We start from the raw sequence: 113,568 nt of genomic DNA on the forward strand, positions 1-113,568 counted from the left end.
GACGGATCGGGCATCGCGGGCGGTTGTGGGTGTGTCGATGGGGGGATATGGAGCGGTGGAGTTGGCGCTGAGGCGGCCGGAGTTGTTCGCGTTTGCGGGCGGGATCAGCCCGGCGTTGGATGTGCCCTCGCGGAAGTTCAGTTGGCGGCGGTGGTCGCAGAGCAAGCGATTCGAGCAGGTTTTCGGTGCGGATGGGAGCGAAACGCGACGGGCTGCCGATCCGTTTGTGCAGGTGAAGACGGCTGATCCAGCGAAGACACCGTATCTGTACATCACGGCCGGAGAGCAGGAGCCGATGCTGGAGCCGATCCGGCGGTTTGCGGGGATCCTGCAAAGGCGCGTGTTCGCGAGCGAGTTTCACGCCAAGCCAGGTGGGCATGACTGGGTCGAATGGGATGCGCAGTTGCCGGGGTGTTTTGAGAGGTTGATGGAGAAGGTGTCAGCAAGATAGCTGCCCGCCCATTTGCGATATCAATGGTGTGAAGCTCTGCTCCTCATAAGTTCTTCCCACACAGCAGGGTCATCGGTGACATAGAAGATTGGTTCCATCTTTCGATGTTCGATAATGTCAGTTACACGGTTCGCCGTAATTGCTTCGTAGTCAGGATAGAACTGTGAGGGGCTCTTTAGCTTCAGAGGATTCAGACGTTTCGCTTTGCCACTGACCTTTGCCAGCTTTTTCCCCTTCCGGTCTTTCAATATGAACTTCGCATCATTGCCAAGTGCCGTGTAGTAGTTCATTGTGACGGAAATGTCTTCGCGAGTCAGCCCAGGCGGGATGGGGATGAATTTCGGTAGCCTCGACTCTCTTGCCAATTGGAACGACGACTCGAGACATCCGCTGATCGCACCACAGGAGATACACAAAGCGGCGATCAGAAGGCAGTTTCCAGTGCGCCGAGAAATTTCCGACATTGCTGGCGCCTCCACCAAGAGACGATTGTCGCGATTCTTGGCAGGACCGTAAGCCTGCGGTGTGACACTTCCAAAGCTGTCATAGTCGCTCGCCGGACACGAAAGGCAACCGCGGATCCTTCGGCTGCGTTGATCGCGTGCGCGATCAACTTCGCTCAGGATGACAGATTCAGTGGTTTGAGATGGTCGTGGTGTGGATCGAGAGGCTGATGAAGGTCCGTGGTTTCCCACCCTGTCGGCACAAAAAAGCCGACAGGATGGGGGAACGGTGCATTCGTGGCATTCGCGGCAAAGTGAAAAGCAGGTCCTTCGTCGCGCCGCTCCTCAGGATGACAAATCTTAGGAGCGGCGGGCGAAGATCGTTGGCCTGGCTAGTCGATGACTTTGAGGGTGGTGTGGGCGTCGGCCAGGGAGCTGCCGCCTACCCAGATGTCGTAGGTTGTGGGCTCGACTACCTGCTTGAGGTCGACGCTGTAGAAGTTGAGCTCGTCGAAGCCTATGGGGAATTCGACGTGCTTGCTTTCGCCGGGGTTGAGGGTGACGCGGGTGAAGCCCTTGAGCTCGCGCAGAGGCTGCTCCACACTGACGTTGGGGATGCGGATGTATAGCTGGACGACTTCGGTTCCCGCGACGGTGCCGGTGTTGCGGACGTCGACGCCGACCTTCACGACAGGCTTGTGGTTGCTAGCGATCTCGCGGGCGGGAATGGTCTCGCGGTCAACGGCTGGCGTTGAGTAGCCGAAGCGCGTATAGCTGAGTCCCCAGCCGAAGGGGAACAGGGCGGAGTTCTGCTCGTCGACGTAGCGGGAGAGGTACTTCTCCTCGGAGTTGGCCGGCATGTGGGTGAGGTCGGCGTTGCGGGCGGGGCGGCCGGTGGGCATCTGTGCGTAGTAGAGCGGCTCCTGGCCGACGGCGCGCGGCAGGCTGGCGGGGAGCTTAGCGGAAGGGTTCACGTCGCCGGTGAGGATGTCGACGATGGCATGGCCGCCCTCATGACCCGGGCTCCAGGCTTCGACGATGGCGGGGACGTGCTCAGCGGCCCACTTAATCGCGAGCGGCCGGCCGGCCATGACGACGAGAACCACAGGCTTGCCAGTGGCGACGACTTGTTCAAGCAGTTTCTGCTGATTGCCGGTGAAGCCGAGGTGGACGCGGCTACCGGCTTCGCCTTCCATGAAGCCGGCGGGCTCGCCCAGGGCAAGGATGCTGACGTCGGCTTTCTTCGCGGCTTCGACGGCTTCAGAGATGGTGGCATTCTCGTCGGCAATGGGCTGAGGGCCGCCGTTCTTCGACCAGATCTGGGCGTCTTCTCCGTTCAGGAGGCCGCAGCCCTGGGCATAGACGACGTGATCGGAGCCAAGCTTCTCTTCGAGGGCCTGGCGGAGGGTGACGACGTATTTGGGGTCGCCCTGCGACCATGCGCCGAGGGTGTCGGGCTTGTCGTCGGCCATGGGGCCAATGAGGGCCACGGTCTTCTTATCCTTCAGTGGAAGGAGATTGCCGGCGGCTTCGACCGGGTCGTTCTTGAGCAGGACGATGGTTTCGTCGGCGACTTTGCGGGCGATGGCGCGCTTCTCGGGGGTGGGCTCGTAGGAGGGGCCGGCCTGGGTGTAGGGGTGGTCGAAGAGGCCGAGGGCGAACTTTACGCGCAGGATGCGGCGGGCAGCCTCGTCGATGACCGACTCAGGGATTCTGCCGGAGCGGACCTGGGCGGCGATGGTGGTTCCGTAGAGATCGCCTTGCATGTCCATGTCGACCCCGGCGGTGAGGGCCTTACGCGCGACGGTGGGGCCATCGCCGATGGAGTGGTTGATGAGTTCGGCAACCGAACCCCAGTCGGAGACGACGAAGCCGTCGAAGCCCCACTCCTTGCGGAGGATCTGGGTGAGGGTGAGGGGGTTGGCGGAGGCGGGCACGCCGTTGATGGAGTTGAAGGATGACATGAGCGTGGCGGCGCCTTCTTCGACGGCGGCCTGGTAGGGCTTGAGGTAGACCTGGCGGAGGGTGATCTGGCTCATGTCGGTGGCGTTGTAGTCGCGGCCGGCGATGGCGGCTCCGTAGGCGGCGAAGTGCTTGACGCTGACGGCGACGGAGTCAGGCTTGGAGAGGTCGCCCTGCTGATAGCCGCGAACCCAGGCGCGGGCCATGGCGGAACTGAGGAAGGGGTCTTCGCCGTTGGACTCGATGATGCGGCCCCAGCGGGCGTCGCGGGCGATGTCGACCATGGGCGAGAAGACCCATGGAATGCCGTCAGCGCGGGCTTCGACTCCGCCGGTGCGCGCGACGAGCTCGCCCATTGCGGGGTCGAAGCTGGCGGCGATCGCGAGCGGGATGGGGAACGTGGTGTGGTCGCCGTGAATCACATCGAGGCCGAAGATGAGCGGGATGTGGAGGCGGGAGTTCTCCATGGCGATGTGCTGATAGTGGTTGGTGGCGTCCGCGCCGACGACGTTGAGGAATGACCCGACCTGGCCCTTGGCGACCATGTCATCGAAGCGCTGGTTTTTGCCTTCGGAGCCGGGGCCGGTGGCGAAGCCCGCGGAGAACTGGACGAGCTGACCGATCTTCTCGTCGAGGGTCATTTTCTTGAGAAGGGCTTCGACCTTGGCGTTGAGCTCCTTGGAGGCGAGCTGCTGGTTGGGAACGGGGCGAGGCGCGGCACGGTCCTGGGGGCGGGCCTCAACAGCGGCGAAGGCGGCGAGGAGGAGGGTGGATACAAGCGCTCGACGGAAGGAGAGGGCGGGTCGGCTTCTCATAACGCTTGAGATGATAATTCGTTGAGGCGAGAGGGCGCTGTGAGGAACAGACGTTAGCTTTCAGCCCTCAGCCGTCAGCTTTCTAAGGCAGGGTGGGGATCGTGGTTTCCTACCCTGTCGCCCGCAACCGCCCCACCGACGAAGACCTGTCGATGGGGATCCCGGACAGACGACAGGATGGGGCACGGCAGGTTTGTGGGGGAACGGTCTGGAAGGTTGGGGCGGCGACTGATAGAAGTGCGAGTTGGATCGAGGGCGATGTTTTCGCATTCTGAGACAGCGTGGCACTGACCGGAAAGTGCTAGGCCCGCGGCGGGGGGCCACAGAAGAAATTGCTTGTAGCTGCGCGGGATCGGTGTAATTCTGAACCCACCCAATTATCTAAGGAGTAACTGGAATGAGCGCTCTCTCTGCCTTCATTCTGCTGGCCGCGGTATCGACGGGGACCGCGGTGGAAAATGCGAAGACGATAGCAACACCGGCAATCCAGCCCGTATTCAAGGATGTGCCGAAGAGTCCGAACGGATTGACTCTCTACAACGCGAAGGGTGAAGTGGTGGCTCGCTGCGAACGCAAGGACGACGCGTTCGGCAACTGCAAGATGGAGTCCGGCTATAGCCTCGACGACCTGATGAACGCCTGGGTGCACGCTTACCAGGACATGCAGAAGTAAAAGACAGGGAATAGGCATCAGGGAACAGGGATTAGAAAGCCCCTGTTTGCCTTCGTGTTCCACGAGATCCTTGTGCGGCAAATGGCTGCCGGATGCTCTACTCTTGCTTGTAATGCGGCGCATTCTCAGGAACATCCGAAAGACGCTGTGGCGAGCGTTGGACCATGATGTCTTCAACACTGCCAAGGCGGTTGCGTATTCGGGGATGTTGTGCGTGTTTCCCGCTGCCCTGGTTTTTACGGCTCTGCTGGCGATGCTACCGGTGGGCAGTTCGCTGGTGGATGAATTGCGGAATTCGCTGGAGAGCCTTTTACCGCCGGGGAGCATGAGTCTGCTGTCGGGCACCCTGAACGAGCATCCACTGGGATCGACTCAGCTCATTCTTTCGGCTACCTCGTTGTCGCTGTTCGCGGGGCTGGGTGTGATGCTCTCGCTGATGGAGGGTTTCCGCCGAGCCTACAGACGCCGCCGCGACGACTGGGGATTCTGGCAGAAGCGTTTTCGGGCGCTGATGCTGGTGCCCATCGTGCTGGTGCCACTGGCGCTGGCCAGCCTGTTGCTCATGTTCGGGCACCAGATTGAGGTCTGGATGGTTGCGCGGTCAGGCCACGAACTGCGGCATGTGGTGCTGTTCTTCTGGAGGCTGGTGCGATGGGCCCTGTCGGTGACGACGGCGGTGACCGTGCTGGCGGCGTTGTATCACTTCGGCACAAGGCAGACGGAGCACTGGGGTTGGGTGCTGCCGGGGGCGCTAGGAGCGACGCTGATGTGGTTTCCCGCAACGCTGGCGTTTGGATGGTACGTCACCCGGGTCGCCGATTATTCAAGATTTTACGGTTCATTCGCAGCCGGAATCGCTACGCTGGTGTGGCTGTACCTGACGAGTTTCAGTGCGCTGCTGGGGGCTGAATTCAACGGGACGCTGTGCGAGAAGCGGCTGAATCGTGCTGCCGCCAATAACACAACAAGCGCCGTTCCCAGTCTGTGACCACTGGCACGGCAAACGATGTTGCGAATTGGGCATGATGGTAAAGGGGTTTTGCGGCTCAACCTTGTAAAATGAATACAGTCGCACACCAAATTCCCCAATCCGCTTGAACAATTCCTGGAGCACTCATCGATGCCGTTTGCTGAACTTAGCCTGTCCGATTCCATCACGCAGCGCCGCGCCAAGATTGTGGCCACTCTTGGCCCTGCTTCGAACACCGAACCGGTTTTCCGCGATCTGGTACGCGCCGGTGTCGATGTTGTGCGCCTGAACTTTTCCCACGGCACACATGAGGAGAAGCTGGCGCTGATCCAGATGATCCGCAAGGTGAGCCGCGAGGAACGCAAGCCGCTTTGCATCCTGGGCGACCTGCAAGGCCCGAAGATCCGTACCTCGAAGCTGAGGGATCACCAGCCGGTATTGCTGCAGGCCGGCAAGCGCATCACGATTACACCGCGCGAAGTGCCTGGCACGGCTACGCTGGTGGGAACCACTTTCAAGACGCTGGCTGAAAACGTTGAGCAGGGCTCGCGCATTTTGCTGAGTGACGGACTGATCGAGCTGCGCGTGCACGAAGTGCTCGGCGATGACGTCGTCTGCGAGATCGTAAACGGCGGCATGCTGGGCGAGAACAAGGGCATCAACCTGCCGGGCATTCCGGTGCGCGTGCCTTCGCTGACCGAGAAGGACGATGCCGATCTCGAATTCGCGCTGAAGAACGGCGTGGACGCGATCGCGGTTTCGTTTGTGCGTACTGCGGAGGATATTCGCCTGGTGCGCAACCGCGTGTCGGCCTACGGCTCGGAGACCTGGATCATTGCCAAGCTCGAGAAGCCGCAAGCGATTGAGCAGCTCGACCAGATTCTGCAAGCCTCTGACGGCATCATGGTGGCCCGCGGCGATCTGGGCGTGGAAGTTCCACCAGAGAAGGTGCCGGCGATTCAGAAGCACATCATTCGCCGGGCCGGCGAGTTCCGCAAGCCGGTGATCACGGCGACGCAGATGCTGGAGTCGATGATCGAGAACCCGCGACCCACACGCGCGGAAGCCTCGGACGTGGCAAATGCCGTCTACGACGGAACCGACGCAGTGATGCTCTCGGGCGAGTCCGCGGTGGGTAAATATCCGATTCAGGCGGTGGCCATGATGGCCCGCATTGTGCACGAGGCCGAGCGCACGATGAAGCACCAGACAGGGTACGGCGGTATTCCGAATCACACGCACCTGTCGATTGCGGAGACGATCTGCGAGGCCACCGCACATGCGGCCGAGGATCTGGATCTGCGCGGGATCGCGCTGTTCACTGAGACCGGCGCAACGGCTCGGCAGCTTTCGAAGTACCACCCCTCGACGCCGATCTTCGGGTTGAGCCCGAACGAAATTACGATTAACCGCCTGAATCTGTTGTGGGGAACGGTGCCTATCCGCTGCCCGAAGGCAACCGCTACCGAGGCGATGGTGGACTTGGCCGAGACGCTGCTGGAACAGCACGGTTTTGTGCGGCCGCGCGAAGTTATCGCGATTGTGGCGGGAACCCGCACCAAGTCGGGCTCGACCAACTTCCTGCGCCTGCATGTGCTGGGCGAGCGTGGGCCCGACAGCAAATTTCTGTCGCCCCACGAACACGAGACGCCGATTGAGCCCGCCAAAATGAAGCGCCCGGCCAAGCCGAAAACAGCGGGTCGGAAGCAGTAAAGACGCATTTCGAGCAAGCTTGAAAGCCACGCCTTCGGGGGTGGCTTTCTTGCGTTTGGAAGCAGTTGCAGAAGACTTAAACGCCGGCTAACCCCGCCGTGACAATGCCGCATCGGAGCTTGGTTAGAAGCACAAATTCGGCAGCGGGCAGCGGCCCGGCAGCGTACATAAGGCGAACCGCGAAGGGCATGGCCTGAGGCGGATCGGCGGTTGCCGCGCATATCCAGGAGCGATCAGAAACGATGAGGAAGAGCGATCCCATCTCCATCGATGCAGGCAGGGAAAGTAAAGGATCCAAACGAACATCCACAAAGAACTCGTCCACACAGCGGGAGAAGACGCCGTCTGCGGCGAAGGGGGCACGCACGCGTCAGAGCGCGGGTGCCGACTCCGCAAAGAGCGCTAAGGCGACGAGCAAGGGCCGCTCGTCGAAGCGGGATACGTCAAAGGGTGCGGAGCAGCAGATGAACTCGGCCGCCAGCAATCCGGCTCCGCAGCTGCCGGAGAATCATCATCCCGGTCTGCACGACCGGTCGTATGCGGCGCACCTGGATGCCGGACCGCGGGGGCCGCACACGAAGCCCGCAGGCGACCTGCGGTTCCTGGCTCCCTTCCCCACCGGCCGCAAGCAGCCATAGCGCGGCATGACGCGAGCGGCTTATGGCTGAGCCGCGCTTTTCTTGTTTCGAGAGGATGTACATGGCAAAGCAGAAATCCCCACATACACAGTCGCAACAGAACACGAATTTTGCACAAACTGACTTGAACCCGGACGACATGCCGCAGACCGTGATGCATGGCGAGGACGCCGCTGCTTACGAGAACAACGACGGTGCGCAGAGCGGCGGAACGCGATCACCGAAACACATGCCCGGAGCAGGCAATTCGCACAACACCGGGCCGCAGGCCGTCGCCTATGAAGGCTCCGTGACCAGCCGCACCTCGCGCGATGCGAGCAAGCAAGGCATCTCGAATCGGTCAGCCGAGAGTGAATACGGCGGACAAGAGAAAGTGGTGCGCGACCGCGAGGACGCGCAGGCCGGACTGAATCACAGCGGAAAAACTCCGCACTAGACTTGCAGCGCGATTGCGCAAGGGAGTGACCGTGGCAATTGTGAATTCGAAAATCACTTTGGATGAGTTGCAGGAGCTCGCCCGCTTCTGGAGCGAAGACCGGGATGCGATCTCGGTGTACTTCAAAGCGCCGGCGCCGTCGGAGCTTGCCCATCGCGAAGAGCCCATCTTCGCCAAAGATCAGATCAAGCAGAAGCTGGGATCGCTGAAGGGCATGAGCCATGCCGATCGCGAGGATGTGCAGCGCATCCTTGAGACGGTGTCGGAGCTGAAGGGCAACAACGGACGCGCGAAGGTGATCTTCGCATGCTGGAGCAAGGGCATCTGGCGCGAATACGATGCGCCCGGCGACTTCGGATGCCGCATCGACGTAGGCCCGAACTTCTCGCTGGCTCCGCTGATTGCGCAACAACAGGGGCGCAGGCGCTATTGCATCGCGCTGGCCGATCGCAATCGAGCCCGCCTGCTGCTGCTTGAAGCGCGCGAGATCACCGAACACAGCCAGGTGATCGATGAGGACGACAAGGAGAAGATACGCACCACGGGAACAGGCAAGTCTGTGCACCTGGAGCGCAAGAAAGATGAACAGGTGCGGAGGCATTTCACATTCGTTGCCGAACACCTGCTGCACTTCTACGAGCACAAGGACTACGACTGCCTGATTGTGGGCTGCCGCGATGACATGTGGCCGGCGATCGAGGCGGAGTTGCATCCGGACCTCAAGCGCGTTCTCGCGGGGCACTTCCACTGCGATCCGGGAATCGCCTCGTGCGAGGAGATACAGGAGAAGGCGCAGGCCCTAGTTGACGTGAGGGATCGCGTGGATGAGCAGAAACTGATGGAAAGGACGATGGGCGGCTTTGCCTCGAATGCGCTGGGCGCCGTGGGCATCAACGAGGTAATCGACGCTCTGGAGAAAGGTGAAGTGCGCACGCTCCTGTGGACCAGCAAGCCAGACGGCGAGCAGCACAGCGCGTCGTTGTGCGAGCACTGCGGGCATCTGGAAGGGAAGGAACTGAACGCGTGCACGTTATGCGGAGGGAAAATGCGGCTTTACCAGAACGCAGAGGAAGCGCTGCTTCGTCATGCGCTGGGCCGGAGCATCGAGGTGCGCGAGATGCACTACTCCAAGCTGCCGATGCCTGATCGCATCGCCGCTTGGCTGCGGTTCCGCGCGGAGATCAGCACACCGCAGGCGTTGGCGTCGTAGAAGCAAGCGGTGCGCGCGGAGTTAGCGGAGCTAGTGACAGTTGGCTAGCTCCGCTATTCCCCTGAAGCTGATTTCACCATCGCCGCCAGTGCTATGCATAGGACGGCCACGCCGATTCCGATCATCTCGCCGAGCAGGCGGTCCATGTGTTTGAGCTCGGCGAGCAATCTTCGACCGAACAAAAAGGAGAGTCCGCCGATTCCGGCGAGCGTATTGTAGAGCGCTTTCAGCAGGAAGTTCGACGCGGGCTGTTCCGTATCTTCTGGCATGCCCTAGGCGTGCACTGCGGTGGTTTCTGCCTGCGCTGCTGACGTTCGGCGTGCGGCGGCGTAGAGGAGCAGGATCGTGCCGAGTGCGAGGACGGCATTGCCGATGCGCATGGCGGCGTCGGCCTTTCCTGTTACTGGCTGCTGGATGAATGCGTGCCACGCGTAAGCCAAAGCCGCACCTCCTCCTAGGGAAAGGATGTGCAGGCCGTTCCATCCCACGAGGCGCGACCATGCGGTGACCGCAATGATCATAAGCAGATCGACCGCAATATAGATAGCGACTGTGCCCCAGCCCCAACGCTGAGGAACGATGAGGAAGATCGAGCTTGCGACCAGGGACAGTGCGCCGGTGATCCACGCACTCGGTGGATTGCCGGGGCGGCGCGCTCTGCCGCGACGCGGAAGGAGGAACGCGGCGATCGCGACAACAACGCAGCACACGGCAGACACGGCGAACTGCTTGTTCGACGCCATGAAGTGGTGAGCGTCGGTCTGAATCTGATGCACGGTCATGGTGCAGGCAATCAGCACAAAGAGCACGGTCACGATGCTGAGGCCGAGCCATTTCAGCCATGGGGTGTGCGCGCGCTGCGGGACGAGCGCCTCCATGATGGCGATGGGAACCGAGATGCTCCAGACGGTGTGCAGCGTAAGGACGAAGATGGTCCACCAGGCGCTGATGCCGAGCGCGGGGATGAATGCGGGCTCAAGCAGATGCAGGTGCAGGCCGAGGTAGTCGGGATTGAAAAGTGTTTGCGTGGTGAAGGCTTCCTCGAAGATGCCGTAGGCGAGTGCGAGGGTGATGATGGTGGGCCAGCCGCGGCCGGTGCGGCGCACGATCTCGCGAATGAGCACCGCGCCGCCGCCGTAGAACGGCGCGAGGAACAGCAGGAAGGCGAGTTTGCTGAGCGGAAAATCGCCGAGGAGGAATTCCGCGATGAGCGGCGAAAGGAAATAGAGCGCAATTGCCGGTGCGATTCGCTTGAAAAAGGTCATGCGAGAAAGCATCGCGGATTCCGAAACGCGCTGCAACTTCAAAATTATGGGCGATTTGGTTAACAGGGAGCCGCGTCGGCTCGGTGGTCGCCCAGAACCAACTGGATAGCTGCGCTCAGGTTCTCCTTGGGTCTCGGAATCGCAGCGACCAGGCAACGAACCAGTTACCCATCGGACTCGCTTACAGCGGTGAACTCATTTCGCATCGCAATGCGTATAGAACAGACAGAGAAGCGCATACGGACTCGGTGCGACTCGAATCCGCATGCGCTTAGGAGATAGCCTACTTTGCTGCCAGCTGCCGCAGCACGTACTGCAGGATGCCGCCGTGCTGGTAGTACTCGATCTCCTGGGGGGTGTCGATGCGTACCTTCGCGGTGAGTTCCTTCACGCTCCCGTCGGCAGCCTTCGCCTTTACCTTCAGCGTGCGGCCGTTGGCGAATTTGTCGGCGAGCAGCGTGGTGAGGCCGGCAAAGTCGTAGGTCTCTTCGCCCGTGAGGCCGAGGCTTTCGACGTTCTGGCCGTCTTCAAACTGCAACGGCAGAATGCCCATGCCGACGAGATTCGAACGGTGAATGCGTTCGAAGCTTTCGGCGATGACGGCCTTCACACCCAGCAGGTTCGGGCCTTTTGCCGCCCAGTCGCGCGAGGAGCCTGAGCCGTATTCCTTGCCGGCAAGGATGACGAGAGGCACATTGCGCTCGGCATACTTTACGCTGGCATCGAAAATCGACATCTGCTCGCCTTCGGGGAGCAGGCGCGTGACGCCGCCCTCTGTACCGGGCGCAAGCTTGTTGCGCAGGCGCACATTGGCGAAGGTGCCGCGCACCATGGTCTCGTGATTGCCGCGGCGCGAGCCATAGCTGTTGAAGTCGGCGTTCTTCACGCCGTGCTCGGTGAGGTATTTGCCGGCGGGGCCGCTGGCCTTGATGTTGCCGGCAGGCGAGATGTGGTCGGTGGTGACAGAGTCGCCAAGAACCGCGAGCACGCGCGCGTTGAGGATGTCGGTGATGGGCGCGGGCTCCCTGGTGATACCGTCGAAGTAGGGCGCCTTGCGAATGTAAGTGGAGTCGGGTTCCCACTGATAGGTGTTGCCGGTGGGGAAGCTCAGGCCCTGCCAGTTCGCATCTCCATCGCTCACGTGCGCATATTCACGGCGGAAGCCTTCGCTGGAGATGCCCTTCTCAATGGCCGCGGCCACTTCGGCTTGCGTGGGCCAGATGTCTTTGAGGAAGACGGGCTGGCCATTCTGGTCGTTGCCGAGCGGATCTGCGTCGAAGTTGTGGCCGATTTTGCCGGCAAGTGCGTAGGCCACGACGAGCGGCGGCGACATGAGGTAATTCGCGCGGACGTCAACGTTCACGCGTCCTTCGAAGTTGCGGTTGCCGCTCAGGACGCTGACTGCAACCAAGCCGTGCTCGTTGATGGTGGATGAAACATCTTCAGGCAGAGGGCCGGAGTTGCCGATGCACGTGGTGCATCCGTAGCCGACGACGTTGAATCGCAGCTTTTCGAGGTAGGGCAACAGGCCGGACTTCTCGTAGTAGTCGGTGACGACGCGCGAGCCTGGAGCAAGCGAGGTCTTGACCCACGGCGGAACGCTGAGGCCCTTCTCCACGGCCTTCTTCGCGAGGATGCCGGCGGCAACCATCACGCTTGGATTCGAAGTGTTTGTGCAGCTCGTGATGGCGGCGATGACGACCGATCCGTGATCGAGATACTTGTCGGGATCGACGTTGAAGCGTTCCTTGACAGTCGTGGTGACGTGAAGCGGACCCACTTCCGCAACGGCCGTCGCGGCGGACGCATCGGTGACCGCAGTTTCGCGCGACCATGCTTCCGCAGTGCGCGAGCCGAGCGGTTTGGCGGTGGGCGCGAGCAGCGAAGGAAGCTGCTGCTGGAAGCTGGCCGCCGTGTCCCTGAGCAGCACGCGATCCTGCGGGCGCTTGGGGCCTGCCACGCTGGGCTCCACGGTTGCGAGATCGAGCTCGAGGGTTTGCGTGTATTCGGCCTCGGGCGCGCCGGGGGCGTGGAAGAGTCCCTGCTCCTTGTAATAAGCCTCGACCAGTGCGATCTGCTCTTCGCTGCGGCCGGTGAGACGCAGATAGCGCAGCGTCTCCGCGTCGACGGGGAAGATGCCGCAGGTCGCGCCGTACTCGGGCGCCATGTTGCTGATGGTGGCGCGATCGGCGAGCGGTAACTGCGTTATGCCTTCCCCATAAAACTCCACAAACTTACCCACAACGCCGAGCTTGCGCAAAGCCTGCGTCACGGTGAGGACGAGGTCAGTAGCCGTCGCGCCTTCGCGCAGCTTGCCGGTGAGCTTGTAGCCGACGACCTGCGGCACCAGCATGGAGACGGCCTGACCGAGCATGGCGGCCTCGGCCTCGATGCCACCCACTCCCCAACCGAGAACGCCGAGTCCGTTGATCATGGTGGTGTGGGAGTCGGTGCCTACGAGCGTGTCAGGATAGGCGAGCAGTTCGCCGCTCTCGTCGGTTGTGAAGACCACGCGCGCGAGGTACTCGAGGTTGACCTGGTGACAGATGCCCATGCCGGGAGGCACAGCGCTGAAGTTGCGGAAGGCGGTCTGGCCCCACTTGAGGAAGGCGTAGCGCTCGCGGTTGCGTTGGAACTCGAGGAACGAGTTGGCGTCGTAGGCCTGGGGCGTGCCGAACTCGTCAACTTGTACGCTATGGTCGATGACCAGCTCGGCAGGAATGAGCGGATTGACGCGCTCGGGATCGCCGCCGAGGGTCTTGATGGCATCGCGCATGGCGGCGAGGTCAACGATGGCTGGCACGCCGGTGAAGTCCTGCATGAGCACGCGCGCGGGCATGTAGGCAATCTCGCGGCTGGGCTCAGCCTTCGCGTCCCAGTTGGCAAGGAAGGCGATGTCGTCAGCGGTGACGTTCACGCCGTCTTCGCGACGCAGCAGGTTTTCAAGGAGGATCTTGAGTGAGAACGGGAGGCGGCTGAGGTTGAAGCCTTTGGCCTCAAGCGCGGGGAGACGGAAGATTGTGTACGACTTGGCGCCGGACTTGAGCGTGGCGCGGCAGGCGAAGCTGTTGGTTGCGGTACTCACGGGAGGTGTGCCTTTCTATCCGCAGGCGAGCGGATCAAGCTAAGCCGATGGTGCCGGCGGGCGCGCCGGGGTCCCGGCCGATTCAGGCCACGGGAACGGGAAAGAAATCGTCACAAAACAGATTAGTCAGGGTCGCGGGTCAACGTCCACGGTCGTGCCGGCCGCGGCGGAAGCGCTTGAGCGGTGCGGGTGCGGGGATGGAGCAAATGCGCATGTTTCCGCAATGATTTTATCGCGGCAGGAATACGGTTGAAAACATGCTTTCCGCCTCTGAGGGCAGGGGCGTCCGGTAACTTAGGGGCATGCGTGTTGCGATTGTTACGGGTGCGGCGCAGGGGATTGGGCGGCGGACGGCGGAGGTGCTGGCGGAGGCGGGGTATGCGCTGGCCTTGCTGGATGTGAAGGCGTGTGACGCGACGCTGGCAGCGGTGCGTACTGTGGGTGTAGAAGCCGAAGAATTCGTTGGAGACCTCTCCGATGAGGCGGTTGTTGCCAGGGCCGCGGAGGGCGTGAAGCAACGCTGGGGACGCGCCGATTTGCTGGTGAACAATGCTGGTATCAGCTTCATCGCGCCGGCTGAGTCGGTGGATGGGAAGGCGTTTCTGCGCGTGCTGGAGGTGAACCTGCTCGCGCCGTTTCTGCTGGCGAAGGCCTTCGGAACGATGATGCTGGAGCAGAGAAGTGGAAGCATCGTCAATGTAGCTTCGATTGCGGGGCTGGTGGGGATCGCCGATCGGGCGGCTTACAACGCTTCGAAGCATGGGCTGATCGGGCTCACGCGCACCCTGGCAGCCGAGTGGGGCGGCCGCGGAGTGCGCGTCAATGCAGTGTGTCCTGGCTGGGTAAAGACCGAGATGGATGTGGCCGATCAGGCAGGCGGTGGCTACAACGACGCCGATATCGAAGGCGTGAACCCGATGGGGCGCTTTGCCTCGCCTGACGATATTGCGTGCGCCATTCGCTTCCTCGCAGATCCCGCGCAGAGCGGATTCGTCAATGGACATGCGCTGGCGGTGGACGGGGGGTGGACCGTGGATGGAAGCTGGCAAAGCCTCAGGATGCGGAAGCGATAGCCTACTCAGTTCAGGAGATTCATTATGCGATCGTTCAAATTGCTTGCTTGCGCGTTGAGTTTGGCGTTCGTCACCGCTGCCGCGGCACAACAGGCGACGCAGAAGTCATGGCCCACGAAAGACGGCTGGGTCACGCTGGCTAATTTCAAATTTGGCACCGGCGAGACGCTGCCGGAGTTGAAGCTGCATTACCTTACGCTGGGCGAGCCGCATCGGAATGCTGCGGGACATGTGGACAATGCTGTGTTACTGCTGCATGGCACGGGCGGCGATGCGAAGTCGCTGCTGAATCCGGTGTTCAGCGACGTGCTCTTTGTGCCGGGCGGCATTCTCGATATCCAGAAGTACTTCATCATCCTGCCGGATGAGATCGGGCATGGCCAGAGCTCGAAGCCATCGGACGGGATGCACGCGCACTTCCCTGCTTACGACTATGACGACATGGTGCGCGCCGACCGCATGATGCTGGACGAGATGAAGGTCGATCATCTGCGGCTGATCCTGGGCACGTCGATGGGCTGCATGCAAGGGTTCGTGTGGGGCGAGACGTATCCCGACTTCATGGATGCGCTGGCGCCGTTCGCGTGCCTGCCGGTGGAGATCGCGGGCCGCAACCGCATGATGCGTTATATGGCGATCCAGGACATCAAGCTCGATCCCGCATACCAGGGCGGCGAGTACAAGAGCGAGCCGCAGGATGGCCTGCGCGGCGCCAACGAAATGCTGCTCGTGATGGGCTCCGCACCGCTGGTGATGCAGAAGGCCGCGCCCACGCGCGCGAAGGCCGAGGAGTACGTCGACAAGTACCTGGCGCGCACCATGGCCGCCACCGACGCGAACAACATGATCTTCTACCTCAACGCCAGCCGCAACTACAACCCCGAGCCCAAGCTGGGTGAGATCAAGGCGCCGGTTCTGTGGATCAACTCTGCCGACGACTACATCAACCCGCCGGAACTGGGCATTGCCGAGCAGGAAGTGAAGAAGATTCAGCATGGGCGGTTCATTCTGCTGCCCATCAGCGACCAGACACGGGGGCACGGCACGCATACTGCAGCAGCGGTTTGGAAGGACTATTTGGCGGAGTTTATGCGAGAGACGGAGCCGAAGTAGGGCGCCAAAAAAAAACCGTGCCAGACTGGCCCTGGGAGTCCGACACGGTATAAAGCAAACGACGAAGTCGCGAGCGGTCCAACAAGTGAGTTACAGGAAGAAGTCTTGTTGCCGCGGCACGTCTCGAGGGCAGTATAGGCGGGAATCAGCCCCGAAAAATCGCTCGCGACAATGGAATGACATGCTGGCGACAATCGGGCGCGCAGTGACATGTATTGCGCCAAATTCAGCGCAATAATGGGCGGATTTAATGGGAATCAGGGCAGGAAGGCGTGCCTTCGTTCCCTCAGCAGGATCGGCCGAAGGAACGAAGGTCCGGTCAGGTGTGGGGCAATCGCGCGGACAACGTCCTGTAAGGACATCAAGGCTTCGTGAATCTTCAGGACTGCGTCAATCTTCGCGCGTGTTCTTATTGTTGCGCTTGGCGTCGCCGGTTTCCTTGTTTTCGTCCAAGCCGGTGGAGTCGGCAGTATTCACGGTGCCGAACGAATCGTTCACTACGCCGTCGTCCGGGTTCGCGTTCTGGTCCTGGAAACCGCCGGGCTGATCATGAGTAGGCTTGAGCTTTTGATTCACGCGTATCTATCTCCTGAGGAATAAGATGCGCAGACCCATGCTACGGGCTTACTCGCCGCCGAAGTCGCGATAGCGCTCAAGAACATCGCGCTGGGTCACCACACCGACAAGTTCGCGCAGATTGGCGCGGTTCACCACCGGCACAAGCTGCCAGCGGTCCACGTAACGCAGAGCCATGTCGAGCGGATGATCGGGATGCAGGCCGGGAACATGACGCGCCTGAAGCAGCGATCCAAGCGGCTCCGCGCCCTTGCCTTCCTGCCTGAACGTATTCAGTTCATCGCGGCCTACGTTGCTCCAACCATTTGGCTTGAGGCGGACGAGCAGGGCGTCCCGTTGTGTCTCCTGGAACACGCGCGCGGCGCGATCTACCGTATCTTCGCCGTCGATGACCGGGTCGGTGGGTGGCCGCATGGCATCCTCAACGCGCAGGATGCTCTCTTCCCGCTGCTCCTCCATCGAGGGCAGTTCGAGCCCGTCCTGGCGCGTGAGCACGTCGAAGATAGGCGTGGGCTGAAGGCCGCGGGCGATGACGTACGCGAAGGTGTTGGCAACGATGACGGGAACGATAATGGAGTAGTTTCCGCTGACCTCGAGCACCATGAAGACGGACGTCATGGGCGCGCGCAGGAATCCGGCGAAGAGCACTCCCATGCCCACCAGCGCGTAGGTGCCGGGTGAGAAGGAGAACTGCGGCAGAATCACGTGTTCCGCGCCGCCGACAGCTGCGCCCAGCATGGCACCGATAAACAGCGTGGGCGCGAACATGCCGCCCGGGGTGCCGCTGACAAATGACAGGAGTGTGGCGAGAATTTTGAGTCCGGCGAGGATGGCGAGAAACTGCCACGTGAAATGGCCGTGGATGGCCTCGTCCATGTACTCGTACCCGGCGCCCATCACCTGAGGCGCGCCCAGATAGCCGATCAGCCCGATGAGCAGTCCTGCCACGGCGGGCTGGATGTACTGCGTCCACGGCGCAAGTTCCCGGAAGCGCGGCCGCAGATAACCGATGCCTCCGGCGAAGACTACAGAGGCCACTCCGCCGACGATGCCCAAGATCGCATAAGCAATCAGTTCCGACGGGCGCTTCAATTCCACTGGCGGAATGCGGAACAGCGATTCCGATCCAAGGAACCAGCGTGTGACCACCACGCTGGAAATAGCCGATAGCACCACGGAGCCGAGAATACCGGCGGTCCAGCGGCCGATGACTTCTTCAATTACGAACAGCACGGCGGAGATGGGCGCATTGAATGCTGCGGCTAATCCAGCCGCGGCGCCTACGGGGGCAATCAGCCGCATGCGATCGCGCGAGAGCCGCATGCCGGAGCCGACCGCTGAAGCGATGCATGCGCCGATCTGCAGCGAGGGGTCTTCAGGCCCGAGCGAGAACCCCGAACCGATGGCCAGGGCTGACGTGATGAACTTGCCTACCGCGGTTCGGAACGGGATATAGCCGTTGAAGATGTAGAGCGCCGCCTTGGTCTGGTTGACGCCGCTGCCGCGCGCCAGCGGGAAGACGTGGATCACGAGGACTGCGATCGCCAAGCCCGTCAAGGTGGGAGCAAGGAAGAGGCGGACGGGGGAGAGATTGGTGCCGGAACCAAGCAGGTAGATGCGGCACCATTCAATCGAGAACCGGAAGCATACGACCGCGAGTCCGGAGAGAATCCCGATGAAGACCGAGAGAATCAGAAACAGCCGTTCTTCCCGAAACACATTTCGCAACGCGTTCAGACTGACAGGCCAGCCGGCGCGAGAGTGCTCGCTCTGCCCGTCTTCGACAATCACGCTATGGGCGCTGGTTTCCTGCAATTCAACTCCCCTCGTGCAATTTCGATATGAGGATGAGCGCCGCGTCGGCGCTTGACCCAGACCCGCATTGGCTCACCGCCTGCCGTTCAATCCGGAAGGCAAGGCTGAGCGCGCGGTTCACCACATCCTGGTTGCGGCGCAGGTCGCGCGCGGTCACCTGCGGTTCCAGCTTTGTCCAGGCGTCGTTCAGGGTCTCAGGCGCACCAACAACCATGGGTGCACGCGCCGCCGCCGGGCACGACTTGAGCCGCTGTCCTGCCGTTTGGAAGGCGCCAATCACCGCGCGATCGCGCTCCGCATCGGAGATCTGCCGCCGGTACGGATCGAGCTGGTCCACCTGCTCCGCCACATCCAGCAAGTTCTGGCTCTCCCGATCTGCTGGCGACTCCTTAACCGCGGTCTGCAGAAACTCGCGCGCGCGCGAGTAATCGCCCATGCTGAATGCCGCTGCTCCCGCGCCGGCCAGCGCCGCCTGGTTGTGGGGATCGGCATGCAGGCTCAGCCGAAACGCCGCCAGGGCACGCTGATTATCCTGAACTTTCAGGAAATAATGCCCGAGTTCGATCTGCTGCCCGGGATCTTCTCCCACCTCTGCTGCAAGCGCGATCAACTCCGATTGCGCTTGTGCAAACGCTTTGATACCGAGCAGATACCGGACGAGTTCCCAGCGAGTATCGCGGCGCTGGCGCTCTGCGTCGCCGCTCCAGATGGCATAGATGGCGTTGTGGTAGTAGCGCAGCGCGCCGCGTGAGTTGTTCTCTCCGGCAGCGATGCGCGCCAGTTCGCGATTCACCACTCCGTTCTCAGGCTGGGCCTGCCACAGATTAACCAAATATGCCGATGCTTCGCTCGGTCGCTTGAGCCCAATCAGGGCTTCCGCCATTCCGAGTTGGATGGCGGAGCTGTCCGGCGCGTACCGCAGAGAAGCGCGATAGTCGTTCATGGCGTCGCTGAATCTGGCCGCCGCCAGGTCGGCCGCGCCGCGCGCAGACCACCGCGCCGCAAGGTCATCCTGCTGTGTGTAAAACAACCGGGAGAGAGCCGTTACCCCGATGAACAGAACAATGATCAGGCCCGTGATGGAGACCAGCATCACCAATTCCCGGCGCGGGTGAATTGGGAGACGGTATTTGGAAAAGGCCTTTAACATCGCTGCTCCCGTGAGACCGCGAACAGGGCCTCATCTCAATGATAACTGTCGCATCACGAGATAAGTCCTTCACTGTCTCACGCTTTGATGGCGGGCAGCAGGATGCCGTTCCGGACCTTTTAGCGGCGAAGATGGGTGTTTAACTCGCGGATCGGGTCGCACCGAGGCGCGCCATGACAGACGCGACGACCCGATCGCAACGAACCGCGTGGAATCCGAACGCCTGCGCAGCCGAAGCTCCGGCCCGCGCATACAGTTCCTCTCGCAGCAACTCGTGTGCGCGGTGCAGGCGCACTTTGACGTTGGATTCAGTGATAGAGAGAGCCTCGGCCGTCTCGGCTGTGCTCATCTCCTCCACATCGCGCAGAACAATGACGGTCCGATACGTCTGAGGGAGGGAGAGAATGGCCTGTTCCAGCAGGCTTGCCGCCTCGGCGCTTGAGGCGTTCATCTCTGGCGTGAAGGCATTGGAGACCGGCTCCGGTATGGCATCATTCTCTCCGTCGTACGGCATATCGAGCGGGTCCATCCTTCCTCGGGCTGCCAGTCGCCTGAGAGCCTCGTTCACAGCAATGCGCGTCAACCAGGTAGAGAACTGCGCGCGGCCCTCGAACTGGTTGAGATGCTCGTAAGCGCGCACGTAGGCCTCCTGCATCACGTCTTCGCATTCGGCATCGTCGCGCAGAATGCTGCGCGTGGCACGGTAGACACGCTGGTTGTTCCGGCGCATGAGCAACTCGAACAGGGCAAGATCTCCGTCGAGCACGCGGCGCACAATCTCTTCATCGGCCCAGCCTTCCATGCGCGCCCGCTCCAGCATTCCCAATGAACTCATTCGCGTCGCTCTGCCTCTACTCCATTGAGCGTCACGAGGGCGAAAGGTTACAAGCACCGTCTGTAACCGATGGCCAAGTCGCCGCTCCATTGAGCAGTAGGAGGAAATCATGCTAGCCAATCCTCGACTCAATACTGCCTGGTGGACGCTGCGCATCGGCTTCGGTCTCTGTCCGCTGTTTGCTGGGCTCGACAAGTACTTCAACCTGCTCACCAACTGGGAGATGTACCTGAACCCCGCCATCCCGCGCCTGCTGCATGTCTCGGCTCCCACGTTCATGCACGTTGTAGGCGCGATCGAAATCGTAGCGGGGATCCTGGTGCTCACGCGCTTTACACGGTATGCGGCGTACATCGTGATGGCGTGGCTATGGGCTATCGCGCTGAGCCTCATCACGCAGGGCCAGTTCCTCGACATCGCAGTGCGCGATATTGAAATGTCGCTCGGTGCATTTGCGTTGGCCAAGCTGACTGAAGTGCGCGAGGCCGCAACGGCGCCTTCAGAAAATCGCGCCGCGACTGGAACCGTGCAGCGGCTGGCCTGACCTGCCGCTGTTGCAATGAATCGTTCGATCAAACAGAAATGGAGACCACGATGAAACGAATCGTCCTGCTGACTGCGATCGCGCTCATGCTGCCGGCCTTTGCCGCGGCTGAAGATTGGAGCGGAGTTGCCATTGTCGATGTGCAGTGCTCAGCGAAAGCCAAGGCCAATCCTGATGCACACACTCGCGACTGTGCGCTGATGTGCGCGAAGAGCGGCTTCGGAATAGTCGATCAGAATGGAAATTTCCTGAAGTTCGACGCCAAGGGGAACCAGGAAGCCACGAAGCTGCTGCAAAGCAGCTCGAAGAAAGATCATCTGCGCGTGAACGTCACTGGGACCAAGAGCGGCGACACCATCCAGGTGCAGTCACTCTCGGTGTCGTAGGGAAATGGCGGCGCGCCAGGTCACGCCTGAACTTCGCCCGCCGCCGCTAGCACCTCAGCGACAATCTCGCGCACATCGTCTTCCGTGGTGCGGTGATTCACGATGCAGGCACGCAGCACGAACTGGCTGTGAATCACGGCATTCGAGAGATACACGCGCCCGCGCTGCGTCACCCGCTGCAGAATCGCCTGATTGAGCACATCAAGATCGCCGTTCGAATCTTTGAAGCGGAAGCACACCGCGCTCAGGGCAACAGGAGCCAGCCGCTCGAGGTGCGGTTCTGCATCGATTGCGCGGGCGAGCACCTGCGCCAGTTCCAGGTCTTCCGCAATCGAATGCTGAAATGCGCGCAGGCCGAAATAGCGCAGCGACATCCACAGCTTGAGGGCGCGAAACGGCCGCGACAGTTCCATCGACTCCTCAAAAATCGCGAAGCCCTCAATGGGATCGTTGGTCAGCGAACGCGCGTAGTCGCCGGTGTGCGAGAACGCACGTTGCGCATCGGCCGGATTGCGATAGAGCAGGCAACCGACGCCCGCCGGCTGATAGAGCCACTTGTGCGGATCGAGCGAGAGCGAATCCGCCCGGTTCATGCCGCGAAATGCATCGGGAATAGCCAGCGCGGCCAGCGCACCGTACGCTCCATCCACGTGCATCCACAGGCCGAACTCTGCGCAGAGGTCGGCAACCTCGTCCAACGGATCGATGCTGCCCGTTGCAGTGGTGCCCGCGCTGCCCACGATCGCGATCGGCTGCTTCCCTTCCCTCAGGTCGCGTTCGATGGCTGCGCGCAGATCCTTCGTGCGCATGCGGAACGCCTCGTCCACAGCGATCTTGCGCACCGAGTCATGTCCCAACCCGAGCAGCGCCGCAGCCTTCGCGATCGACATGTGAGCCTCGGCCGAGCAGTAGATCACGCCGCCGCGCACGCCCGATTGGTTCGCGGGCGCCTTCGCTTCGCGCGCCATGCACAGCGCCATGAGGTTGGCCGATGAGCCGCCCAGCGTCAGGCTCCCGGAAAATCCCGCGCAGCCGATTGCTTCCGCCAGCCAGCGCACCACGGTCCGCTCAATGGTGACACCGGCGGGCGCGGACCGCCACGCCGTCGCGTTCTGGTTCAGGACGCCGGCGGCAAAGTCGCCCAGCGCAGAGATGGGCTCGCCCGAGCCAAAGACGTATCCGAAGAACCGCGGCGAAGAAGGACGCGCATAGTTAAAGACCCGCTCCAGATCGGCGAATGCGGCCGCGCCGATGCCCTCAAGCGGCAGATCGCCCGTGAACAAAGCCTGGGTCTGCTGCCCCGAGACGCCGGGCGGATACGAAGGCAGGTTCGGAAGCTTCTCGAGATAGTCGGCGGTGAAATCGCTGATGTGATGGGCCAGCGCGCGGAAGGCGCCGGCAGGAAGTATCAGGCTTCGCATAACGAGGTGGAAGGCTCCGCCCTTGAGCTTACATGGCCGAGCCTTCAGCCTCACGCGCTAACCGTCTGTGCCGTCGCCCTTGCTCTCCGGCGCCTCTTCCACATACCAGCGGAATAGCTCCGGCAGATAGTCCTCCGCCGGCGAGAGCAGGTCCAGCGGAACGTCGGTATCTACTTTGCGCAGCCGGGAGTCGCAGTTCAGCAGGTCCGCCTTGCCGGTGTTCACATCCACCCGCAGCACGACGAATGCCCCCTCCCTGGCCTTCACCCGAACCGTGTCGCCTACTGCGGGGATGGTCAGGTCGTTGTGATTCGAATCGATGATGTGTGTCACTGCCATGGCTCGGCCCTCCGCCGCGTGCCGTTGCGTTCTGCAAGGCCGCGAACTGAGGCTAGGATGCCTGCCCACGCATAGATGTTTGCGCCCGATCATTTGCAGTTTTCAAACACGCAATTTCAGATTTGAGAGAGCGCTGACTGGGCCGCAGTGTTCGGCACTGACAGTCAGTCACTGACAGATATCTTTTGGTGTCTGCATCCTCGCGTTCGCGGGGCTCTGCATCAAAGGAAAAAGGGCGTCGCCCGCGAAGGCGTAGGAGTAGGACCGTCTGAAATTGTCGGAGCGTGAAGCCCTCACGGCTTTTCCCTTTCGCACCCGCAACATTATTGAGTCCCAGGAGCATTGAAAGCGCATGCAAGAGGAAATCCGACTCTCAACCGGAATCGCGGGCCTGGATAAGATTCTCCACGGCGGTTTAGCCAATGGTTTTCTCTACCTTGTGGAAGGCAGCCCGGGGGCCGGTAAGACCACCCTGGCGCTGCAATTTCTCATGGAGGGCGCGAAGAACGGCGAGCCCGGTCTTTATATCTCGCTAGCCGAAAGCGAAGCCGAACTGCGGCATGTTGCCGCCTCGCATGGGTTCAATTTCGATAACATCACCATCTGCAAGATCTCGCCGCCTGAAATAGCCAGTGTCGCCGGCCAGACATATACCGTCTTCCAGCCCGCCGAGGTGGAACTGGCCGACGTGGTCGAGACCATCCTCGGGAAGGTGCGCGAGATCAATCCCAAGCGCGTCTGTATCGACTCCATGTCGGAGTTGCGCATGCTGGCGCGCGACTCGCTCCGTTACCGCCGCCAGGTGCTCGCGCTCAAGGAGTTCTTCGAGGGTCGCGACTGCACCACCCTGCTGCTCGACGAGCGCTTCCGCGAACAGCGCGAGAGCCAGGTGCAGACCATCGCCCACGGCGTCATCAGCCTTGAGGTTCTGCCCCGCGAGTACGGCGTCACCCGCCGCCGGCTCGAAGTGACGAAGGTGCGGGCCTCCAGCTTCCGCGAGGGCTATCACGATTACGTCATCCTCAAAGGGGGCCTGCGCGTCTTTCCGCGCCTGGTCTCCGGTGAACATCGCGGCCCCGACAACCCGCAGGAAGACCTCCCCAGCGGCATCGAGGAACTGGATGCCATCTTCAACGGAGGGGTGCAGCGAGGTACCTCCACGCTGATCGCGGGCCCTACTGGCTGTGGTAAGTCGACGCTCTGTTGCAAGTGGGCCTACTCCGCGGCTCTGCGTGGGGAGCGAACCGCCATCTTCACATTCGACGAGACGAAGCAGTCCTTTCTGGATCGCAGCCGCGGCCTGGGCATGGAACTGACTCCGCACCTCGAAAGTGAGGCGATTCACCTCGAACAGCTCGATCCAGCCGAGCTATCCCCGGGCGAGTTCGTCGAGCGCATCCGCGAAGGTGTTGAGCAGAACCGGTGGACCATCGTCATCATCGACAGCCTCAACGGATTGATGAACTCCATGAGCGAAGAACGCGCAATCACCGTGCAGCTTCATGAGCTCCTTTCTTATCTAAACCAGGTAGGAGTAGCGTCGTTCCTGGTGCTCGCGCAGTTCGGCCTGCTGGGTCAGTCGATGTCGTCGCCCGCTGACGTAAGTTATCTGGCCGACAATGTGCTGCTCCTGCGTTACTTCGAAGCGCAGGGGGAAGTACGGCAGGCCCTCAGCGCTGTCAAGCGTCGCAGTGGCCCGCATGAGCGGTCCATCCGGGAACTGCAGATCAAGGATGGAAAGATCTGCATCGGCGAACCGCTGAGGAACTTTGTCGGTGTGCTCACGGGTACGCCGAGGTACAAGGGAGGACAGGAGCTGCTGTGAAGGAGGCCGCAAAACACAATCGCCGATTCCTGGTGATCGCACCCGTGGGGCGCGACGGGGACCTCATCTGCGCACTCCTAAACAGCCACGGTTTCGCTGCCGAATGCGTGCAGAGGATTGCCGACAGCTCTCATGTGGAAAGCTCGCAATTGATGGGCCTGATCCTGACCGATGAGGCCCTTGCGGGCGACGGAATTGATGCGCTGCGCAACGTGGTGCAGGAGCAGCCCGATTGGTCGGATCTGCCCGTCATGCTGCTGACCAGCGGGCCGGCCGAGCCGCAGTACGCGGCCATAGCCACCCGTGCTCGCCTGGAAGTTCGGAGCCTGATTCTGCTCGATCGCCCGGTCCGAAAAGAGCTTCTGCTCAGCGCCGTTCAAGTCGCCTACACCGCCCGCATGAAGCAGCTCGAGGTCCGCGATGCCGCCGAGCGCCAGGTCCACAGCGACGAGGCTCTGCGCAACACGGAGAAGTTGGCAGTGGCAGGACGACTGGCTGCCACCATGGCCCACGAGGTGAATAATCCCCTGGAGGCGCTGGGCAACCTGCTCTTCCTGGTTGAGAACAGCTCCAGCATCGACGAAGCCAGGTCCTTTGCGCAGCTCGCGACCCAGGAACTCGGCCGGATCAGCGAGATCGTACAGCAGACGCTACGCTTCCATCGCGCGCCCGCCAAGCCGGATCTGACCGACCTGGGCGAACTGGTGACATCCGCTGTCGCGTTATTCCGTGGCAAGATGCTGGAGCGGCACATATCCGAACACGTTCAGGCTCGCCGGACCCTGGCCTATTGTTCGGCCGGCGAAATCCGGCAGGCGCTGGTAAACCTGATTGGTAACGCCATCGACGCCATGCCCAATGGCGGTCAGCTTTTCGTGCGCATCACGCAGGTCACACAACGAGGCGCGCACTATGCCCGCATCACCGTTGCCGATACTGGCAGCGGCATTCGCAAGGAGATTCGCAAGAACCTGTTTACGCAGTTCTTCACAACGAAAGGCAGTAGGGGGACCGGCCTGGGCCTGTGGCTCACGCGTGATATCGTGCACCGCAATCGAGGTCGCCTGCGTTACCGTTCGCGGACCACGTCGCCGAGCGGCACGGCCTTCTCGATTTATCTGCCCTCGACCGCCCCTCTCGATTTGGTGCAATCTCCCAACCTGCACACGATCGATCAGCGGCGGGTGGTCGGCGGCGACTAATCTCGTCCCGAAACGCGCAAAAGGGGCTCCTGAGGGGCCCCTTTTGAATGAGCCGGAACCCTATTCTCGCTCCCAGAACGGCGGAGGCTCGATCCCCAGCGCCCGCAGATAAACGTACCCCTGCCCGCGATGATGGATCTCGTTATCGATCGCGTACTGAATGGTCGCGATGCCCGGCGCCTCCCACATCCCGAACGCTTTGTCGACCTCTTCGAACCGATGCGGCGGAATCCGGGGGAACTTCTCATCGAGCTCCGCGGTCTGTGCGTCCCAAAGCTGGAGCAGCTCCTCCTTGGTCGTCGGCTTCTGCCTGTCATGATTGACGCCGAGGTCTTCCCATTTGCCCGTGGACACGCCGTCCACGATGGGCACGGCCATTCGGATGAACTCGAACGCCATGTCCGCAAAGGGCCGCATGCCGCCCAGCGAGAACTTGAACAGCGCCTCTTCGGGGAAAGCGTCGATCACTCTGCGCGTCAAACGCCGATGGCCCTGCCACTGCTTCAGAAGGCCTTCTGCCGTAACCACATTCACTGCCACCGTTTCTGCCATCATTTCTCGATCCTCCATGCCCTTTCCGGGCTCGAAAATGAGATTAGCCGGGATTCCCGACAGAACCTGTCGTAAATTCGAGAGAGAATCGAAAAATCATGTACGACCCCATCATGCGCGTTCTCACGGTGCTGGAAATCCTGCAGGCGCGCGACTTCGTCTCCGGAGCAGAGCTGGCCGAGCGCCTCGAAGTCGATCTGCGCACGGTGCAGCGCTACATTGTTCGCCTGAAGGACCTGAGCATTCCTGTCGAGTCGTCGCGCGGGGTGGGCGGCGCCTATCGGCTGAAGCCCGGTTTCCGGCTTCCTCCGCTGCTGCTCACCAATGAGGAGGCGTTTGCCTTGTCGCTGGGCCTGCGGGCGCTGCGGCAGATCGGGTTATCTGCCTTCGCCCCGGCCACGGAGGGCGCGCTGGCCAAGCTGGGCCGGGTGCTGCCTGAAACGCTGCGTGAGAACGTCCGCACCGTGGAAGACGTGGTCGCCATTGAACCCGGCCCTTGGGTCATCTCCACTTCGGTTCAGTCGCTGATCGACACAGCCTCCGCCATCCGCACAGGCCATCGCATTCGATTCGACTATGAGTCGCACGGTGGCTCGCGGTCGCAGCGGCAGATCGAGCCCTACGCCGTGATGCACACGGACGGCCGCTGGTATCTCATGGGGCACTGTCTCTCACGGCAGGCGCTGCGCACGTTTCGGCTCGATCGCGTTTCCAGCCTGGAGGTGACCCGGACGACGTTCCGCCGCCCACCACACTTCGATCCTCGTCTCCATCTCAAACAGAGCATGCCTTTCATTCAGTCGACGTACCAGATTGATGTGTGGCTCGACATGCCGCTCGAGGAAGCCGAGCGCGCATTCGCTCCGTGGAGGATTGCTCTGGAATCGCTGGACAATGGGACTCGCCTGCGTTGCGGGCGCGACCGTTTGGAACTCTTCGCGGCTATGCTTCTCGGTGCGGGGTGCAGATTCGTCGTGCACAGCCCGCCGGAGATGCGCCAGGTGTTCCGCGAAATGGCGCTGAGGGCGACGACGGCGGCCGAGGAGCCGCAGGACTCTACTTCGCTTCGTACGTCGACAGCCTGAATGTGATGGTTCCCCAGAAATTTGTCGTTCCACCGGATCTCTGCGGCGCTGAGGAGCGCGGCGACGAAGAACCCTCACGCAATGACAGATGGGCTACGCTCATCTTCTACAGCGGGAGTCCTCATAGGAGTTTATACGGAGACGTTAGGGCTTCTTGGAGCGCTCTTCTGGCTTGAGACGTGATAACAGAATCTGCACCACGACCGGTTCGCTTACCCCGCATACAAGCCCAATCAGAAAGCCCGCTTGCGGGTTGGTCTGAACACTATTCAAGAGATACCCGCCTGCTCCAAGTTGGATTATGTTGAACCAGAGCACCGCCAAGAGCACATAGCTAACGAGGCTTATGAATAGAATGCGCATCAACGGAGTGAAGGCGTAAGGATCCATCTTTCGAATCAGCTCGAACGTAAAACTTCTGTTCGCGACGAATGCCGCGAACACCACTCCGAGACACAGTCCGGGATGCAGAAGACATCCCGGTAGCAACCACGCCCTAACACTCTGAAAGCGAGCTTCGCCGAGGACCGCCAACCCTTTGATATGTGGCAATGCAACGACTAAACCGGCTAACAGAAGTGCCCCTAGCGACACAACTACGCCAACCCCGACAAGCTGAAGGAGGTACCTGTCGCGGTCCTTGCTCGCTAAGCTCACCATCTTGCGGCGAACCTGATCTAACTGGTTCGCTCCCGCATCGAGATTTGAGCCACTGATTTCTCCCTGTAGTCCAACCTGAGCGCCGACGATCAGGGCGTTGAAGAGATTTTGGAAATCTTCGTCGTGCAGATCCATGCTCTGCAAAACGAATACCGTCTCCTCATACTGACCTCGCAGCGACTCGACTTTTGGGTCGGTAGGTGGGGGCGTATCTGCTCGCTCAAAAAACACGTCCCATCCTGCCCTGGTGTTGTCTGGAGATAAATTGACGGCGCTAACCGATTTGAAATGCACCGCCATTTACTTTGTTCCAGAGGGCGGTTTGGAACCCTTTGTAGGGACCGGTTGCGGCTTGTAGCCCGACGGGCCGGTGAAGCTGATAGTCGAATCGAGATTGAACAAGCTAGGGAGCATCGCGGATATCTGATCTCCGGTCAGTTGTCCTCCGGAAGCCTGTTCCTTGGCCTCTTCCAGTTTGCTCTGAAGGTCACTAACGACTCGAATGAATTCCAACTCGTCCATGATTCTCCTCCATAGTGGTGGAGGAATTCTAGCACACCTTTCAAAACGGAATGACCGATAGAGCGACACCGCTGATGGGAAGGCCCGAGGTAGCTAATACTCAGAAACGGACCCATATCTAGTGGGGATCTTTATAACTGCCAAGTAGCCAGTCTGGCATGAAATAGTGCTAATGCTTTTTGTTCCTAACTAGAAGCACTACTCTCCACAAGAATCGCCGGATTCTACTTCGCCTCGTTCGTCGACAGCCTGAATGTGATGGTTCCCCAGAAGAGCCGCGCGCGCATCTGCACCGGGAGATGCCGGTCATCGTCGGTGTACCAGATCCAGATGTTGCCGCGGTTCTTCACTACGCCGGCATCGGCAGTGGGCTGCACGCGGACCGTCTTGAAGGTGCCGAGCGGCGTTTTGATCTCCTCGCGCCCTTCGACCTTCATGGTCACCAGCACCGTGTGCATGGGGTCGGCAATCGGCACCTGGAAGCTCTGCCCCACGGTCATGGGCTGGCTCGCAGCGTAGTAGACGCCGGTCAGCAGGTCGGTCACGCAGCCGGGAATGGGCTGCTCCACGTGCTTGGTCTGCCCGGTGACCAGATTTTTCTCATCTAGGATCGACTTGTTGGTCGTGTAGTCCAGCTTCAGGGTCGAATTCACCTGCCGTCGGCCTTCCACCGTCTGCTTGTCGAATTCGTTCGTGCAGCCCTTGGTGCGGTCGAAAGTGGACTGGAACTTGTCGCTGACGTGGAAGAGGAGGTTGATGGCGCCGCTGGTGTCTGCGGTGGCACTCAGCTTCTCGGTGTTGGCGTCCTGCTGTTCGAAGTGCAGAACGGCGGTTCCGGCGGGGAAGACGCGCCAGTCCACCAGGTAGGTGAGGGTCTGTTTTTGCGGAAAGCTGAACCCTGGACGCGGCGGCGCAAGGGTTTGCGTAACCTGCTGCGGCGCAGGCGCTTGCTGGGTCTGCGCAAAGGAGCACGCCACAGTGGAAACAGCAAAGAAAAGTGCACCCAGGCTGGACAGGACAGTCGTGCGCTTATTCTTCACCGGCAGGGAAGGCTCCTTCTTGAAGTTGGACGACTCAAAATACGTTCAGGGACGTCCGTGGACGAGGACATGCAGCGCCGGCCGCACAACCATCAGGGCCAAGTACAAGAGGGCAGCCCCCAAAAGAGCATTGTACTCGCGGTGTTTGAGATAAAGCGGTAGGAAAAACCGGCCCTCCCCGCCCCCCTCCGGCGTGCGCGCCGCCCTCAACCGAGGAATCAGACGCGGAACCCGGCTGCAATAGTCGTCGAATCCGGGGAAGGTGGCCCGCAGAAACCGCTCTTCTGACGCGATCACCGGAATGTAGATCGCTGCAAACATCACAGCCAACGCAACGCCCACCGCCCAGCTCTCGAGGGCCACCGCAAACCCGGCGGCAATCAGGATGGACCCCAGATAGAGCGGATTGCGTACATGCGCGTACGGCCCTGTCGTGGTGAGTTCCTGGTTCTTCTTCACGTATCCGGCGGCATATCCGCGCAGCCACAGCCCCGGAACAACCAGCGCCAGGCTCCAGGCCACCGCTTCCGGCTCAGGCGCCTGCTGCCACAGCTCAAATACATACAGAGCCGCAACCGCAAAGCCGAGCGGAACGCGAATGCGCCTCGCTATCCGCTGCCAGCGGCTGATCCAGTCTTGCTGCGGCTTTTCGGCAGTAGTCATCGAGCAGTCTCCGAGGTCAGCACTTCATCCACGGCTTCCAGCACGTCTTCAGGGCTAATCGTAAGCAGCCCGGCCTCGGGCTCGTCCAGCCTCGCGTGGTTCCGCTGGCTGAATGGGCTGCGCAGCACCTTGAATCGCGTGCCGTAAGGACCATTCCGCGCTGGATCCGTGGGCCCGTAGATGCCCACCACCGGACGTGCCAGCGCACAGGCCAGATGAATCGGCCCGGTATCGCCCCCGATCGCCAGAGCCACGCGACGGTTGATGGCGATCAATTGCGGCAGCGAACAGTGCACCGGCATCGCCGCTCGGTTCGACTGCACTTTGATCGCGTCGGCCAGTTCCTCTTCGCCCGGCGCGGCATTTACCAGCACACGGAAGCCGCGAGCCGCCAAGGACGCCGCCACGGAAGCATATCGCTCAGCCGGCCAGCGCTTCGAACCCCACCCCGCTCCCGGAATCAGCAGCGCCACCGGATCCTTCCCAAACGGCGCAAATAGCCCGTCGCACCACGTCTCCGCATGAGGGTCCACCGGCAACAGCGGCTGAACCGGTTCGAGCGCATCGCCTGCCACCGCCGCCGCAACTTCTACGTCCTGCTCGATCACGTGCCGGCCGGTCGTTGCAACACGCTCGGTGAACAGCCACTTGGCCGCCCACTCTCGCGGGTCCGATTCGCCGATCCGTCGCACTGCCCCCGTCAGGCATCCCAGCCCCGCCGACCGCACGGCCCCCTGGAAGTCGATCACGGCATCGTACTCGGCCGCCTTCAGCTCCGCCCGCAATTCCTTGATTTCGTGAGTCGTCCGGCTGCTCAGAGGAGACTTCCCCCAAGCCTTGACTGGCGCCAGGTGCAGTTGGTCCACAAGTGGTTGCGAGGGTGAGAGGGGCTCGGCGGGCGTGCCATTCGCCGCGGTCAGCAGGTGCCGCCAGTTCGGCTCAATTACCCAGCCAATCATCCAGGAGGGATGCTCCCGGCGCAATGCCGTCACCGCCGGCAAGGCATGGAGAATGTCGCCCATGGCGCCCAGCCGCACCACGAGCAAACGAAACTTGGACTGCGTGTGCAAACTTCAATTTTCTCACAGCGCCGGATTTGGTTCCCTGCCCTGCCGCAACTGGGCGCCGGTCAAGTTGGGTGGAACTTTACCGGTGCCCAAAGGTCCAACCAACGGTCTATGGCGCTGTCCACGTTGCAGCGGCTACGATGAGCCAGACCATGCCAGCAGATTCCCCTACAGGGCAAGCGAATTCCGCGACTGAACGGCAGATGGGCGTGTGGGCGGCCACGGCCGTCGTAACCGGCGAGGCCATCTCGCTCGGAATCTTCCTTACACCCGCGGCCATGGCCCGCTCTCTCGGTTCGTCCACCCTGCTGGTCGCGGTCTGGTGCGGCATGGCCATCATGACGCTGGGTGGAGCGCTCAGTTTTACGGAACTCGCTGTTCGCAATCCGCAGGACGGCGGCGAGTACCTCTACCTCCGCCTCGGTTTCGGCCCGCAGGTCGCCTTCCTCTATGCATGGATGGCCGCGCTGGTCATGTACCCCGGCGTTGCCGCGTCGCTCTGCGTGGGAATTGTGCCTTATGTGCAGTCACTCATTCCCATCCCGCAGATGCTCATTCCGGCGGTGCCCGCGCTGATCCTTGCCGCGCTTGGCGCCATCAACTACGTCGGTATGCGCCTCAGCAGCCGGCTCATGACCGTCCTCAACTGGCTCAAGATACCCGTCCTGATCGCCCTGGTTGGATGGGCGTTCCTGGCCGGCCACGCATCCTCGTCGAATCTGCTGCCGCTGGCCACACGCCGCGCCGGTTCCGATCCTCTGGGTTTGGCGATTGCCGGAGCCGCCGTGAGCGCGTTTTTCTGCTTTGGCGGATGGTGGGAGGCGGGCAAGATCGCGGGCGAGGTCCGCAACCCGCAGCGCACGCTGCCGATCGCCTTCACAGGCGGCGTGCTGCTGGTCACCGCCCTCTATCTGCTGGTCAGCATCGGATTCGTCGCCGTCGTGCCGATGCAGAACATCCAGTCGAACACCGCATTTGTCGCGCAGTTCGGCGAATCTCTATTCGGTGCATCCGGCGGACGCGTGCTCTCGGCCTGCGTCATCCTCAGCGTAGTAGGGGGCCTGCTGGTCCTCAGCATGGCGGTTCCGCGCGTCACCTACGCTCTCGGCAAAGCCGAACCGATCGGCCCGCTCGGCGTCTTCGCGCGCCTTCATCCGCGCTTCGGCACCCCGGCAAATGCCGTCCTGTTGCAGACCGGCATGGCGCTGGTGATCCTGATGCTCGGCGCATTCGACCGCATACTGGCCTTCATCATCTTTTCGTCGGTTGTGTTCCTGGCTCTCACGGCGGCCACGCTGTTTCGAGGCCTGGCTCCGAAGGCATGGTGGTATCCCGTCGCACCCATCGTCTTCATTGCCGGCTGCGGAGCGCTGGCGCTGATGCTCATCGCCAGCAGAACGATCCCGTCGCTCATCGGCGCAGGCCTCGTTCTGCTTGGCCTGCCGGTGCGGTGGCTGATGACGCGCAGGGGAGTTGCTCCCACGGAGCTTGGCAACGCCGCCAGCGAGAACTGATCAGCAAGGCGATCGCTGATCGCGGCAACAGAGTGCGGCTCAACGCGCCCCCACTGTGGCCTACGCGGTGGCGGCGGACCTGGCCGCAGACTGGGCGGCCATCTCCTCCATCATCCTGACTGGATCAGGCCACGGCACGCGGAATCCCATCACGCGGGCGTAGCCGATTGCCTGGCCCATGTGCTCATCGGCGTGCGCCAGAATGCGGAGGTAGATGCGACGGTACGTAGTCACTTCGCTCCACAGCTGGCAGGTCGCCTCCATCTCTTCCGGCTTCATCGAACGCACCGCGGTCTTCACTGCTTCGAACGAGGTCCGCAGGAGGTCCAGCACGTCATCCTTGCTCGTGATGGTCTTTTGCATCGCAACGCTCTGACGGACCAGCATGAGCCACTGCTCAGGGCCTTCTTCAGCCGCCTGCGATCCGCGGAACTTCATCACCGCCGGGCTGCGCACGTCAGCCCCGTACAGCAACATCAGATTGCCAGCGGCGATGTGCACCAGCACCGCGGCAAAGGTGCGCGCGTCCTCCGCAGGACGCCAGTCGTAGGCTTCCTCCGGAACCGACTCAGCAAGCTCGATGATCTGCCTGGCGGGGATCTCTAGCTCCCACAGGTACTCGCGTTGAAACGTGGAAAGATTTTCCATGGCCACCTCCAAACGCAGCCTTCACGCCGCTCTGATTCGGAATCCGTCGGGATCCTTCCCTCGCACGCGGCGCCACCACACCTGGAAACTCGGAACGTTGATCGTCACAATGAACAAACGGCGCAGCTTGCCCGGCGGGCACGCCAGCGGCCGAACCCCATGCCACGAGTGAGGGGTGCGCTGGAACAACAGGCTGCTGTTGCCGCGCGGATCGATCGACGCCGCTACCTTCAACTGCTCGAAGCTCGGACCGGAGTGCGTCTTCCACTGCCGCTCGCTGTCGAGGATCAGGATTTGCCCGCCCCACGCGGCTTCCCAGTCCTCATCCGTATTGAAGTAGAAGATGTGCGTGGCCAGCTTGCGCGCGGCGTCACAGTGCGGGCTGACCGCGCAGCCCTCCCATGCGTAGTACCACTCGAACGTGGGTATGAACTGATGGTCTCCCAACATCGTGCGCAGCCAGTCCTGGTACACCGGCCCCCGCAGCTCATCGATGAACTCGAGCCACGGCTGCGCAACCGGAACACCGGGGCGGAAATGCAACAGGTAGCGGTCGTGCGGCGCCTGGCCATAGGCTCGTTGCACGCCGACCTGACGGTCGAACCCGGCCTCGATCGGGGGCAGACTCTGTCGCAGTGTCTCATGAGCTTCCGGCGTCAGAACATTGGGAATCTGCGTCCAGGGATACGGCTCCCGCTGCTGAAAAGCATCCGGACTGAGACTCTTGAGAACCTCGCGATTCAAAAATTCCATAGGCGCCCTCGTACCCATGGAGCACTGATGGGGGTGCGGCGGTCTGTGATTGTGGACACAGGCAGGCAGCAAGCAACGCTGATGAGGTCGGGCATAATTGCTACATGCTCAACCGCTTCCTCAGGCGCATCGCGCGATCAAACCCCCGCGGCGACTCCGAACTAGGAGGTGCCAGCGCCCCGGCGGAGATCGTCGAGCTTCGGTTGAGCGAGCCCCGGCCCTGGGTAGGAAAGTACCCCGAGATTCCGCCTCCGGAATCAGAGCTGAGTTTGCAGATGTTCGTCGCTCGGTTTGTTTGCGGTGATATTCACGGCGAAGATACCGCAGCGATCGCGCTCGACCTGCTCGAAGCCGGCTACGACACGCCCTCGCTTCGCCGCCTCGCGGGCGAGACGCAGGTGCATTGCGATCGCGATGCAGTTGAACTCATGGAGCGAATCACCAAGGAGGCTGGATTCCCAGTCCCGTTTCCGGTCCAGCAGGCCCGCATGCTGGTTTCGCGGCAGATCGCACGACTGGTGATTGCAGGGGAACGCGAGCCGTGGCGCGCTGTTGGCGACCTCGACAGCGTTTGGGGATGGTACTCAGAAGTCAACAATGGAGACGTGAATACCATTCGCCGTCTCGGGCACGATTTCGTTTGGGATCAGGAGGAGCAGAGGTTTCGACCAGTGGTAGACGCCGACCTTCTTGATAGCTTCGCGCGGCTGGCGAAGCTCACGGACGAGGAATGCGTTGCTCCTGGTGGAATGCGTTCCTAGCTCGTTACTCGTCTTTCTTGTCGGCGTTGCGGGCTTTGATCTTGAACCAGATGGGGGTGCCTTTGAAGCCGAAGGAGTCGCGGATCTGGTTTTGGAGGAAGCGCTCGAAGGCGAAGTGCAGCTTGATGTCGCGGTCGGTGAACAGCACAAACGTGGGGGGCGCCACCGCGGCCTGCGTCATATAGAAGATGCGGATGCGCTTGGCCATGGGCACCGGCGCTCGCTGGAAGTCGATCTTCTCCAGGAACCGGTTCATCTGCCCGGTGGTGACGCGCTTGCGTCGCTCGGCCGCGACCGCCTTCACCTCATGCAGCACGCGACCCATGCCCTTGCCCTCTTTGGCCGAGAGGAAGATTACCGGCGCGTAGTCAAGATACTTGAGGGCCTTGCGCAACTGCTCTTCGAAGATCTGGCGGTCTGCGGGGGGCTTGCCGTCGGTGCGGGCGGTGGTCACAGCATCCCACTTATTGACGACGATAATGACGGACCGGCCCGACTCATGCGCATAGCCGCCGATGGTCGCGTCCGATGCCGTCACGCCCTCGGTGGCATCAATCAACAGCAGCGCCACGTCTGCGGCTTCAAGGTGCCGCCGTGCCATGACTACTGACAGCTTTTCGGCCATCAGGTGCGTCTTGCCTTTGCGGCGGATGCCGGCCGTGTCGACGAAGCGCAGGCGCATGTCCTCGAACTCCACCAGCTCGTCAACGGCATCACGCGTGGTTCCAGCGATGGGCGATACGATCGCGCGCGTGGTCCCGGTGAGGGCATTCAGCAGCGTGGATTTGCCCACGTTGGGTCGGCCGATGATGGCGATAGAGGTCTCGTGCTGCTCAAACTCGCCGTGAGTCCGATGCAGCGCACGGTGCGGTTCGTCCTCTGAACCGGGCTCCAGCGGGCCGCCTTCGGAGACTTCGCGCTCCTCAGCGACCTCGTCTTCGGTCTCGGCGGACTGTTCAGCTGCGGTCACGGGAATCGCCTCCGCTACGGCGTCCAGTAGCTCGCCGATGCCCACACCGTGCTCGGCGCTTACGGGATACACCTCGCGAATACCAAGCTGGCGGAAGTTCTCCGCGGCTGCGGCCATGGCTTCGCCCTCGGCCTTGTTCACGGCCAGGAACACCGGCTTGCCGCCGCGCAGCAGCATGCGGACCAGGTCGTAGTCGGGGCTGGCAAGCTCCGTGCGCACGTCGACCACAAGGATCAACGCGTCGGCATCCTGGAGCGCCACGCGCGCCTGATTGAAGATCTCGGTGGGAATGAGCTCGGGGTCGTCAGGAACGATACCGCCCGTGTCCACCAGACGGAAGCGCCGGCCTCCCCACTCGTATTCGCCGTAGATGCGGTCGCGAGTGATGCCTGGCTCGTCGCCCACAATGGAGCGGCGGCTCTTGGTCAACCGGTTGAACAGCGTGGACTTACCCACGTTGGGGCGGCCCACGATGGCCACCAGCGGAAGGTTCTCCGCGCCCGCGCGGGTAGGGATTACGGATCGGCGATACGTCGGCAATGTCTTTCTCCTCAACGCCGGCGTCCGGCGGGTGCATCTTCCAGTTTCCGGGTTAGTAGAGAGCGGAGTCAAACGGAATAGGCGCACATTCGCCCCACATTCGCTTTCCCCCTATGATGGAAAGAGCCCGTTCCGATGGCCTCCACCATAGCCACAACCCGGACCCTGCCCACCCTGCACGAGTTCTTCGCGCCCGGAGGGATCCTCGCCAATTCACCGCTGCCGTACGAGTACCGGCCCGGGCAGTTGGAGATGGCCAAGGCCGTGGAGCGCGCCATGGCCGAGCGGCGGCACCTGATTGTGGAAGCGGGCACCGGCACCGGCAAGACGCTGGCCTATCTGCTGCCAGCCCTGCGGACCGGCCAGCGGGTCATCGTCTCCACCGGCACCAAGGCATTGCAGGATCAGCTCTACTTCCGCGACGTGCCTTTTCTCGAATCGTTGCTGGGCGACCTGCGGGTCTGCTACATGAAGGGCCGGGCCAATTACCTCTGCCGCCACAAGCTGGTCACGCTGCGCAATCAGCCGATTCTCTCGGGGCTGGAGGAGATCGACCAGTACCAGCAGATCGCTGAATGGGAGCAGACCACCGAGACCGGCGACCGGGCGGAGCTGTCCGGAATCCCGGAGGCCAGCGCGGTCTGGGCCAAGCTCGACGCGCGCTCCGACGCATGCCTGGGCCAGACCTGTCCAAGCTATCAGCGCTGCTTCATCACCGAGATGCGCCGCCGCGCCCTCGAGTCCGACATCATCATCGTCAACCATCACCTGTTCTTCGCCGACCTGGCGGTGAAACGGGAGATGGCGGGGGCGCCGGACGCCGGCATCCTGCCCGAAGCAGCAGCAGTGGTCTTCGACGAGGCGCATGAGTTGGAAGAGGTGGCCTCCAACTACTTCGGCCTGTCCGTCTCGAACGTGCGCTTTGAAGAGCTGGCACGCGACACCGATACGATGCTGCGCGGCAAGGAAGGTGCTCTGGGTCTGCCGGCGCTGACGGCGCAACTTCGCGACAGGGCGCGGATGTTCTTTGCCGAGCTGCCCATGGCAGGCGACGGGCGTCAGCCTTTCGCTGGGCGCGAGGAGTTCCTGGAAACGCGCGGGGACCTCTACACCGGCGTGCGCGCCACGTTGCGCCGCATCGAGGACGAGATCGGGAACCTCAAGGAAGTGGACGAAGCTCCCGGCATCCGCAAGCGCGTAGGCCGCCTGCGCAGCGAGCTCGAATTCCTGATGGAGTCGAACGCGAGCAACATTGTCTACTGGCTCGAGCGGCGCGCGTGGGGTGGCAACGAGCGCGACGGGGCCCGCCTGGGCAGACAGCAGAGTCGCACAACGTTTGTACAAGCCACGCCGATTGATGTGTCGGAGCTGCTGCACGAGCTCGTGTTCGAGACGATTCCGACGGTAGTGCTGACCTCGGCCACGCTCACCGTGCAGGGCGGCTTCGAGCACATGCGGAAGCGGCTGGGCCTGACCGAAGCGCGCCAGCTCATTGTGCCCTCACATTACAAGTACGGCGAGCAGGCTCTGCTCTACCTTCCTCCGGAAATGCCAGACCCGCGCGAGCCCGACTTTCCAGCGGCGGCGGCCGAGAAGATCCGCCGCATCCTCGACATTTCGAAAGGCCGCGCGTTTTGCCTCTTCACCAGCTACAGCCAGATGCGCGATGTCTACGAGCGTCTGCTGCCGGTGCTCGACTGGCCCATCTTGCTGCACGGCACCGCGCCCCGCAAGGCGCTGCTCGATGAGTTCCGCAACACGCCGAATGCCGTGCTGTTCGGCACATCGAGCTTCTGGCAGGGAGTGGACGTGCAAGGCGAAGCGCTGAGCTGTGTCATCATCGACCGCCTGCCGTTCGCCGTGCCTAACGATCCCGTGGTGCAGGCGCGCATGAAGGCAATCGAAGAAGCCGGCGGCAAGCCCTTCTTCGACTACCAAGTGCCGGAGGCGGTGCTGACGCTCAAGCAGGGCTTCGGCCGGCTGATCCGCTCGCTCGAAGATCGCGGGGTGCTGGTGCTGCTCGATCCGCGGATTCGACGGCAGCGGTACGGGCAAACCTTCCTTGCCAGCCTCCCGCCGTATCGCGTTAGCACGGATATCACCGACGTGCAAGCCTTCTTCTCTTGATCGCTTCTTCAGCGGCCCCTCACCGGACAGTCGAGTGAATCGCAACTGTCGTGTTAGGCATCTTCGCTTCATTGGTTCGAGAACCTGCAGGGAGGACAACGCCCCGGATGGATCATGTGAACTCGGTTGTGATCTTGCTTGTCGGACTCTTGTGCGCAGTGGCTGCGGTGGCCGGCCTGGCGCGCCGCTTTGCTGTTTCTTATCCCATCGCACTGGTTGTCTTCGGCCTGCTCTGCTCTCTTATCCCGCGCGTTCCAGATTTCCCGCTGCCGCCCTCCTTCGTCTTCATCGTTATCCTGCCCCCGCTGCTGTATATCGCTGCATGGCAGACATCGTGGCAGGAGTTCAAGTACAACCTCGTCTCCATCTCGAGCCTGGCGGTGTTTCTGGTGTTCTTCACCGCCATTGGCGTGGCATTCGCTGCACAGTGGTGGCTGCCTGGCTTCGACTGGCAACTCGGGTTCCTTCTTGGAGCGGTGGTGTCGCCCACCGATGCGGTAGCCGCCACATCCATCGCTCGGAAAGTCGGCATGCCGCAGGCAATCGTGGATGTCCTTGAGGGCGAAAGCCTGATCAATGACGCAACCGGACTGCTTGCGCTTCAATTCGGCGTGCAGATGGTGGTTGAAAGAACTGCCCCGTCGATGCTCCACGGAACGCTGGATTTCCTCTGGCTCACGGTGGGAGGCGTGCTCGTAGGAGTGCTGATCGGATTTACGGTGACCTGGCTGGAGCGGTGGGTTGACGATGGGCCGGTGGAGATCGCGCTTTCGCTCATCATCCCCTACGTGGCTTATCTTGCGGCGGACGCAATCCACGCATCAGGGGTCATTGCGGTGGTCTCTTGCGGGCTGCTGGTGAGCAGACAGAGCTCCCGCATCTTCTCGCCGCGGGTTCGCTTGCAGACTCTAGCTGTCTGGGACGCTGTCGAGTTCCTTCTGAACGGCTTTGTCTTCATTCTGCTGGGACTTCAGCTTCCACACGTGCTCGCCGGGATTCAGAATCGAGGCAAGCTCAGTGTTTTGGTCTATGCGCTGGTGTTTTCAGCGGTCCTGATCGTCCTGCGCATGGTGTGGATGTTCCCCGCGGCTCGTGCCTCCTGGTGGGTCCGTACGCGATTCGCCGGGCAGATTTACGAGATGCCCCGCCGGAATCAACTGTTTGTCCTGGGCTGGACGGGGATGCGGGGAGTAGTGGCGCTCGCTGCGGCAAATTCGCTTCCGCTGACGCTCGCGGATGGAAGGCCCTTCCCCGAGCGGGATCTCATCATCTTCCTGACCTTTTCGGTCATTGTGGTGACGATCGTCTTTCAGGGCTCATCTTTGCCCTTTCTCATCCGCCGACTCGGCCTGGCTCAGGTCGATTCAGGAGTGTGCGAAGAAGGAGAAGCTCGCCGGCTCCTGCTTCACGCTGCTATCGGTTTTCTTCAAGAGCGCGGCCAGGCCGCCGGAGAAGAAGCAAATCGCCACCTGTATGAGGACCTGCTGCACCAGTACGAGCACAAGCTCACGGAGGTTGATCCATGCGGCCCCGACGGCAGCCTGCCGGAACCATCGAAAGAAGGGGTTACTCTCGAGCGCATATTGCTGGATACAGTTCGGCGGGAACGCGCAGAACTGAACACGCTGCGTGCGAACGGCCGGATTGGGGATACCCTGTATCGCACTCTTGAACACGAACTCGATTTAAGTGAGAGCCGCCTGGATTAAGAGCTGCAACGCCGGGCCGCACTACCTCCACTGACGCGCGTTCGTCTGCTAAACTCGGCCTCCATGAACCGTTTCCTCGTCCGGCTCGCCTGCTCGGTGCTTCTTGTCGCTCCGCTTTGCGTTGCTCAGCAAACCATCCAGCTCTATCCGGGCGCAGCCCCCGGCACACCCGCGCAGACCTTCCCTGAAAAGCAGTACTACTCCGAGGCGTGGCACACCAATGTCGTCACCAACGTGTCGCAGCCCACGCTCACCGTCTTCAAGCCGACGAACGGAGAGAACACCGGCAGCGCGGTCGTCATCTGCCCAGGTGGCGGATACATGGCGCTCTCCATCGACAGCGAAGGCAACGATGTCGCCCGCTATCTCGCGGCGCGCGGCATGACCGCATTTGTCCTCAAGTACCGGTTGGCGCCCACGGATAAAGACGCGACGCAATTGTTCGGCAATTTGTGGGAACACGACCGCACCAAGCTGGAAACGATGATCAACCAGGATCTGCCGCTCGCGGTCGCCGACGGCGTGGCCGCCGTAGCTTACGTGCGCCAGCATGCGGCCGAGTGGGGCGTTGCGCCCGATCGCGTGGGCATCATGGGATTTTCCGCAGGTGGGGGCGTCACCGTCGGAGTGGCCTACGGATACAAGGCTGACAGCCGCCCGGCGTTTGTGGCCCCCATTTACGCGGGCGGCAACGACTTCACAAAGCTGACCGTCCCCGCAGATGCGCCACCGATGTTTATCGCGGCAGCCACCGATGACAACCTCGGCCTAGCGCCCGTTAGCCTGGGGCTCTATCGGCAGTGGACGCTCGCGAAGAAGTCCGCCGAGTTGCACATGTATGCCAGGGGCGGCCACGGCTTCGGCATGCGGAAGCAGAACATCCCCACCGATCACTGGATCGATCGGTTTGCGGAATGGCTCGAGCTGGAAGGCTTCCTCAAGAAGCAATAGACCGAGGGTGCGGCAGGCGTGGCCTTGCAGGTCTCCGCCTGCCGCTCTCCGTCACATTCCTCCCTGCTCCAACCACAGTCCTAGTAGAGCCACCAAATATTTCTCCGACGCCCGTGTGCAACCGGAGTTATATTGGCTGCTGCGATCCCACCGCTTACTCCCCGCGCCCGCTGCTAATTCCGGAGTAGGTAGCAAACCAACTTCCCATCCACTCATCCAGGAGAATCCGAATGGCAGGCAAGAAACAGACCACGCATGTTCTTCTCCCCGGCAGCAAACGGGCAAAAGATCCCAATGCCAAGAAGGTTGGGGCAGTGGACCCCAACAAACGCATCGATGTGACCATCGATCTCGCCGGGCCCGCACTTCCCGGCCCTGACGAAGCCGTTGGCCGGACCCTCACCCCCGAGGAGTTGACCGCGACGTATGGCGCCAGCCAGGCCGATGCCGACAAGGTTGCGAAAACGCTCAAGAAGTTCGGCCTCAAAGTGGAGGAGGTCCTGCTCGCCACTCGCAGCATGCGCGTCAGCGGAACCATCGCTCAGATGGAGCGCGCTTTCAAGCCCGGCCTGGTCCTGATGCACTCGCCAACCCAGGGGCAATATCGCGGCCGCCAGGGTACGCTTGAAATCCCGGCCGAGCTCAAGGGGATCGTAAAAGGCGTCCTGGGCCTCGACACTCGCGAGATGGCGCGCCGCAAGCGTGCCGCAGCAACAGCCGCCAAGGCATCATCGCTCGCACCGCTCACACCCGCGGACCTGGAACAGCGATATAAATTCCCGCCCGGCGATGGTACCGGGCAGACGATCGCCATCGCGGAGTTCGGCGGCGGCTACTTCGCCGCTGATGCTGCGGCGTACTGCACGAAATTTGGGCGCCCAGTCCCCACCATTCAAGCCGTGGCTGTGGATGCGCCGGCCTACACCTATCAGCAGATCCTTGCCCTGCCTCCGAACCTGCGCAAGGAGCAGTTGGACAACAGCGTCGAAGTCATGATGGATGTGCAGATCGTCGCGGGGCTCTGCCCCAAGGCAAATATCCTTGTCTATTTCTCGACCTTCGATCAGCAAGGCTGGGTCGACCTGCTCGACAAGGTCATCGCCGCACGCCCGGTCACGCTTTCTGTAAGCTGGGGCCTGCCGGAAGACGATTCGAGCTGGTCAGCGAACGCCCGCAACGCGATCGATAACCGACTCAACGCAGCGCGCCTGCTGGGCATCACCACGTGCATTGCCGCGGGCGACGACGGTTCCGGCGATGAGGAGACGGACGGTCGCGCGCACGTCGACTTCCCCGGCTCCAGCCCCAATACGCTTTGCGTGGGCGGCACCATGCTGAAGAAATCGAAGTCCAAAGTATCCGAAGTCGTCTGGTGGGACAAGCCTGGCACTCGTTCCGGCGGCGGGGGCGCCACTGGCGGAGGCGTCAGCGTCATTTACCCGCGCCCCAAATGGCAGACCGTAAAGGTCAAATCGCTTAACTCCAAGAGCATCGACGGCCGCGTGGTCCCGGACATCTCAGCGCTCGCCGGCGAGCCCTATTACGACCTCATCTTCACAGGCCAGGATTCGCCCAATGGAGGCACCAGCGCCTCGGCGCCGCTGTGGGCCGCGCTGATCGCGCGGGTGAACGCTCAATTACCTGCAACCAAGCAGCAGCGTTTCCTTACGCCTCTGCTGTATGGGAACGCCCCGAACGGCAAGCCCGTAGGGAAGAACGTCACCCGCGACGTCACCAGCGGCAACAACGCCTCGCATCCTGATCCCGGAAAGGGCTACCACGCTGCGGCCGGCTTCGATGCTGCCAGTGGCTGGGGCGTGCCCGACGGTGGCAAGCTGTTGAGCACTCTCACCGTCATCTGACGCAATGCTTCTGTGGGAGCGCAGGTGGCTGCGCTCCCCACAGAAGGAATCCGCTCACCGGAGTTGAGGCATTCTTTGGTTAGTTAAGGCGCGGTTAAGGTGAACGAAGCCACCTTCACCGCGCCTCCCAGTTCCTTCGTCGCGTAGTTGAAGATCGCGTAGCGATTGCCCATGAAGAACATCCACTCGTTGTTTAACGTAAACGGATGGCCGATGGGCTTGAAGTTCCTGCCGTCTGTGCTCCAGGAGAACGTCGCCTTGCGGCCGGGTCCGGGATGTACATCCACCGAGGCGCGCAGCCAGATGCGCCTGCCGAGGAGCGGCTCGCTCGCCACCTCGGTTCCCTTGCTGGCGGTATTCCAGTCGCGGCCGGCGATCCTGAGGCCATCCTCCATTGCAACCTTCCAGGTGTCTCCCTCACGCTTTACGCCAACCCACGCGGACCACTGCTTGAAGATGGCTAGTCCGGCGCGGTCTCCATCCTTCATGCGCGAAACATCCATCTCGATGGTGGCGGTCGATTGCGGCCCCAGGATGCGATGCGTAAGCGTGTTGCGGGCCATGTAAAGGTCGTCCGTGAGGGTGGCTGCCTGCAGCCTGAGTCCGTGCTCGAGCGACCACTTGGAATTGTCGGGATTATGGTTCCACTCCCACTCCGGCCCGAGCGCCTTGCCTGCGAAGCGGTCGGTTCCAGTATGAGCTTTGAGGGGATGAGGCGGCAGAGGATACGGATAACTCAGCCCCCACGTGTTGTCTTGCATCTCGATGTGCGGCCAGCCGTCGGCGTCCCACTTAATCGGCGCCAATGCGGGGATGCGCCCGCCGGGGTAGGAGTCGATGAATGCCATGTAATACCAATCGCCCTTCTGCGTCTGAACGATGCCGCCCTGGTGCGGCACGCCCCCGCCTTCAATCGGGCTCTTCGTATCGAGGAGCAGTTTCTGCATGGTGTAAGGGCCGAAGGGGCCGTGGGTCGACTTCAGGACGTACTCGCCGTTGGCCGGCCGCGTGGTGAAGATGTAGTAGTTGCCGTTGACCTTGTAGAAGCGCGACCCTTCCAGCGTCTTGACCTCAGGCGGCGTCTGGAAGATCACCTGCGACTTCACTTCCCGCGTGCCGTCAGGCGAGAGCTGCGCCACATGCATGGTGGTGTTGCCGTAGGCGACGTACATCGTGTCGTCGTCATCGATGAGGAGGCCGGCGTCGTAGTAGCAGTTATCGAGGACGGCATGCCGTTTCCAAGGGCCTTCAACAGTCGGCGCCGTGTAGATATAGGTCTTCTTGAACTCGATGCAACCGCCCCAGTAGAACGTCTTGTTGCTTTTGCGATAGTTCAGGAACGAGGCCCAGGTGCCCTTGTTGTAGGCATTGCCGCCGTTCAGGTCGTAGGGGGGACCGAAGTCGAGCACAGGCACGGAGTGGCCGACGTACTCCCAGTTCACCAGGTCGTAGGAGCGCAGGATGGGCGCTCCGGGCGAGTAGTGCATGTTCGATGCCGAGTAATAAAAGGTGTCGCCCACGCGGAAGATATCGACATCCGCCAGGTCCTCCCACAACACCGGGTTCTGGAACGACGCTGTCTGCGCGGTTTGTGGCCCGGGCTGCGTCTGCGCGGAGCGGGCGAAGATGAGACCGGCCGCCAGCAGAAGGGCGGCGGACGAGCCAAAGCAGCGGCGTATACAGGGCATGACTTCTCTCCAGGGGCCGGCGCCCTCTACGATGCACAGACTGGCGGCGGAATGGCTTTGGAGAGATTCTAACGGCACGCAGTTCAGTGCGCTCGCGGTCCTCTGGCGAACCACTTCTGAAACATGAAATCCCGTCCCTACCTTTCGCGCAGTCTTATAGCGCGAAAGGTAGGGGACCAGGTGGGCGTACACCTCACTGGAATCGCCCCTGTGGCTGCTACTCCGCCCTTAGCGCATCCACCGGATTCACGCTGGCGGCGCGCCGCGACGGTAGATAACACGCCACGCTCGCCGTAAGCAGCAGCACCACTGTAATTGCCGCATACGTGAGCGGATCGAACGGGCTTACGTTGAACAAGATCGAAGACAGCAGGCGCATGACCCCGAAGGCCACCACCAATCCGGTCGCCGCGCCTATCAGTGTCAGCATGATTCCCTGTCGCACGAATAGACCAACCAGACCCGAGCGCTGCGCGCCCAGCGCCATGCGGATCCCCACCTCGCGCGAGCGCTGCGCAACCGTATACGAGATCACCCCGTAGATTCCAATCACTCCCAGCAGCAGAGCCATTGTTCCCGCTGCCGACAGCAGAACCAGTGTGAATGACGTCCGTGCCATCGACTTCCGGTACATCTCATCCATGGTCATGGGATTGGCCAGCGGGTTGTTGGCGTTGACCTGCCAGACTGCCTGCTCGATTTCATGCAGGAATGCCTGCGATCCCGCTTGCGGCGAGCGGATAGTAAAGGAGACGCCTCGCTGCACGTCGAGCTTCTGGCCTTCGAAGTTCGCACGGAGGATCGGCCAGTAGACGGTGGTGGGGGCGGGTTTGTCCACGCCGTCGTAATGCACGTCTTCCGCTACGCCGACGACTTCGCGCCAATCATCAGTGCTGGCAACTCGGATCTTCTTGCCGAGAGCGGCCTGGGCAGAACCCCACCATTCGCGAGCCATGTTCTCAGAGATCATGGCGACGGGGAGCTTGTTATAGGTGTCGTCCCAGGTCATCTCGCGGCCGGCCACGATGCGCGTGCCCATGGTGGCAAGGTATCCGGGGCCGATCATGTTGAAGCGACGAATGGGCGGGATTTTGCCCTGACTCATCTCGTGGTCCTGGGCGTAGAGGACGTCGTTATTGCTCGAGCCGGAGAGCGGGACGGTGCTGGAGATGCTGACGCCGGTGACGCCGGGCAGGGCGGAGAGCCGGTTGGAAATCTCCTGGAATTGGCGCATGACCCGTTCTGCCTGCGCATCGGGAATCTGGCTGTCCGGGACATAGAAGCGGAAAGTCTCAAGGCTCTGGTGCGCATTGAAACCGGGGTCGACGCGAGTCAGGGCGAGGAATGTGCGGATCATGAGGCCCGAGCAGAGCAGCAGCACCAGCGCCATGGCCACCTGAACGACGACGAGGGTCTTGCGAGCGCGGAGGCGATCGCGGCCCTGGCTGAGAGCGCGGCCGCCTTCGCGCAGCCCGGTGGTAGCGCGGAGTCCGGCGAACTTGGCGATGGGCAGGATGGCGATAAAGAAGCTGGTGAGCAGCGCCAGGCCTGCGGTAAACAGCAGAGCGTAGAGGTCGACATGGATCTCATGCAGACGCGGTAGGCCTTGCGGCGCTGCCCAGATAAGCGCTCGCAAGCCGGCGTAAGCAAGGCCGAGGCCGATGAGGCTTCCCAGGAGACCGAGGACGAGGCTCTCTGCAACAAGTTCGCCGGCCGTTCGGCCCCAGCTTGCGCCCAGGGCAGAGCGGATGGCGAGTTCCTGACGGCGCCCTTCCACCCGCACCAGCAGAAGGTTCGCAACATTGGCGCAAGCCACCAGCAGGACCAGCGCCAGCGCACCCATCACTACCCAGAGAACATTGCCGATGTCGCCGATGACGTCCTTCTTCAGCGCATGCACGCTCGAAGAGAGGCGGACCGATTCGAATAACGCCTCGGAGAATCCCTCCGGGGGAGGAAAACTGTGGAAGGCGATGGGAATCAGGCGATCAAGATCGGCGCTGGCCTGTTCCATTGTGACGCCGGGCTTGAGCCGCGCCAGCGCCTCATAACTGTAGTTGCCCAGATGCGTCTTGCTGCGGTCCCACGCCATGGGAACGACGAGGTCCACCTTGTCGTAATCGAGGAACTGAAAGCCGCGTGGGAGCACTCCGATAATCTGGCGTGCATTGCCGTCCATCGTAATGCTCTGCCCGATCACCGAGGTGGCGCCGCCGAACTTTTTCTGCCAGTAGCCATAGGAGAGCAACACGGTTTTGGGCGCGGACGCCGTGTCGTCCTCGCGGGTGAACAGACGGCCGAGGGCGGGCTTAACTCCGAGAAGCGGAAGTGTGCCATCGGTGACATCGAGACCCGGCACATGCTCCGGGTCGCCGGAGCCCGAGACGTTGAAAGCATCGCCGTTGTAGACGCCGATGTCTTCCAGCGTCTTGTTCTGCTCGCGGTTGATGAAGTAGTGCGAGGGGGCGATGTTCAGGTCACCCTGAAAATTGATCCCGGGAGCCCGGTACCACACTCCAATCAATCGGCCGGGGTCGGGATACGGCAACGCCTTCAGCAGCACGTTCTCCACCACAGTGAAGATCACGGTATTGGCGCCGACTCCGACGGCTAAAGTCAGCAGCGTGATCGCGGTAAACATGGGCGCGCGTCCCAGCCGCCGGACAACCTGCCTCAATTGAACAAACCACCTAGCCATCGAATAGACCTCCGCCGCGAGAATGCCGTATACGAAAGGCTTGCAATTGCCATTCCATCCTTACGGAGCCGAAACAGTCCGCAAGTTACTTGTTTTCAGCTCCGGCCGCCCGCGACCGAAAGCCCGCCGCGGTCCAAACCCGAACCGGGTGTGCGATTCCGAACAGCTTCCCGGGCATCATCGGCGCCCAGCCCGCCTCGACCGTAGACAATGAAATACGACGAGACCCTATGCACCTGAATCCTCACGACGTCCTCATCGTCATCGACGTGCAGAACGACTTCTGCGCGAGCGGCGCTTTGGCTGTGCCGGATGGCGATGCCATCATTCCGCTCATCCACGAGCTCGCGCCCTTGTTTGCGCACGTCATCCTCACCCAAGACTGGCACAGCCCGCAGCATTTGTCGTTTGCGAGCGCGCATCCCGGCAAGCGGCCGTTCGAGAACATCGAGGTGAGCTACGGTGAGCAGACCCTGTGGCCCGAGCACTGCGTGCAGCGGACTCTGGGTGCAGAGTTTCATCCTGATCTGCACCTGCCGCAGGCCGAGCTGATCCTACGCAAGGGTTTCAATCCGCAGATCGATTCCTACTCGGCGTTCTACGAGAATGACCGCACCACGGCTACCGGACTCGGTGGCTATCTGCGAGAACGCGGCCTAAAGCGCGTGTTTCTCGTTGGCCTGGCCTACGACTACTGTGTCGGCTACTCGGCTCTGGACGCACGCGGCCAAGGCTTTGAGGCTATCGCCGTCCGCGACGCCTGCCGCTCCATTGGCCTCGGAGATTCTGTAGCGCAGATGGAGGCCGAATTTGCCGCGGCTGGCGTGAAGGTGATTGACTCGCGGGAGCTACTCAATGGCCGCTGACCTTACAATGGGATCTGGTCTTTCCGCATCCAATGTCCCGCAACTTCTACATTCTCGGCGCTACGCTGGGGTTCTTCGCGCTGCTCTCGGCGGGGATGTCGTTTGTGCCGGCCAGCTTTCAGCCGGGGCTGCCCGCCAACGGCTCCATGTGGCGCACCATCGCCCTGTTCCTGATGCTTGCCGGGCTGGCGTGCGCGTTTATTGGCGTCATGACAAACCTGTTCGAGCAGGTGGATCGCCGTAGCGAAGCATCTCGCCTCGCGGCCCGGCGCAAGCGCCGCAAATCCGGGGAATAGCCGACGGTCCGGCACCGCCGCCGCGCAACGACTAAAATCAATAGCAGAGGGATACTTTCCCGCAGGCGATTCAAAAGCTCATGTACGAAGTCAATGTGGAGGCCGGTTTTTCCTCCGGACACTACCTCCGCAACTATCACGGCCGATGCGAGAACCCGCACGGGCATAACTACAAAGTGCGAGTCACGCTGATGGGCCGCGAGCTGGACGGAACAGGCCTGCTGCTCGATTTCAAGATGCTCAAAGAGGTGCTGCGACCGGTCGTCGATCGCATCGACCACCAGATGCTCAATGACCTGGAGCCGTTCACCACGCTTAATCCCTCAGCCGAAAACATCGCCCGCTACTTCTTCGACCAGACTAACGAGCAGCTTGCCGAGATGACCGGCGGCCGCGTGCGCGTGAAGGACTGCACCATCTGGGAGACGGATACTACTTCCGCGACTTACTACGAGTAGGCACCTGCGGTGCAGCCAACTGCGGCTACGCCGCGCCAGCTTAATCCATCTGGCTCGACTTCGACTGCAAATACTTGTCGAACGGAATCTCGAAGTAGAAGAGGTCTTTCCCCTCTGCATCGCGCAGGGCGTGCAGGTGCAGCTTGGCTCCCTTCAGCGGGTGATCGAGTTGCGATACGTCGTAGAACAGGAAGCCAGCGCGGGTGGTATGCGGCTCCACAACCAGCGCTGCGTACTCGAAGGTGTTGAAGTCGGTCTCGAGGTCTTTGCTGCTGAACTTCGGCTTGGTTTTGATGGGGGGTAGAGGCGCAGGAAGCGGGATGTGGCCGCTCTTGCGCTCCCTCATGGTGATCAGGCGTTCGATGTCCTCTGGTTCTGCGGCCTGGATGCGATCGCCCGCTGCCGTTTGGAAGAGGATGCGCGCATCGCGCAGCGAGATGGGCTTGTCGCTGTTGTTGGTCACCACCAGGCGAATGGGCATCACTCCATGGGAGAGGTAGTCGATGCGAAAGATCGATTCTTTTTGTCGCGTGTCATAGGGCTCGGCCGCGATGGCGATCTGTTCCTTGTCGTGCACCTCGACTGCGGCGAAGCTGGTCGCCGGCTGGACGGGGGGCGGCGTGTGGTCGCTTGCAAAGACCGGAGCGCCAAGGCCAAGGATCAAAAGGGAGATGGGTCGGAAGAGCCTCACAGGCTTCGACTGTATCATCGAAGGGTTAGACCGCAGGAAGGCTGAGATGGTTTTCGAATCACCTGCGGATTTCAGCGGAAGATTAGCGCGCGGGTAAGGCTGAGCTGTAAGCCCAAGCGAATCTGAAGCTGTCAAAGCTCGGGGGCAGACGCAATTCGTCGCGCATGATTCTGTTCGTCTACAACGTGGCGCTCGTCGTTGGACTGGTGGTCAGCGCTCCGTGGTGGCTGTGGCGGATGGCGACCACCCACAAGTACCGCGAAGGCCTGGCCGAGCGCCTCGGCAGAGTGCCCGAGCGGCTCTTGAGCGATCCCGATACCAGGCCGGTGATCTGGATCCACGCTGTTTCGGTGGGCGAAGTGCTGGCCGTCTCGCGCCTCATCGGCGAGTTGGATCACGCGCTGCCAGAGCATCGCATTCTGCTATCAACCACTACGCGCACCGGACAGGAGCTGGCCCGCCAGCGGATCGGCGCTCACCGCGTATTCTATGCACCACTCGATCTGCCGTGGGCCACGCGCGCCTACCTGAACGCACTGGGGCCGGAGCTGCTCGTCCTCGCCGAGACGGAATTCTGGCCGAATCTGCTGGCTGGGTGTTTTCGGCGTCGGATCCCGGTGGCAGTCGTCAATGCGCGAATTTCCGACCGCTCCTGGCCGCGCTACCGGGCGCTCCGCGCATTGTGGAGGCCGCTTCTCTCGCGACTGAGTGCAGTACTGGCCCAGAGCGAGCTCGATGCAGAGCGGCTCCGCGCGCTCGGATGCCTGCCGGATCGCGTCAGCGTGGCCGGCAATCTCAAGTTTGATATCCGCGCCGCGCAGGAGGCCGACGCGACGCGGTTGCTCCGGCGATTGGCACCCGACGCCGTCTTCGTGGTGGCAGGCAGCACGCTTGAAGGCGAGGAATCAGCGGTCATCGCCGCGCACCGGTCGGTGCTGCCGCAGTATCCGTCCTTGATCACCGTGCTCGCGCCGCGCCATCCGGAGCGCTTCGATTATGTCGCGGCCGTGCTGGCCGCTTCGGGCGTGCCGTCGGTCCGGCGATCATCGTGGCTCGGCAACGAAGCGCCGAGCCTGCTCAGTCGGGGCCAGATCGTCCTGCTCGACAGCATCGGAGAGCTCGCATCTGTGTATTCGCTGGCCAGCGTGGCCTTCGTGGGCGGCAGCCTTGTGCCCGCCGGCGGGCATAATCCGCTGGAACCGGCGCAGTTCGGCGTGCCCATCGTGATGGGGCCGCACTACGCCAACTTCCGCTCCATCACTGAAGATTTGCGCGCGCACGACGCACTGCGGATCGCGCACAAAGAAAATCTGTGGCCGACATTCGACGAACTGCTGGGCGACCGCGAGCTGGCACAGGCCATCGGCCAGCGAGCGCGCGAGGTGTTCGAGCAGCAGGCGGGCGCAACCGCACGATGCGTGGATGCGATTCGCGCGATTGTGGAGCGCCACGCATGAGGCTTCGGCCGCTGCTGGCGCCACTCACGCCTCTCTATCGGCTGGGTTTGGCACTACGCGAGCGCCGGCTGGCGAGCGGCAAGGAGCCGATCCGGAAGCTGAAGTTCCCCGTGATCAGCATCGGCAATCTCGCTATCGGAGGCGCTGGCAAGACTCCCATGGCCATCGCACTTGCGAAGGCGCTCACCGCGCGCGACTTCCACGTCGATGTGCTGTCACGCGGCTACGGCCGAAGCAGCAAGGCTGCGGCGCGGGTTCGTCCAGAAGGAACTGAGGACGAATTCGGGGACGAGCCGCTGTTGATCGCGAGCCAGGCCGGTGTACCGGTCTATGTTGCAGCGCAGCGCTATGATGCAGGGATCTTAGCTGAATCGAATATCGCCGTCGGCTCGCGCGCCCTTCACATTCTCGACGATGGCTTTCAGCACCGCCAGCTTCATCGTGATATCGACATTCTGCTGCTGAGCGGCCGCGATCTGGAGGACCATCTCCTGCCGGCGGGCAATCTACGTGAAGCATTGCATGCAGCGGATCGGGCGCATGTGATCGCCATTCGTGCTGTAGAGCCGGAGACGGAATCCAAAATCCGCGCGCGTGGATGGAGCGGCCCGATATGGCGCCTGCATCGACAAATGGACATCCCGCCAGCCGATGCGCCCGTGTTGGCTTTCTGCGGCATCGCGCGCCCCGAGCAGTTCTTTGACGGACTGCGCGAAGCGGGAATGGACGTCGCCGCAACGAAGACATTCCGAGACCATTACAGCTACACGCAAGAGGTCCTCGACTGGCTGGCGGATCGGGCAGGCCGCACCGGAGCGAGCGCCCTAATCACCACCGAAAAGGATGTGGTACGCCTTAGAGGACTTAAGCCTGCGCTGCCCGTCCTCACTGCCGGCCTTCGCACTGAGATTCAGGACGAGTCCGCTGCGATCGAATGGCTGCTCTCACATGTCAAAGCCGCCGCAGAATCCTGACTCGGCGCCGCCCGACCTGACGGGAGCGGCTATGGCCGCGAGCCGCCCACGGTGAGGTCGATGTTGGTCACGTGCTCGCTCGCTTCTGTCTCGGGCACCGTGCCGTCGTTCACCCGGACCTCCATGGGCCTGCCCGGAATCACCAGACGCTCCGTCGCCTTCTGCCTCGCCTGTACACGCACGCGCCTCGTGACCGAATTATCCGATGTCCTCAACGTGATGGGCACCTCGGCCGAGGCATAACCACTGTTCGAGATGCTCACGGCGACCAGCGTATTGGGTCCCTGCGAAGTGGGAAACACGCTGTCCACTGTCAGGTCCGGAAGGCCCTTATCGGCATCCACCCAGTCGGCGAAGAACCACCGCAGATCGTGCCGCGTCCCGGCCTGCTCCACCAGGTTCTCGAAGTGGTGGTCATCGGCGAGCTCCTTCGCAGGATCGTAAGCCCGCAAGGCCGCAGAAAGAGCCGCGTCGCCCACCAGGTCACGCAGCATCCAAAACACGTAAGCCGCCTTGGTGCGGTAGTAGACCGGAGAGATGGACTGCGCCAGCGGCTGACCCGGCCCAGCAGCAGGGCTGGGCGGCTCAGCGATGGTCAGCGCATCGCGCCCGGCAGCCAGTGCGGTCAACGCCTTGTCCCTTCCCTGCTGTTTCTCGATCCACAGCGTACCCATAAAGTGGGCGACACCCTCGCCCAGCCACGCACGCGGCGATTGCATCCAGGCATGCGTCAGGGCATGAGCCATGATGCCGTCGATCTGGTCTGGCGGAGCGTCACGAAGATTCGTAGCAAGCAGCGCACCCGTTTCGAACGGAGCATCCGCGCGGTCGGGTAGATCGAGCAACGTAAGCTGCGCTCGCGGACGCTGGCCTAGCCAGCCCTGCAGGAACGGCGTAACTCGGTCAGCTGCTTCGGACCAGAGCTGGGCGTTCACGGCGTTGTCAGACGTCACCCACTCGGTGAGATTCTGGCCTGAGTGCGAGTTGCGTTCGGCCACGAAGAGGCTGGGCGCCTCGAACCCAAGCGTCGTTGCTTCGGTCTGCGCAACCGCGACTCCCGCCACCTCCTCGGAGCCTTGGTCCATCACCGTAAGTGCGACGGGATGCCCGTTGATGATCGCGACATTCGGCGCTTGTCCGTGCGGGAACTCGACTGCCAGATGCATGCGGAACTGAGCGCCTGCCTCCCGCAGCTTATGCTCGCCCATCTCGTCGAAGAGCTTAGCTCCGTCTCCGAGCATGACCGGGACCGATGCGACCGGGTACCACACAACGTTGCCGAATCCTCGAATGCCGGTGAATCCCGACCCGATCTCATCCCAGTCCGAGTGCAGAGCGACGTCGTCGGGAGTTCCGATTGCCAGGAGCCTCTGCGCACTCTTCTCGATGGCGCCGGAATAAGTAGCATCAATCGAAAGCGTCGCGCCGGGAGCAAGCGGTGCGGCGAGCGAGATCGTTGCCTCGCGAAGCCGCCCGGTGTGATCAGCATCGGAGTTCACGACCGCCACCTGGAAGAGAGCGTCCTTGCCGTTGGCGAGGATCCGCTCCCAGTTGAGCGACGAGGAGATCTGCAGCGGAACGTGGGAGAGCGCCCCTTTGCCGTCATTGCGGATCGTCATGAGGACGCGCGCGGCCATCCGATGCTCTACGGGCCGCAGGTGTACATCCATGTCCAACGCTGTGAAGGTGACGGCCTGGCGGTCAGCATCCTGGGCAGACACGGCACCCGCGGCCTGCGCCTTCGGATGAGTCTCAGGGCTCGCGGTGGTCGTGGTGTTCCCGTTCTCGTCGGTAGAGCGGGAGAAGACGACCTTCCCCCTCGGGTGGGCGGGGCTCTGAGTCGATGACGGCGCCGGAGGCGTGGTCGTCTGCGCGGACCCATGCGTACTGACCGCAAACAAGCTGAACAGCGCTGCACAAACGCCGCGCGAAAGAACAAACTTCACGAACTGCAACCTTCCTGGCTCCTGGGCCGGGGTCAACCGCGCCTTCGGCGCCAAATACAACTTCAAGAGCCAAGACCTTTCTGCTTTTTAGGTTTGGACGCGCCGAACGGGGCGGAGGAAGCACCCGCCGCGGCAGCACGGCGCTGGCGAAATGCCTCATAGAGCACAACCGCACCGGCAGCGGACACATTCAGCGAACTGACTCCACCTGCCATGGGAATGCGGAGAAGGTGGTCGCAGGTGCGGCGGACAAGGTCGTGCAGTCCTGCGCCCTCGCGCCCCAGCACAAGAACGCAGTCGCCCGTGAAATCGAAGCGGTCGTAGTCAGTCTCCCCGCGCTCGTCCAGGCCGATGATCCAAAGATTGTTGGCCTTAAGCTCCTCGAGGGCCCTGACCAGGTTCACCACCCTCGCGATGCGCAGGTGCTCCGATGCGCCCGCGCTGGCCTTTACCGCCACCGGGCTGAGCGGAGCGGAACGGCGCTCCGTGAGGACAACGCCATCAACACCGGCACCATCGGCCACGCGGAGCAGCGCGCCCAGGTTCTGCGGGTCCTCGACGCCATCGAGCGCGAGCATGAGCCGCCGGCTTGAGGCACCGCCGGGCGCTTCGAACAGGTCCTCGATGGCCAGCATCTCTTTGGGACGCACCACGGCGACGACTCCCTGGTGAGCGCTGGTTCCGGCCACGTGCGTAAGCTGCTCGCGGGGTTCCGAGCGAACGCGCACCCCGGCTTGGCGGCACTGAGAGACCAGTTGTTCCACGCGCGCGTCATGACGTTCGCGGGCCACAAGCACATGATCGAAACGGCGGCGGCCGGCGCGGAGCGCCTCTTCCACTGCATGCACGCCGTAGAGAATGTCCATCCTGATAGTTTAGTGCCCGCGCTCAACTGGATTCGACCGTTCAATGCCTTCACGGCGGACTTCCTGGCCCGCTTACAATGGTTTTTCACCGTGCACCTGCAAAGAAGAAGCCCCTTGCAGACGTGTGCGGATCCGCCTGTTTGTTCGGGAGGGATGAGTGAACGGCGATCGCCCGAAGCTCGCTGTCTTTTTCGACGCAGAGAACGTCAGTCTGCAGTACGCGGCGCCAATCCTGCGGGAACTCTTCTCAGAATGGGAGATTCATCTCAGGAGAGCCTACGGATCGAACGTGATCGCGCAGCAGGAGGTCCTGCGCGAACTCAGCATCGTTCCGGTAGAAGTCCTGCGAAATATCAATACGAAGAACGCTGCGGACCTGACCCTCGCGGTCGATGCGATGGAGGAGTTGTGCCTGGGATTCAGCGACGGGATCTGCATCGTCTCAGGGGATTCGGACTTCACGCGCCTCGTGCAGCGAATCCGTGAAAGAGGTAAGAGCGCAATCGTCTACGGCAATGCGAACACTCCTGCATCGCTTCGGAACGCCTGCACGGCCTTTCACCTCGTTGGTGTGAAACAAGTCAAGAGCAAGTCCCCCAAGCCGCCCGCAAAGCCCAAGGCTGTTCCGAAGCAAGCCCGGAGCGGAAAAGCTGACGCTAAACAGTCTCCAAATGGGAGCCTGAAGTTCAAGTCTGCGAAGACTGCGGCGGACCTTCAAAACATGGATGCGAAGACAATCGCGTCCCTTCGGCAGAATCTTCGGCGGGCGTTCCAGGAGTATCAAGCCAAGTCCGGGGGCAACTCGCTGGGAGAATTCGGCAATTTCATTCGACAGACCCATCCGAAACTCCATCAACGAAATTTCGGCTTCGCCCATCTTCGCCCGCTGCTGACGAAGCTGGGCGGTTTCCACTTCGAAGCTGTTCGCGGAGAGAGGGGCTCGATCTCGGGTTATCGCCTCTCCCTTCTAAAAGAGCCGAGGCAGAAGACCGCCTAGAACCGCGGGTCGCGCCCGTTGTAGACTCCAACTTACCAACCGGCGGCAGAGTCCAGGCAGCGACAGGCCGAGCGGAAGTGGACCATGACGGCTCATTCCACAAAGACCTTTCGCACCACCCTCGTACCGTCAGGCATGGGCCTCCAGTCCAGCTTCGCCATTCTGCCTTTCGACATCGCCAAGGCCTGGCCCGGAATGAAGGTCCGTCGCGTCAAGGGGGAGATCAACGGCTTCGCCTTTCAGACAGCCCTGTTCCCCACCCCCAAAGGCCACGGATTCATCGTCAACAAGAAAATGCTCGCCGGGGCAGGCTTGCGGCAGGGCGATCGCGCAGAGATTCGCGTTGAGCCCGACCTGGAACCCCGCAAAGAGGCCGTGCCAGAGGAACTGCTCCGCGCCATGAAGGGGGCCGCCGGCCTGCGGAAGTGGTTCGAAAAGCTCCCCGCGGGCCATCGCCGCTGGATCTCCCACATCGTCTCCGAGCCAAAATCGGCCGCATCACGCCAGAAACGCGCCGAGGAGATGGCCGAGCGGCTCTACCTGACGATGGAAGGAGAGCTGGAAACCCCGCCGATTCTTCGGGCGGCGTTTCAGCGCCAGCCCCTGGCAGAGGCGGGCTGGAAGGCGCTCACCCCCATCCAGCGGCGGAATAACCTCTTTATGGTCTTCGGTTGCCGGTCAGCCGAGACACGAGAAAAGCGCGTGCAGGCGGCCATCGACACTGCCCTCAACAAGTCCCGGGGCGGTTCAGGTAATTCCCGCTCCGAAAGAAGCGCGATGCGGTCCGATTGGGATCGGGATACCTGGGAAGTGTAAAGATTTGTAAACACCTGCCGATTCTTAGACTTTGCACCCAGCCTTGTCGTCTAATGGAACAAGATGAGCACCCTTGCGCACGTGCAGTCGATCTTTACCCGCAGCTCGGTCAATGCCGAGCAGGAGGCAGTGCGCCAGGAAAATCTCGCCATTGCCGCCGGGCTGAAGCGTCAGGAAGCTGGCTTGCTCGATGAGCTCATCGTTCGCTATCAGCACAGATTGCTGCGTTATCTTCTGTTCTTGACCAGCAGCCGCGAACTCGCCGAGGATCTCTTCCAGGAGGTCTGGATGCGGGTGCTGATGCGCGGGGCGCAGTACAACGGCAAGGCCCGCTTCGACACGTGGCTTTTCACCATAGCCCGCAATCTCGTAATCGACTACCGCCGCAAGCGCACGCTGGCCAGCCTGGACGAACTCTTCGAAGGCTCGAGCGAGGACGACCGGCCGATGAGCTTCGAGGTCGCCGACGAGCAGCCCTCTCCCTTCGACCGTCTCTCCAGCGGTGAAGACCGAGAGCGTGTCTCCGAGGCACTTCTGGAGCTCGACACGGTCTACCGCGAAGTGCTGGTGCTGCGGTTCCATGAGGACCTCTCGCTGCAGGAAATTGCGACGGTGACCCGGGCGCCGCTTTCCACCGTGAAGTCGCGGCTCTATCGCGGGCTGGCGGCTATCAAGCCCACGCTCGAGGCCTCCGCGCGGCCCGTCGAGGTTGCTGGATGACAGCACAGGCCGGCAAGGGGTCGGCCAACGGCAGTGACGCGCTGCGCGGCCTCGCAGCTTCTCTAGACGACTCCGACAGAGACCGAACAGTCGCGCGCAACACGCGCCGGGTAGTCATGGCGTCGATGGGCGTGATGAAGGACCAAAAAGCGCAGCGAAAGCGGACCCGCTCGCTGGCGCTTGCAGCGCTTGTGATCCTGCTGCTCATCATCGGGCCGCTCGCCTGGCTGGTGGTCGATTACTTCAACTCCGGCGGACACATCGGCGACCTGACCGGCGAATTCACGCTGTGGGGATGCATCCTGTGCCCCGCTTTGCTGGCTGCGGCGCTGGTTGCCGGATGGCTGCGCAAGCGATAGCGAAATTCGAGCTGACTCGCTGACCTGCTACATGCTACGCGCTCTGATCCTGCAGTTCGCCTTCCCACCGAGCCACAACTACAGCAGCCATGCAGTTGCCGATGACGTTCATTGCGCTCCGTCCCATGTCCATTAGGGTATCGACACCGAGCAGCACCAGAATCGCGCTGGACGGGATGTGCAGGTCGGCGGCAGAGGCCATCAACACCACCAGCGTCGCCCGCGGCACTCCCGCTACTCCCTTGCTGGTGAGCATGAGTGTGGCCAGCATGATGAGCTGCTCGCCAAGCGACAGATGGATTCCGGCAGCCTGCGCGGCGAAGATGGCCGCCATCGTCAGGTAGACGCTCGAACCCGTCATGTTGAAGCTGTACCCGGTCGGTACCACGAAGGAGACGATCCAGCGCGGAACGCCGAACTCCTCCAGGCGTTCCATCGCGAGAGGCAGAGCGGCCTCTGAGCTCGTCGTCGCGAAGCCGATCGCCGCAGGCTCCGCGATGGCAGCGGCGAAGCGGCGCACCGAGATCCTGCCAGCCACAAGAATCGGAATCAGAACAAGCAGAATGAATGCGGCGATGGCCCCGTAGTAGGTGACTGCCAGCAGGGCCAGGCTCGCCAACAAGTGTAGCCCCGCGCTGCTGACGGTATATGCCATAGCGGCGCCGGCAGCCAGTGGCGCAATCACCATGATGATCTTCGTCATGCGGAACATCGTGTCCGTGAGCGATTGCAGCACCGTCACCAGCGGAGCACGTTTCGACTCGGGCAATGTGGCGAGCGCGGTGCCGAACAGCAAGGAGAAGATAGCCACCTGCAGAATCTGGTTCTGGGCTACGGCCTGGGCGATGTTCTCAGGGAAGATGTTCAGGATGAGCTGCTGCCAGGTCTCGGAGTGTGCGGCCGGGGCGACGGCCTGCGATGTGGCCGGGAGCGTAACACCCACGCCCGCATGCGACAGGTTGATGGCGATGAGTCCGAGTACGAGCCCCAGCGTTGTGACGACCTCAAAGAAGAGAACGGCCTTGAGCGCGACACGACCAACGCCCTTGAGTTCACTGTGCCCTGCTATACCCGTGACGATGCCGCCGAAGATCAGCGGCGCGACGATCATGCGGATCAGCCGAAGGAAGACATCTCCAATAACGCGAAGCTGCCCGGAAAAGTGCGGCGCATCCAGCCCCAGCACCACACCCGCAATCATCGCGTAGAACGTCCACACCAGAAGCGAACGCCGACGCCATGCCACCGGCAGGAAAAGGACCAGCCCGATCCAGCGAAGCACGAATGCCGACGCGGCAAGGGACGGAGCAAAGCTCAGCGCGATACCCGCAATGAAGACCAGGACTGCGGCGGCGAAGAATGCATTCTCCGCACGACGGCTGCCGAGTTTGGGACGGCTCGATTCGGTATGGGCGCTCAAGGTCTCCCTTATTCTATGAGCATGCCCCAGGTTGCGTTCCTCGAGTGCTCTCGCTGCTGCCTTCATCACGATGCAACGACGCCACAAACCGTCTGCACGGCATGCGCCGGATCCCTCTACGTGCGCTACGATCTGTCCGCCGCGACGGGCACGGCGGTCCGCGACCGCATCGGGACCACCGAACAGGATCACCGCTGGAGCGGCATGGGTCGTTATCGCGACGTACTGCCTGCCGTCGACCCGGTCACTCTCGGCGAGGGCTGGACGCCCATGCTCCCGAGCCGACGCAACGGCAACGTCTGGCTGAAAGAAGAAGGCGCCAATCCAACTGGCACCTTCAAGGCGCGCGGCCTTGCGCTCGCCGTGACCATGGCGCGGCACTACGGTCTCAAAAAGTTGGCTGCGCCTACGGCCGGGAACGCCGGCGGGGCGCTCGCGGCTTATGCCGCGGCGGCTGGCATGGAAGCCCATATCTTCATGCCCAAAGACACGCCCATGGCCAACCAGGTTGAGTGCCGCGCTTACGGCGCACACCTCACGCTGGTCGACGGCCTCATCTCCGACTGCGGACGCATGGTTGCCGAACGCTCTCCCAAAGAAGGCTGGTTCGACGTCTCCACGCTGAAGGAGCCCTACCGCGTTGAAGGCAAGAAGACCATGGGCTACGAACTGGTCGAACAACTTGGATGGGAGTATCCCGATGCGGTCTTTTATCCCACCGGCGGCGGCGTTGGCATGATCGGCATGTGGAAGGCTTTTCTCGAAATGGAGGAGCTCGGTTGGGTCAGCGGCCGGCGTCCAAAGATGATCGCCGTGCAGGCAGCCGGATGCGCGCCGGTCGTGCGTGCCTTCCAGCAAGGCCAGGCTGCCAGCCAGATGTGGCAGGACGCGCACACCGCAGCTTCAGGCCTGCGCGTCCCCAAGCCCTATGGCGACTACATCATTCTCGACATCGTGCGGCAGTCCGGCGGAACAGCAGTCGCGCTGAGTGACGACACGATCTTCGCCTCGTTGAAGGACTGGGCCAGCCATGAGGGCCTGCTGCTCTCCCCCGAAGGCGCTGCCGCGACAGCGGCCTACGATCACCTCATCCGCACCGGCTTCCTCAGCCCCGACGAAACCGTCGTGCTGTTCAACACCGGCACCGGCAACAAGTACACCGACGTGATTGGAGCGCGCGTCTAGAACAGACGACACAGACCTCCGAACTGCGACTCATCACCTGTGACGGCCGGCACAGCCTGGCATCCACCGCAGGAGCATAATCCAAAGGAGGTGGAACTCTGTTTGCGCGCTGCACACTGCCGTCAGCTTTCGCAACACGCTGTCAGATGTTAACCAGAAAAATAACAGTTAAATTCATTTATATGGATTGTGCTGGTCTGATTTAAAAAACAAGTCTCATATTTGCAACAACTTGAAGCGCATGACGAAAGTAACAAGTTTCGCCGGTAACCCGAATAAATTGCGAAATAATAGCGAAAACAAAACCCAACAAGTTTTTAAGCAGTGAGTATAAAATAGTAAACATCCAGGGGAGAGTCAGCAGAGGTTCTCACCGCCTGCCCGGGAATGCCACTATGTCGTTTGTCTAATCGGACCCGGCAACGTCAGGAACTGCTGCCCGATGCAGGCTTCGATTCCGTCGCTGCGGGCTTCGACTCGGCGGCCGGCTTCGATTCGCTGGTCGAACCGCCAGACTCCGAACCCGATTTGGATTCTGACTTGGTCGCGCCGGAATCCGAACTGGACCCGCCCGAAGGCTTCGCAGCGTAGTCGTTCACATACCAGCCGGCGCCCTTGAACTGCAGAGCGGGCGCAGTAAGCGGGCGAATCAGTTCGCCGCCGCACTTGGGACAAGCCGTCTCCGGCGCGTCACTGACTTTCTGGATCTTCTCGAAACGGTGGCCGCAGCTGGTGCAGCGATATTCGTACAGGGGCAAGGCGGTTGACACTCCAATAGCCGGAGCAGCTTCGGCTTAATGCGCCGTCCACTGCTCCAAATCTCTATCTCTTATTCTATTGCGGGCGGCGGGGCTGAGAATGCCGCCGCCCGGCAATGGCTCCTTACTGCGCCGAAAGGGGTACTGATGCCTGATGGTTTTCCCAAGCTAGCGTGAGCTTACCGTCCGCAATCGTGTACTTGAGTTTTTCAACCATCGACGACGGCTTGGACATGTCCATCTTCGTCTTGCCCAAGTCCTGGGAAGCGTCATAGGCCAGACCCCACTCGCCGGTCTTCTTGTTAACGACCAGCGTCCAGTTGTCGGGGTCTGAGATATCGACAAAGAGGGTGTACTTGCTGGCAGGTACGTTGATATCGCCGACTTTGATGGCTCCATCCGTTGTGAGGGTGGTGGCGGCATTAGCTCCGGCGCGCCAAATCGGATAATGAGGATCCTTGGAGATGCGCCCGTCTTTGCCGAAGAGCTGCCCTTCGCGGCCCTTCACGCTGGGTGCCGAGTAGTCGATCGTGACGGTGTGGCCGCCAACTGTGCCTGTAGCCTTCTCAGCTGGGCTTGCCGCAGGCTTCTGCTGGGCGACGGCAAACAGCGAGGCTGCCAGGAGTCCGGTACAGACCAAAAGACGTTTCATGCGGTGTTCCTCCTTGGGATTGGATCGTCAGGAATTGCTTGAATGACACCGTCGATGATTGTACGCGCCGGGCCCGCGAGCAATCTGCCGACTCGCCGTGGTTCTACCGCGGATTTATCCTTGAGCAGCAGGGAACGTATGACAAACACTTCAGACGGACAATCGCCAGGTGCACGGTTCCGCGCTGCCGTGGCGGAGGAAAAGCCGCTCCAGGTGGCCGGCGCCATCAATGCTTATACAGCCCGGCTCGCCGAGGCCACAGGCTTTCGGGCGCTCTATCTCTCGGGCGGTGGTGTGGCGGCCAACTCGCTCGGAATGCCGGACCTTGGCATCAGCACCATGGAAGACGTACTCATCGACGTCCGCCGCATCACCGACGCGACTTCCCTTCCGCTGCTGGTCGACATCGACACCGGCTGGGGATCTGCGTTCAATATTGCGCGCACCATTCACTCCATGATCAAGGCCGGCGCGGGCGCCGTGCACATGGAAGACCAGATCGGCGCGAAACGCTGCGGCCATCGTCCAGGCAAGGAACTAGTCTCTACCGATGAGATGGTCGACCGCATCAAAGCTGCGGTTGATGCCAAGACCGATCCTTCCTTCGTCCTCATGGCACGCACTGACGCGCTCGCCAACGAAGGAATTGACTCCGCCATAGAACGTGCGCAGGCCTATGTCGCCGCGGGTGCCGACATGATCTTCGCCGAAGCCGTTACCGATCTCGCCCAGTACACGAAATTCCGCGCGGCGGTCGGTGTGCCCATACTCGCCAACATCACCGAGTTCGGACAAACACCGCTGTGGACCCGCGATGAGCTCGCCCGCGCCGACGTCGACATCATCCTCTACTGCTGCGGAGCCTATCGCGCCATGAACGCCGCCGCGCTCAAGGTTTACGAGACGATCCGCCACGAAGGCACGCAGAAGAGCGCGGTTCCGCTCATGCAGTCGCGCGCCGACTTGTACAAATATCTCGACTACCATGCGTACGAGCAAAAGCTCGACGAACTCTTTGCGAGAAAGAAAAACTGACCCCTCCGGCGTCTCACCTTCTACGGCGACATCGCCATAATGAGGTGAGACGCTAGGGACTTGTTGTTATTCCACGCTAGCCTGCACGTCACGCCGGAGGATCTGTCCGCTGGCCATCACTTCGTAGTACGTGAAGGTGTGAATGCCGGGAGTTAGGATCACTTGCGTCTTCAGAGTGTCAGACGCATAGGTCGAGTAGCGTTTGGCGCCATCTACCCAAAGCTCCATGCGCGTAATCCCGCTAGGGTCGCCCGTTCCGCGGGCGTACGCAGTCACTGTCGATGGCAAAGTCGAATGCAGAATCGGGCTGCAGATGTTGATGTTCTCGCCGTTCTTCGGACAGACATTGCTGCCCACCGTGAGATCGAAACTCGTGGAACGAACTTCGGAATCCCAGGCCTTTGCATACACATCTACATGGTGCTGACCAGCTGCTAGCGTAGCGGTGGTATCGACGAAGTTGTAGTTGGAGAAGGCTTGCTTAAGCTGGTCAGCTATCTTGTTCCCGTCAACCCATACCTCGATATCGCGTGCCAGGCTGTTGTTGGATGCCCCGAAGCTGAAGGTCACGGGCGAAGCAGCCCCTGTAGTTGCGGTAGGGGCGCAGACCTCAATGTCATAGCCATACAGGGGCGGATTGCACTTGGGGAAGTTACCGGTGGTGGTGTTCTGAGCGAGATCCTGGAACGGCCCGATGGGCGACTGCTGGAAAAACATGAGGTCCGGCTTGGTATCACGGTTTGCGCGGATCACATGTGTCTCGAAGAAGGCCACCGTTCCAAGCTGATAAATCACCTGCTCCGGGCCATAGGTGCCATCACCCTTGCCGGGTAAAACGTTCACGCTCCACGGTGCATTGCCCTGGCAGTCAGAAGCTTCGATGACAATGATGTCGTTAATGCCGTCGCCGTTTACGTCCGCGACCGAAGGCGGCGTGTAATCGGGAGTGCAGCTCTTCAGATAGACGTACTGTTCGTTGAAGGTGCGATTGGTGCGGCCGTACTGAATATCGAGGTGCTTGAAGTAAGTGGTAGGGCCACGGCCGCTGGTGGTGGGCAGAGGTGTGCCTATTAGATCAGTCGCGCCATTGCTGCTCAAATCGACCGCCCTGTAAGCGATCGGAGATCCTCCCACAAGCGTGCCTTTGGAAAAGGCGCTATGTCCGTCGCCGTAGAGGACAAGCGAACCGTTGTAACCGTGCACAGCGATGTCGGTGTTGTTATCGTTATCGAAGTCGCCTAGCTGAATGTCCTGCGGCTGCTTCAGTGTGAAATAGAGATAAGGTCCGGTGCTGAAGGTACCATCGCCGTTGCCATCGAACACGACCAGGTCATTGACGTTTGTGCTGGTAGGACCGGGGATGATCGTGGCGAGGTCAGGATTGCCGTCGTGGTTGAAGTCAGCCGCAATCAAACCGGCCGGCGCAGAGGAGATGCCGGCGGCGACTCCACGATACTGCAACACGCCGACTCCCGTGTTCATGAACCAATAAAAGACACCTTGCCCTGTGCCTACGATGAGGCTGATGTTGCCGGTGCGGTTAAAGTCAGCGGCGGCGAATGCGATCGCATCGCCACTGGGCACGTCATAGCAGACCGGCGCGGCGTATGTGCCGTCGCCTTTGGAAAGCGTGACGGCAAACGAGCCGGTGCAGCCCGCGTCGAACGATGGCGACACTGCCGATATGAAGTCATCGAGGCCATCGCCATTGAGGTCCGCAGTAATGTGGCCGTTCAGGCCGTAGCTCGAACCTGAAAGGTTGTTCTGATAAGCAGTGGTCTGGAAGGAGGGCGTCTGCGCAAGCGCAGGAAGAGCGGACAGCAGCGCGAAGGCTGCCGCTGAGGCAACAAAACGAAGGTGCATACTGGACTCCCCGAAGATATGAACAGCAAGGACAGAGCGCCACTCAAAGTCACCGAGAAGATCGTGCGCTTCCAGTCCCTTGTGGGCGTCCTGAGTTCCTCGTGCGGTTTGTAGGATGGGCCGTCCAGCTAAAGAGGTTTCTTCGACCTTGAAACTCCGCACGCCAGAGTTGCCTGACGGTTAAGAATGCGTGAATGCGCCTTGGGGCGCGGCGCGCCGCCACCGCCGAGCGGAGACGGACACGGCTGGCGAACGGCATAACTTGCGTGACGGGCTTTGCGGGTTTGTGCTTAAACTCTCGGCGCTATCGGAGTGGCCACCGCAGAGCCTGAGACGGCTGACCGACTGCTGGCAAACGGATACAATTTATCCGAGCAAATTCGTCGCAAAGATGGGCGGTCAATGAACTCTGTCGTATTGTTTCGTCCTGTTGGAGAAGATGAACTCCGCCTGGTGCGCGAAAGCAATTGGAGAGCGTTTCCGCCCCGGCTGCCGGAGCAACCCATCTTCTATCCCGTCCTCAACGAGGAGTATGCGATTCAGATCGCGCGTGACTGGAACGCCCGGAGTGGCGCCAAGGGCTACGTGCTGAAATTCGCTGTCGACGGCGGGTTCCTGTCGCGATATCAGGTGCAGACAGTTGGAGCTCGCCATCACCAGGAGTATTGGATTCCCGCAGAGGACCTGGCCGAGTTCAATCGGAACATCATCGGCGCGATCGACGTGGTGCAGGAGTTTTCGTCCAACTTTTGACCGCAGTTGTCTGCAACGATCATCGCGATCTGTTTGCGCATGAACAAAACTTCATCTCTCGGCACACTTGCCATTGCTGCACTGCATCCATTAGGTTCGAACTCGCTGGGAGTACGCATGAGCCATACTGGAGTTTCCCCTACTTTTAGGCCCAAGAAATCTGTAGCCCTATCAGGCACGCCGGCAGGAAACACCGCTCTCTGCACCGTCGGCCACAGCGGCAACGATCTGCACTATCGCGGATACGACATTCACGACCTGGCGGCGCATTGCGAATATGAAGAGGTCGCCTATCTGCTGGTGCATGGCAAGCTGCCCAACACTGTTGAGCTGACCGAATACAAAGAACAATTGGTTCAGATGCGCAGTCTGCCCGCGGCCGTAAAGCAGGCGCTCGAGCTGCTGCCGCCCACCACGCACCCCATGGACGTGCTTCGCACCGGCGTCTCCGTGATGGGTTGCGTGCGGCCCGAAGCCGCGGACCACAACGAGGATGGAGCCGTCGAAATTGCTGACTCGCTGCTGGCTTGCCTCAGCTCCATGCTGCTCTATTGGCACCAGTACGCGCGCAACGGACGGCGCATTGAAGTCGAACCGGGCGACAACTCCATCGCCGCGCATTTTCTGCACCTGCTGCACGGCCAGGCCGCGCCTGACGAGTGGGTCGATGCGATGCAGACCTCGCTGATTCTGTACGCGGAGCACGAATTCAACGCCTCCACATTCACCGCGCGCGTCATCGCCGGAACGGGCTCCGACATTTACTCCTGCATCGCCGGCGCAATCGGCGCGCTCAAAGGCCCCAAGCACGGCGGCGCAAACGAGGTGGCGCTCGAGATCCAGCACCGCTACCGCACGGCGGAGGATGCCGAGCGCGATATCCGCCGCCGCGTCGAAGAGCGCGAAGTTGTCATCGGATTCGGCCACCCGGTTTACACCATCAGCGATCCCCGGAGCGACATCATCAAGGAAGTAGCGCGGCAGCTTGCGAAGACCTCCGGGCACACATCGCATTTCGAGATCGCCGAGCGCATCGAGACGGTGATGCACGAAACCAAGCGCATGTTTCCGAACTTGGACTGGTTCAGTGCCGTGGCCTATCACATGATGGGAATTCCCATCGACCTGTTCACGCCGCTCTTCGTGATCGCGCGCACCGCAGGGTGGTGCGCGCACATTCTTGAGCAGCGCCGCGACGGCAAAATCATTCGCCCCTCGGCAAACTACACAGGCCCCGAGCACCAGGCGTTTGTGCCAATCGAAGAAAGACCGTGAACAGTTCGCAGTTCGTAGTTCACAGTTTGCGAACGTCCGCGATTTGCTGTGAACTATGAATTACTAACTGTGAACTCACCAGGAGCCGTTGTGTCCTCCCAAATTTCGAACGAACGCCCCGCTGCCGACCAGGTCCTCGTCGACATCGCCGATTACGCCCTCAACTACAGAATCGATAGCGACCTCGCCTACAAGACTGCCCGCGCATGCTTGATCGATACGCTCGGCTGCGGACTTGAGGCGCTGGAGTACCCCGCCTGCACCAAGCTCCTCGGGCCCATCGTTCCCGGAAGAGTTGTACCCAATGGCGCGCGTGTTCCTGGCACTCCGTACGAGCTCGATCCAGTGCAAGCCGCGTTCAACATCGGCGCCATTATTCGGTGGCTCGACTTCAACGACACCTGGCTTGCGGCCGAGTGGGGACACCCCTCCGACAATCTTGGCGGCATCCTCGCCGTCGCCGACTGGCTCTCGCGGAACGGCACACCGCTCACCATGCGCGACGTGCTCACAGCGATGATCAAAGCCCACGAGATTCAGGGATGCATCGCCCTTGAGAACTCCTTCAACAAGGTTGGCCTCGATCACGTTGTGCTCGTCAAGGTCGCCTCCACGGCGGTGGTCTGCCAGCTTCTCGGACTAACCCGCGACCAGACCATCAATGCAATCTCGCTTGCCTGGGTCGATGGCCAGAGCCTGCGCACTTATCGCCACGCGCCGAACACCGGCTCGCGCAAGAGCTGGGCCGCCGGCGACGCCACCAGTCGCGCCGTGCGCCTCGCCCTCATGGCGAAGGCCGGCGAGATGGGCTACCCGTCCGTGCTCACCGCGAAGACCTGGGGCTTCTACGACGTTTCATTCCGCGGCAATGCGTTCAAGTTCCAGCGCCCCTACGGCTCTTACGTGATGGAAAACGTGCTCTTCAAGATCAGCTTCCCGGCCGAGTTCCACGCGCAAACCGCTGTTGAATGCGCGATGAAGCTGCATCAGGAGCTCGCCGCACGCGGACTGGACTCTTCGGCGATCAAGGCCATCACGGTGCGCACGCACGAAGCCTGCATCCGCATCATCGACAAGAAAGGCCCGCTTGCCAACCCCGCCGATCGCGACCACTGCGTGCAGTACATGATCGCTGTGCCGCTGATCTTCGGGCGTCTCACCGCCGCCGACTACGAAGACAACGTGGCCAAGGACCCCACATGGGGTCCGCGCATTGACACGATCCGCGACCGCATCACCTGCGTGGAAGATCCGCAGTTCACTCGCGACTATCACGATCCGGAAAAGCGCTCCATCGCCAACTCGCTCCGTATGGAATTGAACGACGGCACGGTGCTCGAAGAAACCGTCGAGTACCCGATCGGCCACCGCCGCCGCCGCGAAGAAGGCCTGCCCCTACTCGTCGAGAAATTCAAGACGAACCTTTGCCGGCGCTTCCCTGGGGCGCAGCAGCAGCGCATCCTCGACGCTTCCCTCGATCCCGCGAAGCTCGACGCCATGCCGGTGAACGAGTACGTCGACCTGTACGTTACCCAAGCCTGATCAGCCAAACAAACTTGTTTCGTTCGTCCCGGACTCCCTGCATAATGGACCAATCTCCAATTGCAGGTGAGTCCCTTGCGCTGTGAAGCGTATCTGTGTCTTTCTGCCGCGTTACTCGGCTCGACTGCCTTGCCGATCCGCGCCCAGCAGGCGCCGAACCGCAACCCTGTCTATCAAACGCTGCGCAGCATGCTGCCCGTGGACGACATCATCAGCGTCAACAATCTCGAACTGCGCCGCGACGCCGCCACCCTCAGCTTCACCCGCGGAGACTTCGCCTTCTACCCCGAAGTGAACGGCAAGGTCACAGGCGCGGTCTTCCGCGGAGCGGGTCACCTGCATATCGCACCTCCCACGGCGGAAGAACGTCACAACCTGCTCATCATGACCAAGGCCGAAGCGTTCGACGAAGACTTCGACCAGGTGGTGCTGCGATTCACCGACGACACCGCCGCCGAACTGCGCAAAGCATCGGCCGGCAAAGCGCCACCGGAACCGGTCTTCGGACGCCAGGCAAACGACCTGCGCACTTTCCAACGCATGAAGCTGTTCGAAAACTTCGACCTGCGCCTGCTCGAGGATGTGCTGAGCCCGTCGCAGCACGGCTACTTCCTCGCCGCCATTCACGGCAAGAAGAACGCGCACCTGATCCTCACCATCGATGCGCACGGCTCACGCCGCGTGGCTCCGGAAGAAGTGTGCCTGCTGAGCTGGAGCGACGAGTCATTCACCTACCTAACTGCCTTTCCATCCCAGTCCAGCGCGAAGGCAAGCTCAGAAGGCAAAGACCCCGATAACGGCACATACCGGATCACTCATGAAGACCTCGATGTCACCATCGAAAAGAACGGCTTCCTCACTGGCCTTGCCACCCTGCAGATCACTGCAACACAGGATGGTTTAGCCGTGGCGCGCCTGGCTCTCTTCCCCACTCTGCGCGTCAGCAAAGTGGAGGATGAAAAGGGCAATCCCCTCGATTTCGTTCAAGAGAAGAAGGACGAAGACTCAGACTTCGGCGTGATCCTGGCCAAGCCGCTGAAGCAAGGCGACACCGCAACCGTACGCATCGCCTATGGTGGCAAGGACGTGGTGCGCAATGAGGGCGACGCGAACTACTATCCCATCGCGCGCGATTCATGGTATCCCAACGCCGCCCGCGGGCTCGGCGACTATGCCACCTACACGATGAAGTTCCACGTGCCGAAAGGGCTGCAGTTGATCGCCACAGGCACCAAAACAGACGAGAGCACCGACGGCAAGCTGACCACATCCTCGTGGAAGACCGATGTACCTCTTCCCGTGGTCGGCTTTAACCTCGGCCGTTTCAAGATGCAAGAAGCCAAAGTCGCCGAAAAGATGGGCGACAACCTTGTCATCGATGCCTACGCCAACACATCGGTACCTGAAGGCTACAAGCCCGTGGATACCAGCCTGCAGGGAACCCGCGAGGACGAAAGCAGCATGCTCCAGACGCTCGACACCACCAGGATGCTTGGCGTCCAGTTGAGCCAGGGGCAGGCGGCCGCGGATATCTACTCTCGCTACTTCGGCCCGTTGCCCTTCGCGCGCGTGGCGCTGACGCAGCAATTCGCCTGCAACTACGGCCAGAGCTGGCCCATGCTGGTCTATCTACCCATCTGCGGATTCTTCGACTCGACCCAGCAGCACTTCATGGGGCTTCGACCCGAAGACATGTACTGGAAGGTCGTGACTCCGCACGAAGTCGCGCACCAGTGGTGGGGCCAGACCGTCGGCTTCCGAAGCTACCGCGACCAGTGGATGAGCGAGGGCTTCGCGGACACCTCGGCAGCGCTGTTCCTACAAGCGACGCGCCCCAAGCCCGACCAGTTCCGAGAGTTCTGGCGCGAGCAGCGCAAGCTGATCACGGAAAAGAACCAGTTCGGATTCCGGCCCATCGACGTCGGCCCTGTGACCATGGGCTTCCGCCTTGCTGCCGAGAAGACCGGCTGGAGCGTCTATCAAAACCTGGTCTACCCCAAGGGCGCCTACATTCTTCACATGGTCCGCATGATGATGTGGAGCACCCAGGAAGGCGATGCCCGCTTCATCGCCATGATGACCGATTTCGCCAAAACCTACCGTCTCAAGGCAGCCACCACTGAGGACTTCAAGGCGGCCGTCGAGAAGTACATGACCAAAGACATGGATCTCGATGGCAACCACCGCATGGACTGGTTCTTCAACGAGTATGTCTACGGCACCGATTTGCCCGCCTATCACTTCGAAGGCGATGTCTCTCCCAACGGCGATGCTCTCGCTCTGCATTTCAAGTTGTCCCAGTCCGGGGTGCCGGCGGGATTCAAAGCCTCAGTCCCCATGTATCTCGAACTGGCCGACGGAAGGGTCATCAAGGTGGGCTTTCTTGGCATGAGGGGTGTAGAGACAAAGGAGCAGACCGTGCAAGTGCGCAAGCTGCCCGTCGGTGTCAAGAAGGTTTGGGTCAACTACTACTACGATGTGCTGTCTACGGAGAACTGAGGAGGCGCACCAAGCGCCGATGCGGTATACTCCGGACGCAATCAGCAATCCGTAACATGGAGGCTTTTCAATGCGTTTGAGCAGCTTAGCTAAATTCGTCGCGTTCGCCGGAGTGGTCATGGCGTCGCTGTCCATGCCCAGCCGGGCCGTTGCGCAAGGCGGAGACAAGGTGCTCGCCCCCGCCGACGTCCAGAAGCTGTTCCCCGAAGGCCAGCGCCTTTGGTACAAGGGTCAGGCCGCTCCCGCGCAGTTGCGCAACTCGGGAGGCGTCAAGTTTTCTGACGGCTCCTATGTTCTCGCCACCCTGGTAGATACCAGCGGCTACTCCAGCGACGTGCAGGCCAAGTACCAGGCCTACTTCATCACGGAAGCCGCCCTTAAGATTGCTGGCCACGACCTCGCTCCCGGCATCTATGGCGTCGGATTCATTGGCGATAACAAGTTCGTGGTAACCGACGTTGGCGCGCATGACGTCTTCACGGTCGACTCCTCGACCGACGAAGCCATGAAGCGGCCCCGTCCGCTCCAGGTCACCACGAATGAGGGCGGCGGCTTCAGGCTCTATGCCGGCAAGCGGTACGTAACCATCACCAAGTAGCTTGAGGTTCCCGGCCGGTCTAGCCGCCGGCCGGGAAAACCGGCGCAACTTCCGGCACGGCTGCTCCGTCCATTCATGTAGAGAAGTTATCCTGCACTCCAACTTCTGCTGCACCCTCCTCCGCGGAGGGCTTTGAATATGCGTGATTTAGCACAAATTGGCGGTGATGACGACGCGCGGATGATTCCGTGGTGGTCGATTGTGATCGCAGTGGCGGCGTTCGTCGGCGTCGAATATTACTTCTGGCTGGTTCTGCCCGGTCAGAGACACCATCCCGCCCCGCCTCTGGGCTTCCTGCTTTACCTGAACATCTCCTGGGGCGTGCTCGCAGCGCTCTATTTCCTGATGATCGGTTACGTTAGCAAGGACGCGCCGCGGCGCTCCATGAGCGCCCGTTTCTGGATGCTCATCTGCTTCGTAATGCCGGGCGGCATCGGCGCCGTGCTTTACTTCCTGCTGCGCCAGCCACTGGTGGGCCGCTGCCCAGCGTGCAGCACCCTCGTCCAGGGCGACTTCCACTTCTGCCCGCAGTGCAATTACCAGCTCACCGCGAGCTGCGGTAATTGCTTCCGCACCGTCCGCGGAACCGACCAGTTCTGCACCCGGTGCGGTCACGAGCTCGCCGCCGACCATATGCCCGCCCGACTACACGTCATGCGTGACTGACGGCCGCAAGTCGGAGCCTCTAGACGGTTGGTGATGAGAGACTCTCGGTTCGGGCTCCCGCCAGCTCAAATGTGAGATTCACAGATCGTTCCCCGCTCGGCCTGGTGCGATGACGCACTCCGCGCGGAACGGTGATGAGCTGCCCGGGATGGAGTTCCACCGTGCCTTCATCGAAGTCGATCAGCAGCCCTCCTTCTACCGACAGAAAGCACTCATCGGAGTCCGGATGGCAGTGCCAGTGGTAGTCCTCGAACATGATGCTTATCCGCACCTCGTGGTCGTTGATCCGTGCTACGGCATGGTTCTCGTAGACGTTCACGCCCGATGATTCGGAAGCAAGGTCGATCACTTCATACAGGTTCGGCATGGGCTGGTCTCCTGTTATTTAGGGCCGCAGGTTTTCGATGCTGCGGCCTCGGCCGGCGATCCATAGCCTCTTGCCCGAGCACCCTGTAAAATCGGTTTCTGGGAATGTCTCTCTCCGCGCTCATCATCGATGACGAACAGCTGGCCCGCGACGAGCTGAAATATCTGCTCGATTCCGTCGGCGGCGTTGACGTTCTCGCCGAGGGTAGCAACGGCATCGAGGCCGTCAACCTCATCGATGAGCACCATCCCGACCTCGTCTTTCTCGATGTGCAAATGCCCGGCCTGGACGGATTCGCCGTCATTAAGCGGATCAAGGAGCAGAGCGAGGCCAGGGCCCGCAGCCAGCCGGGCGTTGAGCAAGATCCCCTGCCGCACATCGTGTTCGCCACCGCCTATGACCAGTACGCAGTCAGAGCATTCGACGTGAATGCGGTTGACTACCTGCTGAAGCCGTTCGATCGCGACCGTGTCGAGCAGGCGGTTGAGCGCGTCAAAGGACGCATCGCGGGCGGCCCTGCCACTCCGGCTCCGGCGGCTCAAATCGACACTCTGCTCCGGCTGCTCAACCGGCCGCAGGCCGCGCCGCAGCCCGCCAAGCTGATTGTCCAGGCTCAGAGCCGCCTCATGCTGGTGGACCAGGCCGAGATCTGCTATGCGGCCATCGATGAAGGCGTCATCCGCGTTGTCACCCAGAACTTCGAAGGGCAGTCCAAGTGCCGCACGCTCGAGGAGCTGCTCGACCTGCTTGATCCTGCCCTCTTCTGGCGGGCGCACCGCGGGTTTGTGGTCAACATCAATCACATCCGCGAAGTCGTGCCGTGGTTCAAGTCGAGCTACCAGCTGCGCATGAACGACAAGAAGCAGACGGAGATCCCGGTAAGCCGGTCACAGACGCGGCGGCTACGCGAGCTGTTCAATCTCTAGCGCGCATCCGCAGCCGCCCCGCCGCGAGAAGCACAAACAGCTAAAGCAACTTCTTGGATGCGCTGGCTTCAGTCGTAGCGCTCGAAGATGATCTGCTTGCGATGCCAGCCGTACCCGGCCAGCTTCTCGCGAACCCCGCTGACCATGTTGTTGAGCCCGCAGATGTAGGCGTAGATGTCGAAGTTCAGCTCACTGGCCGGCGTGGCCGGATCGATGGGCGCCACGGGCAGCGTCTGCCCCAGGCGCGCCGCCCGCTCCTCGACGATCCGCGCAACGTGGTCCTGTACGTAGCCGCGGAGACCGGTCCAACTGTCACCCGCTCGGCTGAGCGTAGCAAGGTAGTGGAAGTTCGGATGCTTCGCAGCCAGCGCCTCGAACTCTTCCTGGTAGTAGAGCTCGGTCTCGTGCCGTGTGCCGTATACCAGCCAGATATCCCTGCCCTCGCTGCGGTCCGGGCCGTCTTCTGGGAACAGCCACTGCACGAATCCGCGCATGGGCGCGATGCCTGTCCCGGTGGCGATCAGGATCGAGTCCGTAATCGGCGTGCGCAGAATAAAGTGGCCGTGAGGGCCGTGGATCTTGACCGTGCCGCCCGGCGGCAGATCGGTGAGGTCGGCCAGGTGATTGGAGAAGAACCCGCCCTCCACCCGGTTCACACAGAGGTCAAAGCTCTTCCCGCGTGCCGCAGAGGCAATGGAGTAGGCGCGCGTCTGCTGCTTGCCATTCGGGTCGGTAGCCACCGTCGAGACGAACTGGCCCGCGGTGAATGGGAAGCTCTCGAGTTCGTCGATGACGAATTCGAAGTGGAAGCACTGGGCGCTTTCAGAGATACAGACTTTACGATCGAGACGGGCAGTATACAGCTTTCTTTCCAAGACAATTACCACCGGGCGAGGAGTTTGTGCCGCTGGACTGCACTCAGCAGTATTTCATGCCCCACAGCCGCACAGGCAAGCGACCATGTCAAAGGTCGCTCGATCAACTTCCCTCCGGACCGAAGAGGCTCATCTGCGCCTCGGTCGGCTCGGCTTCGTCCACGCGCTTCAGGCGCATCTGCTCCGGTGAAAGGATGCGCAGCAGGTGGAGCGGCGGGCGGTCTGAGGCAGCCAGATATTCTTCGTAGTCGCGAGGATCGAGGATGGTGGTCATGCGATCGTGAACAGGCTGCATGAGTTGGTTCGGCTCGCCTGTGATGACGGCGAACGTCCGTTCCCACTGGTCGGTCTTGGGGTTCTTCCACGGCTTCCAGAGCCCGGCCATTCCGAATGGCTCGCGGCCGGGAATCGCTATTTCATACTTGGCCTTCTTCTTCTGCCCCGTATCCGACCACTCGAAGAATGAGTCCGCTGGAACGATGCAGCGCCGCTCCTGAAAGGAGTCTTTCCAGAACGATGCACGCTCAATGCCTTCGGAGCGCGCGTTGAAGAGATGACGATCCGGCAGCTTGAATCCCCAGCGCATGAGAGCAATCTCACGTTCGCCCATGTCGTCCACAAGCACGACGGGCTGGACTGACCCGGGAGCGATGTCATCCTCCGGCTCCAAGGAGAGTTCCCCCAGATCCATTCCCACGTGAAAGGTCTCAGCGATGCGCTGCTTATCAGAGCGTCTGCGGTAGCGGCCACACATGCAACGTCAGTGTAGATGATCGGCGATGCGGCTCCATGAGAGAAGGGACGTCAGTCAAAGCCACCTGCGAAATAATGAACAGATGCGACCGACCGGTCATCCTCCCCTCTTCGGCATCGACTTCGGCACCACCAACAGCGCAGTGGCTCTGCTGGAGCCCGGCGGGGAAGTACGGCTGGCGCGCTTCTCGCTGCGCGGGCAGGAGACGCCTGCCTGCCGCTCCGTGCTGTACTTCGAGCAGCACAAGTCCTCGACCGGGATGCGGCGGGTGCACGGCTACTCGGGACTTGATGCCATTGAGCGCTACCTCGATGCGGAGGAGAAGGGGCGGCTGATTCAGTCGCTCAAGTCTCATTTGCCCAGCCGCTCGCTGACGGGCACCGAGGTTTTCGGGCGCCGCCATCGGATAGAAGAGCTGGTTGCGCGTATCCTCACCGATCTGCGCAAACATGCGGAAGCGCAGTTCGGCCATCCGATTCGCAGGGCCACGGTTGGGCGGCCGGTGCGGTTTGTCGGCGCAGAGTCAGAGGAGGACGACGATTTCGCGGTCGCTCGGCTGCGCGAGGCGTTCACCCATGCGGGATTCGAAGAAGTGGAGTTCGAGCTCGAACCTGTGGGCGCTGCTTACGCCTACGAAGCGACGCTGGACCGTGACGAACTGATCCTGATCGGCGATTTCGGCGGCGGCACCAGTGACTTTTCCCTGCTGCGGGTGGGACCCGGTGTCAGGCGCCGCGGCCGTCGGCCCGACGATCTATTGGGCAACAGCGGCGTGGGACTGGCAGGAGACGCCTTCGACGCACGCATCATCCGCAAGCTCGTCTCGCCTGCGCTCGGGTCCAACTCCGAGGCGCGTTCGCTGAACAAGATTCTGCCGGCTGTTCCGGCATGGATTTACGCCAACCTGGAACGCTGGCACTACCTCTCGTTTCTACGCACCAACAACGTACGAGAGACCCTGAAGAGTGCTCTGGCTCGCGCGCTGGAGCCGGAGAAGATCGAAGCGCTCATCGCCGTCATAGATGGGGATCTCGGCTATCAGCTTCACCAGGCCGTCCAGCAGGTGAAATTCGAGCTGTCGCAAAGCGAGCGCGCCGAGTTCCGCTTTCGCGATGGCGGCATTCATGGCGGAGCAATTGATCTTCGAATTCCCGTTACCCGGGCCGAGTTCGAAACCTGGATCGCTGATGATCTCGCCGCGATTGAACATAGTGTGGACGCTCTGCTGCGCAGTGCCGGCGTGTCGGCGGGCGATGTTGACCGCGTCTTCCTGACCGGGGGAAGTTCGTTCGTACCCGCTGTCCGCCGGATTTTCATTACGCGTTTTGGCCAGGAGAAGCTCCGCGGAGGGAACGAATTCACCTCCGTGGCGCAGGGGCTGGCGCTGCGCGCGGCCGCGAACGTTCGCTGACTGAAGTGTTCGCAAGCACGTGATTCGGCGAATTCCTGCGTTAGGCTTGCTGTACGTAACCGAAACAGCATTCCGATGCGCCGGCCCACTCTTCTTGTAACCATGACGCCGGGACGGCGTAAGTACAAGCAGGGGGCGGGATGAGACGGCGGATTGTCGTGATCGTGGCGGCAGCAGTAGTCCTGATAGCTGCAGTATGGGTGGTGCTTGCGATCCGCGCGCGCCACGCTGCATTGGAATACTCCGGCACAATCGAGACCCGCGAGATCCAGATCGGTTCCAAGGTTGGCGGCCGCGTCGTGGGGGTCTCTGTCGAAGAGGGCGAGACCGCCCGGGGCGGAACCGTTCTGGTTCGATTCGAATGCGACCAGCTCAAGGCGCAGCGTGCGGAGGCGGCGGCAGCGATTGCGGAAGCACAGGCCGACCTGGAGCGCATGGTGCGTGGCAATCGACCTGAAGAGATTGCGCAGGCCAAGGCTGCGGCCGAGCAGGCGAGCGCGGCACTGGATGCCGCGCGCAACGGTCCGCGCAAGCAGGAGATTGACCAGGCACAGGCTGAGTATGCCGCTGCCAAGGCCGATACAGCGAACGCGGAGGCCTTCTACAAGCGGATGGAGCAACTGATGGCGACCGACACCATTTCACGGCAGCAGTTCGATGACGCACGCGACCGCCGCGATGCGGCTGCGCAAAAGGCCGAGTCGGCGCGGCAGCAACTGCAACTCCTGCAGGCGGGCACTCGTCCTGAAGATCTTCGGGCCGCCGAGCAAAGGTTTCACCAAGCTGACGCCGCGCGCGTCCTTGCAGTGAAAGGGTCGCGGCGTGAGGACGTCGACGCAGCGCGCGGGCGTTTCGCGCAGGCGCAGGCCCGCGCCGCTGAGTTGGATGCGCAACTGAACGAGTGCGAACTGAAGACGCCTGCCGATGCGGTGGTCGAGACCGTCAGTATCCGGCCTGGGGATCTCGTTCCGCCCGGACGGATCGTGCTCTCGCTCCTTGAGCCCTCGCAGCTTTGGGTGAAGATCTACGTGCCCGAAACCGATCTGGCGCGCGTGCGACTGGGACAGCAGGCGCAGGTGCGAGTTGATTCGTTTGGCGGAAGGGCCTTCACGGGCCACGTCGGCCAAATCGCGTCACAGGCGGAGTTTCTGCCTCGTAACGTGCAGACGCACGAAGATCGCGAGCACCAGGTCTTCGGCGTCAAGGTCTATGTCGACAATGCACAGGCTGTGCTGAAGTCGGGCATGGCCGCTACGGTGCGACTGCAATGACTGAAGCCATCACAGCAGATCGGCTGACGATTCGCTTCGGCTCCTTCACCGCTGTGAACGACGTGAGCTTTGCCGTGCGGAAGGGCGAGATCTTCGGCTTCCTCGGGCCCAATGGCTCCGGCAAAACCACCATCATCAAGGCGCTCTGCGGTTTGCTCAAGCCGTCTTCGGGAGGCGGCACCATCCTGGGCATGGATGTGGTGAAGGACGCGCCGGAGATCAAGCGCCGTGTTGGATACATGAGCCAGAAGTTCGGGCTTTATGAAGATCTCACGGTGGGCGAGAACATCGCGTTCTACGCCGGCGTTTACGGCATCAGCGGCACGGCGGCTGAGCAGAGGAAGAAAGAAGTCCTCGACCTGACGGGGATTGAGAAGTATCTCGATCGCCGCGCGGGCCAGCTTTCCGGCGGATGGAAACAGCGATTGGCGCTGGCCTGCGCCATCATCCATTCGCCTGAAGTTGTTTTTCTCGACGAGCCCACCGCCGGAATCGACCCCGTTGCGCGCCGTGCGTTGTGGGATTTGCTCTTTCGCCTCTCCGGCGAGGGCGTCACGTTCTTCGTCACCACGCATTACATGGATGAGGCTGAGCGCTGCGGCCGAGTCGGATACATCTATCTGTCGAAGCTTGTGGCGTTGGGCACTGTACACGAGTTGCAGAAGCTTCCTGAGGCGAATCCGGATGGCACTACGCGCGTGCAGATTGCGACGGATAACGCCTCGGCTCTGCTGGGCAGGTTGCGACAGATGCGCGGTGTACGCGAGGCTACTATTTTCGGCCAGTTCATTCACGCGCTTGTCGAGGTGGACAAGCTGGAGGAATTGCGCGGAAGACTGACGGAGGCGCAGATTGAGCCGATCGTTCCTTCGCTTGAAGACGTCTTTGTCACGCTGACATACAAGATCCAGGAGACGTCGCAATGAAGGCCTCGTTCAGCAACATGTTCCGCGGCCTCATTCCCATCTGCCGCAAAGAGGCGCTGCACATCGTGCGGGACCGCGGCACGCTTTTCTTTGCGCTGCTCATCCCGATGCTGCAGCTGTTTCTGTTCGGCTTCGCAATCGACACGAACATTCGCCAGATCGCAACGGTGATTCTCGATGAGTCGCAGACCCAGGAGAGCCGACAGCTCATCCAGCGCTTTGCTGCGTCGGATGTGTTCGCGATCAAGGGCAGCGTGGCGTCGAAGGATGCGCTGTACGAGACGATCCGCGGCGGGCGGGCGCGTGTCGGCGTGCGCATTCCATACGACTACGCGCGGCAGTTGCAGAATGGCGGCACGGCTTCTGTGCTGGTGCTGGTCGATGGATCGGATTCCACGCTCGCAGCGCAGGCTGTCAGCACGTCCACAGGGGTTGCGATGGAGCAGTCGCTGGCGCGCGTGCTGCCCACGGGCGCGCTGCCCATCGAAGTGCGGCCCTCGGTGCTCTACAACCCGGCCACGCGCTCGGCGAACTTCTTTGTTCCCGGCCTGATTGGAATCCTGTTGCAGGTGATGACCATTCTGCTGATCGCACTGAGCCTGGTGAGGGAGCGCGAACGCGGCACGCTGGAGCAATTGACGATGACGCCTGTTGCGCCGCTCGGTCTGATGGTGGGCAAGATGATTCCTTACGGCGTGATGGCTTTCGGCGAACTCTGCGCGATTCTTATCGTCATGCGGATCATCTTTCTGGTGCCGATCAACGGCAATGTGCTGACGCTGCTGATTCTGTCGCTGCCTTTTCTGCTGACGGTGCTGGGTCTCGGACTTGTGATTTCAACCAAGGCACGCACGCAGGCAGAGGCGTTCCAGCTTGCGATGGGAACGATTCTGCCGTCGGTCTTTCTCTCTGGCTACATCTTTCTGATTGAGAATATGCCGCCATTCTTTCGGGCGATCAGTGCGATTATCCCGACGACGTATTACATTCGCATTCTGCGCGGCATCATTCTGCGGGGCGCAGGTATTGGCGACCTGTGGCGCGATGGCGCTGTTCTGACGCTGATGGGCTGCGCGGCGATTCTGATTGCGGCACGCCAGTTCGTGCGGCACAACCAGGGTTGAGTCAAACCAGTAGGTCCGCGCAACACAGGCGGTTACTTTGCGGGTGAATTAGCAGATGCGCGGCAGTTGTTCGCCTACCGGAATGGCGATGACGCGGTTAGCGCCCATGGCGGTGCGTGCCACAAGCATGCGCGGGTGATCCGTGGTCACGGTGCCGATGCGCGCCGCTTCACGGCCGAGCGGATGCGCCTGCAACACCGACAGAACTACGTCGGCGCACTCGGGCGCGACGATGAAGGCGGCTTTGCCTTCGTTGGCAACGTAGACAGGATCGAGCCCGAGCAGTTCGCAGGCGGAGCGGACGTCGGGGCGAACTGGAATTGCGCGCTCGTCGAGGGCGATGCCCACATTCGAGGCTGACGCAATCTCATTCAGTGTGGAAGCGAGGCCGCCGCGCGTGGGATCGCGCATGGTGTGGACTGCGCCGCCGGCAGCCGAGAGCACGTTGGCGATGAGGCCGTTGAGGGCCGCGCAGTCGGAGCGAATCTGGCTTTCGAACTCGAGGCCTTCGCGGACGCTCATGATGGCCATGCCGTGATCGCCGATGGTGCCGGAGACGAGGATGGCATCACCTGGCTCGGCGAGTGCTGGCCCTACCGATATACCTGCACGGAGCAGCCCAACGCCAGTTGTGTTGATGTAGACGCCGTCGCCGTGGCCGCGCTCGACGACTTTCGTATCACCGGTGACGATCTGTACACCTGCCGTCTTTGCAGCAGCAGACATCTCCTGCACGATGGCGGCGAGCTGCGCTAACGGAAAGCCTTCTTCGAGAATGAAGCTTGCCGATAGGAATTTTGGTTCGGCGCCGGAGACAGCGAGGTCATTGACGGTGCCGTTGATGGCGAGCGCGCCGATGGATCCACCCGGAAAGAAGAGCGGCTGCACGACGAACGAGTCGGTGCTCATGGCGAGGCGGCCGGATGCGAGATCGAAGACCGCTGCGTCGCCGAGGTTTTCGAGGGCGGCGTTGCGGAAGGCGGGCAGAAACAGATGCTCGACGAGTTCGTTGCCGAGTTTGCCGCCGCCGCCGTGGCCCATCACGATTTCTGGGTAGTCGGCGAGCGGGAGCGGGCAGGACCAGGTGGAGAGGTCGATGGTGGCGGCAGTATCGGTTGTCATCGTCCTGCTCCTGCTAATTGTTCAAACGACAAGAACCGGCCGTAGTTGAAGTAGGCGGCGCAGGCGCCTTCGCTGGAGACCATGGTTGCGCCGAGTGGGCGCCGTGGCGTGCACTCCTTGCCGAACGCCGGGCACTCGCCGGGCTTGATGGCTCCACGGAGAACGTCGCCGGCGTGGCAGAGAGGCGACTCGACGGTGCGGATGCCCGAGATATGGAAGCGCTCCTCGGCGTCGAAGTCTCGATAGGCGGCGTTGAGCTTCCAGCCGCTGCGCGGGATGACGCCGATGCCGCGCCAGGCGCGATCTGTGGTCTCGAATACCTCCGAGAGCAGCCGCTGCGCTTCGAGATTGCCGGCGTAGCTGACGATGCGTTCGTAGGCGTTTTCGACGTGGTGCTCGCCGCGTTCGAGTTGAATGACGGCGCGGCGTATGCCGTCGAGCAGGTCGAGCGGCTCGAAGCCGGTGACGATGATGGGGATATTGAACTGATCGGCGAGCGGCGGATACTCCCAGTAGCCCATGACGCTGCAGACGTGTCCGGCGGCCAGGAACGCCTGCACCTGGTTGCCGGGCGAGGACATGATGGCGTCGATGGCCGGCGGAACGAGGACGTGCGAAACGAGCAGCGAGAAGTTCTTCAGGCCACGGCGTTTGGCCAGGTGCACGCTCATGGCGTTGGCGGGCGCAGTGGTTTCGAATCCTACGCCGAAGAATACGACTTGCCGGTCAGGGTTCTTGACGGCGAGTTCGACGGCGTCGAGCGGGGAGTAGACGACGCGCACGTCGCCGCCGCGGCCTTTGACCTGGAACAGATCGCTGTCGGTGCCGGGAACGCGCAGCATGTCGCCGAAGCTGCAGAAGATGACGCCGGGCTGCGCGGCGATGGCCAAGGCTTTGTCGATCAGTTCGAGCGGCGTGACGCACACGGGGCAGCCCGGACCGTGGACCATTTCCACGCCGACGGGCAGCATCTGGTCGATGCCGTTCTTGATAATGGAGTGGGTCTGGCCGCCGCAGACTTCCATGATCTTCCAGGGGCGCGTGGTGATGGCGTGAATTTCGCGCGCCACGCGCTGGGCGATTTCGCCGTTGCGGAACTCGTCGAGGTACTTCATTGGCGGTACTTCTTTCCGAGAAGCTGCGGCTCGGTGGAGGTGGCGGAATCGGGGAGGGCGCAGCTTCCGTCCGGGCAGTTGGATTGCGGGCGATCGGCGGCGCGGGCGAAGGCTTCTTCTTCGGTGGCGAGCTCTTCGTCGAGGACGCCCATGGCGCGGAAGGTGGCGAGGGTCTCCTCTGCGGTAGCCTCGTCGACTTTGGAGATGGCGAAGCCTACGTGCACGATGGCGTAGTCGCCGACGGCGATTTCAGGGACGTAGTCGAGGCAGACCTTTTTGACCACGCCGCCGAAGTTGACGCGGCCCATGCGGATCGGGCCGTCACTGGTGATCTCCTCTACGCGGCCGGGGATAGCGAGACACATTGCGGACCTCTCTGGAAGGGTTTATACGCCTGCCGGAGGATGATGCGGTGTGATTTGAATCACCGGTGGCGCATGCGCGCGGCCACTGCGAGTCAGGTGCCTCTACTTCTGCTTCGCTATGGCTTTGGCCTGGTTCTGGACTACGCGGGCTTTGACCATGTTCTTCACGAGGCCGGCGGGCAGGGGCTTGTCCCGAGCGAATTGGAGAGTGCCTTTGGCGGTGCGGTAGGTCTTTACGTCGTCGGCGAAGTCGTCGAGGAGCGAGGCGGACATGGGGAAGAAGCTGCAGTGCTCTTTGAAGGCGGCGTATCCGACGAGAGCGCCTTTGTAGCGGAAGGCGGGCATGCCGTAGCTGATGCACTCTTCGGCGTCTTTGGGCGCGGCGGCGCGAATGGTGGCGCGGACCTTCTCCAGCGTGGTGCGGGCGGGCTCGGGGACGCGGGCGAGATAGGCTTCGACGGCGGCTGTGCCGTTGGCGGTGGACTTGACGGATTTCATAGTTCTCCTCCCGTCTGACAATTTTTTGGGGAGCTCTGGAATTCTCGCTCGCATCATCTTCTCCGAGGCCCGCTAGACGTAGCTCTTCCGGTTTGGATCGAAGACGAATGGGTGTTTGTGCTGCTGAAAAAGGTCCAGAATCGCATTCGCTCCCTGCGTCAGCTTCAGATCGCATTCGCGGGATGTCAAAGGGGTCAGCCAAAGGAATTCGACTGGATCGCCGTCGAGGACCAGCTCCTCGCTGAGATTCTGGTCGGCTTTCACGAGGGGCGGCAGGAAGAATGCGGTGTCCATTTCGGTGCCCCAGAGGGATTCCGGCGGATTCCCGTTCGGGATGGTATGAAATGCGCCGATCCATGTTTTCAGGTCATGCGGAAAATGGGCCAGCCAGCGCATGAAATCGGAGTATTCCTTGCGCGGCTCGCGGCAATAAAAGATGATTTCAACGCGCCTTGGCACGTCGGGCTTGTGCCCGGTGTTCATGGGCAAATCGCTCATCCCCGACGTCACCAGCGTGCAGACTCCGTCGCCTAACTTGGGCCGGTTGTACTCAAACACATCAATGTGCGGGACGAGCCGAATGACTTCATGCCAGACCTGCGTGGCTTCGCCAAATCGGCGCTCATATATCTCGTCGCGTATCTTTCCGTACTCGGCAGATTTCTCTACAAAGCCTATCTGCGTTTGCTTCCAATCCTCATTGGAATAGCGGTGAATCGTCGATCCACCTGGTGAGACATCTGCTTCCGGCTTTTTGCCGGATCTGTCGAACAGGCCCATGTTTCTTCTCCCCGTGCAGGTCAACCCAGATCGTCCCATATCCGACGTGCGGAATGGGCGCAGTCACGAGCGTTGAAGCCGCTTGGTGCACTGCTTGCCCAGGTAGTCGAGCCATTCTGGCATACCTGCGCCGGTTTTGGCAGAGGTTTCGAAGATACGGATGCCGGGGCGGATTTCGCGGATGTTGCGGATGGCGGCTTCGCGATCGAAGCCGACGGCCTCGGCTATGTCGATTTTGGTGATGATGGCGGCGTCGGCCGAGTTGAACAGCGTGGGGTACTTGAGCGGCTTGTCCTCGCCCTCGGTGACGGACAGCAAGGCTACGCGGATGCGCTCGCCAAGGTCGTAGCTGGAGGGGCAGACGAGATTGCCGACGTTCTCGATGAAGAGGTAGTCGAGGTCCTCCGGACGGGTCTGGTCCCACGTATCGAGGTGAGTGCGCACCATCTCGGCTTCGAGGTGGCAGATGCCGTGGGTGTTGATCTGGCGGACGGGGACGCCGCTGGCGGCAAGGCGGCGGGCGTCGTTGTCGGTCTCGAGATCGCCCACCAGCGCGGCGGCGCGCAAGCCTTGCTGGCGCAGGGCAGTGAGGGTCTTCTGCAGGAACTCGGTTTTGCCGGTGCCGGGGCTGGAGACGAGGTTGAGGACGAGGACGCCGGCGGCCTCAAAGCGGGCGCGGAGCTGGCGGGCGAGTTCGTCGTTCTTCTTCAGGATTCCCTGGCGGAGTTCTACGATGCGGGTGGTCATGGGGCGACAACCTCCGGGGCGTCTTCGATTTCTATGGATTCGATCTCCAACTCGCGGCCAGTGCGGACGTCGGTGGCGGGCGCATCGCAGTGCGGGCAGTGGAAGTGCTGGAGGCTTGGGAGCGCGCCGTCGCGTCCGCAGGCTTGGCAGTGGACGGTGACGGGGACGGTGTTGACCACGAGCTTGGAGGCGGCCAGGGGGGTGCCTTCGATGGCGATGCCGTAGCAGAACTGGAGCGAGTCCTCGATGACGGCGGAGAGGGCTCCGACGCGGAGGCGGACCTGGAGCACGCGGGCGCCGGGATAGTTCGCGAGGGACTCGGTGACCGACTCGACCACGCTGGTCACGATGGAAAGCTCATGCATCGAATGGGATTCTACGCCGGGGGAGGGGTGTGGGCGGGTGATCTGGCTCACTTGGGATGAGGCTAAAGGCAGGGATTTGGGATTAGGGCTTGGGGAGTAGGGGATACAAATGCAGGGACAATGGGACAGTCAGGGGATTTTGGGCAGGGATATCCTGTGTGGCTCGTTGGCGTGGGGTAAAGCGACAGGGTGATGGAGTGTCAGGAGGCTCCTTTGGCTAGTTAGCGTGTCAGCCGGTCAGCTACTCGGCGGTTAGCTGGCGGTTGGAACTCCCAGGCCGCTCTTGGTGAGGGGGGAGGGGGTGGGGGGTGCCTTCTTCCAAGGAGCCAGGGGGGCCTCGGGCATGGTCTTGCCGGACAGGATCTGCTCGAGCATGGCCTGGACGTGGTTTGTGTCGTCCTTTGAGGCCTTTGCAGGCGTCTGCCGGAGGGTTGCCGCAGGGGGGAGGGGGGTGGGGGTGGCTGCTGGTTGGGGCTGCGGTGATTTGGAGTGCTGGTTGGTGCGGCGGGAGCCTACGGCGATCTGTGTGGCGTAGAGGAGTTTTGCGGCCTCGGCGGTGGTGAAGACTTCGAGGACCAGGCCATGGGTGACGCAGGCCAGGAAGGCGTCGATGGTGGCGGGGGTTAGGAAGGGCATGGCGCGGCGGTAGGCTCGGTTGACGCGGGCGAGAGATTCAGGACTGTGGTCGTTGCGTGCGTCGTCTTCGGCACACGCTTTGTTGTAGGCGTCGAGGCAGTGCTGTACGGCTTGTTCTGGTGTGATGGTCGTGGTCATGGTTGTACCTTTCGTAAATGTGGTTGTGGTTTCACCCGGTCGCGGTGAGTTGTGCGGGCGCGGGAGTCCCCTCCCCGGTCCCCAAAAGCTAGGGACCGGGGGCACCCGGCGCCCGGGGTGCGGCGAACTGCTGCTTCGCCGGGTGGCGCACAGTAGATTCGTGGTGAGTGAAGTTCCTTCCCGCCCAAGAGGAACTTGGGGCACCCGCTTCCTTGGAAGGCAGCGATCGGGCAAAAGAAAATGCCCGCCGGATTGGGGTCCGGCGGGCACTGTTTTTTGCTCCTATTAATAGGCTAGCAAATTCGAAGAGTTATCCGCAATTAGTTTTCCACATTTTGGAATGATTGGATTCATGAACTTAAGTCGGTTTTCCACATGCGGGGGGGGACTTGACAACGATTCTTGAAGGAGCACAGCCGACGCCCGGCGTTGGGCTCCGCCCTGATCCCCAAAGGCTAGGAACCAAGGACACCCTGCGCTCGGCTCACGGCGAGGGCGTGCAGAATCATGACCTGGGTCGTGCAAACCGGCTAACATTGCGGCCATGGACGAGTTGCGGCCCGGGGGCTTCGTCAGCACTGGCGATTACCGCGAACAATGGAGTTGCTTCGACGCGGAGAGGCGGCGTCTTCTGATCCGTCTATCTGCACTCGCGGGTGGGCTTGCCGTTTCTGTTCTCTTACTCTTCTCTAGATTGAGTGATCCCCATTCGCCGGTCGTTGTGCGCGTCGCAATCTCCGGTTCGTTCGTACTGCTTGTCATTGCGTTCCTTGCGCAATGGTTCTTCTTCGTCTGGGAGATGGGAACCTGGCCTTGTCCGAGATGTGCAGAGCGTTTCTTTCTTTCGGCTTTTGCCTTCGATCCTTTTTTTACCCGTCGGTGTAGGCACTGCGGCTTGCTTCGGCTGAAGAATGCGGAAGTCAGGAATGTCGATCCAGAGTGAAATCGGCGACTGCGCGGAACTGGCGAAAAGCAACTGCGGATCCCTCGGTCCGCTGAAGACGACGCGCGGACTTTCGGGATGACACTTCTGTGGGGGAACGAGCCTCACGTTCGAGCTTGCATCCCACCCCGGTCCCCAAATGCCAGGGACTGGGTACCGACACGCCGACCGCCGCACTGTCGTAGACTCTCCTTCGAGATGAGACGCAGACGACTACTCCGACCAGTTTGGTTTCTTGCTGTGCTACTCCCCGTCACTCTCCTGAGCCAGAGCGCTCCTCCTGGTGCCCAACAAGTCGCGCCGATCCCAATGCCGAGCGACCGCGCCTCTGACTCTTACCTGATTTACTCGAGCCTGATGCCTCTCGGCGAAACGGTCGGTGCAGGTTGGCCGCACGATCTGTGGCTAGTTCAAGACACAACGGTTCTGGCAGTGCCTCTGGATCAGCCGTGTCGGGAACGCCCCACGGCGAATGCAGGACACGATTGGGGCATGAACCCGCACAATGGAGTGCATCCTCCTAAAGCTCGCGAGCAGGACTTCAAGGAAATCCTCCAAGACTTCGATGCTCATTGCCATGAGGTCCTGTCGCTGAGCGCGACTGCCTGGCAGACGACGGTTCCGGTCCATCTTCTGACGCCAACGGAACAGGCTGAGTTCCAGAACACGCGTTGGGAGAAGGCCGACGAGGCAGCGAGGGCCAAGTACAAAGGCGCGCCCGCTCTATACGGTTTTAGCGAGGTCTATTTCAACGAGCACCATACCGTGGCTCTTGTGTATGCCACGCATTGGTGCGGCGGACTATGCGGGGAGGGGTTTTGGATCGCTTTCGCGCTAGAGAATGGGCAATGGAAGCGGCAGAATTGGGCAGCGATGCGGTGGATTTCGTAGCGGGGCGGAGGCGAGGTTCAGATCGACAAAAATCAAATGCTGATCATGCTGGTGATTGGCGATTTGGAACGGTAGGCGCAGTAAGCAGCACAGGATCAGATGTGTATTGCAGCCTACTCGGAAGTGGCGAAAAGCAACTGCGGATCCCTCGGTCCGCTGAAGAAGGCGCGCGGACTTTCGGGATGACACTTCTGTTGGGGGAGCGGGCTTGACGTTCGAGCTTACATCCAACCCCGGTCCCCAAATGCGAGGCGACGGGGGCACCCGCTCGAATAGCAGATTCCCGCTGGGAATGACAGCAAGAAAAGCAAGAACAAATGCAAGGGCAAAAGCGGGTTCTTCTCCTGCGGCTCAGAATGACAAATTTGTGGGACGGGTTCGGTAGTATGGTGGCAAAGGACTTCCCCGTGGCCGAATCAAATCTGGTGTCCCATTCTGCTGTTGCTACCCCTTCCCGTCTTCATTTGAGTGAGCTGGCGCCTGGCGCTGTGCAGTCGGAGATTCGCGCGATGACTACCGCGTGCGACGCCATTGGCGGCATCAACCTGGCGCAGGGGGTGTGCGATACGCCGGTTCCGCAGCCGGTGGAGGCCGAAGCGTTTGAGGCGGTCCGGAGGGGCGACAACATCTATACGCGGATGGACGGGATTGCGCGGCTGCGCACGGCGATTGCCGAAAAGCAGCAGCGCGACTATGGGCTGGATTACGACGCCCAGACCGAGGTGCTGGTGGCGTCGGGGGCGACGGCGGGGCTGCATGCGGCGGCGATGGCGCTGCTCAATCCCGGCGACGAGGTGATCCTGTTCGAGCCGTTCTACGGGTATCACGTGGCGACGCTGAAGTCGCAGCGGGTGACGCCGGTTCTGGTGGCGCTGGCCGATGGCGACTTTGCGCTGGATGTGGATGCTCTGCGGGCGGCGATTACGCCGCGGACCCGGGCGATCCTGCTGAATACGCCGGCGAATCCGAGCGGCAAGGTGTTTACCCAGGCGGAGACCGAGGCGGTGGCCGAGGTTTGCCTGGAGCACGACCTGTTCCTGTTTACCGATGAGATTTACGAGTACTTCGTCTACGACGGCGATCGGCACGTTGCGCCCGCGACGCTTCCGGGAATGCGGGAGCGGACGATTGTGATCTCGGGGTTCTCGAAAACCTTCTCGATCACGGGCTGGCGGCTGGGGTACGTGACGGCGGACGCGCGATGGATGGGGGCGATGGCCTACTTCCACGACCTGACATATGTGTGCGCGCCTGCACCGTTCCAGCACGGAGCGGCAGCGGGGCTGGAGCAGTTGCCGGCGAGCTTCTACCAGCAGATCGCGGCGGATCACCAGTCGAAGCGGGAACGGATTGTGTCGGCACTGCGGGAGGCGGGGCTGACCCCGACGGTTCCGGCGGGCGCGTATTACGTGCTGGCAGAGACTGGTCCGCTGGCGGGGGCGAATGCGGCGGAGAAGGCGCGGACGCTGCTGCGCGAGACGGGTGTGGCGGCGGTGGCGGGGAGTGCGTTCTTCCGCAAAGGGCGGGGCGAGAACCTGCTGCGGTTCTGCTTTGCCAAGCAGGATGCGGCGCTGGATGAGGCGTGTGCGCGGCTCCGGCACCTGCGGTGCGGCTGACTGCCGCTTCGCGGCCAGAGTGCCGGTGAGGGATTGATTTGGCTGCTCCGCTATGGATCTTCAGCAGCCTGACATTGGCGGGCTGGAGAGGGAATTCATCGCGCACCTACGGCGCGCGCGGAGGTTAGAGGCTGGCGGACCCAGGAGTGTGCGCTGCGCGCTTCTCCTGGCACCTGCGGTGCGGCTGACTGCCGCTTCGCGGCCAGAGTGCCGGTGAGGGATTGATTTGGCTGCTCCGCTATGGATCTTCAGCAGCCTGACATTGGCGGGCTGGTGAGAGAATTCATCGCGCACCTACGGCGCGCGCGGAGGTTAGGTTCCGGCTGGGCATTGGCGATTAGGCGTTGCCGAGGTCGTCGGCGGGAGCGTGGGGGGCTTCCCTTTCGGGCTCGAGACGGCCGCGGTACATGCCGTCGGTATTGCAGAGGGTGCATCGCCACGGGTAGTAGCCGAAGAGGGAATACACAAATCTCTCAAGGATTCCGCGCCTCGTGCGTCGCTCGAGAAAGGGCTGTTTGCAATTCCGGCAGATCATGGGGAAATCCTGATCGAATGAGATGGACCCTAAATGCGGAGTCTAACGAGCTAATTCAGCAACGCGCAAGCGATCAAGAGACTGAAAAACAGGTGTTACCAGCGAACCGGCGGAAATTACCTGCCGGATGAGGGCAGGACTCCATTGCCTGGTGCACGAAGTTCGAAGCTGTTTTTCGGCTCTTTATACAGGCCGGGTGGATGCCGGAGCGTTGTGCCGGGCCTGGCTGGCGGGGTTTGGCGACTGGGAAGCAGAGTGCTTCGCATCTCGATCGGGAAAGTGCTTGTGGTAGAAGGCGACTTTCCGGCACATGACACATTCCCAGGGGTAGAGGCCAAAGAGGGGCAAGACCTTGAGTTGAAGAAAGCCCTCTCTGCTTTCGCGGCGGAGAGCATTAATGGCACCGCATTTGCGACAAACCATGGATCGGCCCTTTCCGAGTAGATGAACGACGCGGACCTGCCTGCCCAGAAGACGATGTGGGTGATGGAAACGATGCGGGTCGCGGTAAATACGGCGGCGCGTTCCATTCGCGCTTGGTAATTACCTTCGCTCCAGACCGCCACCCTTTGAGGTGACAGCCGTCACGGTTAGTTGTGGCGGGAATCCCGAAAACGTTACAGAAGCTCGGCTGGTTCTGGTTTGGGAGGGCGTGACCGCGGTCCGCAGTGTTGGGAGTTGCAGAGTTACAAAGTGACAAAGTTACAAAGTGGGTGCACCCCGGGGTCGTGGGGTAACGCGTAAAGAGCAAAGGCAAGGGCAACCGCGGATTCCTCTGCTTCGCCTCGGGATGACACTTGGGTGGGAGAGCTGGCTTGGTGTGGCGAGCGGAGGTTAGGACAAGCAGATTCTCTGCGGGAAAAGCAACGGCAAAAGCGAGGGCGAGGGTTTAGAAGAGGTCGGGGATGCTGTGGAAAGCGATGCGGGTGGGAGCGGCCTTCCAGGCGGTGAGCATGGTGGCGGGGGCGAGGGTGCTGAGGCCGTACTTGTTGTTGATCTGGTCCATGACCTTGAGGAGCTTGGCGCGGCTCTGTTCGTCTTCGGTAGCGTCGAAGAGGGAGAGGGTGTGAAGGCGGTCGGGGATGAGGCCGTTGAGGGTGACACCGACGAAGTAGGGGGTGTTGGAAGGGCCGCCGGCGGGCTGCTGGTCCCAGAGCTTGCGGAGGGCGGCGATGAGGGTGGTGTTGTCCTGCGACTCGGTGATGCGGAGTTCGGCGTGGAAGCCTTTGGCGGGGACACCAAAGCTGGAGACGGGGGTGGGGGAACCATCTGAGGCGCGGGGCACGGAGAAGCCGACGGCGAGCCCGACGGCGGAGGCCCAGAGGTGGTTGGAGCGGAGGCGCATAGCGGCCTTGTGGAGGAGCTTGTGGGCGACGGCCCAGGCCTGGTCGCGGGTGCGCATGTCGGGGGAGAGGACGTGCTGGTGGCTGATGGACTTGAGGTGGTCGGTTTCGGACATCTCGAAGTCTTCGCCGCGGAGCCAGTGCCAGAGACGGGTGCCCCAGACCGATCCCCAGAGCTGGCCGGACTGGTCTGCATCAAGGGCCATGAGCTGGGCCATGGTGGTGATGCCCTTATCGTTGAGGCGCTTTTCGGTTTTGGCGCCGATGCCGGGGAGGTCGCGGAGGGTGAGGCGGGCGAGGGCCTCGGGGAGGATGTCTTTGGGGAGGGCGACGAGGCCGTCGGGCTTTTCCATGTCGCTGGCGACCTTGGCGAGGTAGCGGTTGGTGGCGAGGCCGACGGAGCTGCGGAGGCAGTCGCCGACGCGGGCGCGGATGGTGGATTTTACTTTTCGGCCGAGTTCGAGGGCGGCGAGGAGGGGGCGCTCGCGGCCCATGAGGCGGCAGGCCATCTCATCGATGGAACAGACGGCGGTAACGGGGAGGCAGCTTTCGACGGCTTCGACAACGCGATGGTGGTATTCGGTGTAGAGCTCGTGGCGGCCTTCGACGAAGACGATGCCGGGGCACATGCGGCGGGCGTCGGCGACGACGGTTCCGGTGCGGACGCCGAAGGCTTTGGCTTCGTAACTTGCGGCAATGCAGACGGTTGTGTCGGCGAGCATGGGGACGACGCCGACGGGCTTGCCGCGCAGCTCGGGGCGGTCCTGCTGCTCGACGGAGGCGAAGTAGGAATTGAGGTCGACGAAGAGCCAGTTGAGGTGGGGGCCCTGGGAATCGGACCTAACCTCTCTGCTTTCAGCGTGTGAAACGAACCCCGGCGCCGGCACGTCTAAACCGTCAGAATTCCGAGTATCGCTGGGTTGTTCCATGGTGGGATTATCGCGCAATCAAATCTCGGGCGGGCGTATGGCTAATGCAGTTTTTCGAATGCTAAACTGATTCGCACAGCACCGCAGAGAAGTGATTGGGACAGGAAACAGCACCCGGAAACGGGGATGCATCTGATCAAGAGGGAGTCGTGGATAGCACGAGCCTGTTATGCATACATTGATTCAATGGTTGATGTCGAGCGGGAGCCTTCTGGCACTGGTTGTGACAGCGGGGGTAGCAGTGTTGCTGGTCTGCTGCCTGGGCTGCGCGAAGTGTCCTTGCCGCGAGAAAGACGACATATTCAGCCGTCACGAAGTTTAGATCAGAGACTTCTGCGGGTGGATTCAAGGGAAATCCTGTGATTTGGGCTGAATCAGGGCGCGGGTGAGCTGCGCTCGAATTCCACGTTTCGCAATTTGTGAGATTGAGCGGCCTGGGCACGTAAACCCGCGATCGGACATTTCCGTCTTAACGGGCAGAGCATACACAACCTTCCCTCGGGCGCGGCGCTTGCCGCGCCTATTTTTGTGCGCGCGAGGAGCCTGAGGGGCGATTTGTGAACCGCGCTATTTGTGTCGGCGGCTACTCCGGCGGGTGATGACTGTCACAGCGGAGTGCTTCCCCCAGGGAGGACCATACTTGGGGTTTTGGGCTGGGGCGGCTGCGCCAGTATGCGATACGCAGCGCCGATAGGCCGGAAGCCACGAGGTTAGGAGCGATGAACGCTCAGGAAAAGCTGGATCGAGGACTGCTCCGCGTGGACGAAGCGGAGTGCAAGGGATGCGGGTTGTGCATTGAGGCATGCCCACCGAAGGTGATTGGCCTGAGCGAGGGGCTGAATCATTACGGCTATCGCACGGCGGTGTACGCGGGCAGGGGCTGCACAGGATGCGGGATTTGCTTCCTGGCATGCCCTGAGCCGGGTGCGCTTACGGTTTATCGCGCGGTGTTGAAGCGGCCGGTTGCTGTGGATCGAACGCTGGGCGGTCAGTCGGCAGGGGGAGGCATGGCATGCGCAAGCAACTGATGAAGGGCAACGATGCGCTGATGAAGAGCGCGATTCTTGCCGGGTGCCGCGCGTTCTATGGGTATCCCATTACCCCGGCGAGCGAGATAACTGAGGCTGCTGCGCTGTATATGCCGAAGGCCGGCGGAGTGTTTCTGCAGGCAGAAAGCGAAGTGGCGGCGATCAACATGCTGTATGGCGCTTCGTCGGCCGGGATGCGGTGCATGACGGCTTCGAGCGGCCCGGGGATTGCGCTGATGCAGGAAGGCATCAGCTACATGGCCGGAGCGGAGTTGCCATGCGTGATTGCCGATATCAGCCGCGGAGGGCCGGGGCTGGGCAACATCGCCGCGGAGCAGAGCGACTATCACATGGTTGTGAAGGGCGGCGGGAACGGATGTTATCGCACGCTGGTGCTGGCTCCCTATTCCGTGCAGGAGATGGCGGATCTGACGGCACTGGCGTTCGATTGGGCCGACAGATATCGCACGCCGGTTGTGATTCTCACCGATGGTTTTGTGGGACAGATGATGGAGCCGGTGGAGTTTCATGCAGCGGCGACTTTGCCGGAACCGCCGGCCTGGGCAGTGACGGGCCATCGAGAGACGCGCGGGAATCTGATTACGTCGCTGCATATCGGCATTGATGAATTGGAAGAGCACAATCGCAGGCTGGAAGCGAAGTATCAAAGTGCACAGCACGAAGCGCGCGTTGAAGAGTTCTGCATGAAAGATGCGGAGATCGTGCTCGTGGGCTATGGAATCGTGGGGCGCATTCTCAAGGCCGTCACGGCCGAGGCGCGCGCGGAGGGCATCCCCGTGGGGGTGATACGGCCGATCTCGCTCTATCCGTTCCCTGCCGCATCCCTGCGTAAGGCCGTCGGCCATGGGCTTGTGTTTGCCGTAGTGGAAATGAGCATGGGACAGATGGTGGACGACGTGAGGCTTGCGCTGAATGGAATGCGGCCCGTGGAGTTCTATGGGCGCTGTGGAGGCAATGTGCCTTCGCACGATGAGGTCCTTTGCATGGTTCGCAAGCTCGCGAGCGATTTTGGCTGCCACAACATCTCCGCACAGGAGAAGGAGCAGATGGTCCATGCGTGAGGACGTCGCAGATTTCACGATTGCACATGAGAAGGCGCAGTCGTTCTATGCAAGCTATGAGCGCAAGGGCGAACTGCAGCACCAGACGCACTATTGCCCGGGGTGCGGGCATGGCGTGATCCACAAGATGCTGGCGCGGGCGATTGATGAGATGGGCATTCAGGATCGGACTATTCTGATCAGCCCGGTGGGATGCTCGGTGTTCGCGTACTACTACTTCGACGTGGGGAATATTCAGGCTGCGCACGGACGCGCGCCCGCGGTGGCGACCGCGGCGAAGCGCAGCAGGCCCCACAGCGTGGTGATCAGCTACCAGGGCGATGGGGATCTGTCAGCGATTGGGTCCGGCGAGATTCTGCACGCGGCGAATCGCGGCGAGAACATCACGGTGATCTTCGTGAACAATGCGATCTATTCGATGACGGGCGGGCAGGCCGCGCCGACGACGCTGATCGGGCAGAAGAGCACGACGACGCCGTGCGGACGCAGCGCCGCGAACGAAGGCTATCCGCTGCGCGTGAGCGAGATGCTGGCGACACTGGAGGCGCCGGTTTATATCGAGCGCGTGGGGCTGGGCGACAACAAACAGATTGCGCAGGCGGCGCGGGCGATCAAGCGCGGCGTTGAGAACCAGGTGAAGGGACTGGGGTTCTCGCTGATCGAAGTGCTTTCGCCGTGCCCTACGATCTGGAAGATGTCGGCAGTGGATGCGCAGCGCTGGGTGCGCGACGTGATGGAGAAGACGTATCCGCTGGGCGTGTTGTGCGACCGCACGAAGGAAGCGCGCGTTCACGCGATGCCGGCTGCAGCGCCCCCGCTTGAGGAGTTGCCGCGGCTGCTGGATATTCCCGAGGATGATCCGGCTGTGGATGTGCCAGAGGGCGCGGCGAAGGCGGTGGATCTGCAGGTACGGGTGGCGGGATTCGGCGGTCAGGGCGTGCTGCTGCTGGGCGAGGTTCTGGCCGAAGCGGGGTTGGATGCGGGGCTCGAGGTGTCGTGGCTGCCGTCGTATGGGCCGGAGATGCGCTCGGGGACATCGAACTGCCATGTGCGGATTTCGAACGAGACGATTGATTCGCCGATGGTGTCGTCGCCGAATATGCTGATTGCGATGAACGAGCCCTCGCTGCGCAAGTTTGTGGCGACGGTGCGGCCGGGCGGGTGGATTCTGTACAACGGAGATGCGATTCCCGCAGACTGCGTGCGCAGCGATGTGCACGAGCTTTCCATTCCGTTTACACACGTGGCGGATGAGATCGGCGATGCGCGCATTACGAATATGGTGATGCTGGGCGCGCTGCTGGAGATCACAGGGGCGCTGCCGCAGGCGAGTGTGGATTCCGCGTTGAAACGCTTGGTGAAGAGCGCGCGGTGGTACGAACTGGATGAGAGGGCGCTGGAACGCGGGCGGGAGATTTATTGCGGATCGCTGGCGGTGATTTGAGCAGGCACCGGGGCTCCCGCCCCGGGCTATTTTCGCGCCTCCCTCCGGGAGGGTGGGGGTGCTCCTCGGGCCTCCTTCGAAAATAGCCGATCTCCGGCCAGACGCAATCCGCTCCCATTTCCATTCCCTATTGCGAGGCGAAGGATCATGAGCGGCTAGTCTCGTGCTGCCCCTGCCGGGGAGCGCATAAGAGACTGGATCGCGGCGGTCTGCCGAGACGCGGTGAAGCGATGTGTGAGGACGATCATGGCCGACATGGCCAGCATCTTTACCAGCCAGTCGCCACCGTGGATTAGACTGAGCGCCCACGGCTTGTTGTCCCAGAGGCTGCTCCCTATCAGCATCGACACAGGAAACCCGAGCCAGACCCAAAACCCAAAGTTCAACGCGCTCACCAGGCGAGTGATCCTCAACTGACGCACGAAGTAGAGCAGGACACAGGCGACGAGAACTTCGCGCAGAAATTCCATGGCCTTCTTCCAGGGTGCGATGTAGGAATCTGGAGCGACATGCAAGGCTTGACTGCGCAGTGCTATCCATTGATTTCCGAATACCAATGGGCTGTACCAAACTGCGCTGATCACGGCTGCAGTAATGACCGCAACTGCTACCGGCAAAAGGATGTGCTTGAACCAAGTCATGCTCATCTCCTGGTGGGGAAGTTAGTGTCTTCACATCGATGACGGGGAGGATGGGCTGATTTCGACATCGGCACTGGAACTATTTGAAGTTTCTGCGGGGATTTCGATCGGCGAATGCGGGGGCTTCGTGAACAAGGAGGCTGTGTTCGCGCCGCTCCTACGGGGCTCCGGAGATTTTTTGGGGCAGCCGACCCAGGACTTCGTCCTGGGCTAGTATCCTGCCGCCCCTATGGGGCTATGAGTGACGCTGCGTGCAGATGTGGCCTTCTGTAAGCTCGTCTTCATTCCCTACGCAAGTTGCGGGACGCGAGTGAGGCTGCTCAGAGTGACAAGTCAATTATTGGAGCCGAAATTCAGGCGGGGGCTAAAGCCCCGGTCCAACCTGTGGAGTGGCATACGGGCTGCCTGAAGGCAGCCCCTGATACGAAGCGCACTCGCTGAGTGTTCTTCCGCACACTGTAGAGTCATGCCCTGATGCAAGGCCTCCCACCCACGGATACATCTGCCGTAGTTCAGCTCCAGGGCTCGGCACGACAGGGTGTTCGGAGTGCATGCTCTAGACTGCTTGCATGCTCTTGCGACGAGTTCTGTTTTCATTCTTATCGATCGTTGCTGTATCGGGGGCCGCGTTCGCGGCTTCGCGGAAGGCTGCGCCGCTGCTTGTGATGTATGTATTTCCGCAGAATGCTGCGCTGACTGCGGGACAGGTGGATGCGCACAGCATGACGCGCATCAACTATGCGTTCGCCAATATCGAGGGCGGGCGCGTCGTGACGGGGTTCTCGCATGACGCGGAGAACTTCGCGTTTTTGACGGCGCTGCGCAAGGAGAATCCTGAGCTCAAGGTGCTGGTGTCGGTGGGCGGGTGGCTGTGGTCGTGCAACTTCTCCGATGCGGCTCTCACAAAGGAGAGTCGCGCGCGGTTTATCGATTCCGCGGCGGAATTCATTGCGCAGAATCAGCTTGATGGGCTGGATATCGACTGGGAGTATCCGGCGAGGCGAGGCGCGGGTTATTCCAAAGACTGCCACCAGAATCCCGGTGGGAGCGACTTCCGGCCTGAGGACACGCAGAACTTCACGGCGCTGCTGGGCGAGTTGCGGGCGCGATTCGATGTTGAATCGAAGAAGAACGGAAGGCGGCTCCTGCTCACGCTTGCGGCGGGGGCATCGCCGGCGTGGCTTGAGCATACGGAGATGAACAAGGTTGCGCGCGCGGTGGATACGGTGAACCTGATGGCGTATGACTACTACGAGCCGGGCAGCGAGCCGACTACGGGACATCATGCCGCGCTGTATACAAATCCCAACGATCCCAAGAAGGAGTCGGGGGATGCGTCTGTGCGCGCGTTTGAGAAGGCCGGCGTGCCTGCGGACAAGCTCGTGCTGGGTGTTCCTTTCTATGGGCACGCGTGGGGAGATGTGCCGGCGACGGCGAATGGTTTGTATCAGCCGGGCAAGCCCGCGCCCAATGTTTATGCGCAGTTCGGCGCGATTCAATCGTCGATGATTGGGCATGGGTATACGCGGTTCTGGGATCCGGTAGCAAAGGTGCCGTATCTCTATAACGCGGAGACGCGCACGTTTGTGTCGTATGAGGATCCGGAGTCGCTCAAGGGTAAGTGCGCGTATGTGCATGAGAAGAAGCTGGCGGGGATGATGGTGTGGGATCTGGAGAGCGATGACGCGGAGGGAACGCTGCTGAAGGCGCTGAATGCTTGTCTGCGGGACGGACAGAAGTAAAAGCAAAGGCAACGGCAACCGCAGATCCCTCGACTTCGCTCCGGATGACACCTCTTTGGGAGAGCAGACCTGGTGTGGCAAGCGCAGACCGGGTTGGGGTTCAGTGGTTTCCCACCCTGTCGACGGAAAAAATCGACAGGATGGGGCAGGGGAAGTTTCGCGTTGAACGAAGGGCCGGACGGTCAGAAAGGAAATCAGAGATGCAGAACGGAATGGTGACGACATTTGTGCGCGCGACGCGCGAGATGCTGCTGGAGCAGTCGTGGCCGCGGCTGCGGACTTGCGTGGAGTCGCTGACGGATGAGCAGATCTGGTGGCGGCCCAATTCGTCGAGCAACAGCATTGGGAACCTGGTGCTGCATCTGAACGGGAATGTGACGCAGTGGATCATCGGTTCGTTCGCGCATGCGGATGATCGCCGCGACCGGCCTGCGGAGTTCAGCCGGACGGAGGGGATTGGGCGCGAGGAGCTGGTGAAGACGCTGGCTACAACGATGGAGCGCGTGGCTGCGGTGCTGAATGATTTGACGGAAGACGATCTGCTGAAGAGGTATGACATTCAGGGCTACAACACGACCGGGCTCGAGGCGATCTATCACGTGACGGAGCACTTTGCGCTGCACTATGGGCAGATTGCTTACATCACGAAGATGCTGAGCGATCGGGATCTGGGGTTTTATCGGGAGCTGAACAAGACGGGGCGGATTGAGCATAGCGGGCCGGCGCGGCCTTGAGCTTTGGAACCGACGAGCGGCGCTTTGCGTAATTCATCACAAGGCCGGAGAGGTCGGTACGCGAGGTTGTGATGATCAAGTTTCTGCTGTGGTGCATTCTGTTTGTGCTGTGCTGGCCGCTGGCGCTGGCGGCGCTTGTGCTCTACCCCATTGTATGGCTGTTGTTGCTTCCCTTCCGGCTGGTGGGGATTGCCGTGGGTGGAGCGCTGGAGCTGGTGGGCGCGATTATTTTCCTTCCGGCGCGGGTTCTGCGGGCGATTTGAATGGTGGCATTGGGCCGCCCCTCCCTCGGGGGCTAAAGCCCCGGTTCAACCGGTGAAGCGGCATGCGGGCTGCCTGAAGGCAGCCCCTGATACAAGACCTGTTCAATCAGAAATTCTCAGCAAGCTGCGAATTCGTGCCCGTTCATTTCTCGCCTTCCAAGGTGCACTTCCTGGAAGCGACGTCCCTACGGGACTCCCATCTCCTTGGCCGGTTTCCCCACGCTGAAGCGCGGGGCTAACAAACTCTGCGCCTCCGGCGCGCTTATCAAGGCATTTCTTAAGCGGCGGCGGAACATCGCTGCGGGGCCGTTCGCGCTTTGTCCTAACCCTGCCTGATTTAGACTGCTCGAAAGAACTGAATGCCATTTTCCCGGCGGACGTGCGGGACACGAGTTCGCCCGTGGAGGAATTTCGTGAGTCGTCGCGCTCTGTTCCCGGCCGCTCTGCTGGTGACTGTTCTGGCCGGTTCGGCTTCCGCTCAAAACGGGATTCCACTTACGGTGGAGAAGATTTACGCGCATGGGCCACTGGCCGGGACTCCGCCGGAGGGACTGACCTGGTCTCCGGATGGGAAGCATTTGACCTATCTGGATGGGGGCGAGCTGATCGATCTGGACCCAGGGAGCGGGAAGCCGCACGTGCTGGTGAGCCGGTCGAAGCTGGCGGCGCTCTCGGGCTCGCAGGCGAGCGAACAGGATAAGGATCATCGGGACCGCTACAAGATGGCCAGCTACATCTGGGCTCCGGACGCGAAGCATCTGCTATTCGATTCGAACGGGCGGCTGTGGCTCTATGACCTGGGGAACGGCATCGGGGTACAGGTGGGGTATACGGATGCGGCTTCGGGCGACGATCCGAAGTTTTCACCGAACGGCGAGACGATTTCGTTTGTGCGGAATCATGGGCTGAGCATCGTGCGGCCGCGCGACTACGGCAATGCTGGAGCGTATCCCATTGCGAATGCGCCGAATCCGACGACGATGAACGGCGAAGTGGATTGGGTGTACCAGGAGGAGCTCGACGTACGGAGCAACTACTTCTGGTCGCCGGACTCGAAGAACGTTGCGTTTCTGCAGATGAACGAGACGGAGGTGCCGCTGTATCCGATCACGGACTGGATTCCGATGCACGCGACGGTGGACATGCAGCACTATCCGCAGCCGGGCGATCCCAATCCCGAGGTGCGGATTGGCGTGGTGGGCACGAGCGGCGGGCGCATTAATTGGATCCACATGCCGATCAAGGGCGGGCAGGATTATGTGCCGCGCTTTGGATGGGTGGACCGGCACACGCTGTGGATGGAGACGGTTCTGCGCGACCATCAGCACCGGTATATCGACTTCGTCGACCTGGGGAACGGGCAGGCGCGACAGGTTATCGAGATCACCGACGATAAGTTTCTCGACGAGAACTACGACGTGAATGTGGCGGATGGGGTCATCGTTCTCTCGAACTGGAAGGATGGGCACAACCACCTGTACCTGTATCACTACGATGCGCACAATCCGATGGCGGGGGGAGCGCCGGAGGTGAAGCAGCTTACGTCGGGCAACTGGGATGTTACGGCGGTGTCGCTTGTGGATGCGGCGAAGAAGGTTGTGTACTACACGTCGAATGAGTCGGGCGCGATGGAGCAGCAGTTGTGGCAGGTGGGTTTCGACGGGCAGAGGAAGCAGTTGACCACGGGCGCGGGGTATCACGAGCCGAACTTTTCTCCGAACGGCGCAGCGTTCGTGGACCACTACTCGAGCATGATGACGCCGCCGCAGTTGAGCTTGTGCCAGACGGGCGGGCAGTGCCATGTGTTCTGGTCGAATCGCGCGCTGGAGCCCTACAGGTTGCGGGAGCCTGAAACGGTGGAAGTGAAGGCTAAGGATGGGTCGACGCTCTATGGGGATATTCTGCTGCCGGCGGGGCAGATGCTGCCCGCCGGGCAGACGGCGGCGGCTTCAGTGCCGCTGATTGTGAATCCGTATGGCGGCCCGGGCATTCAGAACGTTACGAACAAGTGGAGCGACTCGCTGCTGTTTGATGAGCTGCTGGCGCAGCATGGGTTTGCGGTGCTGCACGTGGATAATCGGGGATCGGCGAACAGGGGCCGCGATTTTGCGCAGGCGGCGTATCACAACTTTGGGCCGGTGCAACTGGAGGATCAGCTTGCGGCGGTGGATGCGGTGCTGGCGAAGTATCCGCAGCTGGACAAGAACCGGCTGGGGTGGTGGGGCTGGAGCTGGGGCGGCAGCTTTACGCTGTACGCGATGACGCACTCGGACCGGTTCAAGGCCGGGGTGGCGGTGGCTCCAGTTACCGATTGGCATAATTACGATTCGATCTATACTGAGCGGTACATGAGCCAGCCCTCTGAGTTCCCCGCCGGCTATAAGGATTTTTCGGTGGTGAACTCGGCAGCGAACCTGAAGGGCAAGCTGCTACTGGTGCATGGTACGGGCGATGACAACGTACATATGGAGAACACGGTGCAGTTCATCCAGAAGCTGATTGAGGCGGGCGAGCCGTACGATCTGCAGCTTTATCCGCGGAAGACGCACTCGATCGCCGGGCCGGATGTCCGCACACACCTTTTTAACCGCATTTTGGGCCATTTTGAGCAGTACCTCAAATAAGGGGAACACTCAGCGGAAATGACAAAATCGGACCCACCTGGACGAGGCAGCGAACGAGCTCGGAACCAACTGCGGCGGCTGGAACAATCGCTTCTCGATTTAGCGGTGCGCCGCGATGGGGATCGGCTGCGGCAGCTTCTGTCGGACGATTTTCTGGAGTTTGGTTCTTCGGGGCGGGTGTGGACGCGCAAGTCGATCATCGACATGCTGGCCACCGAGACGAACTTCTTCCCGCCCGCTATTGAGGAGTTCGAGTGCACGTTTCTGTCAGAGAAGGTGGCGCTGGTCACCTACCGGACGGTACGGACGGATGCGAAGACGGGCGAGCGGCTGAGCAGCCTGCGCAGCTCGGTGTGGACGCGGCAGAATGGCGAGTGGCGGATGCGGTTCCACCAGGGGACGCGGACGGGGTAGAAGCAGGGACAAAGGGACAAGGGACAGAGGGACAGAAGGCGGGGACTTCAACTCGCTTCAGCGATCGGTGCGGCCGAGCTCAGTCTTTGACCGGCAGCCCTGCGGAGCGGAGGATCGCGAGGAGGCGGTCGGGGGTGGCGGCTAGCTCGGCGGAGAAGGCGGCGGCGCGGCTCCACTGGAAGACGAGCTGGTCTTTGGGCGCCATGCCGTAGAGGGGCGCGAGCTTTGCCGGCGAGTCGGAGGGGCGGCCGGTGTCCCAGTCCTTGTTCAGGTCATCGAGGAGAGCGCGGTCGCGATCGGCGATGCTGCAGATGAGTTGCTGCGCGGAGTTGTGGTCGAGGCGGCTGGTGGCGGCGGTCTTTTGGATGATGGACTCGCGATCGAAGAGGGCGTCGAGATAGCGGACGCTGAGTTGGAGAGCGGCGAAGTCGGCTTCGTTCTTTTTCACGGCGGGCTGCACTTGCGCGAGGAGTTCGCGGATGTGCGGGAACGGGTTTACCGGCTGTATGCGAGTTTTGAGCGCGGTGGCGAGTTCGGCTTCCGAGCTGAAGGGGACGGGGAGACGCGATTTGAGCGGCATGGAGTCGGAGTTTCCGTAGAGGGGCGCGGCGTCGTAGAGGAGCTTGAAGGCTTCGGACCAGTGCTCGTTACCCTGCGCCCCATAGTGGCGTTCGACGAAGCGCTGGAAGGCGGAGGCACGCGCGGTTGCCGAGCCGTGGTTGAAGGCGACTGCTGCGTAGGCGAAACCGTCCCAGAGCGAGTTCTGGATGTAACGGCTGGGGACCCAGTTGGTGAGCACGGCGCCGAGGGATGCGGGGTTGCCGGAGGCGAGATATACGTCGGCGAAGGCGTCGATGTTGCCGAGCTGGCTGGTGCCGGGGCGGGGTCCCCAGCGATAGCTGATGAGGCCGGGCGCGCCGATGCCGCGGGAGCCGTTGGCGCGGACGCGGTCGAGGGATTTTCGGAACGGGGCGGGGTCGGTGTCCCAGTAGTTCCAGTCCATGATGACGATGCGCTTGTCGAGGCGGGGCAGGATGTCGGGCTGCTTGCCGAGGACGTAGTCGCCCCAGACGATGAAGGTTTTGCCGTGGGACTGCGCGAGTTTGTTGAGCTGGTTGAGCCAGTCAGCCCATATATCGGCGCGGGTGCGGGTTTGAAGGGCTTTGCGCGAGAGAGCCGATCCGCCCCAGTTCACCTCGTCGCAGCCGCCGTGCAGGTACTGCGACGGGAAGATGGAGGCGACTTCGCGGAAGAGCTTTTCGAAGAGCTGCGGTGTTTCAGGATGGACGGGGATGATGCCGGTGAATTCGGCGGAGCCGTGCGGGTCGTCGTCGAGCAGGTGCTTGTATGCGGGCGAACGCGTGATGTAGCCGGTGTGGCCGAAGGCTTCGATTTCAGGCTGCAGGTCGACGCCACGGGTGCGGCCGTACGTCGCGAGGGCGTGCAGCTCATCGGGCGAGAAGGCGTGCGGGTGGGTGATGAGACTGGGCACGGAGGCGAAGCGGAGCGCGGTGCCCTGGTCGTCGGTGAGGCGGAACTGGAGGGTGTTGAGTTCCCAGTCAGAGCAGAAGTCGAGGACGCGGCGGTAGTACGCGAGGTTTTCAGGGACGCGTGCGGCGTCGACCATGAGGCCGCGGATCTTTTCTTTGGTCTCAGACGAGCGGGTAGGTTGAGCCCACATCTTTGTGCGGCTAGTGGCGGCGGCGAGTGCGGCGGCGGCCTGGAGGAATTGTCGGCGAGTGCGGGAGCCCACGGTCATTGGGGCCATGATACGGCACCTGCAGTACGGGCGACTGCGGCTTCGCCGGGGAGCCGGGTGCAGTTGTGGTATCCGGGCTTGAGCAAAATCGAATGGGATTTCGATGGGGGTCAAAGCGCCTCTCGTCGTAAATTAGTGACATCAGAGGCTGGACGCGCGTCAAATAGACGCAGTGTGCTGATCGCAAGTCGCGATGAAGGTGCAAAGCGAATCCTTGACGACACTATCTCTCTTCGGCGCGGACTATTTTCCGAAAGCCTGGCAGATGTGTGCCGTCGCGCGTTCAAGGAAGTCGATCTGGAATCGTTGCGCGGTCGCGTGCATTGGACTGGCAATTGCGGTCGCTTTGTGGGGATTCGCTTACAGGCTTTCCCGTTATGATCTTCACCCCAACGCGACATCGCGCGCATCCGTCGCGAAGCTTTGGGACAAGCACCAGGATTTGGCGCGGGCGTCGGCCCAGGCCGGCACTTCAGAAAAGACACAGGTTCAACTCAGCGCACTGGCAGCGCTTCTGGCTCTGCACGGCGCGCGCGAACCGCAAATAGCCAGGTTCAGCCCTGCACCGGCACAGCAGTGCGTTCCGGGCGCGTCAAGTTCCTCCCCGGTTCCTCTTCGTTCACCTCCCATGGGTTCCTTCCTCGCTTAGCTCGATCGCGCTTCGGTCCTGCCGCGCTCGTTAGCGCGTCAATCGAAGCAAAATCGCGTGCGGAAACGAACTCATTCGAGGAGCCCTCCTATGCATGGCAATGGCAGTACTCTCGGAGCGACATCTCCGAAAACACCGGAGTGTATGGCTTCCACGTCCAGTGACATTGAATCGAAGATCTCACTACCGGAACCGAAAATGAAGCGTGGAGCTACCCATGTGCTCTCCGTGGGAAGGCTGGAGCATGAAGCCATCCTGCGCGAGGCGCCAGGCGATCTGTCGCAGTTCACCATCTCTCATGCGAGCGACTATCGGGAATTGTGGAGCCTATCCAAGGGGAGCCAATATCAGGCGGTGGTGTTCCACAACAGCCTATGCTCGTTCGAACTGGAAGAGGCCGCTCGCCTGGTTCGAAGCCGTTGGCCGGCAGCGAAGATCGTGATTATCCGCTCGGGGGAAATCTCTCTGGACGACCCTCTTTATGACTATCGGCTGGCACCGCACACAAATCCGAGCACGCTGATCTCAGTCCTTTCGGAGCTTACTCGCCGGAGCAAAGGGAGGACGCGACAAAATGCAGCCTGATTACGGGAGCATCTCCAATTCCGCAATGATCGCTGGCGATGTTCCGAAACTTGACGGCATTGAGCAAGAGGCGAGGAACGCTGGTTCGGGCGTGTCCGACCTGCGTGTGAATTGCAATGGCGAGGTCAGGGTTGCTGAATTTCTTCGGGCAGTCGAGAAACATCGAGCACGCCTGCTGTGGGTTGCCACCCAGATGATGCGCGGCGAAGAGCAGGACGCTGAGGACGTTGTACAGGAAGCATTGATGCGAGCATTTAGAAATCTGGGGCGATTCCGGGCTGAATCGCAAATGGGAACCTGGCTGCAGGCTATCGTCAAGAATGCTGCACGCGAATACATGCGCAATTGGGGAGGAAAGCGGTTCATTTCGATGAACCCTGACGTTGACGACGATTCCTGCGTGTGCGAGTTGCCAGACCCGACGCCCGATCCAGAACAAGATTGCGTGCGGAGGGAACGTGAGCATATTGCACATGCTGCCGTCGGCGCGATCGGGCCGACAAACCGGGAGACGGTGCAACTATGCGTGTTTGAAGAATTGCCTTACATGGAAGTGGCGACGCTGCTGAACGTGTCCACAGGCACGATTAAAGCACGCATGTTCCGCAGCAGACTGGAGCTGAGGGATGTCATCACAGGTCTGATTGCGCGCCTATAAAGTTCGAAGGAGCTCACACTGTCGGATAATGAGGCCTCGGCGGAGGCGGTGGCCCGCATTCCAGCGGCTTAGATACGAATGCTCTCAGTGAGGGAATTCCGGGAGTAGATATGAGGAGGCCAGGTCTCAGAATCGAGACCTGACCTCCAATTTCGCGACCGGTGGGGCTATCCATTGGGCTACTTGTTCACCGCCGCGGCGGAGAAGTAGAGGTCGACGTTGCCCTTGTCTACCAGCGTCGTGCCGGTGTCGACGAAGACGGGGTAGGGCGAGAACCAGTCGGTGCGAAAGTCCTTGTTGAGCTGGGAAGGCTTGGCTTCAGTGACATCGTGCAGCAGCACGAGGCCGGAGTAGCCCATGGTGTAGGGTTTTTGCGCGATGGTGGAGTCGATGGTGCCATCGCGAACCGCGTTGAGGGTGCCGTCGTCGGTATCCCATGCGATGACGGTACGGTCGGTCGCCTTTGCGTTCTTGAGGGCGTCGGCCACGGGCTTGCCGGAGATAGCTTCGAGGCAGACGAAGGCATCGATTTTCTGGGCGCCGGTTTTGGCGAGAAGCTGCGCGGCCTGATCGGAGGCGGTTTTGGCATCGCCTTTCATGTCGATGATCTGGACCTTGATGCCGGGCTGGGTGTTAAGGACTTGCTTGAAGCCGGAGAGGCGATCCTCCAGGTTGGGCTGCCCGGGCATGGTGAAGAAGGCGACGTTGCCCTTGCCGTTGAGCTTGTCGATGAGGCGACTGCCACCGAGGCGTCCTGCCTGAATGTTGTTGGTTCCGATGAAGTAGAGACGGCGGGTGGCGGGGGCGTCGGAATCAACGGTGATAACGGGAATGCCGTTGCGGATGGCGGAGTCGATATCGCGCTCAAGAGTGGAGACATCGGCGACGGAGATCAGAATGCCGGCGGGCTTTTCGCGGATGGCGGTCCGCAGCGCGTCGAGTTCGGCTGAGGGGTCGTAGGTGTTCGGGCCGGCGACTTTGGCCTGCACGTTGTAAGCGGCTGCCGCCTTGTTGAAGCCGTTGGCGACGGTCTGCCAGTAGGGCAACTGCACGTTGGCTGCGATGAGGTAGTAAACCTCGGGGGGCTTTCCGGTGTTGCAGCTGGTGGTGAATGCCAGTACGAGTGACGCCAGGGCCAGGGCGATCTTTCTCATGGGTTCCCTCACTTTGACCAGAGTTAGGCAATCGGCACGTCAGGTGAGGCGCGCGGCCGGGGAGAGGGGCGCGAGGGGCGGAGCAGTCGACCGTGGGCACGGACGCTTGCAGTTCGTGGGCGGGGGCTACTTCTGGCCCGCGTGCCGGTACTAACCGACGTTGCGGATCAACCTGGGGACCGGTTGTCACCGCTGAAGCATTGTAACGCTAAATGGCTCAGGGAGAAGGGCGAAGGAATTACGAGCAGGCGTGGGGGTCCCGAAAGATCAGGGAGGGAGTGGAGGCGGTCTGTAGACAATCTACGGCCTTGGCGGTAGAGTGTCTACATCCTTATGACGAACGCTGAACCTTATCGGAATCGGATTGAGTTGCTGCAGGGGACGCTGGACATGCTGATTTTGCAATCGCTGCAGTGGGGGCCGATGCACGGCTACGGAATTGCGCAGGCGATCCGGGTGAAGTCGAGCGAAGTGCTGCAGGTGGAGACGGGGTCGCTGTATCCGGCGCTGCACCGGCTGGAGCGGCAGAAGTGGGTGAAGTCGGAGTGGAAGCTGACGGAGAGCCGGCAGCGGGCGAAGTTCTACCAGATCACAAGCAAAGGCAAGGAGCAGCTGACGGCTGACCACGACCGCTGGCAGACGATGGTGCGCGCGATTGCCGCGGTGATGGAAGAGCAGCGGAGTTAGCGGGAGTAGGACGGAGACGGGGCGCTATGAGGCTTTGGGGTTGGGAGCGGCGGAAGGATGATCTGAGCGAGGAGCTTGAGGCGCATCTGCGGATGGCAGTGGAGGATCGCGTGGGGCGTGGAGCGAGTCCGGAGGAGGCGCGGGCCGAGGCGATGCGAGAGATGGGGAACGCTCCACTGGTGGCCGATGTGACGCGGGAGCAATGGGGCTGGGGGTGGCTGGAACGCATGGGGCAGGACGTGCGCTACGCAATGCGGCAGTTGCGGAAGAGTCCCGGGTACACGGTGACGGCGCTGCTGACGCTGACGCTGGCGGTGGGGGCGAATACGGCGATCTTCGGGCTGTTTTATGCGCTGCTGCTGCGAAGCCTTCCGGTGGATCGGCCGGACCAGATTGTGCAGGTGAAGCTGCAACTCGGGACGGGCGGCGTGAAGGGCGAGCCGAGCCCGCTGGTGTCGGACGGGATGTATGACCTGCTATCGAAGACGCAGACATCGTTTACGGGCCTGTGCGGCTGGCAGGAAGACACTTTGAATCTGCATGAGGGGGATGGCACGCAGCCAACGCCGGCGGCCGCTCTGACAGGGGAGTGCATGCGGGTGTTGGGGCTGCATGCGGCGGCGGGACGGCTGCTGCAGGATGCGGATGACAAGGCGGGCGGTGCGGCAGAGGGGTATCCCGTGGTGCTCGGGTACGACTACTGGAGGACGCATTTCGGGGCCGATCCTGGGGTTCTGGGAAGGGTGATGGAATTTGGCGCGAGCTTTCGCGCGGGAGCGGCCAAGGGCGTGGTGGTGGGAGTGATGGCACCGGGCTTCGAGAGCGTGCAGGTGGGCGGGCGGCCGAATTTTTATGTACCGCTGGCGATGACGGATCCACACAGCACGCATAACCTGAGCTCGTTCAATATGAGTCTGATCGCCCGGCTGAGGGACGGGGTGAGTGCGCAAGCCGCGGAGGCGCAGGTGGACGCGGTGTTCCAGGCGAAGCTGAAAGAGGAGAAGAATCTGCGGTTCTTCACCTTTGTGGGCGGCCGATTTGCGGAAGCCGACCAGGTGCATGCGCTGGCGACGCCGGGGAGAACGGGCTACTCGTATCTGCGGCAGGAGTATGAGAAGCCGCTCTACCTGATTGAGGGGATGGTGGGGTTGTCGCTGCTGGTGGCGTGCGCATACCTGGCGATGCTGGCATCGGGGCGGGCGCTGGCGCGGCGGCGGGAGCTGGCATTACGCATGGCGCTGGGTGCGAGCCGGTGGAGTGTGGCCGCGCAGCTGACGTGGGAGAGCGTGCTACTGGCGGTGGCGGGTGGCGGGCTGGGTACTTTGTTTGCGTGGATTGCGGAACGCGGGCTGGTGGCGCTGATGCGTCCTTCGTGGAGCGAGAACCTGGAGCTGCATGCGGGGCCGGGCGGGGCGGTGCTGTTGTTCACGCTGGCGCTAATGGGGCTGACGGTGATGCTGGCGGGGGTGTGGCCGGCGTGGCGCGCGAGTAAGGTGGATCCGGCGAGCGACATAAAGGAGGGCGAGGCGTCGATTGCGGGAGGCCGGAGGCCGCGGATGGGCACGCTGCTGGTGCCACTGCAGATTGCCTTCTCGCTGGTGATGGTGACGATTGCAGCGCTGATGGGAACGACGGTGACGCGGCTGCTGGCGGTTGATCCGGGGTTCAGGACGAGCGGGGTTACGATCTTGAGCGCAGATTTCTCGCCAAGGCGTTCCAACTTCTCCGACGGCGTGCACCACGGACCGCCACCCGCCGCGCTGTTTATCGCGCTGCTCGATAAGGTGCAGCACACGCCCGGTGTGGAGAGTGCGAGCATTTCGCTGGCGTATCCGCTGGGCGGCGGTACTTACATGGAGAACGTGTCGTCTCAACCGAGCACGGGCGGCACAAGGACCGACAACAATCTCACGCAGCTTGCGGTGACGCCCGGCTATCTCGACACCATGGGCGTGCCGATGCTTGCTGGACGAGACTTCACGCTCGACGATCGCGGCGAGAAGCTGACCGTTTGCATCCTGAACCGCAGCGCTGCGGACTATTTCTTTCCGGGCGGGGATGCGCTGGGCGGCACTGTGACGATGGGCAGGGACGCCACGATGCGCGTGGTGGGAATCGTGGGAGATACGCTTTACAACGACTTACGACAGAAGGCGCCGCGGATGATCTACCAGCCCTATCTGGAGTACGGAATCTCGAATCCCTTCGCCCACTTCGAAGTGCGGGCGCGCGATGCGGGGACGGCGGTGAGCGCGGTGCGGAATGCGTTTCGCGAGCTGGCTCCAGATGTGGCGGTGGACAAGCCGGTGACGATGCAGGAGCTGGTGTCGAACTCGATGGGGCGGGAGCGCATGGTAGCGCTGCTGGCGGGGTTCTTCGCGCTGCTTACGCTGGCGCTGACCGGGATTGGGCTGTATGGCGTGTTGAATTACGGGGTGGTGCGGCGGCGGACGGAAATTGGCGTGCGCATGGCGCTGGGTGCGACTCCGAGCGGCGTGGTGACGATGATTCTGCGCGAGGCGATGCGCCTGGTGCTGCCGGGAGTGGCGTTGGGCGCGGCAGGCGTTTGGGGTGCGACGCGGCTGCTCAACGTGATGCTTTACGGAGTGACGGCGCTGAATCCGTGGGCGTGTGCTGGGAGTGCGGCCGTGCTGCTGGTTTCGGCGTTAATGGCGAGTGTGCTGCCGGCGCGACGGGCGGCGAAAGTGGATCCGATCAAGGCGTTGCGGTTTGAGTAGGGGGACATGGGGACAAAGGGACAAAGTTACAAAGAGGGAGGCTAAACCTCGGCCTCGTCTCGGCAATAAATCTTCGCCCAACTCGGCGCGAATGGCGGCAATCTTACCGGTTCATACCACTGCCCCTGGGCGGGAAAGCCGGGAATGTTACTTTGCATCTGCGCGATCAGGCTCTCGTATCCTTCGTCGCCCTCTCTGACTTCAATTCCGAAATCGGTACACTCGATAACAAAACAGATCTGGTCATAGGAAAAGAGGTCCCGCTTATACGCGAATACGCGGGCCACCTGATCCCACGCAAGTCGGATCACTTCGTCCCCGTCTTCACGGCTGACGGTTTGGGCTATACCAGCGTCATCGCAGTGAATAGAGAACTTTGCAAGCTCCTTACTGCGATTCGCATACCAGTCGCGGACTTGCTTGAAAATGCCCATCATGGCCTGCCGCTTTCGCCTTGCCTGATTGATATTGGCTTCGATTGTAGTCTGCGGTCTGCATAACGAAGACAAAAACGCCTCCCGAGTGAGGGGAGGCGTGGGTTGGTGCTCTCCCACATCTCCGGACGATAAGACTGTCCGGAGATATGGGGCACGGAGGTTGGCGTGGCACGAATGGCGCCGAAGGCGGAGTGGCCGCACCGCAGGTGCTTATTCGGCGGCGGCGGTTTCCGCGGGGGCTTCGGTGGCGGTTTCTTCGCCAGCTTCGCCGGTTACCTTCACCTTGACGTGCGCGGTGACTTCGCGGTGCAGCTTGACCGAGACTTCGTGGTTGCCGAGCGCCTTGATGGCATCGCCGAGAACGATCTTGCGGCGGTCGATGTCGAAGCCCTTGGCAGCGAGCTCGGAGGCGATGTCGGCCGAGGTGACGGAGCCGAAGAGGTGTCCGCTCTCACCGGACTTGCGGGTGAAGGTGAGTACGACCGGCTCTAGCTGGGCCAGGAGGGCTTCCGCCTGGACCTTCTCCGTGGCAGAGCGGCGGGCAGCGGCGGCCTTCATCTGCTCGATGACCGCCTTGTTGGCCGCGGTGGCCTGCAGCGCCAGCTTGCGGGGCAGCAGGAAGTTGCGGCCGTAGCCGTCGGCAACCTTCACCACGTCTCCGCGGTGGCCGAGGTTGGCTACGTCTTCTTTCAGGATGACTTCCATGTTGGTTTCTCCAAGGCCGAGCGGCAATCCGAGCGGCCGGTGATGCAGAGGGCTTGTTGTTCAGTCCCTCAGGGGCTAAAGCCCCGGAATTTTTTGGGGGCTCGGTGATCGTCAGGGCTAAAGCCCTGACCTACCAGTCGTGCCCTGATACAAAGCGGCGACCGTCAGGCCGCGGCCATCTTTCGCCTTAGTGACGGGTGGCGAAGGGCAGCAGGGCGATGTTGCGGGCCTGCTTGATGGCGCGGGTGAGGCGGCGCTGGTGGGTGGTGCAGACGCCGGTGAGACGGCGAGGCACGATCTTGCCGCGCTCGGCTACGAAGCCCTGCAGGAGGCGCACATCGCGATAGGGGATGGCGTCGATCTTTTCGGTGCAGAACTTGCAGACCTTCTTGCGGCGGAAGAACTTGCCGCGTCCGCCGGGGCCGCCAGGGCCACCGGTGCGGGGTCCCCGGGGTCCGCCGGGACCGCCGGAGCTCGGACGATCAGGACGATCAGAGCTGGGACGTTCGGGACGGTCGGAGCTGGGACCGCTTTGTGCAGGTGCGCCGGACTCGGGCGCCTTTGCTTGTGTTTCGTCAGCCATGGTGATTCCTCTTATTCTTTGCTGTTTCCGGCCGTGCCGGAGGATCTTGTCAGGGCTTAGGTTTTAGGGGTTAGGGCTTAGAACGGCGCATTGCCGCTGTTTTCTAATCCCTAAGACCTAATCCCTAATGCTGCTTTTAGGCGCTGGCCGGGGCAGTCTCGGCGGGCTCGGCGGCAGGCGCAGCCGGAGCGGCCGGGGCAGCAACGGGGGCTGCGGCGGCGGGCTCGGCGCTGAGCTTGCGGCGCGAGGCGCGGATGGCTTTGATCTTGGCCAGGCGCTTCTCTTCCTCATCCATGCGCACGGTGATGAACTTGATCACAGGCTCGGAGACGCGGAGGCGGCGCTCCAGCTCGTGCACCGTGGCGCCGTCGGCCTCGATGGTGAGCAGAATGTAGTTGCCGTCGTTAAACTTGCGGACGAGATAGGCGAGCTTGCGGCGGCCCATCTTCTCCGTCGACTTGACTGTGCCGCCGCCATTGGTGACGGTGGTGGCAAAGCCAGCGATCAGCTTGTCGACATCCTCTTCGGCCGCGTCGGGCCGAACGATGAACATTACTTCGTATACACGGGACATCCGGTTTCTCTTTCCGCCGCTTGAAGCGGCAGTGACGCCGCTCCAAGCGGCAGTGATCAGTGAACAGTGGTCAGTGATCAGACCATGTTCCAGTTTTTTTCTCACCGCAATCGCCAGTCAGGAGTCGTTTTACTCTGACCACTGAACACTGACCACTGATCACTGTTCCTTGCGGTTAAACTCGTTCATCGCGGGGCCTGGTCCGTCGTGGATGATGCGGCGGGCAGCGGTTGCAACCCGATCGAGCACCTCGTCCATGACGGTCAGATCACGCTTGCTCATCGGCGAAAGCAGGTAATCCTTGCCACCCCGCCGACTTGCCCCGGCTGCAATGGCTTCGGGAGGAAGATCCTGCCCGACGCCGATGCGCAGCCTCAGCCATTCCTGACTGCCGAGAGCGGAAGTTACGCTGCGGGCTCCGTTGTGGCCGGCCGGCGAACCGCGCTCTCTGATCTTGAACGTCCCCAGCGCCAGGTCGAGCTCGTCGTACATGATGAGCAGGTCCTGCTGCGGGTCCGCTTCGAACTCCTGAACCAGGGCGGACACGGAAGCGCCGCTCAGGTTCATATAGGTCTCCGGCTTGGCCAGGATGACTTCGCGTCCTGCGATGCGGCAGGTGGCGGTCATTGCCCGGCAGCGCCGGTTCTGGACCACAACGCCTTCTTGAACGGCGATGCGGTCGATAGCCATGAACCCCGCGTTGTGGGGGGTCCATAAATAATCCGGGCCGGGATTGCCGAGGCCAACCAAAAGGAAGGGGCCCCGGCGAATCGGTTGCGGCACGGACTGACTTGCGTCGGCCAAGAGTTACTTCTTGCCTTCCTTCTTGGCGGCAGCGGCGTCGTCGGTCTTGCCCTTCTTGGCGACTTCGGGCTCGGCCGTGGTGCCGGCAGTGGCGACGGTGGCTGCATCCACAGCCGCGGGAGCTTCTTCGCGGATGGAGACAAC

Annotated in this window: 108 protein-coding genes (2 of these 108 running past the window's edge); 57 read left to right on the forward strand and 51 right to left on the reverse strand. The window is 61.7% G+C overall.

What is annotated here, in order from left to right:
* Positions 1 to 451: the 3' portion of an alpha/beta hydrolase gene (locus MOP44_RS03130; protein ID WP_260794443.1), read on the forward strand. Its footprint begins 428 nt before the window's first position; the window shows 451 of its 879 coding nt (coding positions 429-879); its start codon lies beyond the left edge, outside the window; its stop codon occupies positions 449 to 451.
* Positions 452 to 471: 20 nt separating this feature from the next.
* Here the strand turns inward: MOP44_RS03130 and MOP44_RS03135 are convergent, their stop codons facing one another.
* A complete protein-coding gene (locus MOP44_RS03135; RefSeq protein WP_260794444.1) occupies positions 472 to 915 on the reverse strand; it encodes a hypothetical protein in 444 nt (147 codons plus the stop codon).
* A 371-nt stretch (positions 916 to 1,286) separates the two neighbouring features.
* Positions 1,287 to 3,671: a beta-glucosidase BglX gene (gene bglX, locus MOP44_RS03140; protein ID WP_260794445.1), complete on the reverse strand. Its 2,385-nt coding sequence runs from the start codon at positions 3,669 to 3,671 to the stop codon at positions 1,287 to 1,289.
* A 397-nt stretch (positions 3,672 to 4,068) separates the two neighbouring features.
* Between bglX and MOP44_RS03145 the strand changes: the two genes are divergently transcribed.
* From MOP44_RS03145 to MOP44_RS03170, 6 genes are all read left to right on the forward strand, one after another.
* Positions 4,069 to 4,344, forward strand: a complete 276-nt coding sequence (locus MOP44_RS03145) for a hypothetical protein (RefSeq protein WP_260794446.1) — start codon at positions 4,069 to 4,071, stop codon at positions 4,342 to 4,344.
* Positions 4,345 to 4,456: 112 nt separating this feature from the next.
* Positions 4,457 to 5,332, forward strand: coding sequence for a YihY/virulence factor BrkB family protein (locus MOP44_RS03150; protein ID WP_260794447.1), 876 nt, complete (start codon positions 4,457 to 4,459; stop codon positions 5,330 to 5,332).
* 132 nt (positions 5,333 to 5,464) lie between these two features.
* On the forward strand, positions 5,465 to 7,027 hold the full coding sequence (gene pyk, locus MOP44_RS03155) for a pyruvate kinase (RefSeq protein ID WP_260794448.1): 1,563 nt from the start codon (positions 5,465 to 5,467) through the stop codon (positions 7,025 to 7,027).
* 242 nt (positions 7,028 to 7,269) lie between these two features.
* Complete coding sequence (locus MOP44_RS03160) at positions 7,270 to 7,665, forward strand: hypothetical protein (RefSeq protein WP_260794449.1); 396 nt, start codon at positions 7,270 to 7,272, stop codon at positions 7,663 to 7,665.
* A 61-nt stretch (positions 7,666 to 7,726) separates the two neighbouring features.
* Positions 7,727 to 8,101: a hypothetical protein gene (locus MOP44_RS03165; RefSeq protein ID WP_260794450.1), complete on the forward strand. Its 375-nt coding sequence runs from the start codon at positions 7,727 to 7,729 to the stop codon at positions 8,099 to 8,101.
* A gap of 31 nt (positions 8,102 to 8,132) precedes the next feature.
* The gene (locus MOP44_RS03170) at positions 8,133 to 9,311 is read left to right on the forward strand and encodes a baeRF10 domain-containing protein (protein ID WP_260794451.1); all 1,179 of its coding nucleotides are present in this window, start codon (positions 8,133 to 8,135) and stop codon (positions 9,309 to 9,311) included.
* Between the two features lie 53 nt (positions 9,312 to 9,364).
* Here the strand turns inward: MOP44_RS03170 and MOP44_RS03175 are convergent, their stop codons facing one another.
* The 3 genes from MOP44_RS03175 to acnA all read right to left on the reverse strand — a co-directional run bounded on the left by MOP44_RS03175 (position 9,365) and on the right by acnA (position 13,661).
* The gene (locus MOP44_RS03175) at positions 9,365 to 9,580 is read right to left on the reverse strand and encodes a hypothetical protein (RefSeq protein WP_260794452.1); all 216 of its coding nucleotides are present in this window, start codon (positions 9,578 to 9,580) and stop codon (positions 9,365 to 9,367) included.
* A gap of 3 nt (positions 9,581 to 9,583) precedes the next feature.
* The gene (locus MOP44_RS03180) at positions 9,584 to 10,576 is read right to left on the reverse strand and encodes a hypothetical protein (protein WP_260794453.1); all 993 of its coding nucleotides are present in this window, start codon (positions 10,574 to 10,576) and stop codon (positions 9,584 to 9,586) included.
* A 283-nt stretch (positions 10,577 to 10,859) separates the two neighbouring features.
* Positions 10,860 to 13,661, reverse strand: a complete 2,802-nt coding sequence (acnA, locus tag MOP44_RS03185; protein ID WP_260794454.1) for an aconitate hydratase AcnA — start codon at positions 13,659 to 13,661, stop codon at positions 10,860 to 10,862.
* A gap of 302 nt (positions 13,662 to 13,963) precedes the next feature.
* Between acnA and MOP44_RS03190 the strand changes: the two genes are divergently transcribed.
* Together MOP44_RS03190 and MOP44_RS03195 are read left to right on the forward strand one after the other, a co-directional pair.
* Positions 13,964 to 14,734: an SDR family NAD(P)-dependent oxidoreductase gene (locus tag MOP44_RS03190; RefSeq protein WP_260794455.1), complete on the forward strand. Its 771-nt coding sequence runs from the start codon at positions 13,964 to 13,966 to the stop codon at positions 14,732 to 14,734.
* A 24-nt stretch (positions 14,735 to 14,758) separates the two neighbouring features.
* Positions 14,759 to 15,847 carry an alpha/beta fold hydrolase gene (locus MOP44_RS03195; protein WP_260794456.1) on the forward strand — a complete coding sequence of 363 codons (1,089 nt, stop codon included), beginning with the start codon at positions 14,759 to 14,761 and terminating at the stop codon, positions 15,845 to 15,847.
* 390 nt (positions 15,848 to 16,237) lie between these two features.
* On the opposite strand, the gene MOP44_RS03200 is transcribed toward MOP44_RS03195, so the two are convergent.
* From MOP44_RS03200 to MOP44_RS03215, 4 genes are all read right to left on the reverse strand, one after another.
* Positions 16,238 to 16,423, reverse strand: coding sequence for a hypothetical protein (locus MOP44_RS03200; RefSeq protein WP_260794457.1), 186 nt, complete (start codon positions 16,421 to 16,423; stop codon positions 16,238 to 16,240).
* A 48-nt stretch (positions 16,424 to 16,471) separates the two neighbouring features.
* Entirely contained in the window at positions 16,472 to 18,238 is a 1,767-nt protein-coding gene (locus tag MOP44_RS03205) for a chloride channel protein (protein ID WP_260794458.1), read from the reverse strand.
* 1 nt (position 18,239) lies between these two features.
* Positions 18,240 to 19,388: a tetratricopeptide repeat protein gene (locus tag MOP44_RS03210; RefSeq protein ID WP_260794459.1), complete on the reverse strand. Its 1,149-nt coding sequence runs from the start codon at positions 19,386 to 19,388 to the stop codon at positions 18,240 to 18,242.
* A gap of 139 nt (positions 19,389 to 19,527) precedes the next feature.
* A complete protein-coding gene (locus MOP44_RS03215; protein WP_260794460.1) occupies positions 19,528 to 20,223 on the reverse strand; it encodes an RNA polymerase sigma factor in 696 nt (231 codons plus the stop codon).
* 109 nt (positions 20,224 to 20,332) lie between these two features.
* On the opposite strand from MOP44_RS03215, the gene MOP44_RS03220 reads away from it, so the two are divergent.
* Positions 20,333 to 20,767, forward strand: a complete 435-nt coding sequence (locus MOP44_RS03220) for a hypothetical protein (protein ID WP_260794461.1) — start codon at positions 20,333 to 20,335, stop codon at positions 20,765 to 20,767.
* 50 nt (positions 20,768 to 20,817) lie between these two features.
* A complete protein-coding gene (locus tag MOP44_RS03225) occupies positions 20,818 to 21,153 on the forward strand; it encodes a hypothetical protein (RefSeq protein WP_260794462.1) in 336 nt (111 codons plus the stop codon).
* Between the two features lie 20 nt (positions 21,154 to 21,173).
* Here the strand turns inward: MOP44_RS03225 and MOP44_RS03230 are convergent, their stop codons facing one another.
* A complete protein-coding gene (locus MOP44_RS03230; RefSeq protein WP_260794463.1) occupies positions 21,174 to 22,574 on the reverse strand; it encodes a pyridoxal phosphate-dependent decarboxylase family protein in 1,401 nt (466 codons plus the stop codon).
* Between the two features lie 57 nt (positions 22,575 to 22,631).
* Complete coding sequence (locus MOP44_RS03235; RefSeq protein ID WP_260794464.1) at positions 22,632 to 22,913, reverse strand: hypothetical protein; 282 nt, start codon at positions 22,911 to 22,913, stop codon at positions 22,632 to 22,634.
* 352 nt (positions 22,914 to 23,265) lie between these two features.
* Here MOP44_RS03235 and MOP44_RS03240 point away from each other — a divergent pair, with 352 nt between their 5' ends.
* Both MOP44_RS03240 and MOP44_RS03245 read left to right on the forward strand, forming a co-directional pair.
* Positions 23,266 to 24,738: an ATPase domain-containing protein gene (locus MOP44_RS03240; RefSeq protein ID WP_260794465.1), complete on the forward strand. Its 1,473-nt coding sequence runs from the start codon at positions 23,266 to 23,268 to the stop codon at positions 24,736 to 24,738.
* Positions 24,735 to 25,940, forward strand: coding sequence for a sensor histidine kinase (locus MOP44_RS03245; RefSeq protein ID WP_260794466.1), 1,206 nt, complete (start codon positions 24,735 to 24,737; stop codon positions 25,938 to 25,940). Before MOP44_RS03240 ends, MOP44_RS03245 begins: the two co-directional genes overlap by 4 nt.
* A gap of 60 nt (positions 25,941 to 26,000) precedes the next feature.
* Here MOP44_RS03245 and MOP44_RS03250 read toward each other — a convergent pair whose 3' ends face one another.
* Positions 26,001 to 26,495 carry a DinB family protein gene (locus tag MOP44_RS03250; protein ID WP_260794467.1) on the reverse strand — a complete coding sequence of 165 codons (495 nt, stop codon included), beginning with the start codon at positions 26,493 to 26,495 and terminating at the stop codon, positions 26,001 to 26,003.
* A 95-nt stretch (positions 26,496 to 26,590) separates the two neighbouring features.
* Here MOP44_RS03250 and MOP44_RS03255 point away from each other — a divergent pair, with 95 nt between their 5' ends.
* Complete coding sequence (locus tag MOP44_RS03255; protein WP_260794468.1) at positions 26,591 to 27,577, forward strand: helix-turn-helix transcriptional regulator; 987 nt, start codon at positions 26,591 to 26,593, stop codon at positions 27,575 to 27,577.
* Positions 27,578 to 27,721: 144 nt separating this feature from the next.
* Here the strand turns inward: MOP44_RS03255 and MOP44_RS03260 are convergent, their stop codons facing one another.
* The 5 genes from MOP44_RS03260 to MOP44_RS03280 form a co-directional block, all read right to left on the reverse strand.
* Positions 27,722 to 28,537 carry a hypothetical protein gene (locus tag MOP44_RS03260; RefSeq protein ID WP_260794469.1) on the reverse strand — a complete coding sequence of 272 codons (816 nt, stop codon included), beginning with the start codon at positions 28,535 to 28,537 and terminating at the stop codon, positions 27,722 to 27,724.
* Positions 28,538 to 28,759, reverse strand: a complete 222-nt coding sequence (locus MOP44_RS03265; protein WP_260794470.1) for a hypothetical protein — start codon at positions 28,757 to 28,759, stop codon at positions 28,538 to 28,540.
* A 224-nt stretch (positions 28,760 to 28,983) separates the two neighbouring features.
* Entirely contained in the window at positions 28,984 to 29,799 is an 816-nt protein-coding gene (locus MOP44_RS03270) for a DUF3108 domain-containing protein (RefSeq protein WP_260794471.1), read from the reverse strand.
* Positions 29,800 to 29,844: 45 nt separating this feature from the next.
* A complete protein-coding gene (locus tag MOP44_RS03275) occupies positions 29,845 to 30,462 on the reverse strand; it encodes a methyltransferase family protein (protein ID WP_260794472.1) in 618 nt (205 codons plus the stop codon).
* Positions 30,459 to 31,532 (reverse strand): glycosyltransferase family 9 protein, encoded by a 1,074-nt coding sequence (locus MOP44_RS03280; RefSeq protein WP_260794473.1) that lies wholly within the window; start codon positions 31,530 to 31,532, stop codon positions 30,459 to 30,461. Before MOP44_RS03280 ends, MOP44_RS03275 begins: the two co-directional genes overlap by 4 nt.
* Before the next feature lie 149 nt (positions 31,533 to 31,681).
* Here MOP44_RS03280 and MOP44_RS03285 point away from each other — a divergent pair, with 149 nt between their 5' ends.
* Complete coding sequence (locus tag MOP44_RS03285; protein WP_260794474.1) at positions 31,682 to 33,043, forward strand: APC family permease; 1,362 nt, start codon at positions 31,682 to 31,684, stop codon at positions 33,041 to 33,043.
* A gap of 60 nt (positions 33,044 to 33,103) precedes the next feature.
* Here MOP44_RS03285 and MOP44_RS03290 read toward each other — a convergent pair whose 3' ends face one another.
* Both MOP44_RS03290 and MOP44_RS03295 read right to left on the reverse strand, forming a co-directional pair.
* Positions 33,104 to 33,691 (reverse strand): DinB family protein, encoded by a 588-nt coding sequence (locus MOP44_RS03290; protein ID WP_260794475.1) that lies wholly within the window; start codon positions 33,689 to 33,691, stop codon positions 33,104 to 33,106.
* A 21-nt stretch (positions 33,692 to 33,712) separates the two neighbouring features.
* The gene (locus MOP44_RS03295; RefSeq protein ID WP_260794476.1) at positions 33,713 to 34,444 is read right to left on the reverse strand and encodes a 2OG-Fe(II) oxygenase; all 732 of its coding nucleotides are present in this window, start codon (positions 34,442 to 34,444) and stop codon (positions 33,713 to 33,715) included.
* A gap of 104 nt (positions 34,445 to 34,548) precedes the next feature.
* Between MOP44_RS03295 and MOP44_RS03300 the strand changes: the two genes are divergently transcribed.
* Positions 34,549 to 35,205: a hypothetical protein gene (locus MOP44_RS03300; protein ID WP_260794477.1), complete on the forward strand. Its 657-nt coding sequence runs from the start codon at positions 34,549 to 34,551 to the stop codon at positions 35,203 to 35,205.
* A gap of 4 nt (positions 35,206 to 35,209) precedes the next feature.
* On the opposite strand, the gene der is transcribed toward MOP44_RS03300, so the two are convergent.
* Positions 35,210 to 36,715, reverse strand: coding sequence for a ribosome biogenesis GTPase Der (gene der, locus MOP44_RS03305; RefSeq protein ID WP_260794478.1), 1,506 nt, complete (start codon positions 36,713 to 36,715; stop codon positions 35,210 to 35,212).
* Positions 36,716 to 36,850: 135 nt separating this feature from the next.
* Between der and MOP44_RS03310 the strand changes: the two genes are divergently transcribed.
* The 4 genes from MOP44_RS03310 (at position 36,851) to MOP44_RS03325 (ending at position 43,364) form a co-directional block, all read left to right on the forward strand.
* Positions 36,851 to 38,842, forward strand: a complete 1,992-nt coding sequence (locus MOP44_RS03310; RefSeq protein ID WP_260794479.1) for an ATP-dependent DNA helicase — start codon at positions 36,851 to 36,853, stop codon at positions 38,840 to 38,842.
* A gap of 107 nt (positions 38,843 to 38,949) precedes the next feature.
* On the forward strand, positions 38,950 to 40,551 hold the full coding sequence (locus MOP44_RS03315) for a Na+/H+ antiporter (protein ID WP_260794480.1): 1,602 nt from the start codon (positions 38,950 to 38,952) through the stop codon (positions 40,549 to 40,551).
* Positions 40,552 to 40,614: 63 nt separating this feature from the next.
* Positions 40,615 to 41,502, forward strand: coding sequence for an alpha/beta hydrolase (locus MOP44_RS03320; RefSeq protein ID WP_260794481.1), 888 nt, complete (start codon positions 40,615 to 40,617; stop codon positions 41,500 to 41,502).
* 230 nt (positions 41,503 to 41,732) lie between these two features.
* On the forward strand, positions 41,733 to 43,364 hold the full coding sequence (locus tag MOP44_RS03325) for a S53 family peptidase (RefSeq protein ID WP_260794482.1): 1,632 nt from the start codon (positions 41,733 to 41,735) through the stop codon (positions 43,362 to 43,364).
* An 83-nt stretch (positions 43,365 to 43,447) separates the two neighbouring features.
* Here the strand turns inward: MOP44_RS03325 and MOP44_RS03330 are convergent, their stop codons facing one another.
* Positions 43,448 to 45,052 carry a glycoside hydrolase family 43 protein gene (locus MOP44_RS03330; protein WP_260794483.1) on the reverse strand — a complete coding sequence of 535 codons (1,605 nt, stop codon included), beginning with the start codon at positions 45,050 to 45,052 and terminating at the stop codon, positions 43,448 to 43,450.
* Positions 45,053 to 45,269: 217 nt separating this feature from the next.
* Positions 45,270 to 47,750 carry an ABC transporter permease gene (locus MOP44_RS03335; RefSeq protein WP_260794484.1) on the reverse strand — a complete coding sequence of 827 codons (2,481 nt, stop codon included), beginning with the start codon at positions 47,748 to 47,750 and terminating at the stop codon, positions 45,270 to 45,272.
* A gap of 230 nt (positions 47,751 to 47,980) precedes the next feature.
* Between MOP44_RS03335 and pncA the strand changes: the two genes are divergently transcribed.
* The 3 genes from pncA (at position 47,981) to queD (ending at position 49,370) form a co-directional block, all read left to right on the forward strand.
* Complete coding sequence (gene pncA / locus MOP44_RS03340) at positions 47,981 to 48,616, forward strand: bifunctional nicotinamidase/pyrazinamidase (protein ID WP_260794485.1); 636 nt, start codon at positions 47,981 to 47,983, stop codon at positions 48,614 to 48,616.
* 32 nt (positions 48,617 to 48,648) lie between these two features.
* Positions 48,649 to 48,912 carry a hypothetical protein gene (locus tag MOP44_RS03345; protein WP_260794486.1) on the forward strand — a complete coding sequence of 88 codons (264 nt, stop codon included), beginning with the start codon at positions 48,649 to 48,651 and terminating at the stop codon, positions 48,910 to 48,912.
* An 80-nt stretch (positions 48,913 to 48,992) separates the two neighbouring features.
* A complete protein-coding gene (queD, locus tag MOP44_RS03350; protein ID WP_260794487.1) occupies positions 48,993 to 49,370 on the forward strand; it encodes a 6-carboxytetrahydropterin synthase QueD in 378 nt (125 codons plus the stop codon).
* Between the two features lie 40 nt (positions 49,371 to 49,410).
* Here queD and MOP44_RS03355 read toward each other — a convergent pair whose 3' ends face one another.
* A complete protein-coding gene (locus MOP44_RS03355) occupies positions 49,411 to 50,061 on the reverse strand; it encodes a hypothetical protein (protein WP_260794488.1) in 651 nt (216 codons plus the stop codon).
* Between the two features lie 164 nt (positions 50,062 to 50,225).
* Here MOP44_RS03355 and MOP44_RS03360 point away from each other — a divergent pair, with 164 nt between their 5' ends.
* Both MOP44_RS03360 and lpxK read left to right on the forward strand, forming a co-directional pair.
* Positions 50,226 to 51,518 carry a 3-deoxy-D-manno-octulosonic acid transferase gene (locus MOP44_RS03360; protein ID WP_260794489.1) on the forward strand — a complete coding sequence of 431 codons (1,293 nt, stop codon included), beginning with the start codon at positions 50,226 to 50,228 and terminating at the stop codon, positions 51,516 to 51,518.
* Positions 51,515 to 52,492, forward strand: coding sequence for a tetraacyldisaccharide 4'-kinase (lpxK, locus tag MOP44_RS03365; RefSeq protein WP_260794490.1), 978 nt, complete (start codon positions 51,515 to 51,517; stop codon positions 52,490 to 52,492). Before MOP44_RS03360 ends, lpxK begins: the two co-directional genes overlap by 4 nt.
* A gap of 29 nt (positions 52,493 to 52,521) precedes the next feature.
* Here the strand turns inward: lpxK and MOP44_RS03370 are convergent, their stop codons facing one another.
* Together MOP44_RS03370 and rlmB are read right to left on the reverse strand one after the other, a co-directional pair.
* The gene (locus MOP44_RS03370; RefSeq protein WP_260794491.1) at positions 52,522 to 54,438 is read right to left on the reverse strand and encodes a M1 aminopeptidase family protein; all 1,917 of its coding nucleotides are present in this window, start codon (positions 54,436 to 54,438) and stop codon (positions 52,522 to 52,524) included.
* A 62-nt stretch (positions 54,439 to 54,500) separates the two neighbouring features.
* Positions 54,501 to 55,304, reverse strand: a complete 804-nt coding sequence (gene rlmB, locus MOP44_RS03375) for a 23S rRNA (guanosine(2251)-2'-O)-methyltransferase RlmB (protein ID WP_260794492.1) — start codon at positions 55,302 to 55,304, stop codon at positions 54,501 to 54,503.
* 157 nt (positions 55,305 to 55,461) lie between these two features.
* Between rlmB and MOP44_RS03380 the strand changes: the two genes are divergently transcribed.
* The 4 genes from MOP44_RS03380 (at position 55,462) to MOP44_RS03395 (ending at position 58,196) form a co-directional block, all read left to right on the forward strand.
* The gene (locus MOP44_RS03380) at positions 55,462 to 56,301 is read left to right on the forward strand and encodes an NYN domain-containing protein (protein ID WP_260794493.1); all 840 of its coding nucleotides are present in this window, start codon (positions 55,462 to 55,464) and stop codon (positions 56,299 to 56,301) included.
* Positions 56,302 to 56,385: 84 nt separating this feature from the next.
* Entirely contained in the window at positions 56,386 to 57,117 is a 732-nt protein-coding gene (locus tag MOP44_RS03385; RefSeq protein ID WP_260794494.1) for a YdeI/OmpD-associated family protein, read from the forward strand.
* Between the two features lie 63 nt (positions 57,118 to 57,180).
* A complete protein-coding gene (locus tag MOP44_RS03390) occupies positions 57,181 to 57,837 on the forward strand; it encodes an RNA polymerase sigma factor (protein ID WP_260794495.1) in 657 nt (218 codons plus the stop codon).
* Complete coding sequence (locus MOP44_RS03395; protein WP_260794496.1) at positions 57,834 to 58,196, forward strand: hypothetical protein; 363 nt, start codon at positions 57,834 to 57,836, stop codon at positions 58,194 to 58,196. The genes MOP44_RS03390 and MOP44_RS03395 overlap by 4 nt, the downstream gene beginning before the upstream one ends.
* A gap of 34 nt (positions 58,197 to 58,230) precedes the next feature.
* On the opposite strand, the gene MOP44_RS03400 is transcribed toward MOP44_RS03395, so the two are convergent.
* Positions 58,231 to 59,616, reverse strand: coding sequence for a dicarboxylate/amino acid:cation symporter (locus tag MOP44_RS03400; protein WP_260794497.1), 1,386 nt, complete (start codon positions 59,614 to 59,616; stop codon positions 58,231 to 58,233).
* Positions 59,617 to 59,637: 21 nt separating this feature from the next.
* Between MOP44_RS03400 and MOP44_RS03405 the strand changes: the two genes are divergently transcribed.
* Entirely contained in the window at positions 59,638 to 60,801 is a 1,164-nt protein-coding gene (locus MOP44_RS03405; protein WP_260794498.1) for a threonine synthase, read from the forward strand.
* Positions 60,802 to 61,226: 425 nt separating this feature from the next.
* On the opposite strand, the gene MOP44_RS03410 is transcribed toward MOP44_RS03405, so the two are convergent.
* A complete protein-coding gene (locus tag MOP44_RS03410; RefSeq protein ID WP_260794499.1) occupies positions 61,227 to 61,559 on the reverse strand; it encodes an FmdB family zinc ribbon protein in 333 nt (110 codons plus the stop codon).
* Between the two features lie 124 nt (positions 61,560 to 61,683).
* On the reverse strand, positions 61,684 to 62,211 hold the full coding sequence (locus tag MOP44_RS03415; protein ID WP_260794500.1) for a DUF2911 domain-containing protein: 528 nt from the start codon (positions 62,209 to 62,211) through the stop codon (positions 61,684 to 61,686).
* Between the two features lie 138 nt (positions 62,212 to 62,349).
* Here MOP44_RS03415 and prpB point away from each other — a divergent pair, with 138 nt between their 5' ends.
* Positions 62,350 to 63,246, forward strand: a complete 897-nt coding sequence (prpB, locus tag MOP44_RS03420) for a methylisocitrate lyase (RefSeq protein ID WP_260794501.1) — start codon at positions 62,350 to 62,352, stop codon at positions 63,244 to 63,246.
* Positions 63,247 to 63,312: 66 nt separating this feature from the next.
* On the opposite strand, the gene MOP44_RS03425 is transcribed toward prpB, so the two are convergent.
* Positions 63,313 to 65,109: an FG-GAP repeat domain-containing protein gene (locus MOP44_RS03425; protein ID WP_260794502.1), complete on the reverse strand. Its 1,797-nt coding sequence runs from the start codon at positions 65,107 to 65,109 to the stop codon at positions 63,313 to 63,315.
* 402 nt (positions 65,110 to 65,511) lie between these two features.
* Between MOP44_RS03425 and MOP44_RS03430 the strand changes: the two genes are divergently transcribed.
* The 6 genes from MOP44_RS03430 (at position 65,512) to MOP44_RS03455 (ending at position 72,442) form a co-directional block, all read left to right on the forward strand.
* Positions 65,512 to 65,862, forward strand: a complete 351-nt coding sequence (locus tag MOP44_RS03430) for a hypothetical protein (RefSeq protein WP_260794503.1) — start codon at positions 65,512 to 65,514, stop codon at positions 65,860 to 65,862.
* Between the two features lie 117 nt (positions 65,863 to 65,979).
* Positions 65,980 to 67,137 carry a bifunctional 2-methylcitrate synthase/citrate synthase gene (gene prpC / locus MOP44_RS03435; RefSeq protein WP_260794504.1) on the forward strand — a complete coding sequence of 386 codons (1,158 nt, stop codon included), beginning with the start codon at positions 65,980 to 65,982 and terminating at the stop codon, positions 67,135 to 67,137.
* A 90-nt stretch (positions 67,138 to 67,227) separates the two neighbouring features.
* The gene (locus MOP44_RS03440; protein ID WP_260794505.1) at positions 67,228 to 68,679 is read left to right on the forward strand and encodes a bifunctional 2-methylcitrate dehydratase/aconitate hydratase; all 1,452 of its coding nucleotides are present in this window, start codon (positions 67,228 to 67,230) and stop codon (positions 68,677 to 68,679) included.
* Positions 68,680 to 68,808: 129 nt separating this feature from the next.
* On the forward strand, positions 68,809 to 71,178 hold the full coding sequence (locus tag MOP44_RS03445) for a M1 family metallopeptidase (RefSeq protein WP_260794506.1): 2,370 nt from the start codon (positions 68,809 to 68,811) through the stop codon (positions 71,176 to 71,178).
* 70 nt (positions 71,179 to 71,248) lie between these two features.
* On the forward strand, positions 71,249 to 71,776 hold the full coding sequence (locus MOP44_RS03450; protein ID WP_260794507.1) for a hypothetical protein: 528 nt from the start codon (positions 71,249 to 71,251) through the stop codon (positions 71,774 to 71,776).
* 138 nt (positions 71,777 to 71,914) lie between these two features.
* Positions 71,915 to 72,442 (forward strand): zinc ribbon domain-containing protein, encoded by a 528-nt coding sequence (locus tag MOP44_RS03455; RefSeq protein WP_260794508.1) that lies wholly within the window; start codon positions 71,915 to 71,917, stop codon positions 72,440 to 72,442.
* A gap of 19 nt (positions 72,443 to 72,461) precedes the next feature.
* On the opposite strand, the gene MOP44_RS03460 is transcribed toward MOP44_RS03455, so the two are convergent.
* Entirely contained in the window at positions 72,462 to 72,809 is a 348-nt protein-coding gene (locus tag MOP44_RS03460; RefSeq protein ID WP_260794509.1) for a cupin domain-containing protein, read from the reverse strand.
* Positions 72,810 to 72,913: 104 nt separating this feature from the next.
* Between MOP44_RS03460 and MOP44_RS03465 the strand changes: the two genes are divergently transcribed.
* The gene (locus MOP44_RS03465) at positions 72,914 to 73,735 is read left to right on the forward strand and encodes a LytR/AlgR family response regulator transcription factor (RefSeq protein WP_260794510.1); all 822 of its coding nucleotides are present in this window, start codon (positions 72,914 to 72,916) and stop codon (positions 73,733 to 73,735) included.
* A 68-nt stretch (positions 73,736 to 73,803) separates the two neighbouring features.
* Here MOP44_RS03465 and MOP44_RS03470 read toward each other — a convergent pair whose 3' ends face one another.
* Positions 73,804 to 74,610 (reverse strand): ferredoxin--NADP reductase, encoded by an 807-nt coding sequence (locus MOP44_RS03470; protein WP_260794511.1) that lies wholly within the window; start codon positions 74,608 to 74,610, stop codon positions 73,804 to 73,806.
* Between the two features lie 103 nt (positions 74,611 to 74,713).
* Complete coding sequence (locus MOP44_RS03475; protein WP_260794512.1) at positions 74,714 to 75,364, reverse strand: SOS response-associated peptidase; 651 nt, start codon at positions 75,362 to 75,364, stop codon at positions 74,714 to 74,716.
* Positions 75,365 to 75,446: 82 nt separating this feature from the next.
* Here MOP44_RS03475 and MOP44_RS03480 point away from each other — a divergent pair, with 82 nt between their 5' ends.
* From MOP44_RS03480 to MOP44_RS03495, 4 genes are all read left to right on the forward strand, one after another.
* Entirely contained in the window at positions 75,447 to 76,775 is a 1,329-nt protein-coding gene (locus MOP44_RS03480; RefSeq protein WP_260794513.1) for an Hsp70 family protein, read from the forward strand.
* Between the two features lie 140 nt (positions 76,776 to 76,915).
* Complete coding sequence (locus MOP44_RS03485) at positions 76,916 to 78,046, forward strand: HlyD family secretion protein (protein WP_260794514.1); 1,131 nt, start codon at positions 76,916 to 76,918, stop codon at positions 78,044 to 78,046.
* Positions 78,043 to 78,972, forward strand: a complete 930-nt coding sequence (locus MOP44_RS03490) for an ABC transporter ATP-binding protein (RefSeq protein WP_260794515.1) — start codon at positions 78,043 to 78,045, stop codon at positions 78,970 to 78,972. The genes MOP44_RS03485 and MOP44_RS03490 overlap by 4 nt, the downstream gene beginning before the upstream one ends.
* Positions 78,969 to 80,096, forward strand: coding sequence for an ABC transporter permease (locus MOP44_RS03495; protein ID WP_260794516.1), 1,128 nt, complete (start codon positions 78,969 to 78,971; stop codon positions 80,094 to 80,096). The genes MOP44_RS03490 and MOP44_RS03495 overlap by 4 nt, the downstream gene beginning before the upstream one ends.
* Before the next feature lie 48 nt (positions 80,097 to 80,144).
* Here the strand turns inward: MOP44_RS03495 and hypE are convergent, their stop codons facing one another.
* The 8 genes from hypE to MOP44_RS03535 form a co-directional block, all read right to left on the reverse strand.
* Positions 80,145 to 81,218 carry a hydrogenase expression/formation protein HypE gene (hypE, locus tag MOP44_RS03500; protein ID WP_260794517.1) on the reverse strand — a complete coding sequence of 358 codons (1,074 nt, stop codon included), beginning with the start codon at positions 81,216 to 81,218 and terminating at the stop codon, positions 80,145 to 80,147.
* Positions 81,215 to 82,333: a hydrogenase formation protein HypD gene (hypD, locus tag MOP44_RS03505; protein ID WP_260794518.1), complete on the reverse strand. Its 1,119-nt coding sequence runs from the start codon at positions 82,331 to 82,333 to the stop codon at positions 81,215 to 81,217. Before hypD ends, hypE begins: the two co-directional genes overlap by 4 nt.
* Positions 82,330 to 82,698 (reverse strand): HypC/HybG/HupF family hydrogenase formation chaperone, encoded by a 369-nt coding sequence (locus tag MOP44_RS03510; protein WP_260794519.1) that lies wholly within the window; start codon positions 82,696 to 82,698, stop codon positions 82,330 to 82,332. Before MOP44_RS03510 ends, hypD begins: the two co-directional genes overlap by 4 nt.
* A 102-nt stretch (positions 82,699 to 82,800) precedes the next feature.
* Entirely contained in the window at positions 82,801 to 83,196 is a 396-nt protein-coding gene (locus MOP44_RS03515) for an iron chaperone (RefSeq protein ID WP_260794520.1), read from the reverse strand.
* Between the two features lie 72 nt (positions 83,197 to 83,268).
* Positions 83,269 to 83,976, reverse strand: coding sequence for a suppressor of fused domain protein (locus MOP44_RS03520; protein WP_260794521.1), 708 nt, complete (start codon positions 83,974 to 83,976; stop codon positions 83,269 to 83,271).
* 63 nt (positions 83,977 to 84,039) lie between these two features.
* Positions 84,040 to 84,723 (reverse strand): hydrogenase nickel incorporation protein HypB, encoded by a 684-nt coding sequence (hypB, locus tag MOP44_RS03525; protein WP_260794522.1) that lies wholly within the window; start codon positions 84,721 to 84,723, stop codon positions 84,040 to 84,042.
* Positions 84,720 to 85,088 carry a hydrogenase maturation nickel metallochaperone HypA gene (hypA, locus tag MOP44_RS03530; protein WP_260794523.1) on the reverse strand — a complete coding sequence of 123 codons (369 nt, stop codon included), beginning with the start codon at positions 85,086 to 85,088 and terminating at the stop codon, positions 84,720 to 84,722. Before hypA ends, hypB begins: the two co-directional genes overlap by 4 nt.
* 252 nt (positions 85,089 to 85,340) lie before the next feature.
* Positions 85,341 to 85,862 (reverse strand): hypothetical protein, encoded by a 522-nt coding sequence (locus MOP44_RS03535; protein ID WP_260794524.1) that lies wholly within the window; start codon positions 85,860 to 85,862, stop codon positions 85,341 to 85,343.
* A gap of 544 nt (positions 85,863 to 86,406) precedes the next feature.
* Here MOP44_RS03535 and MOP44_RS03540 point away from each other — a divergent pair.
* From MOP44_RS03540 to MOP44_RS03550, 3 genes are all read left to right on the forward strand, one after another.
* Entirely contained in the window at positions 86,407 to 86,805 is a 399-nt protein-coding gene (locus tag MOP44_RS03540; protein WP_260794525.1) for a hypothetical protein, read from the forward strand.
* Between the two features lie 198 nt (positions 86,806 to 87,003).
* Positions 87,004 to 87,696: a hypothetical protein gene (locus MOP44_RS03545; protein WP_260794526.1), complete on the forward strand. Its 693-nt coding sequence runs from the start codon at positions 87,004 to 87,006 to the stop codon at positions 87,694 to 87,696.
* Between the two features lie 509 nt (positions 87,697 to 88,205).
* The gene (locus MOP44_RS03550; RefSeq protein WP_260794527.1) at positions 88,206 to 89,312 is read left to right on the forward strand and encodes a pyridoxal phosphate-dependent aminotransferase; all 1,107 of its coding nucleotides are present in this window, start codon (positions 88,206 to 88,208) and stop codon (positions 89,310 to 89,312) included.
* Between the two features lie 337 nt (positions 89,313 to 89,649).
* On the opposite strand, the gene MOP44_RS03555 is transcribed toward MOP44_RS03550, so the two are convergent.
* Entirely contained in the window at positions 89,650 to 89,778 is a 129-nt protein-coding gene (locus MOP44_RS03555) for a hypothetical protein (RefSeq protein ID WP_260794528.1), read from the reverse strand.
* A 958-nt stretch (positions 89,779 to 90,736) separates the two neighbouring features.
* Positions 90,737 to 92,119, reverse strand: coding sequence for a DNA polymerase Y family protein (locus MOP44_RS03560; protein WP_260794529.1), 1,383 nt, complete (start codon positions 92,117 to 92,119; stop codon positions 90,737 to 90,739).
* 719 nt (positions 92,120 to 92,838) lie between these two features.
* Here MOP44_RS03560 and MOP44_RS03565 point away from each other — a divergent pair.
* From MOP44_RS03565 to MOP44_RS03575, 3 genes are read left to right on the forward strand one after another with little or no spacing between them, the layout of a single operon-like run.
* Positions 92,839 to 93,147 carry a 4Fe-4S dicluster domain-containing protein gene (locus MOP44_RS03565; protein ID WP_260794530.1) on the forward strand — a complete coding sequence of 103 codons (309 nt, stop codon included), beginning with the start codon at positions 92,839 to 92,841 and terminating at the stop codon, positions 93,145 to 93,147.
* A complete protein-coding gene (vorB, locus tag MOP44_RS03570) occupies positions 93,132 to 94,229 on the forward strand; it encodes a 3-methyl-2-oxobutanoate dehydrogenase subunit VorB (RefSeq protein WP_260794531.1) in 1,098 nt (365 codons plus the stop codon). Before MOP44_RS03565 ends, vorB begins: the two co-directional genes overlap by 16 nt.
* On the forward strand, positions 94,222 to 95,673 hold the full coding sequence (locus MOP44_RS03575) for a 2-oxoacid:acceptor oxidoreductase family protein (RefSeq protein WP_260794533.1): 1,452 nt from the start codon (positions 94,222 to 94,224) through the stop codon (positions 95,671 to 95,673). Before vorB ends, MOP44_RS03575 begins: the two co-directional genes overlap by 8 nt.
* Positions 95,674 to 95,828: 155 nt before the next feature.
* Here MOP44_RS03575 and MOP44_RS03580 read toward each other — a convergent pair whose 3' ends face one another.
* Positions 95,829 to 96,314, reverse strand: coding sequence for a DUF1761 domain-containing protein (locus tag MOP44_RS03580; protein ID WP_260794534.1), 486 nt, complete (start codon positions 96,312 to 96,314; stop codon positions 95,829 to 95,831).
* A 569-nt stretch (positions 96,315 to 96,883) separates the two neighbouring features.
* Here MOP44_RS03580 and MOP44_RS03585 point away from each other — a divergent pair.
* From MOP44_RS03585 to MOP44_RS03605, 5 genes are all read left to right on the forward strand, one after another.
* Positions 96,884 to 98,056 (forward strand): glycoside hydrolase family 18 protein, encoded by a 1,173-nt coding sequence (locus tag MOP44_RS03585; protein ID WP_260794535.1) that lies wholly within the window; start codon positions 96,884 to 96,886, stop codon positions 98,054 to 98,056.
* Positions 98,057 to 98,256: 200 nt separating this feature from the next.
* Positions 98,257 to 98,790, forward strand: coding sequence for a DUF1572 domain-containing protein (locus MOP44_RS03590; RefSeq protein WP_260794536.1), 534 nt, complete (start codon positions 98,257 to 98,259; stop codon positions 98,788 to 98,790).
* Between the two features lie 71 nt (positions 98,791 to 98,861).
* On the forward strand, positions 98,862 to 99,053 hold the full coding sequence (locus MOP44_RS03595; RefSeq protein ID WP_260794537.1) for a hypothetical protein: 192 nt from the start codon (positions 98,862 to 98,864) through the stop codon (positions 99,051 to 99,053).
* A gap of 413 nt (positions 99,054 to 99,466) precedes the next feature.
* Positions 99,467 to 101,677, forward strand: a complete 2,211-nt coding sequence (locus tag MOP44_RS03600; protein WP_260794538.1) for a S9 family peptidase — start codon at positions 99,467 to 99,469, stop codon at positions 101,675 to 101,677.
* An 18-nt stretch (positions 101,678 to 101,695) separates the two neighbouring features.
* Positions 101,696 to 102,091 carry a nuclear transport factor 2 family protein gene (locus MOP44_RS03605; protein WP_260794539.1) on the forward strand — a complete coding sequence of 132 codons (396 nt, stop codon included), beginning with the start codon at positions 101,696 to 101,698 and terminating at the stop codon, positions 102,089 to 102,091.
* A gap of 79 nt (positions 102,092 to 102,170) precedes the next feature.
* Here the strand turns inward: MOP44_RS03605 and MOP44_RS03610 are convergent, their stop codons facing one another.
* Entirely contained in the window at positions 102,171 to 103,850 is a 1,680-nt protein-coding gene (locus MOP44_RS03610) for a family 20 glycosylhydrolase (RefSeq protein WP_260794540.1), read from the reverse strand.
* Positions 103,851 to 104,643: 793 nt separating this feature from the next.
* Between MOP44_RS03610 and MOP44_RS03615 the strand changes: the two genes are divergently transcribed.
* Together MOP44_RS03615 and MOP44_RS03620 are read left to right on the forward strand one after the other, a co-directional pair.
* Entirely contained in the window at positions 104,644 to 105,084 is a 441-nt protein-coding gene (locus tag MOP44_RS03615; protein ID WP_260794541.1) for a hypothetical protein, read from the forward strand.
* A gap of 25 nt (positions 105,085 to 105,109) precedes the next feature.
* Positions 105,110 to 105,742 (forward strand): RNA polymerase sigma factor, encoded by a 633-nt coding sequence (locus MOP44_RS03620; protein ID WP_260794542.1) that lies wholly within the window; start codon positions 105,110 to 105,112, stop codon positions 105,740 to 105,742.
* Positions 105,743 to 105,921: 179 nt separating this feature from the next.
* Here the strand turns inward: MOP44_RS03620 and MOP44_RS03625 are convergent, their stop codons facing one another.
* Positions 105,922 to 106,896, reverse strand: coding sequence for a substrate-binding domain-containing protein (locus MOP44_RS03625; RefSeq protein WP_260794543.1), 975 nt, complete (start codon positions 106,894 to 106,896; stop codon positions 105,922 to 105,924).
* A gap of 333 nt (positions 106,897 to 107,229) precedes the next feature.
* Here MOP44_RS03625 and MOP44_RS03630 point away from each other — a divergent pair, with 333 nt between their 5' ends.
* Together MOP44_RS03630 and MOP44_RS03635 are read left to right on the forward strand one after the other, a co-directional pair.
* On the forward strand, positions 107,230 to 107,583 hold the full coding sequence (locus tag MOP44_RS03630) for a PadR family transcriptional regulator (RefSeq protein ID WP_260794544.1): 354 nt from the start codon (positions 107,230 to 107,232) through the stop codon (positions 107,581 to 107,583).
* A 26-nt stretch (positions 107,584 to 107,609) separates the two neighbouring features.
* Positions 107,610 to 110,321, forward strand: a complete 2,712-nt coding sequence (locus tag MOP44_RS03635) for an ABC transporter permease (RefSeq protein WP_260794545.1) — start codon at positions 107,610 to 107,612, stop codon at positions 110,319 to 110,321.
* A 41-nt stretch (positions 110,322 to 110,362) separates the two neighbouring features.
* Here the strand turns inward: MOP44_RS03635 and MOP44_RS03640 are convergent, their stop codons facing one another.
* The 6 genes from MOP44_RS03640 to MOP44_RS03665 form a co-directional block, all read right to left on the reverse strand.
* Entirely contained in the window at positions 110,363 to 110,830 is a 468-nt protein-coding gene (locus MOP44_RS03640) for a hypothetical protein (protein ID WP_260794546.1), read from the reverse strand.
* Positions 110,831 to 110,968: 138 nt separating this feature from the next.
* Positions 110,969 to 111,463 (reverse strand): 50S ribosomal protein L9, encoded by a 495-nt coding sequence (rplI, locus tag MOP44_RS03645; protein ID WP_260794547.1) that lies wholly within the window; start codon positions 111,461 to 111,463, stop codon positions 110,969 to 110,971.
* A gap of 187 nt (positions 111,464 to 111,650) precedes the next feature.
* Positions 111,651 to 112,046, reverse strand: coding sequence for a 30S ribosomal protein S18 (gene rpsR / locus MOP44_RS03650; RefSeq protein ID WP_260794548.1), 396 nt, complete (start codon positions 112,044 to 112,046; stop codon positions 111,651 to 111,653).
* 136 nt (positions 112,047 to 112,182) lie between these two features.
* Positions 112,183 to 112,620 (reverse strand): 30S ribosomal protein S6, encoded by a 438-nt coding sequence (gene rpsF / locus MOP44_RS03655; protein WP_260794549.1) that lies wholly within the window; start codon positions 112,618 to 112,620, stop codon positions 112,183 to 112,185.
* A gap of 159 nt (positions 112,621 to 112,779) precedes the next feature.
* Positions 112,780 to 113,424, reverse strand: a complete 645-nt coding sequence (gene pth / locus MOP44_RS03660) for an aminoacyl-tRNA hydrolase (RefSeq protein ID WP_260794550.1) — start codon at positions 113,422 to 113,424, stop codon at positions 112,780 to 112,782.
* A gap of 3 nt (positions 113,425 to 113,427) precedes the next feature.
* A protein-coding gene (locus MOP44_RS03665) for a 50S ribosomal protein L25 (RefSeq protein WP_260794552.1) crosses the window boundary here: on the reverse strand, positions 113,428 to 113,568 show its end. It continues 546 nt past the right edge of the window; the window shows 141 of its 687 coding nt (coding positions 547-687); its start codon lies beyond the right edge, outside the window — the gene reads right to left on this strand; the stop codon is at positions 113,428 to 113,430.

The sequence above is a fragment of the Occallatibacter riparius genome (assembly GCF_025264625.1).
In the GTDB taxonomy this organism is placed as follows: domain Bacteria; phylum Acidobacteriota; class Terriglobia; order Terriglobales; family Acidobacteriaceae; genus Telmatobacter; species Telmatobacter riparius.

Coding starts and splice junctions, on each gene's coding strand:
- MOP44_RS03135 (WP_260794444.1), bottom strand. CDS start 915: ATGTCGGAAATTTCTCGGCGCACTGGAAACTGCCTTCTGATCGCCGCT.
- bglX (WP_260794445.1), bottom strand. CDS start 3,671: ATGAGAAGCCGACCCGCCCTCTCCTTCCGTCGAGCGCTTGTATCCACC.
- MOP44_RS03145 (WP_260794446.1), top strand. CDS start 4,069: ATGAGCGCTCTCTCTGCCTTCATTCTGCTGGCCGCGGTATCGACGGGG.
- MOP44_RS03150 (WP_260794447.1), top strand. CDS start 4,457: ATGCGGCGCATTCTCAGGAACATCCGAAAGACGCTGTGGCGAGCGTTG.
- pyk (WP_260794448.1), top strand. CDS start 5,465: ATGCCGTTTGCTGAACTTAGCCTGTCCGATTCCATCACGCAGCGCCGC.
- MOP44_RS03160 (WP_260794449.1), top strand. CDS start 7,270: ATGAGGAAGAGCGATCCCATCTCCATCGATGCAGGCAGGGAAAGTAAA.
- MOP44_RS03165 (WP_260794450.1), top strand. CDS start 7,727: ATGGCAAAGCAGAAATCCCCACATACACAGTCGCAACAGAACACGAAT.
- MOP44_RS03175 (WP_260794452.1), bottom strand. CDS start 9,580: ATGCCAGAAGATACGGAACAGCCCGCGTCGAACTTCCTGCTGAAAGCG.
- MOP44_RS03180 (WP_260794453.1), bottom strand. CDS start 10,576: ATGACCTTTTTCAAGCGAATCGCACCGGCAATTGCGCTCTATTTCCTT.
- MOP44_RS03190 (WP_260794455.1), top strand. CDS start 13,964: ATGCGTGTTGCGATTGTTACGGGTGCGGCGCAGGGGATTGGGCGGCGG.
- MOP44_RS03195 (WP_260794456.1), top strand. CDS start 14,759: ATGCGATCGTTCAAATTGCTTGCTTGCGCGTTGAGTTTGGCGTTCGTC.
- MOP44_RS03210 (WP_260794459.1), bottom strand. CDS start 19,388: ATGTTAAAGGCCTTTTCCAAATACCGTCTCCCAATTCACCCGCGCCGG.
- MOP44_RS03215 (WP_260794460.1), bottom strand. CDS start 20,223: ATGAGTTCATTGGGAATGCTGGAGCGGGCGCGCATGGAAGGCTGGGCC.
- MOP44_RS03220 (WP_260794461.1), top strand. CDS start 20,333: ATGCTAGCCAATCCTCGACTCAATACTGCCTGGTGGACGCTGCGCATC.
- MOP44_RS03225 (WP_260794462.1), top strand. CDS start 20,818: ATGAAACGAATCGTCCTGCTGACTGCGATCGCGCTCATGCTGCCGGCC.
- MOP44_RS03230 (WP_260794463.1), bottom strand. CDS start 22,574: ATGCGAAGCCTGATACTTCCTGCCGGCGCCTTCCGCGCGCTGGCCCAT.
- MOP44_RS03235 (WP_260794464.1), bottom strand. CDS start 22,913: ATGGCAGTGACACACATCATCGATTCGAATCACAACGACCTGACCATC.
- MOP44_RS03240 (WP_260794465.1), top strand. CDS start 23,266: ATGCAAGAGGAAATCCGACTCTCAACCGGAATCGCGGGCCTGGATAAG.
- MOP44_RS03250 (WP_260794467.1), bottom strand. CDS start 26,495: ATGATGGCAGAAACGGTGGCAGTGAATGTGGTTACGGCAGAAGGCCTT.
- MOP44_RS03255 (WP_260794468.1), top strand. CDS start 26,591: ATGTACGACCCCATCATGCGCGTTCTCACGGTGCTGGAAATCCTGCAG.
- MOP44_RS03260 (WP_260794469.1), bottom strand. CDS start 28,537: ATGGCGGTGCATTTCAAATCGGTTAGCGCCGTCAATTTATCTCCAGAC.
- MOP44_RS03265 (WP_260794470.1), bottom strand. CDS start 28,759: ATGGACGAGTTGGAATTCATTCGAGTCGTTAGTGACCTTCAGAGCAAA.
- MOP44_RS03275 (WP_260794472.1), bottom strand. CDS start 30,462: ATGACTACTGCCGAAAAGCCGCAGCAAGACTGGATCAGCCGCTGGCAG.
- MOP44_RS03285 (WP_260794474.1), top strand. CDS start 31,682: ATGCCAGCAGATTCCCCTACAGGGCAAGCGAATTCCGCGACTGAACGG.
- MOP44_RS03290 (WP_260794475.1), bottom strand. CDS start 33,691: ATGGAAAATCTTTCCACGTTTCAACGCGAGTACCTGTGGGAGCTAGAG.
- MOP44_RS03295 (WP_260794476.1), bottom strand. CDS start 34,444: ATGGAATTTTTGAATCGCGAGGTTCTCAAGAGTCTCAGTCCGGATGCT.
- MOP44_RS03300 (WP_260794477.1), top strand. CDS start 34,549: ATGCTCAACCGCTTCCTCAGGCGCATCGCGCGATCAAACCCCCGCGGC.
- MOP44_RS03310 (WP_260794479.1), top strand. CDS start 36,851: ATGGCCTCCACCATAGCCACAACCCGGACCCTGCCCACCCTGCACGAG.
- MOP44_RS03315 (WP_260794480.1), top strand. CDS start 38,950: ATGGATCATGTGAACTCGGTTGTGATCTTGCTTGTCGGACTCTTGTGC.
- MOP44_RS03320 (WP_260794481.1), top strand. CDS start 40,615: ATGAACCGTTTCCTCGTCCGGCTCGCCTGCTCGGTGCTTCTTGTCGCT.
- MOP44_RS03325 (WP_260794482.1), top strand. CDS start 41,733: ATGGCAGGCAAGAAACAGACCACGCATGTTCTTCTCCCCGGCAGCAAA.
- MOP44_RS03330 (WP_260794483.1), bottom strand. CDS start 45,052: ATGCCCTGTATACGCCGCTGCTTTGGCTCGTCCGCCGCCCTTCTGCTG.
- MOP44_RS03335 (WP_260794484.1), bottom strand. CDS start 47,750: ATGGCTAGGTGGTTTGTTCAATTGAGGCAGGTTGTCCGGCGGCTGGGA.
- pncA (WP_260794485.1), top strand. CDS start 47,981: ATGCACCTGAATCCTCACGACGTCCTCATCGTCATCGACGTGCAGAAC.
- MOP44_RS03345 (WP_260794486.1), top strand. CDS start 48,649: ATGTCCCGCAACTTCTACATTCTCGGCGCTACGCTGGGGTTCTTCGCG.
- queD (WP_260794487.1), top strand. CDS start 48,993: ATGTACGAAGTCAATGTGGAGGCCGGTTTTTCCTCCGGACACTACCTC.
- MOP44_RS03360 (WP_260794489.1), top strand. CDS start 50,226: ATGATTCTGTTCGTCTACAACGTGGCGCTCGTCGTTGGACTGGTGGTC.
- lpxK (WP_260794490.1), top strand. CDS start 51,515: ATGAGGCTTCGGCCGCTGCTGGCGCCACTCACGCCTCTCTATCGGCTG.
- rlmB (WP_260794492.1), bottom strand. CDS start 55,304: ATGGACATTCTCTACGGCGTGCATGCAGTGGAAGAGGCGCTCCGCGCC.
- MOP44_RS03385 (WP_260794494.1), top strand. CDS start 56,386: ATGACGGCTCATTCCACAAAGACCTTTCGCACCACCCTCGTACCGTCA.
- MOP44_RS03390 (WP_260794495.1), top strand. CDS start 57,181: ATGAGCACCCTTGCGCACGTGCAGTCGATCTTTACCCGCAGCTCGGTC.
- MOP44_RS03395 (WP_260794496.1), top strand. CDS start 57,834: ATGACAGCACAGGCCGGCAAGGGGTCGGCCAACGGCAGTGACGCGCTG.
- MOP44_RS03405 (WP_260794498.1), top strand. CDS start 59,638: ATGCCCCAGGTTGCGTTCCTCGAGTGCTCTCGCTGCTGCCTTCATCAC.
- MOP44_RS03415 (WP_260794500.1), bottom strand. CDS start 62,211: ATGAAACGTCTTTTGGTCTGTACCGGACTCCTGGCAGCCTCGCTGTTT.
- prpB (WP_260794501.1), top strand. CDS start 62,350: ATGACAAACACTTCAGACGGACAATCGCCAGGTGCACGGTTCCGCGCT.
- MOP44_RS03425 (WP_260794502.1), bottom strand. CDS start 65,109: ATGCACCTTCGTTTTGTTGCCTCAGCGGCAGCCTTCGCGCTGCTGTCC.
- MOP44_RS03430 (WP_260794503.1), top strand. CDS start 65,512: ATGAACTCTGTCGTATTGTTTCGTCCTGTTGGAGAAGATGAACTCCGC.
- prpC (WP_260794504.1), top strand. CDS start 65,980: ATGAGCCATACTGGAGTTTCCCCTACTTTTAGGCCCAAGAAATCTGTA.
- MOP44_RS03450 (WP_260794507.1), top strand. CDS start 71,249: ATGCGTTTGAGCAGCTTAGCTAAATTCGTCGCGTTCGCCGGAGTGGTC.
- MOP44_RS03455 (WP_260794508.1), top strand. CDS start 71,915: ATGCGTGATTTAGCACAAATTGGCGGTGATGACGACGCGCGGATGATT.
- MOP44_RS03460 (WP_260794509.1), bottom strand. CDS start 72,809: ATGCCGAACCTGTATGAAGTGATCGACCTTGCTTCCGAATCATCGGGC.
- MOP44_RS03465 (WP_260794510.1), top strand. CDS start 72,914: ATGTCTCTCTCCGCGCTCATCATCGATGACGAACAGCTGGCCCGCGAC.
- MOP44_RS03475 (WP_260794512.1), bottom strand. CDS start 75,364: ATGTGTGGCCGCTACCGCAGACGCTCTGATAAGCAGCGCATCGCTGAG.
- MOP44_RS03480 (WP_260794513.1), top strand. CDS start 75,447: ATGCGACCGACCGGTCATCCTCCCCTCTTCGGCATCGACTTCGGCACC.
- MOP44_RS03485 (WP_260794514.1), top strand. CDS start 76,916: ATGAGACGGCGGATTGTCGTGATCGTGGCGGCAGCAGTAGTCCTGATA.
- MOP44_RS03490 (WP_260794515.1), top strand. CDS start 78,043: ATGACTGAAGCCATCACAGCAGATCGGCTGACGATTCGCTTCGGCTCC.
- MOP44_RS03495 (WP_260794516.1), top strand. CDS start 78,969: ATGAAGGCCTCGTTCAGCAACATGTTCCGCGGCCTCATTCCCATCTGC.
- hypE (WP_260794517.1), bottom strand. CDS start 81,218: ATGACAACCGATACTGCCGCCACCATCGACCTCTCCACCTGGTCCTGC.
- hypD (WP_260794518.1), bottom strand. CDS start 82,333: ATGAAGTACCTCGACGAGTTCCGCAACGGCGAAATCGCCCAGCGCGTG.
- MOP44_RS03510 (WP_260794519.1), bottom strand. CDS start 82,698: ATGTGTCTCGCTATCCCCGGCCGCGTAGAGGAGATCACCAGTGACGGC.
- MOP44_RS03515 (WP_260794520.1), bottom strand. CDS start 83,196: ATGAAATCCGTCAAGTCCACCGCCAACGGCACAGCCGCCGTCGAAGCC.
- MOP44_RS03520 (WP_260794521.1), bottom strand. CDS start 83,976: ATGGGCCTGTTCGACAGATCCGGCAAAAAGCCGGAAGCAGATGTCTCA.
- hypB (WP_260794522.1), bottom strand. CDS start 84,723: ATGACCACCCGCATCGTAGAACTCCGCCAGGGAATCCTGAAGAAGAAC.
- hypA (WP_260794523.1), bottom strand. CDS start 85,088: ATGCATGAGCTTTCCATCGTGACCAGCGTGGTCGAGTCGGTCACCGAG.
- MOP44_RS03535 (WP_260794524.1), bottom strand. CDS start 85,862: ATGACCACGACCATCACACCAGAACAAGCCGTACAGCACTGCCTCGAC.
- MOP44_RS03540 (WP_260794525.1), top strand. CDS start 86,407: ATGGACGAGTTGCGGCCCGGGGGCTTCGTCAGCACTGGCGATTACCGC.
- MOP44_RS03545 (WP_260794526.1), top strand. CDS start 87,004: ATGAGACGCAGACGACTACTCCGACCAGTTTGGTTTCTTGCTGTGCTA.
- MOP44_RS03550 (WP_260794527.1), top strand. CDS start 88,206: ATGACTACCGCGTGCGACGCCATTGGCGGCATCAACCTGGCGCAGGGG.
- MOP44_RS03560 (WP_260794529.1), bottom strand. CDS start 92,119: ATGGAACAACCCAGCGATACTCGGAATTCTGACGGTTTAGACGTGCCG.
- MOP44_RS03565 (WP_260794530.1), top strand. CDS start 92,839: ATGAACGCTCAGGAAAAGCTGGATCGAGGACTGCTCCGCGTGGACGAA.
- vorB (WP_260794531.1), top strand. CDS start 93,132: ATGCGCAAGCAACTGATGAAGGGCAACGATGCGCTGATGAAGAGCGCG.
- MOP44_RS03575 (WP_260794533.1), top strand. CDS start 94,222: ATGCGTGAGGACGTCGCAGATTTCACGATTGCACATGAGAAGGCGCAG.
- MOP44_RS03580 (WP_260794534.1), bottom strand. CDS start 96,314: ATGACTTGGTTCAAGCACATCCTTTTGCCGGTAGCAGTTGCGGTCATT.
- MOP44_RS03585 (WP_260794535.1), top strand. CDS start 96,884: ATGCTCTTGCGACGAGTTCTGTTTTCATTCTTATCGATCGTTGCTGTA.
- MOP44_RS03590 (WP_260794536.1), top strand. CDS start 98,257: ATGCAGAACGGAATGGTGACGACATTTGTGCGCGCGACGCGCGAGATG.
- MOP44_RS03595 (WP_260794537.1), top strand. CDS start 98,862: ATGATCAAGTTTCTGCTGTGGTGCATTCTGTTTGTGCTGTGCTGGCCG.
- MOP44_RS03605 (WP_260794539.1), top strand. CDS start 101,696: ATGACAAAATCGGACCCACCTGGACGAGGCAGCGAACGAGCTCGGAAC.
- MOP44_RS03610 (WP_260794540.1), bottom strand. CDS start 103,850: ATGACCGTGGGCTCCCGCACTCGCCGACAATTCCTCCAGGCCGCCGCC.
- MOP44_RS03615 (WP_260794541.1), top strand. CDS start 104,644: ATGGCTTCCACGTCCAGTGACATTGAATCGAAGATCTCACTACCGGAA.
- MOP44_RS03620 (WP_260794542.1), top strand. CDS start 105,110: ATGATCGCTGGCGATGTTCCGAAACTTGACGGCATTGAGCAAGAGGCG.
- MOP44_RS03625 (WP_260794543.1), bottom strand. CDS start 106,896: ATGAGAAAGATCGCCCTGGCCCTGGCGTCACTCGTACTGGCATTCACC.
- MOP44_RS03630 (WP_260794544.1), top strand. CDS start 107,230: ATGACGAACGCTGAACCTTATCGGAATCGGATTGAGTTGCTGCAGGGG.
- MOP44_RS03635 (WP_260794545.1), top strand. CDS start 107,610: ATGAGGCTTTGGGGTTGGGAGCGGCGGAAGGATGATCTGAGCGAGGAG.
- rplI (WP_260794547.1), bottom strand. CDS start 111,463: ATGGAAGTCATCCTGAAAGAAGACGTAGCCAACCTCGGCCACCGCGGA.
- rpsR (WP_260794548.1), bottom strand. CDS start 112,046: ATGGCTGACGAAACACAAGCAAAGGCGCCCGAGTCCGGCGCACCTGCA.
- rpsF (WP_260794549.1), bottom strand. CDS start 112,620: ATGTCCCGTGTATACGAAGTAATGTTCATCGTTCGGCCCGACGCGGCC.